The organism is Micromonospora globbae (genome assembly GCF_003610785.1).
Lineage (GTDB): Bacteria > Actinomycetota > Actinomycetes > Mycobacteriales > Micromonosporaceae > Micromonospora > Micromonospora globbae.
Map to the genome: position 1 here is coordinate 227,688 of NZ_RAQQ01000004.1, position 114,390 is coordinate 342,077.

Here is a 114,390-nt window from a genome sequence, read left to right on the forward strand (position 1 = left end):
TGTGCGTCCACTGGGCGATGAACTGCTTCTGCGACCGTTTGGCGATGCGCTGCGTCACGAGCACCGACAGCGGCACGGCGACCAGCGCCACCAGCGCCAGCAACGGCGAGATCCAGAACATCATGCCGAGCACGCCGACCACGGTGAGCAGCGACGTGAGGAGCTGGCTGAGCGTCTGCTGGAGGCTCTGCGAGATGTTGTCGATGTCGTTGGTGACCCGGCTCAGCAGCTCGCCCCGCGGCTGCTTGTCGAAGTAGGGCAGCGGCAGCCGGTTGAGCTTGTCCTCCACGTCGGCGCGCAGCTTGCGTACGGTCCGCTGCACCACGCCGTTGAGCAGCCAGCCCTGCCACCACATGAGCAGGCTCGCGGCCAGGTAGAGGGCCAGCGCCAGCAGCAGCACCCGCCCCAGCGCGTCGAAGTCGATGCCGGCGCCGGGCACCGGGTCCATCCGCGCCAGCATGTCGGCGAAGGCATCGTTGCCGCTGGCGCGGGCCGCCGCGACGGCCTGCTCGGTGGTGGAGCCCGCCGGAAGCTGGCGACCGATCACCCCCGTGAAGATGAGGTCGGTGGCGTGGCCGAGCACCTTCGGCCCGATGACGCTGAGACCCACGCTCAGCACGGCGAGCGCGATGATCGCGCTGAGCTGGAGCCGGTGCGGCCGCAGCCGCCCGAGCAGCCGCCGCGCCGACGGCCCGAAGTTCATCGACCGCTCCGCGGGCATGCCGGCGCCGAACGGACCGCCGCCACGGTGACCGCCGGGCAGCCGCCGCGGCGTCCGCCCGTCGCCGGCCGGCTTCTGCGCGGGTACGGCCGCGCTGCGCTCGCTCATGCCGGCACCTCCGCCGTCTGCTGCGAGGCGACGATCTCGGCGTACGTCGGGCAGCTGTCCAACAGTTCCTCGTGTCGTCCCATCCCGACGACTCCCCCGTCCTCGAGCACGATGATCTGGTCGGCGTCGACGATCGTGGAGACCCGCTGGGCCACGATCACCACGGCGGCGTCCGCGGTGACCGGCCGCAGGGCCGCCCGCAACCGCGCGTCGGTGCCCAGGTCGAGCGCGGAGAACGAGTCGTCGAACAGGTAGATCTCCGGTTTCCGGACCAGGGCCCGGGCGATGGCGAGTCGCTGGCGCTGGCCGCCGGACACGTTGGTGCCGCCCTGCGCGATCGGGGCCTCCAGCCCGCCCGGCATGCCGGCCACGAAGTCGGCGGCCTGGGCGATCTCCAGCGCGGCCCAGAGCTCGTCGTCGGTCGCGTCCGGGTTGCCGTAGCGCAGGTTGCTCGCCACCGTGCCGGTGAACAGGTACGGCCGCTGCGGCACCAGCCCGATGCGGCGCCACAGGTCCTCCGGCTTCAGGTCGCGTACGTCGATTCCGTCGACCAGGACGGCGCCGGCGGTGACGTCGACCAGGCGCGGGATGAGCGACAGCAGGGTGGTCTTGCCCGCCCCGGTGCTGCCGATGATCGCCGTGGTGGTGCCCGGCGTCACCCGGAAGGAGATGTCCCGCAGCACCGGCTCGGCCGCGCCCGGGTACTGGAAGCGCACGTCGCGCAGCTCCAACTCGGCCCGGGTCGGCACCTCGGCGACCGGTGTCGTGGGCGGCACCACGGACGTGTCGGTGTCCAGCACGTCGACGATGCGCTCGGCGCAGACGGCGGCCCGGGGCACCATCATGAGCATGAAGGTGGCCATCATGACGGCCATCAGGATCTGCATAAGGTACTGGAGGAACGCGGTCAGCGCGCCGACCTGGATGGCCCCGGAGTCGACGCGCTGGGCGCCGAACCAGAGCACGGCGACGCTGGAGACGTTGAGCACCAGCATCACCACCGGGAAGATCAACGCCATGAGCCGGCCGACCCGCAGGGCGGTGTCGGTCAGTTCGGCGTTGGCCGTCCCGAAGCGCCGCGTCTCGTACGGCTCCCGGACGAACGCCCGGACCACCCGGATGCCGGTGATCTGCTCCCGCAGCACCCGGTTCACCGCGTCGATCCGGGTCTGCATGAGCCGGAACCCGGGCACCATGCGCCGGATGACGAGCGCGAGCGTGACGGCGAGCACCGGTACGCAGACGAGCATCAGCCAGGAGAGCCCCAGGTCCTCCCGCAGGGCCATCACGACGCCGCCGACGCTCATGATCGGTGCGGCCACCAGCATCGTGCAGCTCAGCAGCACGAGCATCTGCACCTGCTGGACGTCGTTGGTGGAACGGGTGATGAGGGAGGGCGCGCCGAAGTGGGCGACCTCGCGGGCGGAGAAGCGGTTCACGTGGCGGAAGATCGCGGCCCGGACGTCCCGGCCGAAGCCCATGGCGGTGCGGGCGCCGAGGTAGACGGCGGCGATCGAACAGACGATCTGGACGAGGCTGACCAGCAGCATCCAGCCGCCGGTCCGCACGATGTAGCCGGTGTCGCCCACGGCCACGCCCCGGTCGATGATGTCGGCGTTCAGGCTCGGCAGGTAGAGCGACGCCATGGTGCCGACGAACTGGAGCAGCACCACCGCGGCGAGCGGCTTCGGGTACGGGCGCAGGTGGTCGCGGAGCAGTCGGATCAGCACCGCGGACCTCCCGGCTCGTCGGTGGGTTCGGTCATACGCGGGTCCTCTCCACTACCGATGACCTCCAGCAGGAACTCGCGGATCACGGCCGCCTTCGCGGGGTCGGCGTCCACGGAGGTGAGGGGCCTCCCGGAGCGGATGAGGGCGGTGAGCGCCGCCACCCGTTCCCGCCCGGCGGGGGTGACGGCGAGGCGCACGCTGCGCCGGTCGTTGTCGTCGCGCTGCCGCTCGACGAGCCCGTCACGTTCCAGGGTGTCGACGATCCCGGTCAGCGTGGCGGGCCGCACGAAGCACCGCTGGGCCACCTCGCGGTGCGGGAGCGGGCCCTGGTGGGCGAGCGTCATGAGCGTGACCATGCCGGCCTGGGTGAGGTTGAACCTCTCCGCGAGGAAGCGGTTCCAGCGCTGGCTGACCACGTGACCGGCGAGCGCGACGAGCCGGCCCATCGGCACGTCGCGGAGGGTTACGAGATCCACGGGAGGTAGATTAGCTCCCTGATCGTCAGGGGCCAAACGAAATAACGGCGGCCGCCGTCACGAACAGGACCTGCAGTGCCGTACGCGGGACCAGCGGCGTGACCGGCTGGCCGGCGAGGGTGAGCCGGCGGCGGGCCGCCGAGACGTTCGCCGGGAACATGGCGATCATCAGCAGCCCGAGCGCGGCGGCCGCCCACCGGGCCGTGGCCGGGACGAGCAGCGCCGCCGCGCCCGCCAGTTCCAGGACGCCGGTCACGGTGACGAGCAGGCCCGGGCGGGGCAGCCGGGGCGGCACCATGGCGATCAGGCCGGACCTGCGCGGCTCGGCGAAGTGCGCGAATCCGGTGAGCACGAACATCAGGGCCAGGCCGACCCGGAGGGCGGGCGGCCAGGCGTCCAGGGGGTCGACCCCGACGAGGCCGGCGATCCGGGCCAGCACGGTGCCGGCGACGAGTGCGATCAGGGGTGCCACGGAGTCCTCCTCGCGGGGGTAAAACTTGTCGGTGACAAGATTGCGTGCCGGAGCGGCATCTTGTCAATGGCAAGATATGCTCGCCGCATGACTCCGACGCGTGGTTACCATCACGGCGACCTGCGCCGCGCACTGCTCGACGCGGCGGTGGAGGTGATCGGCGAGTCCGGCCCCGCCGCGCTCAGCCTGCGCGACCTGGCCCGGCGGGCCGGCGTCTCGCACGCCGCGCCCGCGCACCACTTCCGCGACAAGGCCGGCCTGCTCACCGCGCTCGCCGTCCAGGGCTTCGACCTGCTCGCCGACCGGCTGCGCCGTGCCGGGGACGACCTCCTCGAGGCCGGCGTCGCGTACGTCGACTTCGCGGTCCGGCACCGCGCGCACTTCGAGGTGATGTTCCGCCCCGACCTCTACCGGGCCGACGACCCGGAGGTACGCGCGGCCAGCACCCGGGCCGGCGACGTCCTCCGCGAGCGGGTGGCCGGCCTGTCGGCGCGCGACGGTGGACCGGGCGATCCCGGGCGGGACTCCCTCGCCGCCTGGTCGATCGTGCACGGCTTCGCCACGCTCTGGCTGGCCGGGGCGCTGCCGGACCGCCTGGGCGGCGACCCGCGGGAGGCCGCCCGGGTCGTGATCCGCCGGCTGTTCGAGTAGCGGGCGCCTGCCCGCCGGGGCGGCCGGCCGGTTCCGCGCCGGGGCGCCGAGCGCCTCCGCGCAGGCGGCCGCCGGCCGGCTGCGCGCCGGACCGGCGGCCGCCGTGCGTCGCGCCTCACCAGCTGGTCGGCAGCGGCATCCCCTCGGTGTAGCCGGCCGCGCTCTGCACGCCGACCACGGCCCGCTCGTGGAACTCCGTGAGGTTGCGCGCGCCCGCGTACGTGAAGGCGCTGCGCACGCCCGCGATGATCTCGTCGATCAGATCCTCGACCCCCGGCCGGTTCGGGTCGAGGTACATCCGGGCCGTCGAGATGCCCTCCTCGAAGACCGCCTTGCGGGCCCGATCGTACGGGCTGTCGTCGGCCGTGCGCGCGCTGACCGCCCGGGCCGACGCCATGCCGAAGCTCTCCTTGTACCGACGCCCGTCCGGGTCGGTGTAGAGGTCGCCGGGGGACTCGTAGGTGCCGGCGAACCAGGAGCCGATCATCACGTTCGAGGCGCCGGCGGCGAGCGCGAGCGCGACGTCCCGCGGGTGCCGCACGCCGCCGTCGGCCCAGACGTGCCGGCCGAGCGCCCGGGCGGCGGCCGCGCAGTCGAGCACGGCCGAGAACTGGGGTCGCCCGACGCCGGTCATCATCCGGGTCGTGCACATGGCGCCCGGTCCGACGCCGACCTTGATGATGTCGGCGCCGGCCTCGATGAGGTCGCGTACGCCCTCGGCCGTGACCACGTTGCCGGCCGCCACCGGGACGCCCGGGTCGAGCGTGCGGACGGCCCGCAGCGCCGAGATCATCCGCTCCTGGTGGCCGTGCGCCGTGTCCACCACGAGGGTGTCCACGCCCGCCTCCAGCAGCGCGGCGGCCTTGCCGGTGACGTCCCCGTTGATGCCGATCGCCGCGGCGATCCGCAGGCGTCCCCGGTCGTCGAGCGCCGGCCGGTAGAGGGTGGCCCGCAGCGCGCCCTGCCGCGTGAGCACGCCGACCAGCCGCCCGTCCGGGTCGACCACCGGGGCGAGCCGGCGGCGGCCGGCGGAGAGCCGGTCGAACCCGGTACGCGGGTCCGCGTCCGCGGGCACCGTGTGCAGCTCGGTCGACATCACGTGCCGCAGCTGGGCGAAGCGGTCCACTCCCACGGTGTCCGCCTCGGTGACCACGCCGAGGGGCCGGCCGGCGTCGTCCACCACGATGACCGCGCCGTGCGCGCGCTTCGGCAGCAGGTGGATGGCGTCCCCGACGGTGTCCGTGGGACCGAGCGTGATCGGCGTGTCGTACACCAGGTGCCGCTGCTTGACCCAGGCCACCACGTTCGCCACCACGTCGATCGGGATGTCCTGCGGGATGACCGCGATGGCGCCGCGCCGGGCCACCGTCTCCGCCATCCGCCGGCCGGACACGGCCGTCATGTTCGACACCACGAGCGGGATGGTGGTGCCCGTGCCGTCGCTGGTGGCGAGGTCGACGTCGAGCCGCGAGCCCAGGTCGGAACGGGACGGCGCCATGAAGACGTCGTTGTAGGTCAGGTCGTGCGCGGGAACCGCGCCGTGTAGGAACCGCACCCGCACATCATTCCCGCCGTGCGCCCATCGTGCCGCCGCTGGTAGCGGAAAACACCTCCGGCGGGCGGTGCTGCCCGCGTGACCGGCGCCGGCTGCTCAGCCGGCCAGCAGCGCCACCGCGAGCACGGCCATCAGCAGGGCGATCACGCCGTCGAGCAGCCGCCAGGCGGTCGTACGCGCCAGCAGCGGCGCGAGCCGGTGCGCGCCGACGCCGAGCGCGGTGAACCAGACGGCGCTGGCCAGGGCCGCGCCCACGCCGAACACCCAGCGGTGCGGATGCTGCTGCGCGATCCCGCCGAGGAGCAGCACGGTGTCCAGGTAGACGTGCGGGTTCAGGTAGGTGAAGGCGAGGCAGGCCGCCAGGGTCGCGCCCAGGGTCGCCGGCGGTCGTTCGGTCGGCAGCAGCGCACCGGGACGCAGGGCGCGGCGGGCGGCGAGGACCGCGTAGCAGAGCAGGAACGCGGCGCCGCCCCAGCGGATCGCGGTGAGCAGCACGGGTCGACCGGTCACCAGCGTGCCGACGCCCGCGATGCCCGCGCCGATGAGCAGCGCGTCCGAGGCGGCGCACGTGAGGACGACGGGTACGACGTGCTCGCGGCGCAGCCCCTGGCGCAGGACGAAGGCGTTCTGTGCCCCGATGGCGACGATCAGGGCGATGGAGACCGAGAAGCCGGCGACGGCGGAACTGAGCACGCACCGACGGTAGGAGACGACCGACCTTCAGTCGAACTAAAGATTTTGAGGTCGATTAAGCTGAACTGATGGACGGCCTCGACTCGACCCAGCTGCGTACGCTCGCCGCGGTGGTCTCCGAGGGCAGTTTCGAGGCCGCGGCCCGGCTGCTGCACATCACCCCGTCCGCCGTGAGCCAGCGGGTCAAGGCCCTGGAGGAGACCGTCGGTCAGGTGCTCGTCCGGCGGGCCCGCCCCTGCGCGGCCACGGCGGCGGGCGCCCCGCTGCTGCGTCTCGCCGGGCAACTCGTACTCCTGGAACGGGAGGCCCTGGCCGACGCGCGCGGCCCCCTCACCGGCGGCGGAGCGCGGACCCGGCTCGCCGTCGTCGTGAACGCCGACTCGCTCGCCACCTGGTTCCCGGCGGCGCTCGCCCGGCTGCCGCGGGGGTTCGAGCTGTCCTTCGACATCCGCCAGGACGACCAGGACCACACCGCCGAGCTGCTGCGGGACGGTGTCGTGACGGCGGCCGTGACCGCGCAGCGGGAGGCGGTCCAGGGCTGCCGGGTACGCCGGCTCGGCGCCATGCGCTACCGGGCCCTGGCCACGCCCGAGTTCGCGGCGGCCCACTTCGCCGACGGGCTCACCCCCGCGGCACTGGCCGGCGCGCCCGTCGTGGTCTTCGACCGCAAGGACCGGTTGCAGCACCGCTTCATCCGTACGGTGACCGGGCGGACGCTCGACCCGCCCGTGCACTACGTGCCGTCGGTGCCGGCGTTCAGCGAGGTCATCCGGCTGGGCCTCGGCTGGGGGCTGGTGCCCGAGCAGATCGCCGAGGACGACCTGGCCTCCGGGCGCTGCGTCGACATCGCCCCCGGCCGGCAGGCGGACGTCCCGCTCCACTGGCAGCACTGGCGGCTGGAGTCGGCGGCGCTGAACGCCCTCACCGCCGCCGTACGCGAGGTGGCCGCCGGCGCCCTCCGCTGACCGCCGTCAGGAGATCGTGCAGATCGGCGCGCCGGCGGTGATCACGGCACCCACCTCGGCGGTCAGCCCGCTCACCGTGCCGGCCTTGTGCGCGTGCAGCGGCTGCTCCATCTTCATCGCCTCGAGCACCACGACGAGGTCACCCTCGGCGACGGTGTCCCCGTCCGCCACGGCGATCTTGACGATCGTGCCCTGCATGGGCGAGGTGAGCGTGTCACCGCTGACCGTGGCGCCGGCCTTGGCGCCGCCGCCCCGGCGGGCGGGCTTGCGCGCGGCGGGGGCCGCGGCGACCGTACCGGCGCCGAGGCCGGCGGGGAGGGTGACCTCCAGCCGCTTGCCACCCACCTCGACCACGACGGTCTCGCGCTCGGCCGGCTCGGCGGCCGGGACGGCGGTGGGGGTGAACGGCGGAACGGTGTTGTCGAACTCGGTCTCGATCCACCGCGTGTGCACGGTGAACGGCTCGGCCGTGAAGGCCGGGTCGCGGACCACCAGCCGGTGGAACGGCAGGGCGGTCGCCATTCCCTCGACCACCATCTCGTCGAGGGCGCGGCGGGCCCGCTCCAGCGCCTCGGTCCGGGTCTCGCCGGTGATGATCACCTTGGCCAGCAGCGAGTCGAAGTTCCCGCCGATGACGTCGCCGGCCGAGAAGCCGCCGTCCACGCGGACGCCGGGGCCGCTCGGCAGCCGCAGCTCGGTGATCGTGCCGGGGGCCGGCAGGAAGTTGCGGCCCGGGTCCTCGCCGTTGATGCGGAACTCGATGGAGTGCCCCCGCGGCGTCGGGTCCTCGGTGAACCGCAGCTTCTCCCCGTCGGCGATGCGGAACTGCTCGCGTACCAGGTCGATCCCGGAGGTCTCCTCGGTCACCGGGTGCTCGACCTGGAGCCGGGTGTTGACCTCCAGGAAGGAGATGGTGCCGTCGGCGCCCACCAGGTACTCGACCGTGCCGGCGCCGTGGTAGCCGGCCTCCCGGCAGATCGCCTTGGCGCTCTCGTGGATCTGGGTCCGCTGCGCGTCGGTGAGGAACGGCGCGGGCGCCTCCTCGACCAGCTTCTGGTGCCGCCGCTGCAACGAGCAGTCCCGGGTGCCCACCACGATCACGTTCCCGTGCTGGTCGGCCAGCACCTGCGCCTCGACGTGGCGGGGCTTGTCCAGGTAACGCTCGACGAAGCACTCGCCCCGGCCGAACGCGGCGATCGCCTCGCGCGTGGCCGACTCGAACAGCTGCGGGATCTCCTCCATGGTCCGGGCCACCTTGAGCCCGCGCCCGCCGCCGCCGAAGGCGGCCTTGATGGCGACCGGGAGGCCGTGGTCGACGGCGAACGCGATCACCTCGTCGGCGCTGCCGACCGGGTCGGGGGTGCCGGGCACCAGGGGAGCGCCGGCGCGCTGGGCGATGTGCCGGGCCGTCACCTTGTCACCGAGGTCGCGGATCGCCTGGGGCGTCGGGCCGATCCAGGTCAGCCCGGCGTCGATGACGGCCTGGGCGAAGTCCGCGTTCTCGGAGAGGAAGCCGTACCCGGGGTGGACGGCGTCCGCGCCGGACTTCGCGGCCACGTCGACGAGCTTGTCGATCCGCAGGTAGCTGTCCGCCGCCGTGTCGCCCCCCAGGGCGTACGCCTCGTCGGCGAGCGTGACGTGCAGCGCGTTCCGGTCGGAGTCGGCGTACACCGCGACGCTCTCCAGGCCGGCGTCGCGGCAGGCGCGGATGACGCGTACGGCGATCTCGCCGCGGTTGGCGATGAGTACCTTGCGCACCGTGGGGGCTCCTCCCGGGAGGTCGTTGCCCGGGAGTTTAATGGCCGCCCGATCGGCCCTAACGATCGCTCAGTGTGGGATGGCACACGGTCACCTCGCGTCTTAGTCAAACTTGCTTATTACGCTTGCGAGGTGTCTGCCACTCGCATGATGATTCTCGGCCTGGTCCGGTGGATGCAGCCGGTGCACGGCTACGACGTGCGCCGCGAGCTGCTCAGCTGGAGCGCCGACAAGTGGGCCAACGTGCAGCCCGGCTCGATCTACCACGCCCTGCGGAAGCTCACCGAGGAGGGCCTTCTCCGGGCGGTGGCCACCGAGCAGGTGGGTGGACGTCCGGCCCGTACGACCTACGAGATCACCGAGAAGGGGCAGGCGGAGTTCGAGTCGATGCTGAGGGGACTCTGGTGGCAGTTGCACGAGCCACCGGACCCGTTCGCGGCGGCCTTCTCGTTCCTGCCGGCGATGCCGCGGGAGGAGGCCGCGGCCGCGCTGCGGAACCGGGCGAACCTGCTCCGGGCCGGTGTCGCCTGGATGCGTACGTCGCTGGAGTCGGACTGGATGCGTGAGACCAAGCCGGTCCACGTCGGATGGATGTTCGAGCTCTGGACGGCCCGGGCGGACGCGGAGATCGCCTGGTGCGAGCGCGTGGCCGAACGGATCGAATCCGGTGTGTCGTACCTGCCTGCTGGACTCGAACGGGCGGAGGGTTGGTCCGGGTGGGAGCAGCGGCTGCCGGAGCATCCGTCCCAAGCGGAATAATCAACGTTGACCAAAAAAGCTATATCGCGTTAGCCTGCTTCCCGCAACGAACGGGGGAGCGCGCCGTGCGGCGGGCTTCCAGCGGACCCGTGGCCGGCCGCGCCGGCCCGGACGACCAGGAGCACGCATGATCCAGACCAGAGGGTTACGCAAGTCCTTCCGCTCCCGTGCGGGGCGGGAGACGAAGACCGTCGAAGCGGTGCGGGGTGTCGACCTCTCGGTCGCCGAGGGAGAGATCTTCGGCTTCCTCGGCCCGAACGGCGCCGGCAAGACCACCACCCTGCGGATGCTGGCCACCCTCATCGAGCCCGACGGCGGCGAGGCGACCATCGCGGGCGCCGACCTTCGCAAGGCGCCGGGCGAGGTGCGCCGCCGCATCGGCTACGTCGCCCAGGGCGGCAGCACCTGGGACGAGTCCACCGCCCGCGAGGAGCTGGTGCTCCAGGCCCGGCTCTACGGCATCGGCAAGGCCGAGGCGCGCCAGCGTGCCAGCCGCGCGCTGGAGGCCTTCCAGCTCGCCGAGTTCGCCGACCGCAAGTGCAAGACCTACTCCGGCGGCCAGCGGCGGCGCGTCGAGATCGCCCTCGGCATCATCCACGAGCCGAAGATCGTCTTCCTCGACGAGCCGACCACCGGCCTCGACCCGCAGAGCCGCGCGCACATGTGGGACGAGATCCGCCGGCTGCGCACCGACGGCATGACCGTCTTCATCACGACGCACTACCTCGACGAGGCGGACGCGCTCTGCGACCGGATCGCGATCATGGATCACGGCGAGGTGGTCGCCGAGGGCACCCCGGCCGACCTCAAGCGGGAGATCTCCGGGGACGTCGTGCAGGTCGGCCTCGACATCACGACCACCCCCCAGGCCGCCCAGGCGCTCGACGGCGAGGCGTACGTCCGGAAGCTGGAGACCGTCGACGACGGCGGCCTGCGGCTGTACGTCGAGGAGGGCGCCACGGCGATCCCGCAGATCCTCCGGCGGCTGGACCAGGCGGGCCTCGCGCTGCACTCGATCGAGCTGCACCGGCCCAGCCTGGACGACGTCTTCCTCACCAAGACCGGCCGCTCGCTGCGCGAGTCCTGACCACCCGGAGACCGACCATGAAGCTCGCCCGCGACACCTGGCTCATCTTCCAGCGCCAGTTCCAACTGCTCACCCGCAACCCCGTGTGGGTCTTCGTCGGCGTCTTCCAGCCGGTGATGTACCTGCTGCTCTTCGCCCCGCTGCTCAAGCCGGCGCTCAACGCGCCGACCCAGGCCGAGGCCTACAAGATCTTCGTGCCCGGCCTGCTCGTGCTGCTGGCCATCTTCGGCGGCCTGTTCCAGGGCTTCGGCCTCATCGCCGAGCTGCGCGCCGGGGTCATCGAGCGGTCCCGGGTGACGCCGGTCAGCCGGCTCGCCCTGCTGCTCGGCCGTTCCCTGCGCGACGTCGTCTCGCTGATCGTGCAGGCGGTCATCATCACGCTGCTCGCCCTGCTGTTCGACCTGCGGGTGGTCCTCGGCGACCTGCTGCTGGCGTACCTCATGCTGGCCCTCATCGCGCTCATGACCTCGGCCGTCTCCTACGGCGTCGCGCTGAAGGTCAAGAGCGAGGACGCCCTCGCCCCGCTCATGAACACCGTGGCCCAGCCGGTGCTCCTGCTCTCCGGCATCCTGCTGCCGCTCAGCTTCGCGCCCGGCTGGTTGCAGGGCATCGCCGACTGGAACCCGTTCTCCTGGGCGGTCGACGGCACCCGGGCACTCTTCGCCGGCGACCTCGGCAACGACAAGGTGTGGCAGGGGCTGACCATCATCGCCGTGCTCGCCGCACTGGGCGTCTACTGGGCGGCCCGCCAGTTCGCCCGTAGCGTGCGCTGACGCGACCCGGCCGGTCCGGGCGGGCGCGGCCAGGTCGCGTCGTGCCGCCGCTCGGCCGGTGGGTGCGGCGGCGCGGCCAGGTCGCGTCGTGCCGCCGCTCGGCCGGTCCGTGGTGTCGTGGCTTGGCCGGTCCGTGCGCCAGCGTGGTGTGGCGGCCTGGCCGGTGCGTGCGGCGGCGCCGGTGGCGTGCGTGGCGCCTGGCCGCGCGCCGTTGCCGGGGCCGCGCGGGGTGAGCCGCGCGAGTTCGTCGACGTCGGGGTGTCGGACGAGGTCCGACACCCCGACCGTCCCTGCGGACGAGGTCGCCGGTGTGGGCGCGGGCAGTGCTGTGAGCTGTGTCAGTGGACGCGGGCGAGCGTCAGCCCGTCCGCGATGGGCAGCATGACGGCGTCGACCCGGACGTCGGCGAGTACCTCGTCGTTGAACGCGGCGATGGCGCGGTCGTCGGCGCTCTGCGGGGCGATGACACGGCCGCCGCGCAACACGTTGTCGACGGCGATCACCCCGCCCGGTCGCATCCGCGGCACCAGCTCCGCCCAGTAGATCGGGTAGCCGGTCTTGTCGGCGTCGATGAACGCGAAGTCCAGGTACCGCTCGTGCGGCAGCTCGCGCAGCGTCTCACCGGCGGGACCGATGCGCAGCTCGATCCGGTCGTCCACCCCGGCCCGTTCCCAGTAGCGGCGGGCGATCCCGGTGTACTCCTCGGAGATGTCGAAGCAGGTGAGACGGCCACCGTCGGCCAGGCCCCGGGCGATAGCCAGGGAGGAGAGGCCGGTGAACGTGCCCACCTCCACCGCCTGCCGTACGCCGAGCAGCCGGGTGAGGAACGTGAGGAACGCCGCCTGCTCCGGTGCGATCTGCATGCTCGCCCGGTCCGGCAGGACGGCCCGGGTCTCCTCCGCGAGGTCACGGATGATCTCGTCGGGTGGCGAGCCGTGCGCCACGAGGTACGCGTGCAGCTCGTCGGTGAGCGGGATCGACTTGGTCGTCATGGATGGACGCTAACCGAGCGGCTCGATCGACTGGCCGCCGGGCGCGACCTTCGTCCACAGGTCGGTGATCGACAGGTCCAGCTCGGCGAGGAGCCGGCGCAGCAGCGGCAGCGAGAGCCCGATGACCGTGCTCGGGTCGCCCTCGATCCGCTCCACGAACGGGCCGCCCAGCCCGTCTATCGTGAAGGTGCCCGCCACCGCGAGCGGCTCCCCGGTGGCGACGTACGTGTCGATCTCCTGGTCGGTGACGTCGGCGAAGTGGACGACGGTGGAGGCGACGGCCTCGGCCCGCCGCCCGGCCGTCGCGTCGATGAGGCAGTGCCCGCTGTGGAGCACGCCGCTGCGGCCGCGCATCCGCTGCCAGCGCCGGGTGGCGTCCGCGGGGTCGGCCGGCTTGCCGTAGGTCTCGCCCTCGAACTCGAGTACGGAGTCGCAGCCGATCACCAACGTCCGTTCGTCGCCGGCGGGCCGCAGCCGGGTGAGCACCGCCTGCGCCTTCAGCCGGGCCAGCTCGAGGCAGAGCTCGTCGGCCCGCTCGGTCACCACCAGCGACTCGTCGACGCCGCTGACCAGCACGTCCGGCTCGATGCCGGCGGCCTGCAGGATCTTGCGGCGGGCGGGGCTCGCCGAGGCGAGCACGAGGCGGAGCGTCGTCTGATCACGCACCCCGCCGACGTTACCGGTTGGCCGCCGTCCCCGAGGACACGTGGTCACCGGTCGCGGATGCTCGCAGGGCGGTGCCGGTGCCTGTGGGCGCGGTCGGGCGCGGCGGGGTGGGGCGCGCAGGGTTGGAGCGCACGGTTGGAGCGCGCGGTTGGAGTGCGCGCGTTAGAGCGCCCGCGTTGGAGCGCGCAACTTCATGGATATTGGTGCCTCCGACGGGGCACGAGGGGACACTTTCCATGAAGTTGTGGCACGTGGCAGGCGTCAGCGGCTGATGCGAGGCGGCGGGGCGTCGCGGCGCCGCCGCCGCACGACGATGGTCCAGGTCACGCCCGCTGCCACGATCACGCCGAGCGTCACTAGTCCCCGAACCGTGGCAGCCCGATCGCTGGCCGCCTCATCGCCGGGTGCCGCCGCCGGAGCGCTCGGACCGTCACCGGCCGGCGCACTCGCCGTCGCCGATTCGAAGCCCAGCGGCGGTACGTCCGCAGTCAGCGCCGCAACAATGTCGATGACGCCGTAGCCGTACTCGTCGTCACGACCGGGCGGTCCCTTGTCGACAGCCGTGGCGGTCAACCGGTGCACGACTTCCCGTGCCGGCAGGTGCGGGTACTTCGAGCGGATCAACGCAACCGCCCCAGCGACAATCGCCGTGGCGCTGGACGTCCCTGTTCCCTTGGAGTACTTCCCGTCGTGACTGGTGCTGTAGATGTCCACTGCGGGCGCAGCCACATCGAGGAGAGGTCCCGTGACCGATACGGATGCGCGTCGTCCTTGGCGATCGATTCCGCCTACGGCGATTACGCCCTCCTCAGCCGCGGGATATCGGACGGAAGTGTCTTCGGGTCTGTTACCGGCAGCTGCCACAACGACAACGTCCGCATCGCGTGCATGGGACAACGCTCGCTGTAGACGCGGACTGGCGCCTGCGACCGCAGAGATACTAATTACGTCGGCTCCGTGGGAGATCGCGAAGTCAATGCTTGAAGCCAAAGCATCCGGACTCCCAGTCCCATTGTGGGGGCTATCGAATATCGGAAGGATTTTGGCACGTGGCGCCACGCCCAAAGCGCCGCGGCCGTTGGTCCGACCGTGAGCGGCTATGAGGCCAGCCATTGAGGTGCCGTGGCTGTCTCGATCTCGACGCCCATCCCCACTGCCACCTTCGACCATATCGGCACCGGGTAGAACGTTATTTCGCAGATCGGGATGCAAGTCGACCCCTGTATCGGGCACGGCGACGATAACCCCGTCGCCTTCGCTAATGGAGTGGGCTTCATTAATGCGAAGATAGTGCAAGTGCCACTGGTCCCGCCTGACCCGGACTGCGTCGTCGGTCAAATCTGATTCCGAGGACGGGTTGCTCGAGGCTGAAGCCAAAGGCGTGGGTGCGGTGAGCGATATTACAACCGCGAACGCTGCGGAAAGGATTGCTCTCAACGCGTCAAGCCGATGGCTGGGCCGGGGTCTATGGGTCCTTCCTGGTCTGGAGGGAGGACAACTGGCGGTACGCCTCGGTCTGTCTCCCAAGGCTGATCCGGATCCCATCGGCGATGCCGTCCATCCGAGTCCTGGCCGTTCGGCCGATTAGGCAACATCTGCGGCGAACCACCGACTGGCGGTACCCCGGAGTTCACCCTGCCGCCACCCGGGCGTGATCCGGCGGCGCCGGCCGGCGCTGTGCCGGCTCCGCCCCCGCCGATTACACCGCCGATCGGGTTTACGTGACGTGGTTGGCTGGCCCTATTCGCTGGATCGCTCGTAGTCGTTCCGGGGGTGGTCCCGATGACTTCACCATGCGGTGTTGCGCGCGGTTGTGCTGAGGGGCCCACGCTAGGTGTGGCTGGTCCTCCCCGAGATAGCCCGGCTGGTCTTCTATTCGACTCAGGTGTCGTCCTCGGCAGGGATGACCACACTGCCGAGTTAGATGGGAGTGCGCCTGAAGTTGGGGTGCCCGCAGCAGAAGCGGTCACGGGCGCCTGCGGTGCGACGGGCGTGGGACTAGCAAGTCCAGATCCCGCCGACAGCGCTGGCCCGCTGGTCGCGACGCCCCCTAGAACCGGCCCGCTTGTAAATGAGGCCGGTGCAGCTGCGAACTCTTTGCCAGGACCGGAAAGCCTCCCAGGCGGAGGCGCGTCGTTGGGCAGCGGTACCGGGATGATCCCTGGGACTATGGGAGGCGCGTCAGACGCATACACATCAGGATCCGTTGGCTGTCGGGTCGTTTTGGGCGGTGGCGGGGGCTGGCGGAGTGTTACTTGGGCTTGCTGGAGTTCGCTGCTGAGGCCGTACATGATGCCGCGCGCCTGGACGTTCAGCTGCTCCAGGTCGGCGTCCGTCACCGGACGGTCGGGTACGCGGCTGCCCATGGCGGCCTTCGGGTCGGCCGCGGTCGCCTCGTACGCCTGCTTCTGCTGGAGCTTGGCCGCGTACTCCTCGTGGATCGTCTTGAGACGGGCCCGGGTGCCGCTGATGGCCTGGGTGGCGGCGGCGAGCGCGGTGTAGTTCGCGGCGGCGGCGTCGTGGGTGCGGCGCACCTTGTCGATCAGCTCGTCGAGTTCGGCGAGGTACGCGCGGGCGGCGGCGTTGGTGGCCGGGGGCCACGCTTCGGCGAGGCCGCGCCGGTACTCCCGGAGGCGGCTCAGGTGGGTCTGTGCCAGGTCGCAGATCTTCCGCCAGCCGGCGACCTGCTTCCAGTGGTTCGTGGTGTCGTGGTCCTGGAGGCAGGCCCACATGCTGTTCACGTCCATCCGGTGCCAGTCGGTGAGGCCGGACGTGCGGCCGCTGCCCCGCTCGATCACGGCAGCACCACCGGCCCGGCGTCGGGACCGGTGGGATCCCGCAGCACCACGGACGGTGGACCGGCGGGCGTGGCCGTGCCGGGACTCGCGAGGGCCTGCTCGACGTCGACGATCCGGGCGGCGGAGAAGGCGTCGCTGCCGGCGTACCGGTCGGCGACGGTGCCCGCCGCTGCCGCCAGGCGACCGGTGGCCCCGCAGACACCCCACACCATGTCGACGCTCGCCTGCTGCGTCTCGTGGTGCGCCTGCAGGAAGTGGACGAGCTCGATGAAGGCGTCACACGGGTTGGGTAGGGGAGCCGTGACGTCCTCGGCGATGTACGACAGGTGGGGCGCGTAGTGGCGTTCCACCTCGGCCGCGAGCCGGTCGGCGAACTCCCGCAGCTGGCGGATGTCGGCGTCGATGCTTCCGTAGCCGTTCAACCACGCCGCAGGGCGGTCCTCCTCGGGGATCATCGACCCTCCCATTCCGTCACCGCACCATCTCCCTGAGTGAGGTTAACGGCTACCGCCGACACCGGCAGCCCCCGAAACGACGAGACGCGGGGACGCCGCCGACCGCGACAGGCCGACGAGGGAACGGGCCAGGCGAGTGACGAGGGAACGGGCCAGGCGAGTGTGGGTGCCTCAGCGGGGCAGGCCGGACGCGCGCCAGGCGCCGGGGCCGGGCACCGCGCCGACGCCGGCCGGTCGCGCGCTGCGCGCCCACGCCGACGTCGTGACGGGGGCGGGCGCGACGGCCGGCCGGGTACGGACGGCGAACACGCCCACCAGCGCGGCCAGTTCCTCCGCGGTGGGGACCCCGCGCACGACCCGGAACAGCGGCTCTTCGGCAGACATGCGACCAGCGTACGCGCCGGGGAACTTGACCTTCGCCGCAGTGTGGCGTGCCGGCGGTGTGCCTGTCGGCGTCGCCGGGTACCGTCTCTGCGATGTCGAACGCGCTTCCCCAACTCGTCGCCGACCGGTACCGGCTCATCTCGCCGCTCGGTCAGGGCGGCATGGGTCGGGTGTGGAAGGCGCGCGACGAGGTGCTGCACCGCGACGTGGCGATCAAGGAACTGGTCCCGCCGCCCAGCCTCACCGACGACGAACGCCGCGAGATGCGGGAGCGGTCGCTGCGGGAGGCGCGCGCGATCGCCCGCCTCAACCACATCAACGTCGTCCGCATCTTCGACGTGCTGCGCACCGACGGCGATCCGTGGATCGTCATGGAGTACGTCCCGTCGAAGTCGTTACAGGACACCATCGCGGAGTCCGGTCCGGTGTCACCGGCCCGCGCCGTCGAGATCGGGCTCGGTGTGCTCGGCGCGTTGAAGGCGGCGCACCGGGCGGGCGTGATGCACCGCGACGTCAAGCCGGGCAACGTGCTCCTCGGCCACGACGGCCGGGTCGTGCTTACCGACTTCGGCCTCGCCACCATCCCCGGCGACCCGAACGTCACCCGTACCGGCATGGTGCTCGGCTCGCCGGCGTACATCGCGCCGGAGCGGGCGCGCGACGGCACGGCCGGGCCGGAGGCCGACCTCTGGTCGCTGGGCGCCACCCTCTACGCGGCGGTGGAGGGCAAGTCGCCGTACGCCCGGCCGTCGGCGATCGCCACCCTGGCGGCGCTCGCCACGGAACCGTTGCCGCCGCCGAAGAACGCCGGTCCGCTGAAGCCGGTGCTGCAGGGCCTGCTCCGCAAGGACCCGAGCGAGCGCATCACCGCCGAGGTGGCCGAGCGCATGCTGCGCCGCGCCAGCGGCCGGCGGGCCCGCGGCATCTCCCTGCTCGACGGCGTACGCCGGCCGGGGCCGAACGGTCCGCGCGTGCCGCGACCCACCGTGGTGCCGGCCCCGCGCCCGGCCGAGCGGGCCCAGCCGCCAGCGGCCCCACCGGCCCCTCGGACGCCGCCGGCTCCGGCGAGCCCCGCGGCGGACGCCACCGCGAAGATGCCCGCCGGTACGGACGCCGCGCCCACCGCGAAGGTGGACCGTCGGGGCCTGACGTCGGACGCCGAGCCGACGAGGAAGGTCGACCGCCCGTCGTCCACCTCGGACGCCGACCCGACGACGAAGGTCGACCCGCCGACGGGGGTGGGGGACACCGACGCCACGACGGCCGACCCGGCGCGGGCCGGGTCCGGCGAGGCCGACCGACCGGCCGGGGCGTTGGACGCCGACCGTCCGGCAGCGGACGCCGACGCCACGGCGAAGGTGGACGTCCCGGCGAAGGCCGGCGGCAAGAAGGACACGGCGGAACCGGCCGACGAGCGGCGGACGGGGGAGGGCGCTCCCGCGTTCCGGCCGGTCACCCCGACCTCCGTGCTGCCGGGCCTCGCCGCCGGTGGGACGGCCACCGGGTCCGACCGGCCGTCGGGGCGGGCGTCGATCCCGGCGATCTTCGGTACGTCGCCCGAGCGCAGGCGGCGCAACCTGCTGGTCGGCGCGCTGGTCGTCGTACTCCTGCTGGGCCTCGCGGTGATCGTGCCGCTGCTGACCAGCGGCGACGACCCCGAGGGCGCCGACCCTCGCCAGGCCGGCAACACCAACACGGCCGCGCCGACCGCACCGCAGACCTCCGCACCGGCCCCACCGCCCCCGACCAGTGCCGCGCCGAGCGCCACGGCCAGTCCAACCCCGACGGCCTCGCCGACGGACACCAGCGCGCTGCCGGCCGGCTGGCGGATGCACCGGGACCCTGCCGGTTTCGCACTGCCGATTCCGGAGGGCTGGCGACGATCGGCGAACGGCAGCTCTGTGATCTTCACCGACCCGAACGGGGTGGGAGAGCTGCTCATCCAGTGGACCGATCATCCGAAGAAGGATGCGTACGCCGACTGGAAGGCGCAGGAGCCGTACCGGAAGGGGATCGTCAGGAACTACCAGTACCTGAGCATCGAGCGGTGCGACTACTACCGCACGTGCGCGGACTGGGACTGGTTGGAGACGCGGGACGGCACCCGGATCCACGTGCGGAACCGGGGCTTCGTGACCGCCAGCAACCGGGGCTACGCGATCCGGTGGGAGGTCGCGGCCAACGAGTGGGAGGCCAACCTCCCCCACTTCGACCTGATCACCAAGCGGTTCGTGCCGGACCGCGTCGACCGGTAGGTCCCACCACTGCGAATGTCGTTCGCATGGCCTTCCGTCGTGCGGGGTATCTGTACCCCCGACGACGGAAGGAGGGACGACATGGGTTGCCGACGGAGGGACAGCCGGCCGCGGGTGGCGCTGTGGATGCTCGTCGCGCTCGGCGACGCGGTCCTGCTCCTGGCCAGCGTCGGCGTGCCGGCGCTCATGGCGCTGCTCACGGTCGTGACCGTCACCGTCGCCGGAGCGGGGGCCTGGCTGGTGAGCCGGCGCGGCGCCCTCGCCCGCGAGGACTCGATGCCCGCCCGTGTCGCGGTGCCGTTCGACCGACGCCGGGCCTGACCCGACAGACAGCCGTGGCGGCAGCCGGAACAGGTCCGCGCTGCCGCCACCTGCCTCCCCAGGCGGATCGGCGGATCAGGCCGTGTTGTTGGCCAGCGCGATCAGCCGGGAGCGGTCACCGTTCCAGTAGTTGCGGTCGACGGCGCCGCTGATGCCGGGAACGCTGCCGCTGCTCGTGTACTGCCAGAAGCTCCAGAACGGCGCGCCGGCGGGCAGGGTGCCGGGCGTGCTGGCCCAGCGGGCGAGCCACAGCGGGTGGTTGCCCCACGGCCCGGTCCAGCTGCCGGTGCACTGGTTCCAGAAGCTCGTGGTGGTGTAGATGACGGCGTAGCGGCCGGTGCGCGACCGGTAGGTGTTGAGGAAGTCCTGCACCCAGTTGCGCATGGCGGTGGTGCTGAGGCCGTAGCAGTAGCCGCCGCTGTAGGGGTTGGCCTCCAGGTCCAGGGCCGCGGGAAGGGTACGGCTGTCCGCCGACCAGGCCCCGCCGTTGGACGCGAGGTAGTTGGCCTGGACGGCGCCGGAGGAGATGTTCGGCCGGGCGAAGTGGTACGCCCCGCGGATGACGCCGGCGTAGTAGGCGTTCGTGTAGTTGGCGTTGAAGTTCGGGTCCTTGTAGCTCGTGCCCTCGGTGGCCTTGATGAAGGCGAACTCGATGCCGGCGTTGCGGACGCTGGTCCAGTTGATGCTGCCCTGGTAGCGGGAGACGTCGATGCCCGCCACGGTGGCGGCGGCGGCCGGGACGGCGGTGGCGACGAGCGCGGCGGCCGCGGTGGCGACGACGGTGAGGCCGGCCGCGAGGAACCGACGCAGTGGTGATCTGGTACGGGACATGGGTGCCTCCAAGGAGCCTATCGATTGATGGAAATCTTTGGAGGTAACCACCCAAGATCGCAAGGGGATCAAAAGAAACTTTCATTGGCGGTGGGGTGGACAGCCGTACGCTGGACGGCCCGTACCCGGCGTACCACGCTGGGTCACGGAGTCGGTCTCCGGCTCGACGTGCCGGTAGGCTCGCGCCCCATGGTGTCGTTCGACGGGCTGACCGACCTGTGGGACCGGCTGTTCGGCGCGCAGCCCGACCCCCCGCCGCTGCTGGTCGTGGTGACCGGGGTCGTGGCGCTCCTGGTGGTCTCCACCCGCCTGCCGTGGCGGATCGCCCGCAACGCCATCACCATCGCCCACGAGGGCGGGCACGCGCTGGTGGCCCTGCTCTCCGGCCGCAGACTGCGGGGCATCCGGCTGCACTCGGACACCTCGGGGCTCACCCTCTCCGCCGGGCGACCCACCGGGCTCGGCATGGTCCTCACCCTGCTCGCCGGGTACGTCGCCCCGCCGCTGATCGGCCTGGCCGGTGCCTGGCTGCTCGGCGGCAACCGCATCACGCTGCTGCTGTGGGTGGCCGTCGTGCTGCTGCTCGCCATGCTCGTGATGGTCCGCAACGCGTTCGGCGTGGTGTCGCTGCTGGTCACCGGCGGGGTGGTGCTCGCCGTCTCGTGGTACGCCTCGCCGCAGGTGCAGGCCGCGTTCGCGTACACCGGGGTGTGGTTCCTCCTGCTCGGGGGGATACGGCCCGTGGTCGAGCTGCAACGGCTGCGGTCCCGGGGCCGGATGCCCGCCTCGGACGCCGACCAGCTCGCCGGGCTCACCCCGTTCCCGGCGTTCTTCTGGGTCACCGTCTTCGCCCTGGTCAACCTCGCCGTGCTGGCCGTCGGCGCCACGCTTCTCGCCGACCCCCTGCTGCGCGACAACCCCCTCACCGCCTGAGGCAGGAGCGGGGCGGGCGGGGTGCACGGGCGGCGGGCCGCGGGCGCGCGCCGGGCGCCGGGCCGGGGGCGCCGGGCGCCGGGTCGCGGGCGCCGGGCGGCGAAAATGCTCGGGTGAGCGGGCAACCGCCGGCACCGCCCCACGCGTGTCCCCTGCGACCGCCACGGGGGAGGTAACCAGGTGCCGGACGTCGACGGGTTCGACGAGTTCTACCAGGGCAGCCGGCAACGGCTGCTCGGCTTCGTCTTCGTGCTCACCGGCAACCTCGCCGAGGCGCAGGACGCCGTGCAGGAGGCGTACATCCGGGCCTGGCAGCGCTGGTCGACGGTGAGCGGATACGACGACCCGGAGGCGTGGGTGCGGGTGGTGGCCACGCGGATCGCGGTGAGCCGGTGGCGGAGCCTGCGCAGCCGCGCCCGCGCGTACCTGCGGCACGGTGCCACCGAGACCGTCCCGCCGCCGGGCACCGAGACCGTCGAGGTGGTGGCCGCCCTGCGCCGCCTGCCCGAGGAGCAGCGGACCGCCCTCGCGCTCTACTACCTGCTCGGCATGCCGGTCGCCGAGGTCGCCCGGGAGACCGACGCCCCGGTCGGCACGGTCAAGGCCCGACTCTCCCGCGGGCGCGCCGCGCTCGCCGGGCTGCTCGCCGTCTCTGACCTGGAGGAGGCCGCTGATGCGTGACGACCTGAGGTTCGTCGAACGGGTGCGGCGGGAGCTGCGGGACGTGCGCTGGCCGCCGCCCGAGGAGATCCGGGCCGTGGCGCGGCGGCGTACCCGGCGGAACGTGCTGGTCGCGACCGTGCTGCTGGCCCTGGCCGGCGGGTCCGCGGTCGCGTTCGTCGCCCCCGGCCCCGCCCCGGCGCCGCCGGCCGCCGCCTCCGCGACTCCCGGCGTGCCGCCTCGTACCGAGATCACCCCGGACGCGCTGCTGCAGTCGGCCGACCTGCCGCAGCGGACCACTGTCGAACTCAGCGAGTCCGGCCTCGGTGGCGACGTCGTGGTCTCGTCCCAGTTGACCGCGTGCCGGACGGACCAGGGGCTGCCCGCGAGTCTCGTGACCGCGGGGCTGTCGCGGTCCCAGGCGCTGCTGCGGGAGCGCCCCGGGGGCGGCGAGAACCGGCTCTCCGACATCCTGGTGGTGCAGGAGGTCTACCGGCTGACGCCGGAGGAGGCCCGTACCTTCTTCACCGACCTCGACGCCATGCTCGCTCCCTGCGCGCAGTGGCGCAGCCGCGGACCGTACGAGGCGAAGGGGCGGACCGGCACGGCGGAGGCCGTGCACCGGTGGCAGGTCGTCCGGCGGGGCTTCGCCGGGGACGACGCCGCCGTGCTCCGCCACTCCGTGTCACCGCCGCGCGACGTGGCGACCGGCAGGACGGTCGGCGATGCGTCGGCGCCGACCGACACGGCCGTCGTGCGGGTCGGCGACCTGGTCACCGTCCTGTTCCTCAAGCAGGGCACCGAGGCGGAACTGATCCAGCTCGCCGGGGTCGCGGCGCGCCGGATGTGCCTGGCCGCCAACCCGGGCTGCTGAGCCGGGCCGTGAACCCGGGCGTCGGGCCGGCCCGACCGCCGCGCTCGTGCGCCCGGCCGACCGTCGCGCTCGTGCGCCCGGCCGACCGTCGCGCTCCTGCGCCCGGCCGACTGCCGGGCCCGGGACGCGAGCCCACACAGCGCGAGGGGCCCCGCCACCCGGTGGCGGGGCCCCTCCACACCACCTACAGCGGGATGTTGCCGTGCTTCTTCGGCGGCAGCGTCTCGCGCTTGGTGCGCAGCACCCGCAGCGCCCGGACGATCTGGGTGCGCGTCTCGTGCGGCGGGATGACCGAGTCGACGTACCCGCGCTCGGCGGCGACGTACGGGTTGGCGAGCGTGTCCTCGTACTCGGCGATCTTCTCGGCGCGCAGCGCGGCCGGGTCCTCGGCGTTCGCGAGTTCCGAGCGGTACAGGATGTTCACGGCGCCCTGCGCGCCCATCACGGCGATCTGCGCGGTCGGCCAGGCGAAGTTCAGGTCCGCGCCGAGGTGCTTGGAACCCATCACGTCGTACGCCCCGCCGTACGCCTTGCGGGTGATGACGGTGACCTTCGGGACGGTGGCCTCGGCGTACGCGTAGATGAGCTTCGCGCCCCGGCGGATGATGCCGTCCCACTCCTGCCCGGTGCCCGGGAGGAAGCCCGGTACGTCCACGAAGGTCAGCACCGGGATGTTGAACGCGTCGCAGGTGCGCACGAACCGGGCGGCCTTCTCCGACGCCGCGATGTCCAGCGTGCCGGCGAAGTGCATGGGCTGGTTCGCCACCACGCCGACCGGCCGGCCCTCGACCCGGCCGAAGCCGACCACGATGTTCTGCGCGTAGAGCGGCTGGACCTCCAGGAACTCGCCGTCGTCGAGGACGTGCTCGATGACGCGGTGCATGTCGTACGGCTGGTTCGCCGAGTCCGGGATCAGGGTGTCCAGCTCCCGGTCGGCGTCGGTGACGTCCAGCTCGGCGGGCGTGTCGTAGACGACCGGCTCGTCCAGGTTGTTCGAGGGCAGGTACGACAGCAGCGCCTTGACGTACTCGATCGCGTCCTCCTCGTCGCTGGCGAGGTAGTGCGCGTTGCCGCTGCGGGTGTTGTGGGTGCGGGCGCCGCCCAGCTCCTCCATGCCCACGTCCTCGCCGGTGACGGTCTTGATGACGTCGGGCCCGGTGATGAACATGTGCGAGGTCTGGTCGACCATCACGGTGAAGTCGGTGACCGCGGGCGAGTAGACGGCCCCACCCGCGCAGGGCCCCATCACCAGCGAGATCTGCGGGATGACCCCGGAGGCGCGGACGTTGCGGAAGAAGATCTCGCCGTAGAGGCCGAGGCTGACCACGCCCTCCTGGATCCGGGCGCCGCCGGAGTCGTTGATGCCGATCACCGGGCAGCCGATCTTCATGGCCAGGTCCATCACCTTGACGATCTTCTCGCCGAAGACCTCGCCGAGGGAGCCGCCGAAGACGGTGAAGTCCTGGGCGAAGACGCAGACCTGCCGTCCGTCCACGGTGCCGTAGCCGGTGACCACGCCGTCGCCGTACGGGCGGGTCCGCTCCAGGCCGAAGTTCGTGGACCGGTGCCGGGCCAGCTCGTCCAGCTCGACGAAGGAGCCCTCGTCGAGCAGCAGCTCGATCCGTTCCCGGGCGGTCTTCTTGCCCCGGGCGTGCTGCTTCTCGACGGCCCGCGCCGACCCCGCGTGCACCGCCTCGTCGACCCGGCGCTCCAGGTCCGCCAGCTTGCCCGCCGTGGTGTGGATGTTCGTCCCGGTGTCGGTAGTCACCCAGGGAATATAACGATGGTTCAGGACCGGGACGCTGTGCAGTACACCTCACCACCGGCTGCCCGTCCGGCCCGTAGGCTGGCGGGATGCCGGGCTCCCCGTACACCGATCTGGACCGCCCGCCGCTGTCGGCGGCGCGGCTGCGCCGGGCGCTGGTCGCCCCCTACGGTCCCTGGGCCCGGCTGGACCTGCGCGTGGAGACCGGCTCGACCAACGCCGACGTGGCCGAGGCGGCGCGGGCCGGTGAACCCGAGGGGCTGGTGGTCGTCGCCGAGCGGCAGACCGCCGGGCGGGGGCGCCGGGGCCGGGTCTGGCAGTCGCCGCCGCGGGCCGGGATCGCGACGAGCGTCCTGCTCCGGCCCGGGGAGGCCGTCGCGGACCGCGGCTGGGCGGCCGTCCCCACCACGGCGTACGGCTGGCTGCCGCTGCTGGCCGGCGTGGCGCTCGTCGAGGCGGTGGCCCGCCTGGCCGAGCTGGAGGCCGTGCTGAAGTGGCCGAACGACCTGCTCATCGGCGACGCCAAGTGCGCGGGTGTGCTCGCCGAGGCGCTGCCCGGCACGGCCCCGGATCAGCCGCCGGCCGTCGTCGTCGGCATCGGCCTCAACGTGACGCTCCGCGCCGACGAGCTGCCGGAGAACCCGACGGGCCTGCCGGCCACCTCGCTGCAACTGGCCGGTGCCGCGGCCACCGACCGGGACCCGCTGCTGCGGGCGCTGCTGCGTTCGGTGGCCGACTGGTACGACCGCTGGCGGGCCGCCGGCGGGGACGCGGTCGCGAGCGGCCTGCGGGACGCGTACGTGGACGCCTGCGCCACGATCGACCGTCCGGTGCGGGTGCTGCTGCCCGGCGGCGGGGAGCTGACCGGCACGGCGACCGGGGTGGACCCGGACGGGCAGCTCGTGGTCGACACCGCCGAGGGTGAACGCCACCTCGCGGCGGGCGACGTGCTCCACCTGCGCTGACCCCGCCCCCCTTCCCCGCGATCTTGCAGTTTGTGCCCGGGCGAAAGGGGTCAAAGGGTGCGAACACGGGGCCCGAAGTGCAAGATCGCGGGGAAGGGTGAGGGTCGGCCGCGCGGCTGATGGCCCTACGGGCGGTGACCGGTTACGGTCACCCCGTCCGTTCCTGCGAGGAGGTTCGCGTGGCGTTCCCCGAGGACGTGCTCACCGAGGACGAGCATGTCGTGTTGCACCTGCACCCCCACTGGAAGGCCCTCATCCGGCCGGTCGTGGTGCTGGTGCTGGCCGTCGCCGCGGTGGTGGCCGGCGTCGTCCTGCTCCCCTCCGGCGGTGGCGGGTCCGTCGCGCTGGCCGTGATCGGTGCGCTCGCCCTGGTGGCGGTGCTGTGGTTCGCGCTCTGGCCGTTCCTGGTCTGGCGGACCACCCACTACCTCTTCACGAACGAGCGGGTGCTGCTCCAACACGGCGTCTTCTCCCGGGACCGGCGGGACATCCCGCTCACCCGGGTCAACGACCACTCGATGAGCCAGCGGTTCGTCGAGCGGCTGCTCGGCTGCGGCACGCTGACCATCGAGTCGGCGGGTGAACGCGGCCAGTCCGTCCTCGTCGACGTGCCGCGTGTCGGGCAGGTGCAGACGAAGCTCTACGAGCTGGTCGAGGCGCAGCACGACAAGCACTCGCTCGGCGACGGGGAGATGCGGGAGATCCTCGCCGACATGCGGGAGGGCAAGCCGCTGCGCGACCCCACGGCCTGACGTCCCGCCGGCGGCCCGTTGACCATGGAGTTGCCGTCGCGACACGCCGTGGCGGGCGATCACCACTCGACGTGCGTGGTGGGGTCAGCGGCGGGGGCGTGGCCGGGTGACCGGTGCGAGTTCGGCCGCCAGTTCGGCGTCCAGGTCCCCGCCGGCGAGCCGAGGGTCCAGCGAAGCGAGGCGCTTGCGCGGCGGCGGCGTCGTGGAACTCCCGTTCGTCGTCGAGGCTGCGGCGCGTCCGGGCTGGTCGTCCGGCTCCTCTTCCTCCTCCAGCTCGGAGATCGACTCGGCCAGCTCGGCGACCGGGTCCATCTCGGCCATCGTGTCCCACTCGTCCCGCGGGATGCTGTGCCAGGTCTTCTCGGCGGGAGCGGGCGCGGGTTGGAAGACGAACGTCCGGTAGGACCAGAAGCGGAACAGCGTGGCCAGCAGCACGCCGCCGGTCTTGGCGACGTTCAGCGCCAGCAGGCTGGTCACGCCGAGGCCGTACTTGGCGGCCGCCAGCACGCCCAGCTCGATGAGCAGGCCCGTCGCATTGAAGAGGAAGAACAGGGCGTACTCGCGCCGGATCGCTGATTTCGGCCGATCCCGGTACGTCCAGTGACGATTCATCAGATACGACGTGATGGTCGCCACGATCGTGGCCACCACGGTCGCCTTCAGCTGGCCGTCGACGAAAACGGTCAGTGCCAGCGCATTGAACACGGCGTAATTGATGACGGTGTTGATGCCACCGACGATGCCGAATTTGAGCGCCTCGTGGACGAACTTCTGCCATCGCTCGGGCAGCAGACGGACAAGACGCATGGCAGAACACCTTAGGGCAGTGGTTTGGGCCGGCAGGTTCCGGCCGAACGGACTGGGCGGCAGATCACGCCCCGCGATCTCGGTCGTACGTCACTTCCGGTACGGCTGGGGTTCCCGCTTCCGGGAAGACGAACCGTCGATAGGACCAGAACCGGAACAGCGTCCCGAGCCCGGTGCCCACGATGAAGCTGGCGATGTTGTCGGCGAGGGGTGTGCGGAACACCTCCGGCCAGAGGCTACCCAGCCCGTAACGGCTGATCGCGAGGCACGCGACGGCGATGCCGAGGCCCACGCCGTTGAAGAAGAAGAACAGCGCGTACTCGCGGGCGGGGTTGCTGCGCTGGCGGTGGCGCCACGTCCAGAAGCGGTTGCCGACGAACGCCACGGTCGCCGCGATCACGGTGGAGATGGTCTTCGCGGTCACCTGCTCCAGGCTCTGCGCCACCGTCAGGTAGTTGAACAACGCGAAGTCGATCAGGAAGGCGACGCCGCCGACCGTGGCGAACTTGCTCAGCTCCCGGACCAGATGGCCGAAACGGTCGACCAGTGCGCGGACCGGACCCGTGCGGGTCTGTGGAGAGCCCGGAGTCTCTCCCGTCATCGTCGCGGCCACCCGCCGAGCCTACCGGCTGGTGGCACGCGGCACGGGTAGCAACGGCGAGCGCGGGCGGCCGGCATCGGCGGGGCCCGCGGCGTCCGTGGTGGACATGAACGCAGCGTAGTCGCTCCGGCGACGGTCGCGGGATGGAACGGCGGAAGTCGTACGCCCCCGGGGTGTCACACGGTTCGGGGCGCCGCCGAGACACGGGCGCGACGGGCGTCGTCGAAGGTTCACCGCAGGATTTGCGTGAAACTGCGCGCAAAAACGGGTATCAGCTCGCGATGCCGCAGCGTGGCCGTACCTTGTGCAGTTCTTCACAACCAGTCCCACTGACTGGGGAGGCTGCCCGGTTTACGCTGAGCCCAATCCCAGGTTTCCACGAAGGCGAAGCGGTTCCCGCCCCGCCCAGACTCGTGCATCCCATACATCGGTCAGCGTCGACCACAAGGAGATGTGTCATGGTTGCTCCGGCTACTGTTCGGGGTATCGATCAGGCCCCGACGTCCCATCCGAAACTGCTCGCCTGGGTGCGTGAGGTCGCAGAACTGACGACGCCCGACCGGGTCGTCTGGGTGGACGGTTCCGACGAGGAGTGGCGCCGCCTCACCGACGAGCTCGTGGAGGCCGGCACCCTGATCCGGCTGAACCCGGAGAAGAAGCCCAACTCCTTCTACGCCCGTACCGACCCGTCTGACGTGGCCCGGGTCGAGGAGCGCACCTTCATCTGCTCGGTCGACGAGGCGGACGCCGGCCCCACCAACAACTGGATGGCGCCGGCCGAGATGAAGCGCATCATGACGGACCTCTACCGGGGTTCGATGCGAGGCCGGACGATGTACGTGATCCCGTTCTGCATGGGGCCGGTCGAGGCCGAGAAGCCCATGTTCGGCGTGGAGATCACGGACAGCCCGTACGTGGTCGCCTCGATGCGCATCATGACCCGGATGGGCAAGAAGATCCTCGACGCCATGGGGAACGACGCGGACTTCGTCCACGCGCTGCACTCCATCGGCGCGCCGCTCGCGCCGGGGCAGAAGGACGTTGCCTGGCCCTGCAACGAGACCAAGTACATCTCGCACTTCCCGGAGACGCGGGAGATCTGGTCGTACGGCTCCGGCTACGGCGGCAACTCGCTGCTCGGCAAGAAGTGCTACTCGCTGCGGATCGCCAGCGTCATGGGGCGGGACGAGGGCTGGCTCGCCGAGCACATGCTCATCCTGAAGATCACCTCTCCGGAGGGGCGGGTCTACCACATCGCCGGCGCGTTCCCGTCGGCGTGCGGCAAGACGAACCTCGCCATGCTGGAGCCGACCATCCCCGGCTGGAAGGTCGAGACGATCGGCGACGACATCGCCTGGATGCGGTTCGGCCCGGACGGCCGGCTCTACGCCATCAACCCCGAGTACGGCCTGTTCGGCGTGGCGCCCGGCACGGACTGGAAGACCAACGCGAACGCGATGCGGACGCTCGACCGCGGCAACTCCATCTTCACCAACGTGGCCCTCACCGACGACGGGGACATCTGGTGGGAGGGGATGGGTGAGCCGCCGGCGCACCTCATCGACTGGAAGGGCAACGACTGGACGCCGGAGAGCGACAGCCTCTCCTCGCACGCGAACAGCCGCTTCTGCACGCCGATCACCCAGTGCCCCATCCTCGCCGAGGACTACTACGACCCGAACGGCGTGCCGATCGACGCGATCCTCTTCGGTGGGCGCCGTCGGGACACCGTCCCGCTGGTGACCGAGGCCCGTGACTGGGTGCACGGCGTCTACATGGGTGCGACGCTCTCGTCGGAGACGACCGCCGCCGCGTCCGGCGCCGTCGGCGTGGTGCGCCGCGACCCGATGGCGATGCTGCCCTTCATCGGCTACCACGCCGGCGACTACTTCCGGCACTGGATCGAGATGGGCAAGGGCGCCAACGGCGACGAGTCGAAGCTGCCACGGATCTACTACGTCAACTGGTTCCGCAAGGACCCGGAGGGCAACTTCCTGTGGCCGGGCTTCGGCGAGAACTCCCGCGTGCTCAAGTGGATCATCGAGCGGATCGAGGGGCGCGCCGAGGCCGTCGAGACCCCGATCGGCATGGTGCCCGCGCCGGACGCGCTGGACGTCGAGGGCCTGGACATGACGCCCGAGGACGTCCGGATCGCGCTCAAGGTCGACCCGGAGGAGTGGCGTAACGAGCTGCCGCTGGTCACCGAGTGGTTCGAGAAGTTCGGTGACAAGCTGCCGGGCGTCCTCTGGGCCGAACTGGACGCCCTGCGCGCCCGGCTCGACGCGGAGCAGCCGCAGCGATAGACGCGAGCGCCCGCAGGCCGGGCATCGATCGGCACGGCCGCCGAGACCCGCGAGGTCCGGCGGCCGTCGCCGTGTGCGCGTCGGCGCGGTGGGCGGCGTACGGCTGGATCGACGAGGCGATCATTCTGGGCCGGCGACCGGCCAGGAATCGGCGCTGTTGACGGCGCTGTCGAGCTGCCCCGGATGTGGGGCAGCTCGACAGCGTCCCCATCACCACTGGATGCCGCGAGCCGGCGTGGCGCGGCCAGGTACCAGCTCCTCCCGCCCGGTGCCGCGCGCCAGGGGAGGCGCCGGGCGATCCCGCCCTACGCCGCCCGGCGACGTGCCGGTGCGCTGCCGGCGCTCGCGTGCGGAGACCGGGCAGTATGTGGCTGTGGTCTCGGTCACCCTGGGGCGGCGCGCGACGCCGGCCGCCCCGGGGTGACGGCGGGCGGGAGGAGGGCGGCACGGTGGACGACGAGTTCGACGTGGTGGTGGTCGGGGCGGGGCCGGCGGGGTCGGCGGCCGCACTGGCGGCCCGGCGCGCCGGCGCCCGGGTGCTCCTGCTCGACCGGGCCGACTTCCCGCGGGACAAGGCGTGCGGTGACGGGATCGCCGCACACGCGCTGGACGTCCTCGACGAACTGGGGGTGCCCGACGCGGTCGCCGGCTACCCGCCCCTGCCGGCGCTGCGGCTGGTCGGCCCCGGCGGCGGCGCGGTGGCCCGGCGGCTGCCCCGGCCCGCGTACACCGTGCCCCGGACGGTCTTCGACGCCCGGCTGGTGGCCGCGGCGGTGGCGGCGGGTGCGCAGCTGCGCCGGCACACGGTCCGCCGCGTCGCGCAGCGCGCGGACCGGGTGGTGCTCGACGGCGAGGTGGCGGCCCGGGTCGTCGTCGGCGCGGACGGTGCCGGGTCCGTCGTCCGCCGCGCGCTCGGGCACCCGGTGAACCCGGACCGGCACCTCGCGCTGGCCATCCGGGGGTACGCTCCGGCGCTGCCCGGCCCGCCGGAGCAGCTCATCGTCACCTCGGGGGCGCGCTGGCCCGCGTACGCCTGGTCCTTCCCCATCGGTGACGGGCGGGCGAACGTCGGGTACGGGGAGGTGCTGCGGAGCGAGCCGTTGACCCGGGCGCACCTGCTCGACCGGCTGGCCGCGCTGCTGCCGGACACCGACCCGGGCACGGTCGAGGGGCTGCGCGCCCACCACCTCCCGCTGTCGACGCACCGCCCCCCGCCCGGCCGGGGCCGGGTGCTGCTGGCCGGTGACGCCCTCTCGCTGGTCAACCCGTTCACCGGGGAGGGGATCTTCTACGCCCTGCTGTCCGGTCTGCTGGCCGGCACCGCGGCGGCCGGGTCGCCCGACCGGGCCGCCCGCCGGTACGCCGACACCCTGCGCCGCCGCCTCGGCCGGCACCTGCGGCACAGCTCGGTGGCCGCCTGGCTGGCCCGGCGCCGGCGGGTGGTCGACGCGGCGGTCCGGGCGGCCCGGCGGGACGACCGGGTCTACCACAGCATCGTCGAGCTGGGGTTGGGTGACGGACGGCTGGACGTGCGCACCCTCGCGATGATCGGCATCGGTCTTCCGGCGCGGGATGAGCCTCGGGGCGTTGAGCCGTCCGGTCGGTCGCTACGCTGCTAGATGATGTCTCTTCGGAACCTCGTCTACTCCCTGTACGAGCGACGCCTCAAGGCGAAGCTCGTGGGCAAGCCGGTGCCCCGGCACGTCGGAGTCATGTGCGACGGCAACCGTCGGTGGGCCAGGGAGATGGGCTTCGTCGACCCGAACGACGGGCACCGGGTCGGCGCCGCCAAGATCAAGCACGTGCTGGGCTGGTGTGACCAGGCCGGCATCGAGCACGTCACCCTCTACCTGCTGGCGACCGACAACCTCCGGCGCCCGGCCAGCGAGCTCGACCCGCTCCTCAAGATCATTGAGGATCTGGTGGTGGAACTCGCCGAGGAGGGCAATCCGTGGCGGCTGCGGATGGTCGGCGCGCTCGACCTGCTCCCCGCGTCGACCGCCGCCGCCCTGAAGGCGGCCGAGGAGCGCACCCAGGGCCGCAGCGGCGGGGCCGAGGTCAACATCGCGGTCGGCTACGGCGGCCGGCGCGAGATCATCGACGCGGTGCGCTCGTTGCTGCTGGAGCACGCGGCGGCCGGCGGCACCCTCGAGGAGCTGGCCGAGGAACTGGACGTCGAGCACATCGCGGAACACCTCTACACCCGTGGCCAGCCGGACCCGGACCTGGTGATACGGACGAGCGGCGAGCAGCGGCTCTCCGGCTTCATGCTCTGGCAGTCGGCGCACTCCGAGTTCTACTTCTGCGAGCTGAACTGGCCCGACTTCCGGCACATCGACTTCCTGCGCGCCCTGCGCTCGTACGCCAACCGCCAGCGTCGGTACGGCGCCTGACCGCGCCGGCCGCCGACCACGGCCCGGCTGACGGCGGACCGCACCCGCCCGAGGGGCAGGCCGGCTAGCGGAGCTGTTGGGCGGCCCGGGCGAGGAAGTCGCCGAGGGCGGCGGGGGAGTCGATCGTGAGGTCGGCCGCGTCGGCCACCTCCTGCCCGGTCTCCGGGTTGGCGACCGCCACGCAGACGCCCAGGAAGTCCGGATCGGCGGCGGCACGCGCCCGCAACGCCGTGAACGCCTTGATGTCGGAGACGTCGTCGCCGAAGTACCAGGCGGCGCCCGCGTCCCGGATGACCTCGCCGATCACCATGCCCTTGTCCCGGTCGACGGGGGGCTTCAGCTCCAGCACCATCCGGCCGCCCTGCACCCGCAGCCCGAGCCGGTCGGCCTGGGCGCGCCCCCACTCCTGCACCGCCTCGCCGAGCTGCGGCGCGGTGCGCCAGTGCAGGGCCACGGACAGGCGCTTGAACTCGACCAGCGTGCCCAGGGGAAGCTCGGTGCGGGCCAGGTCGGCGAGGTCGGCCATCGTGGGCACCCACGGCAGCGCCGCGGGTTCGGTGACCGTCTCACCGCCCGAGTGGCTGTGCTCCAGGCCGTAGAGGCCGTAGAGGTCCACCCCGGCGAGCCCGCCGAGGCGGTCGCGGAGGAACTCCACCGGCCGGGCAGAGACGATGGCGATGCGGCGTACGAGCGGAGCGAGCGGCTCGATGGCGGCCAGCACCTTCGGCGCGGGCTGCACCGCGGTCGGGTCGTCCCCCACCGGCGCGAGCGTGCCGTCGAAGTCGAAGAAGAGGATGGTCCCGGACGCCCGGCCGGCGGTCGCCCGCCACGCCTCGTCGGCGTTCACGGGGGTCCTCGGCGGCTGGTTGCCCACATTCAACGGCGGCACGCGCGTCAGCGTACCCCGGCTCCGGCGGCTCAATCGTGGCCGAGCGGGACCGTGCGACCCGGTGGGAGATCAGCGTTCGGCGGCCTCCCGTCCGCGCCGTCCGAACGGCACGACCGTCGCCTCCTGACCGTGGCTCAGCAGGTAACCCTCCACGAACCCGGTGTTGCGGTCACCGGCGCGCGACTCGATCTCGTTGAGCCGGGCCACCAGGAACTCGGTGAGCGCGCTGACGCGGTCGTTCAGCCGCTCGTGCAACTCCGCGAGCACGGCCAGGACGACGGCGGTGCCGGCCGCGGTGAGCGCGAAGAGGTTGACGAGCACGGGAAGGTTCCCGCCGTCGACCGCGAGTGTGACCACGTTGCCGGTGGCGCACAGTGTCACCGACACCGTGGCCACCACGACTGCCAACCATTTCAGGGTCATGGACAGACCCCTCCTTCTGTCCCGCAGGGCTGGGTTCGGCCTTGTCCCGTCCCCCGCCGACGACGAGCCCAAGCAGTACGAATAGGGACGCTAGCGTGCCCTTTCCTGCCCCGGAGCGAAACGAATGAGTCTGACCTGCCGTTCTTTCGCCATCTGAGGAACTACCCGGCCTGTTCACCGCGTTTTCGGACATCCACGGGGAGGGTCGGGCGATACGCGAGGTATCGGATGGTTTCCCGGATGTGGAACTTCTCCGCGTCCGACACGTTGGGGTCGACGAGCCGGCGCAACAGCGCCTCCACGTCGGGGTCCATGGGAGGGGTGGGTTGGTTGGTGCGGGGAGTGCCGGCCGTCCGGTCCCAGCCGAGGGCGGCGAACGCGGCGGCCGGGTTGAGTCCCAGGCCCTCGCAGAAGGCGACCACCCGTTCGGCCTCCGGGTCGCTGGCCCAGTCGCCGCGGACCCAGCGGTTGATGGTCTGGCGGGAGACGCCGGTGCGTCGGGAGACCTCTGTGCCGCTCCAGGCCCGGGTTGCCCGCGCCTCGTCGAGCGCGCGTCGGACGAAGGTGGCGAAGGCGATCTTCCGTGCGTTGGCCGTCTCGGTCACGTCGTGACGGTACGACCAGTCCGACGTGGACGGGATCCCAGGCACGCTGTTGTCACGCGAACGTGACGGCGAACTCGGATTCCCGGTTAACGATCCAGCGCCGCTCCTGAGGGGCATCACCTGGGCAGAATAGATGCCCGTAGGTGTCGCGGCGAACGGACGAAAAGCTGATACTGTCACGCCCATGGGACATTCTACGGTGTGTCACGTGCCTGAGACGATTGGTGCTCACATGCGTCACGCCCCCGGTCCGAGGGGGGTGCGGTGACCGAACTCGCGACGCGTGCCCAGGCCTTCGGCCTGATCGCGGAGGGCGTCGCCGCCGGCCTGAGCGCCCCCTGGCGGCTCTACCTCGCCCGGGGCTGCCGTTACCTCTCGTTGAGCGTCGGCGACCGCGCCGAGTGGAACGCCTGGCGTACCCATCTCGGCTGCCCAGAGCTGAGCGTGCGGGTCTACGACGCCGGCGGTGAGATCCGCCGGTCGTCGGTGGCGGAGGTGGTCGTGGACGGCTGCCGGATCACCGTCGAGCTGGTCGAGGAGGTCAGCACCGACGACCTGGACCGGCTGCTCGCCGACCCGGCCCCGGCCGAGCCGGAGGAGCGGTGACGCGGCGCCGGCGGCACCCGGGAGCCGCCCGATGAGCCCGTTCCTCGCCATCTTCCTCGTGCTGGTGCTCGCCGCGGCCAGCTACGCGGCCGGTCGGCTGCACGGCCAGCTGAGCTACCGCATCGGATACCGCTTCGGCTACCGCCAGGGCTACTTCGACGGCGACCGCGGCGCCTGGAACCGGCGACGCCGCGACGCCCAGGCCGCCATCGCGTCGGCGCTGGCCGCGTCCCCGCCGAGCGCCATCCGCGTGAGCGGGACGGTGGCCCGTCCCGGCACCACCTACACCGGCTCGTCGTTCTCGGCGCCGGCCGCTCCGGTCACCGGGCGGCACCCGACCGGCACCCTGGTCAGACGGACCGGTTGAGACGGTCGGCGGGGCGCACCGCCCGGCGCCCCGCCGGCCGGCACCGAAGGCGCGGTGCGTCGTCCGCGGCGGGCACGCACCGTCAGGGGCCACGTCAGACCGGTGACGGCGGTCCCACCGGCCGGGATGCGCGCAGGGGGCATGCATCCCGGCCGGCTCCGCCGCTCGCCCCCCGACTCGGCAGCCGGCGTGCCCGATCGCGCCGGCTGCCGCGGGCTGTTCACGCGCCGGTCTCCGGTGAGCCACGTCGAACCTCTAGCCGGCATGCCCGTTCGCCGCTAGCGTCTAGGCATGGCACGGGGTTCTCCCGGGCCAGCCGGCAAGCCCGGCCCGCGACCTCGCGCACGGGGCCCGCATCCGACCCCGTGTCACCGGGCGCCGGAGGAGGCGGACCGCGGATGGCCGGGTGCACATCCGCCGGAGCAGGCCTGTGACGACTCGCCGTACCACCGCCGGTGCCGACCAGACCCCGGCCGCGACTGCCACGACCCGCCGCGTCACCCGGAGCCGCCGCACGGCCGCCGCCGAGCCGGCCGACGCCGAGGAGCCCCGACCAGGTGGCCAGTCCTTCGTCCTGGACACGTCGGTCCTGCTGTCGGACCCGGCGGCCTTCCACCGCTTCGCCGAGCACGAGGTCGTGCTGCCCCTCGTGGTGATCTCCGAGCTGGAGGGCAAGCGGCACCATCCGGAGCTGGGCTGGTTCGCCCGGCAGTCGCTGCGCATGCTGGACGAGCTGCGCGTACGCCATGGCCGGCTGGACCGGCCGGTGCCCGCCAACGACGCCGGCGGCACCCTCCGCGTCGAGCTGAACCACACCGACGACAGGGTGCTGCCGCCCGGCTTCCGGAACGAGAGCAACGACACCCGCATCCTGTCCGTGGCGCTGAACCTCGCCGCCGAGGGACGGGACGTCACCCTCGTCAGCAAGGACATGCCGCTGCGGGTCAAGGCCGCCTCGGTGGGCCTGCGCGCCGACGAGTACCGGCACGGCCAGGCCAGCGACCCCACCTGGACGGGGATGGCCGAGCTGGAGCTGGGCGAGGAGCAGATCGGCCGGCTCTACGCCGGCGAGACGCTCGACGTGGACGAGGCCGCCGGCATGCCCTGCCACACCGGCCTGGTGCTGCACTCCGCGCGCGGGTCGGCCCTCGGTCGCGTGCTGCCCGACAAGACGGTACGGCTGGTCCGCGGGGACCGGGAGGCGTTCGGCGTGCACGGCCGTTCCGCCGAGCAGCGGATCGCGCTGGATCTGCTGCTCGACGAGTCGATCGGCATCGTGTCGCTCGGGGGCCGGGCCGGCACCGGGAAGTCCGCCCTGGCCCTCTGCGCCGGGTTGGAGGCGGTGATGGAGCGCCGCCGCCACAAGAAGGTGGTCGTCTTCCGCCCCCTGTACGCGGTCGGCGGCCAGGAGCTGGGCTACCTCCCCGGGACCGAGTCGGAGAAGATGTCGCCCTGGGCGCAGGCGGTCTTCGACACCCTCGGCGCCGTGGTGCACGAGAACGTGCTGGAGGAGGTCACCGCGCGGGGGCTGCTCGAGGTGCTCCCGCTGACCCACATCCGCGGGCGGAGTCTGCACGACGCGTTCGTCATCGTCGACGAGGCGCAGTCCCTGGAGCGGGGGGTGCTGCTCACCGTGCTGTCCCGGATCGGGCAGGGCTCCCGCGTCGTGCTCACACACGACGTGGCGCAGCGGGACAACCTCCGGGTCGGGCGGCACGACGGGGTGACCGCGGTGATCGAGGCGTTGAAGGGGCATCCCCTGTTCGCGCACATCACGCTCAGTCGGTCGGAGCGGTCGCCGATCGCCGCCATGGTGACGGACCTCCTGGAGGACATTCCGAACTGACGCCCGCTTTGTAGGGTTTCATCCCGATTTTTGGCGTGACCCAAATCACAAATGCGTCCGCTGGTTTCCCATCCGCCTCACTGTGCGCGATGGTGTCCCACGAGCGCCCGCGCACCGGAGAGATCGTCAGGGATCGTTCGTCACTCCCGTCACGACCCGGTACGCCGGCTGCGGCCGGGGACGGTCGGGGCGCTCACGGCGCGGGCACCGGCCCCTCACGGCCCGGCACCGCGCCGTGTCCTTGCCCCCGACGAAGGGACACTTCGTGAGTCGGCTGTGGAGCCGGTTGGGTGCCCGCACGGCCGCCGTCGCGCTGCTCTCCGTGGGCGTCGCCGGCGGCTTCTATCTGGGCGAAGACCGGGAGACCCAGCAACAGGGCCTCACGGCGCAGGTCGGCGCGGAGGTCGACCAGGCGGAGTACGAGTACCAGCGCGAGCGCCAGGCCGCCTACCAGGTCCAGTCCGCCCGGCAGCGGGCCGCCGAGTACCAGGCCAAGCTGCGGGCCGCGGAGGCCGCCAAGGAGGCCGCCGAGCGGGCCCGCCGCGCCGAGGAGGCGGCGGCGTCCCGCAAGCGCGAGCGCGAGCGCGAGGCCGCGGCCGCCAAGCAGGAGACCAAGCCGTACGAGGGCCCCATCCCCGCCTCCTGCGCGGAGTACAGCGGCAACCGCAAGATCGGTTGCGCGGAGATGATCAAGGCGGGCTTCCCGATCAAGGAGTTCCCCTGCCTCGACAAGCTCTGGACGAAGGAGAGCGGCTGGAACCACAAGGCCCGCAACTCCTCGTCCGGCGCGTACGGCATCCCGCAGGCGCTGCCGGGCAGCAAGATGGGCTCGGTGGCGGACGACTGGGAGACCAACCCGGCCACCCAGGTCAAGTGGGGCCTCGGCTACATCGAGGGCCGGTACGACACACCCTGCGGAGCGTGGGCGCACTCGCAGGCCGAGGGCTGGTACTGATCCGGACCGTGACGGGGGCGGGTGGGTGAGCCACCCGCCCCCGTTCCCGCCCGATGTGCCCGGGCCGCGAGTGGCGGTCGGGCGGGTTTACTGATAGCAGTTGGAGGGTGACCCTGCTCCCCGGAAGCGGCGACCCCCACCGGTTCGGCACCGAGGCGTTCTACGCCGCACTCGGCCGGGCCTTCGTGGCGATGTGCGCGGTCGTCCCGTTCCTCTTCCTCGTCGAGGTCGTCGACCAGGGTCTCGCGTTCGGTCTGGACGCCACCGCCGGGATCATCCCGAAGCGCATCGACGGGCTCGACGGCGTCTTCTTCTCACCGTTCCTGCACCACGGCTTCGACCACCTCTACAGCAACAGCATCCCGCTGATCCTGCTCGGCACGTTCGTGCTCGCGGCCGGCGCCCGCCGCTTCCTCTGGTCCACCCTGCTGATCATCCTGGTCAGCGGCCTCGGCGTCTGGTTCACCGGCTCGCCGAACTCCGTGGTGGTCGGCGCCAGCGGAGTGATCTTCGGGTACCTCGGGATCCTGCTCACCCGCGGCATCGTCGAGCGGAGCTGGTGGAACTTCGCCGTCTTCGTGCTGGTCGGGCTCCTCTACGGCTGGCAACTCGTCGGCGTGCTGCCCACGGACGAGCGGATCTCCTGGCAGGGCCACCTCTTCGGGCTGCTCGGCGGGGTCGTGGCGGCCATCCTGTTCCGGCGCCGCCGCCACGACCCCTACCGCTCGGAGTCCACGCTGCCCATGCCCTGACGGGCCGCGCGCGTCCCGCGCCGGCCACCGCCCGGGCCGCCCGCGCCACGTCCCGCGCCGGCCCCCGCCGGGGGCCGCCCCCGCGCGATCCGCGGGACATGCTTGCCCGGGCCCCGCCACCGCCCTACCGTCGGCATCAGCACGCGTTGATCCGCGAGCGGGAAGCGACGGTACGCCATGCGCGAGGTCGATGTCGCCGTGATCGGGGCCGGTCCGGCCGGTCTGTTCGCCGCGTACTACGCCGGTTTCCGGGGGCTGTCGGTGGCGGTCGTCGACGCGCTGCCGGAACCGGGCGGCCAGGTCACCGCCATGTACCCCGAGAAACTGATCCTGGACGTGGCCGGGTTTCCGTCGATCAAGGGGCGCGACCTGGTGGCGAACCTCGTCGCCCAGGCCGCGCCGTTCGACCCGTGCTACCTGCTCGGCACCCGTGCCGAGACCCTCTCGTACGCCGACGACCGGCCGGTGCTCGGCCTCGCCGGCGGTGCGCGGCTGCGCTGCGGCGCGGTGATCGTCACCGGTGGGCTGGGCAGCTTCACCCCACGCCCGCTGCCCGTCGCCGAACACTTCACCGGCGCCGGGATCGTCTACTTCGTACCCCAGCCGGCCGAACTCGCCGGCCGGGACGTGCTGATCGTCGGCGGCGGCGACTCCGCCTTCGACTGGGCCCTCACGCTGCAACCGCTGGCCCGCTCGGTGACCCTCGTGCACCGGCGGGAGAAGTTCCGCGCCCACGCCGCCACCGTCGCCCGGGTGCTGGCGCTGCCGGTCCGGGTGGTGGTCAACGCCGAGGTCACCCGGCTGCACGCGGATGGCACGGTGAGCGCGGCGGAGATCACGGTACGGGGTGGTGCCGCCGAGACCCTGCCGGTCGACACGGTCGTCGCGGCGCTCGGCTTCACCGCCGACCTCGGCCCGCTCGCCGGGTGGGGACTGCGGCTGGACCGCCGGCACATCGTGGTCGACAGCACGATGGCCACCAACCTGCCCCGGGTGTTCGCGGCGGGCGACATCACCGAGTACCCGGGCAAGGTGCGGCTGATCGCCACGGGCTTCGGCGAGGCGGCGACGGCCGTCAACAACGCGGCCGTGGCGATCGACCCGGCCGCCCACCTCTTCCCGGGCCACTCCTCCGACGGCAGCTGAGCCGCCCCCGGTCGACGACGTGCTGGCCGAGACGGTGGCGGCGCCGCGGAGCTGACGGCCGCCGGACGGGCCGGGCCGGCGGTCCGGCCCGTCGGGGCCGGCGGGCGGCGCGGTCTGCGCGACCGCTACGAGGCCCACCACCAGCACACCGGGGTTGCCACCCCGCCCTCCGGCGGCCGGTGTTCCGGTCGTCAGCGCTGCGGCGCCAGCGCGGCGACCAGCACGGCCACCAGGGTGAGCGCGGCGCCGAGCAGCGTGGTGGGGCCGGGGTGCGAGGCCGCCGTCGGCAGGGCCATGTCCAGCCCGACGGCACCCACGATCTGCCCGGCGATGGTCGCCAGGCCGAGCAGCAGGACGCCCGTGAAGCGCACGATGGCCGCCGCGAGGGCGATGAACACGATGCCGATCGGGCCACCGACGTACAGCCAGGGCTCGGTGGGCAGGCTCCCGGCCGGCCATCCGCGTACGGCGACGTCGACGGCGAACGCGACGAGCAGGGCCACCGTGCCGACGGTGAAGTTCACGAGCGTGGCGGTGAGGGCGCTGTCGGCGGCCGCCCGTACGCGCCCGTTGACGGCCTGCTGCCACGCGATGCCCACCCCGGCCAGCAGCGGCAGCACGGCCAGCACCAGCGCGTCCGGCTCGCCGAGCCGGTCGCCGACCGCCAGGAGCACCGCCACCACGGTGAGCGCGGCGCCGGCCAGCCGCTGCGCGGTGAGCGGCTGCCGGCCGGTGGGCCCGACACCGGCCCGGTCGACCGCGAGGCCGCTGCCGGTCTGGCCGGCCACGACCGCCACCGTGAAGACCGCCACGCCCAGCGTGCCGATGGTGAGCCCCTGGGTGGCCACGAGGAAGGCGCCGCAGACGCCGCCGAGGCACTGCCAGGGGCGCAGCGAACCGGCGGCCAGCGCCCGGCGCAGGGCGGCCAGCCCCCGCCGCCCGGTCGGGGCGGCGGGGACCAACACCAGCAGCACCAGCAGGCCGACGCCGAAGGAGATCACGGCGGCCGCGAAGCCGTCGTGCAGGCGTACGCCCAACTCGCCGTTGATCCGCGACTGCACGGCGACGGCGAGCCCGGAGAGGATCGCGAGCCCCGTCCCCGCGATACGTCTGGTCGCCGGCAGGACGGGGCGGTCCGTGGTGGCGGTGCTCACTCCTGCTCGGCCAGGGGGCGGCCGTCGAAGTCGACGGCCGAGTAGAGCGCGAGCTTCTCCAGCCGGTGGTAGGAGTCGATCACCCGGATCGTGCCGCTCTTCGAACGCATCACGATCGACTGCGTGTACGCGCCCCCGGCCCGGTACCGCACGCCGCGCAGCAGGTCACCGGAGGTGATGCCGGTGGCCACGAAGAAGCAGTTGTCCCCGGTGACCAGGTCGTCGGTGGTCAGGACGCGGTCCAGGTCGTGCCCGGCGGCCAGCGCCTTCTCCCGCTCCTCGTCGTCCTTGGGCCAGAGCTTCGCCTGCATCATCCCGCCCATGCACTTGAGGGCGCAGGCGGCGGTGATCCCCTCCGGGGTGCCGCCGATGCCCATGAGCACGTCGACGTCCGACTCGCCCCGGGCCGCCGCGATGGCGCCGGCGATGTCGCCGTCGGAGATGAACCGGATGCCCGCGCCCGCGCGCCGGATCTGGCTGACGAGGTCCTTGTGCCGGGGCCGGTCCAGGACGCAGACCGTCACCTCGGAGACGTCGGTGCCCTTGACCCGGGCGATCCGGCGCAGGTTCTCGGCCACCCCCGCGTCGATGTCCACGACGTCGGCGTACAGCGGGCCGACGGCGAGCTTCTCCATGTAGAACACCGCGCTCGGGTCGAACATCGCGCCCCGCTCGGCGACCGCCAGCACCGCGAGGGCGTTCGGCATGCCCTTGCTCATCAGCGTGGTGCCGTCGATCGGGTCGACCGCGACGTCCACCTCCGGGCCGGACCCGTCACCGACCTCCTCGCCGTTGAAGAGCATCGGGGCGTTGTCCTTCTCGCCCTCGCCGATCACCACGACGCCCCGCATGGGGATCGAGTTGATCAGCTTCCGCATGGCGTCCACGGCGGCCCCGTCACCGCCCTCCTTGTCGCCGCGGCCGACCCACCGGCCGGCGGCCATGGCCGCCGCCTCGGTGACCCGGACCAGGTCGAGGGCGAGGTTGCGGTCCAGATTCTGCGGGATCCGGGTCCTGGTGTTCGTCATGACGGCTCCTCCTCGCGACGTTGCGGGGTGGACCGGCGCCGCGGTCGTCCGCTGCTGCCGGCTTTGTCGCTGATCCTCACACGATGGCGGAACGGGCGCTGGGGCGGGGCGGTGATGGCCCGGATACCGCCGGTCGGGGCGGCTGCGAGAATGGCGAGGTGGAACCCGCACAGCCTGCCGACCGCGTCCCCGCCGACCGCCTCCCCACCGGCGACCCCGGCCCCGGCGAGCCGGGCGAGACCCACCCCGCGTCCGCCGCGGGGCCGGCCCGAATCGAGCCGGGCGAGACCGGTGCCGCGCCCGCCGCGGGGCCGGCGCGCGTCGAGTCGGCCGGGACCGACGCCGCGTCCGCCGCGGGGCCGGCGCGCGTCGATCCGGCGCCGACCGACCCGGATGCCGTCGCCCAGCCGGCCCTCGTCGAGTCGACGGGCGCCGTGCGGCCCTCGACCGTGGCCGAACCGTCCGGGGCGGCGCCGCTGGACCCGCCGGCGCCACCGGCCGCCGTCGACGCCCGCCGGTCCGACCGGTCGCCGAAGGACATGGCGATCTCCCTGCTCGTGCTGCTGATCCCGATCGCCCTGCTGCTGGCCTTCTACCGGGGCTTCCTCGGCGGCGACCAGCCCACCCAGGTCGACCCCAGCCCGGCGATCGAACAGGCCCAGGGAGCCAACGCCTTCCCGGTGAGCCAGCCGACCGGGCTCGGTGACGACTGGCGTACGGTCAACGCCCGCTACCAGGAGGTGGAGGGGGGCTCGACGCTGCGGATCGGCTATGTGACCCCGGAGGGGCAGGGCGCCCAGCTCGTGCAGAGCAACGTGCCCGCCGAGCGGCTGATCCCCGCCGAGCTGAGCGACCGCGCCCAACCACAGGGCCAGACCGACCTGGACGGGCGGAGCTGGCAGCGGTACACCGCCCGGCAGAACGAGCAGGCGCTCGTGCTGCTGGAACCGGGCCGCACCGTGATCGTGGTGGGCGACGCCCGGGAGAACGAGCTGCGCCGGCTCGCCTCCTCGCTGCGCTGACCGATCCGGTGCCCGGCCGGGGGTGCCGCGGTACCGCCGGCAGCGATCTCGCACGGTGCCACGCGCACCACGGCGGCGCGCGCCCGTGCCCGAGCGGCGGCGGGACGACCCGCGCGAAACCGGACAGCAGGGTGATTGCGCGACCCCGCCGGAGGGAACAGAAGGGTGGCGGGCGGAGGTCGGCCCGGTCGGCCGGCTCGGGCTCGTGCGGCGCAGTCGAGGGTCTGCGTCGCCGGTCCCGGCGCGTGAGCCCGCGTCGGGAGACCCTCTGGGAGACACAGATGACTGTTCGACGAATCAGCGTCGGCCTGGTGGCCGCGGCACTGTTCACCCCGGGCCTCGTCGCCTGCACCGACACCGGCACCACGGGGACCGGCGCCTCGCCGACCGCCACCGCGTCCGGGACGGCCACGGCCACGGCCACCGGCACCGTCGCGCCGGGCGCCGGTGACGCCAAGCAGGAGCTGCTCGCCTCCACCGAGGCGATCCGCACCGGGAACTTCCGGTTCACCATGACCGGCGGCGGCAGCACCGCCGAGGGCCAGGTGCACGAGCCGAGCCAGAGCGCGCGGATCCGGGTGTCGCTCGGCGACGCGTCCTCCGACCTGTCGATGACGCTCGACGTCATCCATCACCGGCCCGACAGCTGGGTGAAGGTGGACCTCGGCGGCCGCGCGGCCGGCAAGGTGCCGGGGGTGGAGGCGCTGAACCTCGGCAAGTACCAGCACCTCGACCAGAACCGCATCAAGGGCGACCGCAACCTCGGGTTCGACTTCGACCGGCTCGACCCGGCCGGCAGCGAGGTGCTCACCCGGGGCATCACGGAGGTGCGGCGGACCGGCGAGGGCGCGTACGCCGGCACCATCGACGTGTCGGAGGCCGCCGAGGCCGGGTCCCTGGACGCCAGCATGATCGCCGCCCTCGGTGCGCAGGCGAAGTCCGTCCCGTTCACGGCCAAGGTGGACCCGCAGGGCCGGCTCAGCGAGCTGGTGATCCAGGTGCCGGCCTCCGGCCAGACGGCGGCGCAGGAGATCCGGGTCACCTACTCCGACTACGGCAACGCCACCGCCGCGCAGAAGCCGCCGGCGGACCAGGTCGTCGAGGCGCCGCCGGAGCTGTACCGCCTCTTCGACTGACCCGACCTGCCATCCGGCAGTCGTGGCGGGCGGGACACCAGGTCCGCCCGCCACGTCGGCCTCAGCGTCAGGAGGACTCGTCCTGGCGGGCCGCGTCGATGCGGGCGCGGGCGCCGTCCAGCCAGCGCTGGCAGATCACCGCGAGCGCCTCGCCGCGTTCCCACAGCGCCAGCGACTCCTCCAGCGACGTGCCGCCGGCCTCCAGCCGCTCCACCACCGACGCCAGCTCGGCGCGCGCCTGCTCGTAGCTGAGCCGCTCGTCCGGCCCCGCCTTCGTCTCCTCAGTCATCGACCCCATCCCAGCACACGGCCGCCGTCGACCCTCGGCGGCTCACCCGTCCACCGTCGCGGCCAGCTCGCCGTCGGCGAGGCGTACGCGCAGCGGGTCGCCCGTACCCACCTCGGACGCCGCCCGGACCACGTGGCCGTCGGCGCGCTGCACGATCGCGTACCCCCGCTCCAGCGTGGCCGCGGGCGACAGCGCACGAAGGCGGGCGAGCGTGTGCCGCAGTTCGTCGTCCGCGGCGGCGAGCCGGTGGTGCAGGCAGCGGCCGGCCCGCTGGCGGAGCATGGCCAGCTCGGTGGCCCGCTGGTCGATCATGACGTGGGGTCGGGCCAGCACCGGCCGGGACCGCAGCGCGTCGAGCCGTTGCGTCTCACGGTCGACGAGGTTGCGCACCGCGCGCTCCAGCCGGTGGCGGGCCTGCCCGATGAGGCGTACCTCCTCGGCCAGGTCCGGCACGATCCGCTTGGCGGCGTCGGTGGGCGTCGAGGCGCGGACGTCGGCCACGTAGTCGAGCAGCGGCGCGTCCGTCTCGTGGCCGATGGCGCTGACCACCGGCGTACGGCAGGCGAAGACCGCCCGGCACAGCGCCTCGTCCGAGAAGGGGAGCAGGTCCTCGATGCTGCCGCCGCCCCGGGCGATGACGATCACGTCGACGGCCGGGTCGGCGTCGAGCACCTTGAGCGCGTCGACGATCTGCGGCACGGCGCTCGGCCCCTGCACGGCCACGTTGACGGTGCGGAACTCGACGGCCGGCCAGCGCCGCCGCGCGTTGGTGAGCACGTCCCGCTCCGCCGCCGAGGCCCGCCCGGTGATGAGCCCGATCCGGTGGGGCAGGAAGGGCGGACGGCGCTTGCGGGCCCGGTCGAAGAGCCCCTCGGCGGCGAGCAGCTTCTTGAGCTTCTCCAGCCGCGCCAGCAGCTCACCGAGACCCACCTGGCGGATCTCGTCGGCCCGCAGGCTCAGCGTGCCCCGGGCCGCGTAGAACTCGGGTTTGGCGTGCAGCACCACCCGGGCGCCCTCGCGCAGCTCCGGGGCGCCGAGGTCGAGGACGTCCCGGTTGGTGGTGACGGTCAGGCTGAGGTCGGCGGACGGATCCCGCAGGGTGAGGAAGACGGTGGTGGCGCCGGGGCGCCGGCTGATCTGCGCCACCTGCCCGTCGACCCAGACCCAGCCGAGCCGGCCGATCCACGCGCCGATCTTCTGGCTGACCACCCGGACCGGCCACGGTTCGTCGGACGTGCTCCGTTCCACCTCACCCGTGCTCACCCGCCCACCCTACGGTCTGCCGAGCCGACCGGGTTGATCATGAAGTTGTTGCCCTGTCGACGGCGTGTCGCGGGCGATAACCTCATGATCACGCAGGTGCGGCCGGGGTGGGGCGGTCGCCCGCGGGCGATGTCGGCCTCCGCCGCGGCACGTACGATGGGCGGGTGACTGAGGTGGAAGCGACTCCCCGGACCGGCAAGCGCGTGCTCCTCGCGAAGCCCCGCGGCTACTGCGCGGGCGTCGACCGCGCGGTGCAGACCGTGCAGGAGGCGCTCAAGCTCTACGGCGCCCCCATCTACGTCCGGAAGCAGATCGTGCACAACCGGCACGTGGTGCAGACGCTGGAGGCCCAGGGCGCCGTCTTCGTGGAGGAGAACGAGGAGGTGCCGGAGGGCGCCATCGTCATCTTCTCGGCGCACGGCGTCGCGCCCGAGGTCCACGAGCAGGCGAAGGCGCGCTCGCTGAAGGCCATCGACGCCACCTGCCCGCTGGTCACCAAGGTGCACCAGGAGGCGAAGCGGTTCGCCGCCGAGGACTACGACATCCTGCTCATCGGGCACGAGGGGCACGAGGAGGTCATCGGCACCTCGGGCGAGGCTCCCGAGCACATCCAGCTCGTCGACGGGCCCGAGGCGGCCGACACGATCACCGTGCGGGATCCGAGCAAGGTCGTCTGGCTCTCCCAGACCACCCTCTCGGTCGACGAGACGCTGGAAACGGTCGCCCGGCTCAAGAAGCGGCTGCCCCTGCTCCAGTCGCCACCCAGCGACGACATCTGCTACGCCACCTCCAACCGGCAGCACGTCGTCAAGCAGATCGCGCCGGAGTGCGACGTGATGATCGTCGTCGGCTCCCGGAACTCCTCCAACTCCGTACGGCTGGTCGAGGTCGCGCTCGACGCGGGCGCGCGCGCCGGGCACCTCGTCGACTTCGCGCACGAGATCGACGACGCCTGGCTGGCCGATGCCCGTACGGTGGGCGTGACCTCGGGCGCGAGCGTCCCGGAGGAACTGGTGCAGGAGGTGCTCGCGCACCTCGCCGCGCGGGGCTTCGCCGACGTCGAGGAGGTCACCACCGCCAACGAGCGGCTCACCTTCTCGCTTCCGCAGGAGCTCAAGCGGGACATGCGGGCCGCCGCCGCGGCCCGGGGCTGAGGGGGCGGAACGGACGGCCGTCCCGGCACGTCCGATACCGGTATGAGGACCCTTCGGCTCGCCGCCGTCGCCCTGGTCGCCGCCGCCGCGCTGAGCGCCTGCGGTGACCCGGACGGCGCCGGCACTCCACCCACCCCCACGGGAGCGCCCACGGTGACGTCACAGCCCTCGACCCCGTCGAGCGACCCGAGCCCGTCGAGCGTTCCGCCCACGCCGCCCGCCAGCACGCCGCCGGTACGGCCGACCAAGAGCCCCGGCGGGCCCACGCTCCCACCGCCGGTGGGCGCCACCACGCTGACCGGCACGGTCGTCGCCGGCGTCGAGCCGAACTGCGTGCTGCTCGACGGCTACCTGCTGGTCGGCGGGCCGCGCGACGTGCTGAGGCCGGGCAGGAAGGTGACCGTGAGCGGCCGGGTCGAGCCGGGCATGATGACGACCTGCCAGCAGGGCACGCCGTTCGTCGTGGAGAGCGCCCACCGCGCCTGACTCCCCCCGGGGGCCCACCCACGGCCTCCGGCCGTCTCCGCGGTGATCATGAGATTGGCGGGGGATCCGGGCTCCGAACGCCCCGCCAACCTCATGATCAACGAGTGGGGTCGGTGGGGGCACCCGGACTGGGTGGTCAGCGGAGCGGGGGCGTGGGCTCCGTCGGCTCGAGCAGCTCCGGTGCCTGCGGCTGCCGGGGCGCCAGCTCCACCTGGGCCGGCGCTTCCAGATCCCGGTCCGAGACGCCCAGCTCGGCGAGCTTGCGGGCGCTGACCAGCACGCGCGCCTCCAGCGAGCCCACCGCCCGGTTGTACGCGGTCACCGCGCCGCCCAGCGCGGAACCGAGCCGGCCGACGTGGTCGCCGAGCGTGGCGAGCCGGCCGTACAGCTCCCGGGCCAGCGAGTGCACGGTGGCCGCGTTGCGGGCCAGCGCCTCCTGCCGCCACGAGTACGCCACCGTACGCAGCAGCGCGACCAGGGTGGCCGGGGTCGCGAGCACGACGTTGCGGGCGAAGGCGTGCTCCAGCAGGGTCGGGTCGCGTTGCAGGGCCACGTCGAGGAACGGATCGGCCGGCACGAACAGCACCACGAACTCCGGGGTGCTGTCGAAGGCGGCCCAGTACGTCTTCGCGGCCAGCGCGTCGACGTGCGCGCGCAACTGCCGGGCGTGCGCGTCGAGGTGGGTGTCCCGGCTGCGCTCGTCGCGCGCCTCCATGGCGGTCAGGTACGCGTCGAAGGGCGCCTTCGCGTCGACCACCACCGTCCGGCCGCCGTGCAGCCGCACCACCAGGTCGGGGCGTACGCCCTGCTGGTCGGTGGCCGCCGTGACCTGCTCGGAGAAGTCGCAGTGCTCCAGCATGCCGGCCGCCTCGACGATCCGGCGCAACTGGTGCTCGCCCCAGCGGCCGCGTACCTGCGGGGCCCGCAGTGCCGCCACGAGCTGTTTGGTCTCGGTGCGCAGTTCGCCCGACACCACGCTCATCGAGCGGACCTGCTCGCGCAGCTCGGCGTAGGCGTCGACCCGCTCCCGTTCCAGCTCGGCGACCCGCTGCTCGTAGCGACGCAGGGTCTCGTGCAGCGGGGCCACGGCCCGGGCCACCGCCTCCTGCGACTGGGCGGTCGCCTCGTAGCTGAGCGCCCGCATCGACTGCTCCAGCCGCCCCTCGCCCTCGCGGGCGGCGCGCAGGGTGGCGTCCAGCCGGGCGATCTCGGCCGCCGAACGGGACCGGGCGGCGAGCCAGCCCACCGCGCCGCCGGCGCCGAGACAGACCACCACCACCGCCAGCGTCGGGAAGTCCATCACTGAAGCTTGCCAAACGGGTACGACTGTGCGGGCGTGGGTACCGTCGGAGACATGAGAACTCTGCTGGTGGTGATCCTGGTGGCGCTCGTGGTCGCCGCGCTGGTGTGGTGGCGGCGCGAGTCCGCGGCGCGGGCGGCACGGGAGCTGGCAGACGTACGGGCGGACGCCCAGCGCTGGTACGAGCGCCTCGGCGGCCAGGTGATGAACCTGCACGGCGACGACCCGGCGGTGCGGCAGGCGCTGGTCGACGCCAGCGAACGGTACAACGCCGCCGGCAGCCAGCTCGAACAGGCCCGTACGGTGCACCAGTACCGGCTCGCCCGGGAGACGGCGCTGGAGGGGCTCGCGTACACGCGGGCCGCGCGGATCGCGCTCGGCATCGACCCGGGCCCCGACCTGCCGCCGCTGGCCGCCGCCCAGGGCACGGGGCAGCTCACCCGGGAGCGCGAGGTGCAGGTGCAGGGCCAGATGTTCAAGGCGGGCCCGCAGCCGGGGCGGGACACCCCGTACTACTACCCGGGCGGCCGGTTCCAGGGGCGGCCGGTGCCCGCCGGGTGGTACTCGACGCCGTGGTGGAAGACGGCGCTCGGCGCCGGCGCGGGCGTGCTCGGCGGGATGCTCATCGCGGACGCGCTCTTCTCGCCGGCCTTCGCCGACCCGGGTTACGGCTGGGACGCGGGCTACCAGGAGGGCTTCGCGGACGCCGCCGGCTACGGCGACCAGGGCGGCGACTACGGCGGCGACATGGCCGGCGGCGACTTCGGTGGGGACTTCGGCGGCGATTTCGGGGGCGACTTCGGGGGCGGCGACTTCTGACCCCACCCGCGGGCTCCGGGACGGGCCGCGGTGCCCTGGACCGGCCCCACGCACCCTCAGCACCCGGACAGGCCGCGCCTGCGGGCCCCGGTCGGATGACCGGGGCACCGGGGCAGGACCGACGGGGCGGGCGGGACACCTCCGGGGTGCCCGCCCGCACTCGTGGCAGCGGTCGCGGTCGTTCAGCCCGTGTTGCGCATGCCGGCGGCGATGCCGTTGACGGTGGTGAGCAGCGCCCGCTCCAGCGCCGTACCGTCGCCGGGCGCGCGGCGACCGCCCGGTGCGGTGGCGACGGCCCGGGCCGTGGCGCCGGAGTCCCGGTACTGGCGCAGCAGCGCCACCTGGAGGTGGTGCAACGGCTCCAGATAGGTGTCCCGCACCGCCAGGGTGCGCTGGAGGACCGGGGAGCTGTCGAGCAGCGCGGGCGAGCCGGTCACCGCGAGGACCTCGCGCCTGGTCAGCTCGTACTCCTGCTCGATCTTGTCGAAGATCGGGTGGAGCTTCTTCGGGACCAGCGTCTCGACGTACCGGCGCGCGATGGTCAGGTCGGTCTTGGTCAGCATCATCTCCACGTTGGACAGGAACGTCCGGAAGAAGTGCCAGTTGCGGTGCATCTCGGCCAGCACGTCCGCGAGGCCGCTCTCGCGGGCCGCCGCCAGCCCGGAGCCGACGCCGAACCAGCCCGGGACGATCTGCCGGGTCTGCGTCCACCCGAACACCCACGGGATGGCCCGCAGGCCGGCCAGGCCGGCGCCGGTGTTCGGCCGCTTCGCGGGGCGGGAGCCGATGTTGAGCGCGCCGAGCAGCTCCGTGGGCGTCGAGGCCCAGAAGTACGCGGGCAGGTCCGGATCCTCCACGAGCGACCGGTAGGACCGGTAGGCGGCGTCGGAGACGACGTCCATGGCCGCGTCCCAGCGTTCGAGCATCTCGGCGGGTTGCCGGGGCGCCGTGTGCAGCAGGGTGGCCTGGAGCACGGCGGCCAGGGTCAGCTCCAGGTTCTCCCGGGCCAGCGACGGCAGCGTGTACTTGTCGGAGATCACCTCACCCTGCTCGGTGACCTTGATGGCGCCGTCGAGGGTGCCGTACGGCTGGGCCAGGATCGCCTCGTGCGTCGGCCCGCCGCCGCGGCCCACCGTGCCGCCGCGGCCGTGGAACAGCCGCAGGTGCACCCCGTGCCGGGCGGCGACGTCCCGCAGCGCCCGCTGCGCCCGGTGGATCGACCACTGGCTCGTGGTGATCCCCGCCTCCTTGTTGGAGTCGGAGTAGCCGAGCATGACCTCCTGCACGTCACCGCGGGCGGCGACCAGCGCCCGGTACGCCGGCAGCGACAGCAGTTCGTCGAGCAGTTCGCCACCGGCGTTGAGCTCGGCCGGCGTCTCCAGCAGCGGGACGAAGCCGATGCGGGCGCGGCCGCTGTGCACGTCCACGAGGCCGGCCTCGCGGGCCAGCACCACGGCGGCGAGCACGTCGTCGACGCCGAGGGTCATCGAGATGATGTACGACTCGATGACCTCGTTGCCGAACCGGTCCTGCGCCTCGCGGATCGTGGCGAACACGTCGAACGTCTTGCGGGCCGACTCGGTGAGCGGGGTGTCGAGGGTCGAGAGGGGCCGGCGACCGGTGAGTTCGTCGGCGAGCAGCTTGGTGCGCTCCAGCCGGGTCAGCGCCGGGTAGTCGGACACCTCGCCGACGGCGGCGTAGAGCTGCGCCAGCACCGCGTGGTGCGCCTCGGCGTGCTCCCGGACGTCCATGGTCGCGAGGTGCAGGCCGAACGCCGAGACGGTGCGGATCGTGGAGGCCAGCCGGCCGACCGCGGTGAGCTGGCCGGAGTTGCGGGCCAGCGACGCGCGCAGCAGTTCCAGGTCGGCGATCAGCTCGGCCGAGCCCCGGTAGTCCCGGCCCGGCACGTGCGGGGTGCCCTGGCGCAGCCGCTCCCGCGTGTTGGCCAGCTTGGCCTTCACGCAGCGCGCCTTGAGCCGGTAGGGCTCCTCGGCGTTGATCCGGCGGAACCGGGGCGCCACCTCGGGCAGGGCGTCGAGGTCGGCGGCGAGGCTCGCGGAGAGGTCCAGCGACACCCCGCGCAGCCGGCGGGAGACCGAGACCTCGTTGATGAGGTGTTCCATGGCCGCCTCGGTGGCCTGGATGCCGTGCTCGTGCTGGATGCGCAGCACCTCGCGGGTCACCGTCGGGGTGACGAAGGGGTTGCCGTCCCGGTCGCCGCCGATCCAGGTGCCGAACGTCAGGGGCCGGGCCGTCGGCGAGGTCTCCACACCGAGGGTGCGCAGCGTGTCGGCGAGGTCGTCGAGGACCTGCGGGGCGGCCTCGGCGTACAGGTCGCGCAGGTAGTAGATGGCGTTGCGGGCCTCGTCGGTCGGGTCCGGCCGGTCGAGCCGCAGCTCGTCGGTCTGCCACATGAGGTCGAGCAGCTCGGCCAGGCGCCGGTTCGCCGGGCCCTCGTCGCTCGCCCCGTAGAGGATGGCGTTGGCGGTCTCGGCGTCCAACTCGTCGGCGATGGCGCGCAGCTTCGACAGGATCGACCGGCGGGCCGCCTCGGTCGGGTGCGCCGTGAACACGGGACGTACGGCCAGCCGGCGGGCCACGGCGGCGATCTCCTCGGCCGGCACGCCGCGTTCGGCGATCATCTTCGCCGCCTGGTCGAGCCAGCCGCCGTGCATGGCCCGGCGCCGGCGCAGGTCACGGGCCCGGTGCACCTGCTCGGTGATGTTGGCGAGGTGGAAGTAGGTGGAGAAGGCGCGGGCCAGCTTGGTGCCGGTGGTCACGTCGAGCGTGGCCAGGCGTTGCGCGGCGGCCGGCGCGTCGGAGCGGACCAGCGCCCGGATCTCCTCCACGAGGTCGAGGAGCGGGCGGCCCTCCTGACGGGCCAGGGTCTGTCCGAGCAGGGTGCCGAGGCGGCGGATGTCGGCCCGCAGGGCGGCGTCGGGGCCGTCGTGGTCGTGCTGGTCGGTCACGGGGCGCTCCTTACGTGCGTACGAAGGACAGCGCTGTCCGACTCCCTGGATCGTATCCGCGCGGAGGCGGATGTACGGAGGGGACCCGCGTCATCCCGTCCCACTCGCCTCGCCGGAGCCGGACCGGACCCGGGTGGGCACGGCGGCGCGACGGCCCCGGACCAGCGTCGCGGTGAGCAGCCCGGCGGCGCCCACCACGGCCCAGACCGCGAGACCCACGGCCGGCCAGAGGGCCGCGCGACCGTGGAAGTACACGGCGGACTTCGTGAGGTCGTTGGCCAGCCCCGGCACGTTCCACCGGTGCATGCCGCGCAGCCCGTCGGGCAGGAACTCCGGCGCGTAGATGCCGCCGGAGCCGGGGTTGCCGACCACGACGAGCAGCAGGATGACCAGCCCGGTGCCGAGGATGCCGAGCCAGCCCTGGATGGCCGAGGCGATCATGGCGGCGGCGAGGACGGTCAGGGCGCCGGTGGCGGCGATGGCCACCAGGTGGTGCGCGAAGGCCCCCAGCCCCGGCCCGACCACGAGGGCGCCGGCGACGCCGAGCACCACGCTGTAGACGGTGAGCGCGGCGATGCGCAGGGCGCTGCGGCGGAGCGTACGCGGGGTCGTGCCGACGGCGATCCCGAGGACGGTCGAGGCGAGGTAGCCGCCGAGGACGTACCCGACGTTCAGGTAGAACGGCACCACGCCGCGCGGGTCCGTCGAGGCGACCGGCACCCGGTCGGTCACCCGCAGCGGGGTGTTCGCGCGCTGGGCGGCGGTGGTGAACACCTGGGCGATGGCGGTGGTGGCGGACGGCCCGGACGCGCTCGCGACGGTGAGGAGCAGGCCGCCCTGCGGGTCGGAGGCGAGCACGCCGTACACCTCGCGGTCGTGCAGCCCGTCGTCGGCGGCGGCCGCGTCGTCGTACTCGATCGGTTCGACGACGTGGGACTGGCCTCGCACGGCGGCGAGGACCGCCTCGGCGCGCTGGTCGCCGAGGACGAACCCGACCGGCAGGTCCCGGGGGGTGGGATCGTGCAGCGCGCCCACGTACGCCGCGAATGAACGCGACGGCGAGCGCCAGGGTGCCGATCAACAGGCCGGCGGTGCGCGGCAGCCACTCGCGGGCCCGCCCCTCCGATACCTGCTCCACGTCGCCAGCGTAGGGGCAGTTCGCGATGATGATTACGGTTTGCGCAGTGAAAACGCCTTCGCCCCTCCGTTAGCGTCCGGGCATGGTGTCCCTGCGTTACCCGCCGAAGCCCCGCCCCGGCGACCGCGTCGCGGTCGTCTCGCCGTCCGCCGGGCTGCCGGCGGTCTTCCCGCACGTGTACGAGTTGGGGCTGCGCCGGCTGCGCGAGGAGTTCGGCCTCGTGCCCGTCGAGTACCCGACCACCCGGGCGATGGGCGCCGACCCGCGCGACCGCGCCCGGGACCTCACCGCGGCCTTCGCCGACCCGTCGGTCACCGCCGTGCTCGCGACGGTGGGCGGCGACGACCTGATCACCGTCACCCCGTACCTCGACGACGCGGTGCTGCGGGCCAACCCGAAGCCGTACTTCGGCTACTCGGACAACACGAACGTCCTCAACCACCTCTACCGGCTCGGCATCGTGGCGTACCACGGCGGGTCGGTGCTCGTGCACCTCGGCCGGTCGGGCGCGCCGCACCCGCTCACGTTCGACTCGCTGCGCGCCGCGCTCTTCGGCTCCGACTGGTACGACCTGACCCCGGCGAAGGAGTGGGGCGACGAGCCGGGCGACTGGCGGGACCCGGCGACGCTCGCCCACGAGCCCGTCATGTTCCCCGGCGAGGGCTGGCTCTGGCAGGGCCCGGAGCGGGTCGTGCGGGGGCGGACCTGGGGCGGCAACCTGGAGATCCTGCACTGGCTGATGGCCGCCGACCGCGTCCCGCCGGCGGCCGACCTCGCGGGGTCGGTGCTGATCGTCGAGACGTCCGAGGAACTTCCGTCGGACACCGAGGTCTTCCGGATCCTGCGCAACATGGGCGAGCGGGGGCTGCTCGCGGCCTTCGCGGCCGTGCTCGTGGGCCGCGCCAAGGCGTGGGACTTCGTCCGTCCGCACACGCCGGAGCAGCGCCGGGAGTACGCGGTGGCGCAGCGGGAGGCCGTCTCGCGGGCGCTCGCGGCCTACAACCCCGACGCCGTGGTGGTCTTCGACGTCGACCTCGGTCACACCGACCCGCAGGTGATCGTCCCGTACGGCGGCGAGGTCCGGGTGGACGCCGTCGCGCGCCGGATCGCGGTGCGTTACTGACGCGCCTCGCGGCGAGATCCGCACGATCGGGGAAGATTCGCGCACCATCTGGGAAGATCCGCGCACCATCGGGGAAACAGTGGCCTCCGGGGCGGCCGGAGGCCACTGTTTCCGGGATGTCGTGCGGATCGTGCGGAGCGGCGCGCCCCGCTCCTCGTCCGGTCCGGGCGCAGGTGACAGGGCGGGGCGGAACGGGGCCGGTGTCGGTCGGCGGAGATAGGCTGGGAGTCGTGCACCCCCCGTCCGTCCGGGCGCGGGGGATCTACTCGTGTGCCCGCAGCGCGCCACGCGTGTCGTACTGGAAGTGATCGCAGATGCTCACCGGCCTCTTCTCCGCCGCCCTGGCCGACCCTGGGCTGGCCCGAGCGCGCGACCTCGCGCGCTCCGGCGCCGCGCAGGTCGACGGGCTCGACATCACGGCCCCGCCGGCGCTGCGCCCGTTCGCGGTCGCCGCCGTGGCGGCCGACCAGGGCGGCGCGGGCGCCGACGGCGGGCCGGCGGGCGGGGCCGGCCGACCGGTCCTCGCCGTCACCGCGACCACCCGGGAGGCCGACGACCTGGCCGCCGCGCTGGGCAGCCTGCTCCCCTCCGAGCAGGTGGCCGTCTACCCGTCCTGGGAGACGCTGCCGCACGAGCGGCTCTCGCCGCGGTCGGACACGGTCGGCCGCCGGCTCGCCGTGTTGCGCCGGCTCGCCCACCCGGAGGCCGCCGACGCGCACGGCCGCACCGGTCCGCTGCGCGTCGTCGTGGCCCCGGTGCGCTCGCTGCTGCAACCGCAGCTCAAGGGGCTCGGCGACCTGGAGCCGGTGCAGCTCGCCCCCGGGGCCGAGGCCGACCTGGAGGAGGTCGCCCGCCGGCTCACCGACATGGCGTACGCGCGGGTCGACCTGGTCACCAAGCGCGGCGAGTTCGCGGTGCGCGGCGGCATCCTGGACATCTTCCCGCCCACCGACGAGCACCCGTCCCGCATCGAGTTCTGGGGCGACGAGGTGGAGGAGATCCGCACCTTCGCCGTCGCCGACCAGCGGACCATCGAGCAGGTCGACCGGCTGTGGGCGCCGCCCTGCCGGGAGCTGCTGCTCACCCCCGACGTGCGCCGCCGGGCCGCGGCGCTGGCCGAGCGGCACCCCGAACTCGCCGAGATCCTCGACAAGCTCGCCGAGGGCATCCCCGTCGAGGGGATGGAGTCGCTGGTGCCGGCGCTGCTCGGCAGCGAGAGCCTGGAACTGCTGCTCGACGTCATGCCGGCCGGCACCCACGTGCTGCTCTGCGACCCGGAGCGGATCCGCACCCGGGCGCACGACCTCGTGCGTACCTCCGAGGAGTTCCTCCAGGCCAGCTGGGCCGCCGCCGCCGTGGGCGGCCAGGCCCCCGTCGACCTGGGCGCCGCCGCCTTCCGCAGCCTCGCCGAGGTGCGCGCGGCCGCCGCGAAGCTCGGCCAGCCGTGGTGGACGCTCTCCCCGTTCGGCCTGGCCGCCGAGGGGGAGGCCGCGCCGGAGCGCCAGCCGTGGGAGGACGAGCCGGAGGAGGTGAGCGTCACCCCGGACGACGCGATCGCCGTGACCCTGGCCGCCCAGCCGGCGCCGCTCTACCACGGCGAGACCGCCCGGGTGGTCGACGACCTGAAGCGCTGGTCCGGCGAGGGCTGGTCGATCGCGCTGGTCTTCGAGGGGCACGGCCCCGCCCAGCGGGCGGTCGAGGTGCTCCGCGACGCCGGCCTGGGCGCCCGGCTGACCGAGCAGGTGCCGGACGCGCCGGCCCCCGGTGAGCTGCTGGTCACCTGCGGCTCGCTCAGCGCGGGGTTCGTCGACGAGGCGTCCCGTTTCGTGCTGCTCACCGGCAACGACATCACCGGCGGGCGGGGCGCCTCGACCCGCGACATGCGCCGGATGCCGAGCCGCCGGCGCAACACCATCGACCCGCTGGAACTCAAGGCCGGCGACTACGTGGTGCACGAGCAGCACGGCATCGGCCGCTACATCGAGCTGGTGCAGCGCACGGTCAACGGCGCCAGCCGGGAGTACCTGGTCATCGAGTACGCGCCGAGCAAGCGCGGCCAGCCCGGTGACCGGCTCTTCGTGCCCACCGACCAGCTCGACCAGCTCAGCCGGTACGTCGGCGGCGAGCAGCCCACCCTGCACAAGATGGGCGGCTCGGACTGGCAGAAGTCCAAGGCCCGGGCCCGCAAGGCGGTGCGGGAGATCGCCGCCCAGCTGATCCAGCTCTACGCCGCGCGGAAGGCGTCCAAGGGGCACTCGTTCGGCCCGGACACCCCGTGGCAGCGGGAGCTGGAGGACGCCTTCCCGTGGCAGGAGACGCCCGACCAGCTCGCCGCCATCGAAGAGGTCAAGCGGGACATGGAGCAGTCGATCCCCATGGACCGGCTGATCTGCGGCGACGTGGGCTACGGCAAGACCGAGATCGCGGTGCGGGCGGCGTTCAAGGCGGTGCAGGACGGCAAGCAGGTGGCCGTGCTCGTGCCGACGACGCTGCTCGTGCAGCAGCACTACAACACGTTCGCCGAGCGGATGAGCCAGTTCCCGGTGACGATCCGGCAGCTGTCCCGCTTCCAGACGCCGAAGGAGGCCGAGCAGACGCTCGCCATGGCCGCCGACGGCACGGCCGACATCGTCATCGGCACCCACCGGCTGCTCCAGTCGGCGACGCGCTTCAAGCAGCTCGGTCTGGTGATCGTCGACGAGGAGCAGCGCTTCGGCGTCGAGCACAAGGAGCACCTGAAGACCATGCGGGCCTCGGTCGACGTGCTGAGCATGTCGGCCACGCCGATCCCGCGCACCCTGGAGATGGCGATCACCGGCATCCGAGAGATGTCCACGATCGCCACCCCGCCGGAGGAGCGCCACCCGGTGCTCACGGCGGTGGGGGCGTACGACGACCGGCAGGTGGCCGCGGCCATCCACCGCGAGCTGCTCCGCGACGGGCAGGTCTTCTACGTGCACAACCGGGTCGAGTCGATCGAGCGCGCGGCCCGGCGCATCCGCGAGCTGGTGCCCGAGGCGCGGGTCGCGGTCGCGCACGGCCAGATGGGCGAGGACGCCCTCGAGAAGGTCATGGTCGGCTTCTGGGAGAAGGAGTTCGACGTGCTGGTCTGCACCACGATCGTGGAGTCCGGCATCGACATCCCGAACGCCAACACCCTGATCGTCGAGCGCGCCGACCTGCTCGGCCTGGCGCAGCTGCACCAGATCCGCGGCCGGGTCGGCCGGGGGCGGGAGCGGGCGTACGCGTACTTCCTCTACCCGCCGGACAAGCCGCTCACCGAGCAGGCGCACGAGCGGCTGGCGACCATCGCCCAGCACACCGAGCTGGGCGCCGGCATGTACGTGGCCATGAAGGACCTGGAGATCCGCGGCGCCGGCAACCTGCTCGGCGGCGAGCAGTCCGGGCACATCGAGGGCGTGGGCTTCGACCTGTACGTGCGGATGGTCGGCGAGGCGGTGCAGGCGTTCAAGGGCGAGCACGCCGAGGAGGAGACCGAGGTCAAGGTCGACCTGCCGGTCGACGCGCACCTGCCGCACGACTACATCGGTGTGGAGCGGCTGCGGCTGGAGATGTACCGCAAGCTCGCCGAGGCCCGCGACGAGGAGCGGCTGCGCGAGGTGGTGGCCGAGATGACCGACCGCTACGGCGAGCCGCCCGCTCCCGTGCAGAACCTCGTGGCGGTGGCCCGGTTCCGGCTGCTGGCCCGCCGGTACGGCCTCACCGACGTGTCGATGCAGGGCCGGCACATCCGGTTCAGCCCGCTGCCGCTGCCCGACTCGAAGCAGATGCGGCTCAAGCGCTACCACCCGGACGCGGTCTACAAGCAGGCCACCGACCAGGTCAGCGTCCCGCGGCCGAGCACCCGACGCGTCGGCGGCGAGCCGCTGCGCGACCAGGCGCTGCTGGAGTGGTGCGCCCAGCTCCTCACCGACGTCCTGGGCGAGCCCGCACTCGTCGGGTGACCGTCGTACGCCCCGACCCGTGGCCACCGGCTGCGGGTCGGGGCGGCGTCGTGCCCGGTGGACGGTGGGGGGCGTCACAGCCGGGGGTCCGGCATGAGAGAGTGGCGCACATGCGTGCTCGTCGTCTGATCGCTGCCGCCGGCGTCGCGGCCCTCGGTCTCTGCTCCCTCACCGCCTGTGGGAAGTCCGCTCCGGACGTCGCCGCGTACGTCGGTGACACCAGTTGGTCGATCGCCCGCGTCGACGAGCTGTACGACGACGTCCAGGCGAAGTACGGCGAGGCAGTCCGCCAGGACGCGGCCCGCGCCGGCGCGACGCCGTCGCCCGAGCAGCTGCGAGCCTCGGTGACCCGGCAGGACGTGCTCAACCTCCTGGTGAGCCTCGAACTGGGCAAGCGGGTGGCGGCCGAGAAGAACATCCAGGTGCCGGACGAGGTCGGCCCCGAGCAGCTCCAGCAGGCCCTGGGTGTGCCCGCGACGGCCGAGTACACCCGGCTGTGGGGCGAGTGGGTCGACGTGCTGCAGACGCTCAACCGGCAGCTCCCGCCGGCCGAGCTCAGCGACGACGCCGTGATGGCCGTCTACGGGGCGATCGCCAAGACCGGGGCCATCGAGTCCGGCATGACCGTCGACCAGGTCCGGCAGGCGTTCGGAGACGGCGGCTTCGTCCGTTCCGCCTCCGCGGTGAGCGCCGCCCTCCAGGAGGAGGCCGAGCGGGTGGACGCCTCCGTCAACCCGCGGTACGGGCAGGTCGGCGTGCCGTCGTTCGTGAACAGCGCCCAGGGCCTCGTCTTCTACTCGCTGCCGTACATCAACCACGACGGCCCGGTCACCGACATCTCGACTCCCGAGCCGGCGGCCCCGGCGGACGGGGAGACGGCGGGCGGCACGGCCGGCTGATGGCGGGTCGGATCGTCCTGCTGGTCACCTCGCCCCGGCTGCCGGCCGGGCTGCTGACCGCCGCCGCCTGGGACGTCGTCCGGTCGGCGCCGGTGCTGACCGGCGCGGAGAGCGAGCTGACCGTGGCGATCCGCACGGCGGGCGGCCGGGTGAGCGTCGTCGACGGGCCGGCCACGCAGCCGCTGCTGGACGCCGTGGGCGCGCACGGCACGGCCGTCTGGCTGGCCGGGCCCGGCGGCGACGAGCCCCTCGCCCGGGAGCTGGGCCTGCGGCTGGCCCGGGAGCCGGGTCTCGCCGAGCTGGAGCTGATGTACGGCTCGTGGGACCCGCCCGGCGCGCGGCTGCTCGACGCGGTGGCCGTCATGGACCGGCTGGCCTCTCCGGGCGGTGACCCGTGGAAGCGGGCGCAGACGCACGAGAGCCTGGCCCATTTCCTCCTCGAGGAGTGCTACGAGGCGTACGACGCGATCGACGCGGGCGACACCGACGCGCTCCGCGAGGAACTGGGGGACGTGCTGCTCCAGGTGCTGCTGCACGCCCGGCTCGCCGAGGAGCTGCCCGAGGGTGAGCGGTGGACCGTCGACGACGTGGCCGGCGGGCTGGTCGACAAGATGATCCGCCGCAACCCGCACGTCTTCGCCGGGGCCGAGGCGGGCACCATCGAGGAGATCACCGCCAACTGGGACCGCATCAAGCGGGCGGAGAAGCCGCGCGGGTCGGTGCTGGACGGGGTGGCGCTCAGCCAGCCGGCCCTCGCCCTGGCGGCGAAGATCCTGCAACGCGCGGAGCGGTTCGGGCTGGCCGTGCCCCCGCCGCTGGCCGAGGGGCAGGTCGACGCGGAGTCCCGGCTCGGCGCGAGCCTGCTCGCCACGGTGGCCGCCGCCCGCGAGGCCGGCCTCGACGCCGAGGCCGCGCTGCGTCGCGCCGCCCTGGCGTACGCCGACGCCGTCCGCGCGGCCGAACCCCCGCCCCCCACCGACGAACCTGGATGATCATGAGGTTGGCGGGGCGGACACGCCCGTTCCGACTCGCCAACCTCATGATCAACGGGGTTCGGGTTCGGGCGGCCGGTGGCGGTCGGTGCCGGTAGGGTCGGCGGGTGGAATCGTTTGCCCCGCTGGCCGAGCGGATCGTCGAGGCGCTGCTGGAGAGCCGACCCGGGCTGGCCACGGCCGCCGGTGACCACCGCTTCGACGACCGGCTGCCCGACTTCTCGCCCGACGGTCGCACCGCCGACCGCACGATGCTCACCGACGCGGCCAACGCGCTCTCCGAACTCGACCCGGCCGCGCTGGACGTCGAGGACCAGGTCGACCACGCACTGCTCAGCGCCCTGGTCGACCGGGAGCTGTTCGAGCTCACCGAGATCCGGGCGTACGAGTGGGACCCGCTGCGGCACAACCCGGGCCCGCTGCTGCACGCCATCGTGGCCCGCCCGTACGCGCCCGCGGACGTACGGCTGACCCAGCTCGCCGGTCGGCTCGCCGCCATCCCGGACGCGCTGGCCATCGCCCGCGGGACGCTGCGCGACATGCCCCGCATCCACGCGGAGACGGCGGTCGGCCAGTTCACCGGCACGGCGGCGCTGATCCGCGACGAGGTGCCGAAGCTCCTCACCGAGGAGCCCGCGTTGCACGACCGCGTGGAACCCGCCGCCACGGCGGCGATCGCGGCGCTGGAGGAGTTCGTGGCCTGGCTGCGGGCCGGGCTGGCCGCCGACGCCGGCCTGGGGCGCGATCCCCGGCTGGGCCGGCGCCGGTGGGAGGCGCGGCTCTGGCACACCCTCGACACCGAGCTGGGCGCCTCGGAGGTCCTCGCCCGGGTTTGGGCCAACCTGGACCGGGTCACCGAGCAGATCCGGGAGGCGGCCGTCGAGCTGGTCGGCGGCCCGGCCGACGACGAGACCGTACGCCGGGCGCTCGACCTGCTCGCCGCCGAGCACCCGGACGACCACACCATCGTCGACCTGGCCGGGGTGACCCTGGACGAGGCGACGGACTTCGTCCGCGCCCACGACCTCGTCACGCTCGTCGACGACCCGTGCGTGATCCAGGAGATGCCGGAGTTCGCGCGCGGCGTGGCCGTGGCCTACTGCGACTCGCCGGGCCCGCTGGAGACCGCGGACGTGCCGACCTTCTACTGCATCGCGCCCACCCCGTCCGACTGGCCGGCGCACCGGGTGGAGTCGTTCTACCGCGAGTACAACGACCACATGATCCGCAACCTCACGGTCCACGAGGCGATGCCGGGGCACTTCCTCCAGCTCGCCCACGCCCGCCGGTACGCCGGCCGGACCCGGGTGCGGGCGCTGGCCGAGTCCGGCCCGTTCATCGAGGGCTGGGCCGTCTACGCCGAGGAGCTGATGGCCGGGCTCGGCTTCGGTGGCCTGCCGGTGCGGTTGCAGCAGCTCAAGATGCAGCTGCGGATGACCATCAACGCGCTGCTGGACCAGCTCGTGCACTGCGAGGAGATGCCCGAGGCCGAGGCGATGGCGCTCATGACCGGGCGCGGGTTCCAGGAGGAGGGCGAGGCGGCCGGCAAGTGGCGGCGGGCGCTGCTCACCTCGACCCAGCTCTCCACGTACTTCGTGGGCTACAGCGAGGTCGCCGAGATCGCCGCGGCCCGTCCGGACGGCGTGTCGCTGCGCGACTGGCACGACGCGATGCTCGCGCACGACTGCCCGCCCCCGCGCCACCTGCGTACGCTGCTCGGCCTGTGAGCCGGGGTGCGCGGCCGGTGGGACGAGGGGTCCGCGTCGACTACCCCGTCGGTGGCGGGGCCCCGGTCAGGAGCCGTTCGGGCGGCGGTCGACCACGCCGGCGCCGGCCGGCAGGTCGAAGACCGACCCGTCGACCGTCTCCGAGTAGCGGCTCAACGCCACCTCGACCGCCTTGCCGTCGACCTGCCCGGTGAAGCTGCCGAGCACCCCCTCGGTGGTCACGCAGGCGGTGAAGTCCTCGCCGGCCCGGTCGACGTCCACGCACGTGGCGTGGTGCCCGGCCACGGTGGTGTCGCTCTGGCCGATGACCGCGTCGGGGTCGAGCGCGGCGGCGGTGAGCATCCCCACGACGACCGGCGGCGTGACCATGCCGCGCCGCTTGGCCTCGGCGAAGACGGCCACCGACGGCTTGCTCGCCGTGGTCGGGGGCGGGGTCAGCGTGCAGGTCGTACGGCCGCCGGCGATCTCGCACTGGGTGGTGGCCTCGGCGGTGACGGTGAGCTTGCCGCCGGGGTAGCTGTACGCCGAGCGGGCCGGGTCCTGCGCCTGCGCGATCGAGGCCGTCTGCCCGCCGGGCAGCTGGTAGTCGGCGGAGTAGGTCAGCTCGAGGGCCCGGTCCAGCCGGGCGGCGAGGTCGTTGACGAGATCGGCGCGGCCGACCACCCGTCCGGCGTCGTCCAGGGCCTGACAGCCGGTCACTGTGAGCGACGCGATGACCGACACGGCGAGCATCCGGAGTTTCGTCGAGGCGGCGGGCATGCGGCAAGCCTTGTCGATCGGGTCCGTGCGATGCAAACCGGTTGCCGGTTGAGGCCGGAGAATCCGGGAATGTCCGGGCACGGTGCCGCGAAGGTCGGCTTTCCGGCGGGCGGCGTACGCCCGGACGGCCCGGGCTCACCGGCCGCCCGCTACGCTGCGTTCAACACCTGCCTCAGCCGCACCGTCGCGGCCCGCACCCGAACGACACATACGAGGAGCGACTCAGTGGCAACCATCGAGGGAATCGTCGCCCGGGAGATTCTCGACTCGCGGGGCAATCCCACCGTCGAGGTCGAGGTCGGTCTGGACGACGGCACGGTGGCCCGCGCCGCGGTGCCCTCCGGCGCCTCCACCGGCGCCTTCGAGGCGCTCGAGCTGCGCGACGGTGACGCCGACCGCTACCAGGGCAAGGGCGTCGAGAAGGCCGTCTCGAACATCGAGGACCGGATCGTCGACCAGATCATCGGCTACGAGGCCAGCGAGCAGCGCCTCATCGACCAGAAGATGATCGACATCGACGGCACGGACACCAAGTCCGAGCTGGGCGCGAACGCGATCCTCGGGGTGTCCCTGGCCGTGGCGAAGGCGGCCGCGGGCAGTGCCGAGCTGAGCCTCTTCCGCTACCTGGGCGGGCCGAACGCGCACCTGCTCCCGGTGCCGATGATGAACATCCTCAACGGTGGCGCGCACGCGGACTCCAACGTCGACATCCAGGAGTTCATGATCGCGCCGATCGGCGCGCCCAGCTTCCGTGAGGCGCTGCGGTCCGGCGCCGAGGTCTACCACGCCCTGAAGTCGGTGCTGAAGAAGAAGGACCTCTCCACCGGCCTGGGCGACGAGGGCGGCTTCGCGCCGAACCTGCCCACCAACTCCGCGGCCCTCGACCTCATCGCCGAGGCCGTCGAGAAGGCCGGCTACCGGCTCGGCACCGACATCGTGTTCGCGCTCGACGTGGCGGCCACGGAGTTCTGCGAGAACGGCGTCTACACGTTCGAGGGCGCGAGCAAGTCCGCCGAGGAGATGAGCAACTACTACACCAAGCTCATCGGCGACTACCCGATCGTCTCCATCGAGGACCCGCTCTCCGAGGACGACTGGAGCGGGTGGCAGACCCTGACGGCCGCGGTGGGCGACCGCATCCAGATCGTGGGCGACGACCTGTTCGTCACCAACCCGCAGCGCATCGCCCGGGGCATCGCGGAGAAGGCCGCCAACGCCGTGCTGGTCAAGGTGAACCAGATCGGTTCGCTGACCGAGACCCTCGACGCCGTCGACCTGGCGCACCGGGCCGGCTTCAAGTGCATGATGAGCCACCGTTCCGGCGAGACCGAGGACACCACGATCGCCGACCTCGCCGTGGCGACCGGCTGCGGCCAGATCAAGACCGGTGCGCCGGCGCGTTCCGACCGGGTCGCCAAGTACAACCAGCTCCTGCGGATCGAGGAGGAGCTGGGCGACGCGGCGCGGTACGCCGGCGTGGGCGCGTTCCCGCGCTACCGTTCGGCCTGAGACGCGCGAGGCCTCGGGGGAGGGGTGTGACGATGCAGCAGCGCCGCACACCGGGTGGTCAGCGTCCCGTCCGCCGGCCCGGCACGTCCGGGCGGCCGGGCGGGGCCCGCGCCGCCCGGGGTTCGCTCCGGGAGGCCGGCGTCCGCGCCGAGCCGCGGGGGACCGCCGGTCGCGCGCCGGGGGCTGCCCGCGGCAACGAGGGCGTACGCTCCGTCAACCGGCCCGCGGCGGCCCGGCGTACCGGGGCCGGCGGGCCGGTCAAGCGGCTGTCCGCACCCCACCCCCGACGCTTCACGGGGCGGGCCACCGTGCTGTTCGCGGTGCTCATCGCGCTCGCCCTCGCGTACACCTATCCGGTCCGGGTCTACCTCGACCAGCAGGCCGACATCGAGCGGATGGAGGCCTCCCAGGCAGCCCAGGAGAAGCTGATCGCCGAGCTGTCCGAGAAGGCCGCCAAGTGGCAGGACCACGCCTTCATCGAGACGAAGGCGCGGGAGCGGTTCTTCATGGGCCGGCCGGGCGAGAAACTGGTGATCCTGCTCAACGACCCGGAGGGCGCCGCCCGGGACGCGGGCGAGCCGGCGCCCAGCGCGTCGGCCACGCCCGACCCCTGGTACGACACCCTGTGGTCGAGCGTCCGGGCGGCCAACGGCGAGCAGCCCGCCAACTGAGCACCAGTCGAGCAGCGAACGAGAGATGGGCACCGTGACTGTCGTACCACCGCAGGAGCCGGCGGCGGATTCCGTACCCCCGCCGCGGCGGGAACCGGCCACGGAGGCCGACCTGGCCGCGGTGGCCGCGCAGCTCGGCCGCCCGCCCCGCGGCACCCGGGCGGTGGCCCACCGCTGCCCCTGCGGGCTGCCCGACGTGGTCGAGACGACGCCGCGGCTGGCCGACGGCACCCCGTTCCCCACGCTGTACTACCTCACCTGCCCCCGGGCGACCGGGGCGTGCAGCCGGCTGGAGTCGGCCGGCCTCATGAAGGAGATGGCCGAGCGGCTGGCGGCCGACCCGGAGCTCGCGGCCCGCTACCGGGCCGCGCACGAGGACTACCTGGCCCGGCGGGAGGCGATCGGCCACGTGCCGGAGATCGCCGGCATCTCCGCCGGCGGGATGCCGGGCCGGGTGAAGTGCCTGCACGTGCACCTCGGCCACGCGCTCGCCGCCGGCCCGGGGGTCAACCCGTTCGGCGACGAGACGCTGGCGCTCGTCGAGCCCTGGTGGACGGCCGGGCCCTGCGTGGACGTGCCGGACGGCGAATGAGCGCCGGCGCGGAGCCGCCCGTCGCGGCGGCGGACGAGATCCTCGTGCGGCGGGCCCGCACGCGCGACGTGCGGGGGATCCGCCGGCTGGTGGACACCTACACCGACGACCGCCGGCTGCTCAGCAAGGCCACCGTCACGCTGTACGAGGACGTGCAGGAGTTCCGCGTCGCGGTGCGCGCCGACGACGAGACGGTGATCGGCTGCGGCGCCCTGCACGTGATGTGGGAGGACCTCGCCGAGATCCGCACGGTCGCGGTCGACCCCGCCTACCGGGGACGCAAGATCGGGCACCGGATCGTGGGCGAGTTGATCGACGCCGCCCGCGAGCTGGGCGTGGCCCGGATCTTCGTGCTCACGTTCGAGACCCGCTTCTTCGGCTCGTTCGGCTTCACCGAGATCGACGGCGCGCCGGTCCCGCAGCAGGTGTACGAGCAGCTGCTGCGCTCGTACGACGAGGGTGTGGCGGAGTTCCTCGACCTGGAGCGGGTCAAGCCGAACACGCTCGGCAACACCCGGATGCTGCTGCGTCTCTGAGCCGGTCACGGGCGGCGCGGGTGCGCGGCGAAGAATTCCCAGATCAGGTCGGTGGCCGACACGCCGGCGTCGGGATCGGCGAGTTGCCCGGTGGCCGCACCGGGCCACGCGTGGCCCATCTCGGGCAGGGTGTAGACGGTGACGTCGCTGCCGTCGGCGCAGCGCGCGTCGGTGCGGGTGACTCCCGGCGCCCCGCCCGGCGCGGCCGGCGCCGGCCGGCAGCCGAGCCGTCGCTGCCAGGTCCGCATGCCCACCCGGAACGCGTCGGCGTAGCGGTCCTGCCCGCCGATGAACGTGATGACCGAGACCGGGCGGGTCGGCACGTAGTCGTCCGCCTCCGTCCGTGGCCCGCCGTAGCCGCCGCTGACGGCGCCGATGGCGGCGAAGACGCCCGACGCCTCGACCGCCGCCCGGAAGCTCATGTCGCCGCCGTTCGAGATGCCCGTGAGGTAGACGCGGTCGGGGTCGGCACCCCACGTCCGGACGAGGTGCTCGGTGAGCGCCGTGAGGAAGCCGACGTCGTCGGCGTCGCCGCAGCAGATCAGGGCGTTGAAGCCGCCGCCGGTCCCGTCCGGGTACGCCACCAGGACGTCCTCCCGGTCGGCGACGGCGTCCAGACCCGCCATCTCGCGGATCGCCGCGCCGCTGCCGGGGTACGGGTGCAGCGCGATGACCAGGGCGGTGGGCGTCGTCCGGTCGTACGTCGGTGGGGCGTGCAGGAGGTAGGTGCGTTCCCGGCCGCCGTGCGGGAGGCTGAGCCGGTGGTCCCCGGGACCGGGCTCGGCGGCCCCACCGGCCGCGGACGGCGCCGGCGTGGCGGCGCCCCCGTCGCACGCGGCACCGGCCAGTGCCAGTCCCGCCGCCGCCACCGCCAGCAACCGCCGCATGCCCGCCCCCTTCGTGATGGCGCACACCGTCGGTCGCCGGACACCGACCGGTCAACCCTTTCGGCGCTGGCCGAAGACCGGCAGGCTGCTCCCATGCTTCGCCTCCGGCTCCGATCGGCGGACCTGCGCCAAATCTGCTTCGCCGACCGCCCGCATCCGGCCGGCATGGCACTGCTGGCCAGCCAGGCGCTGCGGGGCCCGACGGTCGCCGTGACGGCCCCCGCGCTGGCCGGCCGGGCCGCCGAGGCGGTCCGGAACGACGACGTACGGGCCGCGAGCGCCGCCCTGCGGCACCTGCTGCCCGCCCGTGGCCGGCTGCCCGACTTCCTGACCCCGTTCGACGGTCTGGACTCGCTGGCGGCCGGCCTCGACGCGATCCGGGCCACGCCGACCTGGCGGGTGCGGGCGGACGTCCGCGCCGCGTACGCCGACCTGCCGCCCACCCCGATGCGCCGGCGTTTCGCGGCCGCCGACCCGGAGGTGTTCGACCTGCTCGCGGCGGCGACCCGCACCTGGTTCGACGCCGTGCTCGCACCACACTGGACCGACCTGGGGCGCTCGCACCGGCAGCAGGTGGCCGCCGCCGCGCACCGGTACGCGTTCGCCGGCGTGGACGGTCTGCTCGGCGGGCTGCACCCGCTGATCCGGTGGAACCCGCCCGTGCTGGAGGTCGACACGTGGTGGGACGGCGACCTGCCCGGGACCGGGCACGGGCTGATCCTCGTGCCCTCGCCGCTGTCGGGCGTCCGCCCGCGTGCGCTCGTCGAGCCGGGCCGCCCGGTCCTGCTCGTCTACCCGGTCTCCATCGCGTCACCGGCAGCCTCGGCCGGGCCGGACGTCCTCGCCCGGCTGGTCGGCCGGACCCGGGCCGCCGTGCTGCGCCGGCTCGCCGAACCCGGTGAGCACAGCACGACCACGCTCGCCCGGGCCGTCGAGGTGAGCCTCGCGTCGGCGTCGGAGCACACGGCGGCGCTGCGGGCGGCCGGCCTCGTCGACACCGAACGGGTCGGCGGAAGCGTCCGGCACCGGCTGACGCCGCTCGGCGCGCACCTGCTGGCCGCTTCTCCGTCGGCGTGACGGGCACTGCGGGGCCGCCGCTGCCGTCGCCTGGCTCACGCCGGCCGGAGGCCGCTCGGCTCGCGGTGACCGGGTCGCCGGCCGGCCGCCTGCCGTAGGGTTGCGGACGTGACGACGCGCGTGGCCGCCATCGACTGCGGGACCAACTCCATCCGACTCCTGGTCGCCGACCTGCCCGATCCCGGCGCGGGGCCGGAGGCGCCGCTGGCCGACCTCAGCCGCCGGATGGAGATCGTCCGGCTCGGCCAGGGCGTGGACCGGACCGGACGGCTGGCGCCGGAGGCGATCGAGCGCACCCGGGTCGCGCTGGCCGACTACGCGACCGAGATGGAGAAGCTCGGCGCCGAACGGGTGCGGATGGTGGCCACCTCGGCCACCCGGGACGCCGCGAACGCCGACGAGTTCCGCACGATGGTGGAGCGGACGCTCGGCGTGGCCCCCGAGGTGGTGAGCGGCGACGAGGAGGCCCGGCTGTCCTTCACCGGGGCGGTCCGCGGGCTGCCCGCCGACGCGAAGGCGCCGTTCCTCGTGGTCGACATCGGCGGTGGGTCGACCGAGTTCGTGGTGGGCACCCGCGACGGTGGGGTGCAGGCGGCGGTGTCGATGGACATCGGCTGCGTGCGGATGACCGAGCGGCACCTGCACGGCGACCCGCCCGGCCTCGACGAGATCGCCGCGGCCCAGGCCGACATCGCGGTCGCCGTCGACCGGGCGCTGGAGGTGGTGCCCGGGCGCGAGGCGGCCACACTGGTCGGGCTCGCCGGGTCGGTCACCACCGTGGTCGCGATCGCCGAGGGCCTGCAGGCGTACGACCCGGGTCGCATCCACCACGCCCGGGTCCCGTACGACAAGGTGGCCGACGTGACCGCCGATCTGCTCGCGAAGACGCGGGAGCAGCGGCTCGCCATCCCCGTGATGCACCCGGGCCGGGCCGACGTGATCGGCGCGGGCGGGCTCGTGCTGCGGGTGATCATGGAACGGGCCGGCATGCCCTCGGTCGTCGCCTCCGAGCACGACATCCTCGACGGCATCGCCTGGAGCCTGCAGCGGTAGCGACGCTGACGCGGGCCGTCGGGCCGGTCAGGTGCGTTCGGTGGCGAGGCGCGCCCCGAAGCCGAGCAGGGCGCACCCGGTGAGCCCGTCGAGCCAGCGGCGCACCCGCCGGCGGGAGAGGACCTGCCGGGCGCGGTGCAGCGCGCCGACCAGGAGGAGCAGGTAGAGCAGCGACAGCACCGCGTGGCTGAGCGCGAAGGCGGCCAACACCGCCAGCGGTGCCGAGCCGCCGACGAACTGCGGTAGCACCGCGAGGTAGAAGGCGAGCACCTTCGGGTTGGTGATGTTGGACAGGAAACCCTGCCGGAAGCCGGTGAGCGCCTGGCCGGGCGGGGCGGCGGCGTCGCCGTCGAGCGGCGCGTACCGGCCGGCCCACGCCGAGCGCCACGCCTGCACGCCGAGGTACGCCAGGTAGGCCACGCCCGCCCAGCGGATCGCCTCGAACAGCGGCTGGGAGCGGACGACGAGCGCGCCCAGGCCGGCCGCGGCCGCGAGCCCCTGCACGGCGTTGGAGACGGTGACGCCGACGGCGCTCCACGTCCCCCGGCGTCGACCCGAGGCCAGCGTGTTGCGGGTGACCACCGCGAAGTCGGGGCCGGGGATGAGGATCAGCACGAGGGCGAAGACCAGGAAGGTCCCGTAGCTGCTCCACGACATGCCCCGACCCTACGACCATCCGGCGGAACCGGCGATCCACGGACCCGACGATCGCGCCCTGACCGGCCCGGCCCGGGCGCAGGCCCGGCCCAGGGGCGGGCCGAGACGGGCGGGTCGGGGCCCGGCGGACCCGGCGCCCGGGGACACGCGGGTACCGATGGTGCTGTTCGATTGACGGTACTTCGCATAACACAGTAGTGTGCGATGCGTGGACACCACGCAGCTGTTGAAGGGCGTGCTGGATCTCGCCGTGCTCGCCGTCCTCCGGGACGAGGACGGCTACGGCTACGACATCCTCCGCCGGCTCCGCGAGGCGGGCCTCGAGGAGGTCGGCGACGCGTCGGTCTACGGCACCCTGCGCCGGCTCTTCGCCGCCGGGCTGCTGACGACGTACGTCGTGCCGAGCGAATCCGGACCGCACCGCAAGTACTACTCGCTGAACGCGGCCGGGCGGGACCAGTTGACCCGTTCCGGCAAGCTCTGGCGTTCGTTCGCCACCACCATGGACGCACTGCTCGACGAACGGGGGGTGGCGGCGTGACCGTCACGGAGCAGGAGATCACGGAGTACGTCGAGCGGGTGCGCGCGGCCCTGGCCGACCTGCCCGCGGCGGTACGCGACGAGTTGACCGAGGACCTGGCCGAGCACCTCGCCGAGGTGGCCGCGGAGGCCGGCGGCTCCCTCGTCGACCGGCTCGGCGCGCCCGAGGCGTACGCCGCGGAGCTGCGGGCCGCCGCCGGCGCGCCGAGCGTCGGCCGCCGTACGCTCGACCACCGGCTGGCCGCCGCCGTGCACCGGACGCGCGGCCGGTTGCGCACGCTGGACGCCCGGCTCGGGCCGCCCCTGGGCTACGCGACCGCGAGCGAGTTCCTGCGGCTGCTCCGCCCGGCCTGGTGGGTGCTGCGCGCCTACCTGGCGGCGATGCTGGTCACCACGGTCAGCACGGGCGGCAGCTTCGGGCTGCTGCCGCGCTTCGGCGGCGAACTCCTCGCCGGTCTGATGCTGCTCGCCGGCCTCGTCCTCGTGTCGGTCTGGCTCGGTCGCCGCTCCGAGGGGCTGCACGGCTGGCCCCGCTGGGCGCTGCACGCCAGCAGCGTGGTGCTCGTCGTCTTCGCGCTGGCCGGGCTCGCCAACGCCGAGAACCGGGCCGGCTACTACCCCTACGACCCGATCGCCGTGAACAACCCGTACGACGCGGTCCGGGACGTCTTCGTCTACGACAGCGAGGGGCGGCTCGTGGAGAACGCGCGGCTCTTCGACCAGGACGGCAACCCCATCCGGCTCGGCTATCCGGACTGTGTGGACGAGTGGGACGCGAACGGCAACCCGCTGCTGCGCCCGTACCCGTACTGCCCGGACCGGGCGCCCTTCGCGCCGCGGGCGCCGGCCCACCATCCGTCGACGGCGCCGGTCCTGCCGCCGCTGGGCACCCCGTCGGCCACACCCGACCCGACCGTCGGCCCGACGGGGACGGCGCCGCCGAGCGCCACCCCGAGCGGTACGCCCGCGCCGACCGGCAGCGCCGGCACGCCCGCGCCGACCGCCACCCCGGCGCCCACCGCGACCCGCTGAGCTGTCCATACGCGTCCGGCCGTCACCACGTGGCGGCCGGACGCCCGCGGACGCCGGCGGCCGTGGCGGTCGGACGCCGGCGGCCGTGCGGCCGGCGACGAAGCTGGGAAATACCTGAACGGATGAGGCCGGCGGGACGGCGGGCGGAGTTGATGATCGTTACGGTGTCGTCTGCTCATCAACCCCTCGGAAGGAACCCCCGTGTCAGAGCAGGTCGCACCGCCCCCCTCGGCCAGCCCCGAGCAGCCCCAGCCGGCGGAGCAGGCGGCGCCCCCGGTCACGCCCCCGGCCGAGCCGGCCACGTCCCCGGCGGCGCCGGAGACGAAGAAGTCCGGCGGCAGGAAGGCGCTCGGCATCCTGAGCGCGATCGTCGTCGTCGTGGTCGTCGCCGGGCTCAAGTTCGGCCTCGCCACCGCCATCCGCGGGTTCTTCGACAAGGACCCGACGGCCGAGGCGAAGGCCGGCGACTGCATCGCCGAACTGCCCGAGGTCACCGGCACCGAGGAGGAGGAGGTCGACGGCGCCAAGGTCGTGGACTGCACCTCGACGGAGGCCGTGTACACGGTGGTCGGTCGCGTCGACGGGCAGACCGAGGCGCAGGCGCAGTCCGGTGCCGGGTGCGACCCGTACATCAAGGAGGACCAGGAGGGCTACCTCTTCTACAGCATCGAGCCGGGCAAGACCGGGTACCTGCTCTGCCTCACCAAGAAGTCCTGACAGACCACGGTCCGGCCCGGTCCGGACGGCCCCGACGGCGGCGCGACGACGGTGCGCGCCGCCGTCGGCGTACGCCGGGTCGACACGGAACCAACAGGAGGTGAACGCCACTGCTCCCGCCTCTTCCCGGGGCGGTCGTGGCGTGGCAGGCTACCGCCACTGGGCGACCAGCCAACGATGACTGACCGCTAGGAGGACGGGCCGATGGGCGAAATGGTGAGGTACCGCAGCCAGGGTACGAGCGAGGGGTATCTCGCGATACCCTCCGGCGGTGCGGCCAGCCCGGCGGTCATCGTCATCCAGGACTGGTGGGGTCTGGTGCCCCACGTACGCGCGGTCGTGGACCGGTTCGCCGAGGCCGGCTTCGTCGCGCTCGCCCCGGACTTCCGGCACGGCGGGCCGGCCAGCAAACCGAGTGAGCCGCGGCAGATGCTGAACAGCGTCCAGATGGACGAGGCCGCCTCCGACATCGCCGCCGCGGCCGACTACCTCGCCGGCCGGATCGAGGTGGCCGGGAAGGTCGGCTGCGCCGGCTTCTGCGCCGGGGCCAGCCTTGCCCTCTGGGCGGCGAGCCGGTCGGAGCGGATCGTCGCCACCGCGGCCTTCTACCCCCGCCTGCCCTGGGAGGGGATGCGCACCGAGTGGACCGACTACGCCGGCAAGGCGGCGATCATCCACTGCTCCGAGGCGGACGGCACCTCCGCCGACGACGGCGTGCAGACCGTACGCGACGCCATCGAGAAGGCCGGCGGCACCTGCCAGACCTACGACTACCCCGGCACCGCCCACGCGTTCTTCAACGAGGACCGGCCCGAGAACTACGACCAGCGTGCCGCCGCCACCGCCTGGGCGCGCACCCTCGAACTCTTCCGGGCGAAGCTTGGCTGAGCCGCGTACCCCGCACGAGGTGGTCGACCGCGCGGCGCGGGCGGCCGACCTGGCCGACCTCGACGCGGCGGTGAGCGACTGCTTCGCCTGCCCCCGGCTCGTGGACTGGCGGGAGGAGGTGGCCCGCACCCGGCGGGCGGCGTTCCGCGATCAGCGGTACTGGGGTCGTCCGGTTCCCGGCTTCGGCCCGCCGGACGCGCGGATCGCCATCCTCGGTCTCGCGCCCGCGGCCCACGGCGGCAACCGCACCGGCCGGATCTTCACCGGTGACCGCTCCGGCGACGTCCTCTTCGCCGCGCTGCACCGCGCAGGCCTGGCCAACCAGCCGACGAGCGTCGCCGCGGATGACGGACTCACGGTGCGTGACATGCGGATCTTCTCGGCGGTGCGGTGCGCCCCGCCGGACAACAAGCCGACCCCGCAGGAGCGGGACACCTGTGCGCCCTGGCTGCACCGGGAGGTCGCGCTGATCCGGCCGACGCTGCGCGTGGTCGTGGCGCTGGGCGCCTTCGCGTGGGCCGCCTGGTGGCCCGTGCTGCTGCACGTCTACGGAATCCGTCCGCCCAGCCCGCGACCGGCCTTCGCCCATGGGGCACACTGGTCCGGCACGGCCGCACCGGATCTGCTCGGCTGCTACCACGTCAGCCAGCAGAACACCTTCACAGGGCGGCTGACACCAGGAATGCTGGACGACGTGTTCGCCCGGGCGAAGCAGTTGGCCGGAGTGGACTGAAGCTGCGTGGGGCGGTGGCCATGACGAAGAGTACGCGTCAGCCCGCACCGCAGTCCCCGGTCGCGGAGGACGGCGCCCCGGCCGGTCCCGGCCCGTTGCGCCGCTGGTGGCCGGTCGCCGCCGTGGTCCTGCTGCTCGTCGGCGCCGGGATCGCCGCCGCGAACTCCTCGCTCGGGGCGAGCCGGATCCCGCCGGCCGCCGAGGGCATCCCGCTGGTTCCCGAGTACCCGAGCGAGTTCCCGACGGCGCCGCCCTCGATCCCCGTCGAGCCCCGCGACGCCGGCCAGGCCAACCTGCCCGACCTGCCATCGTGGATCGTGACGGCCGCCATCGTGCTGGCCGGGCTGGCCGTGGTCGCCGCCCTCGGCTATCTGCTCTGGGCGCCGATCCGGAACGTCCTGCGCCGCCGCCACCGCCCGCTGCCGCAGCGGCCGGGACGCACGGCCGAGGGCACCGCGCGGGAGGTGGTGGCCGCCGTCGACGCCGGCCTCGTCGAGCTGGACGACGAGGACGTCGACCCCCGGGTCGCGGTCATCGCCTGCTGGGTACGCCTCGAGGAGGCCGCCGCGGCGGCGGGCGTTCCGCGGCTGGCCGGTGACACCTCCACCGACCTGGTCCTCCGCCTGCTCCGCGGCGACCCCTCCGCCGGTGTGCCGGCGATCGTGAGCGCCGACGTGCTCGCCGAGTTCGCCCACGTCTACCGTGAGGCGCGGTACGCCACCCGACCGGTCGACGAGCGCACCCGCGACCAGGCCCGGGCGGCGCTGCGCCGGCTGCGCGGTGAACTCACCGCCGTGACCTCCGATGAGGTGGCGGCGTGAGCGGACATTCCCTGCGGCGAGGGGGAGCACCGGCATGAGCGGCAGCGCGAGCATCGACGAGCTGCTCAGCTTCGAGGAGGAGCGGCCCCGGCCCGACGGGCGGGACCGCAGCGGCTGGCTGGGTCAGGCACTGCGGTCGCTGGCCGGCGCGGCGGCGGTGGTCGTCGTCGTGATCGTCGCCCTGCGCGCGGTCGGGCTGCGGGTGTCGCTGCTGGTCCTGATCGCCGGTGTGGTCGCGCTCTTCGCCGTACGCCGGGTCGTCGCCGCGCTCGCGCCCACGCCGCTGCCGAAGCCCCGCCCCCCGGCTTCCGCCGTGGAGGACGGCACCTGGAACTGGGGTGCCCAGGACGCGTTGCGCCGGGCGATCAACGGCTGGGAGTGGCCGTTGGAGTGGTCGAACACCCGGCCGGAGCGGTTCAGCACCGTCATCCTCCCCCGTCTGCAGGAGCTGGCCGACGAACGGCTGCGCCTCCGGCACGGTGTGACCCGCGAGTCGGACCCGGCCCGTGCCCGTGCCCTGCTGGGCGAGCGGCTCTGGGCGTTCCTGGAGACCCCGCCCCGCCGCCCCCCGTCGCCGCGCGACCTCGCGGCGATCGTCGCCGAACTGGAGAAGATCTGATGAACGACGTGGACCGGAGCATGCCCCCCGTGGAGGTCGGCCACCTGGCCCGGGCCGTGCTGGACGCGGTCGGCTCGGTCGTGGTCGGCAAGCGGGACGCGTTGGAGCTGGTCCTCGCCGGGATCCTGGCGGGCGGGCACGTGCTGCTGGAGGACCTGCCGGGCCTCGGCAAGACCCTCACGGCGCGCTCCTTCGCCCAGGCGCTCGGGCTGGACTTCCGTCGACTCCAGTTCACGCCCGACCTGCTGCCCGCCGACGTCACCGGCTCGTTCCTCTACGACCAGCGCAGCGGCGACTTCACCTTCCGCGCCGGCCCGGTGTTCACCAACCTGCTGCTCGCCGACGAGATCAACCGGACCCCGCCGAAGACGCAGTCGGCCCTGCTGGAGGCCATGCAGGAGAAGCAGGTCTCGGTGGAGGGCGTCACCTACCGGCTCGACGAGCCGTTCCACGTGCTGGCCACCGCCAACCCGGTCGAGTACGAGGGCACCTACCCGCTGCCGGAGGCGCAGCTCGACCGGTTCCTGCTCCGCGTCTCCTTCGGCTACCCCGCGCACGAGGAGGAGTGGGAGGTGCTGCGCCGCCGGATGGCCCGCCGCCGGGAGGAGGCGGAGATCAAGCCGGTGGTGGACGCCGCCACGCTGCGCGCCATGCAGGCCGCGCTGGAGGACGTGGTGGTCGAGGACTCGATCGGCCGCTACATCGTCTCGCTCACCGCGGCCACCCGCGAGCACCCGTCGGTGCTGGTGGGGGCCTCGCCCCGTGGCTCGCTGGCGCTGCTTCTGCTGTCCCGGGTCCGGGCCGTGTTCGCCGGACGGGACTACGTGGTGCCGGAGGACGTCAAGGAGGTGGCGGCGCCGGCGCTGGCACACCGGATCACGCTGCGCCCCGAGATGTGGCTGCGGCGGGTGGACCCGTCCTTCGTGGTCGGTGAGGTGCTCGAGGGCACGCCGGCCCCGGCCAGCGGCGCCCTGCCCAGCTACGCGGCCGGCCGGCCCGGGCTCTGATGGGCGGACCGAGCGTGCCGGAGCAGCCACCGGTGGCGGGCTGGACGCCGACCCGGGCACTGGGCCGGGCCGTCCTCCTCACCGGTCTGCTGCTGCTGGCCGGCGTCGTGCTCGGGCGCGTCGACCTGGTGGTCCTGGCCACCCCGTTCGCGCTCGGCACCGCGTACGCGCTGCGCCGCCGGCCCCGCGCGCTGCCCGAGGTGTGGATCGACGCCGACGACGCCCACCTCGTCGAGGGCGCTGAGATGGGCCGCACGGTGACGCTCGGCAACCCGGACGCCGTGGAGTACGAGGTCGCCGTGGTCCGCAGCCGGGTCTCGCCGTGGCTACGGATCGAGCGGGTCGGGTTCGCGGGCGGTGCGACGGCCGGCGGGAAGACGGTGGCCGACCGGCCGTTCGTCACGTCGGTGCCCGCCGCGACGGCGGTCGACCTGGAGCTGGCCGGCACGGCGCTGCGGTGGGGGCGGCACCCGATCGGTCCGGCCGGCGCACGTGTCGCCGCGGCCGGCGGGATGCTCGTGTCCCGGGCGGTGATCACCGAACCGGTCCGCGTGCGGGTGTACCCGAAGACCGAGCCGTTCGAGGCGGTCGAGGCCATGCCCCGGGCCGCCGGCCTGGTCGGCGCGCACCACTCCCGCCGGCCCGGCGAGGGCGGCGAGCTGGCCGGCGTCCGCGTCTTCGCGCCGGGGGACCGGCTGCGGCGGATCGACTGGCGGGTGTCGCTGCGGGCACGGCAGCTGCACGTCGCCGCCACCCTCTCCGACCGGGACGCCGAGGTGGTGGTCCTGCTCGACGTGCTCGCCGAGGCGGGCCGCTCGGGCGGCGTCGACGGCGCCGCCTCGGTGCTGGACACGACGGTGCGGGCCGCCGCCGCCATCGCCGAGCACTACCTGCACCGCGGGGACCGGGTCTCCCTGCTGGAGTACGGCCCGGCCGCGCGCCGGCTGCGCCCGGCCACCGGGCGGCGGCAGTACCTGACCGTGCTGGAGTGGCTGCTCGACGTGCGGGCCCACGCCAGCTCGCACGAGCCGTACGACCAGGTGTTCGGCCCGCAGCTGCTCTCCGCGGACGCGCTCGTGGTGGTGCTGACCCCGCTGCTGGACGAGCGGTCGGCGCAGATGCTCGCCCGACTGGCCCGCTCGGGCCGGTTCGTGGTGGCGGTGGACACGCTCCCGGCGAACCTGAGCCCACCGAAGGACCAGGGCTGGGCCGAGGTGGCGTACCGACTGTGGTGGCTCGACCGGGACACGATGATCGCCCAGCTGCGCGAACACGGCGTACCGGTGGTGCGCTGGGCCGGCGCCGGAAGCCTCGACCAGGTGCTCCACGACGTGGCCCGGCTCGCCACCGCGCCCCGGGTGGGTGCCCGGTGAACCCGCGGTCGGCCGTCCGGCGGCCCACGGCCGGCGGGGGAGGGGGCCAGCGATGATCGACGCCCTCACCGAGCGGGTGCGTACGCTCCGCACGGCCGTCGCCCGCACCAGCCCCACCCCGCTGCTGATCCGCGCCGGCATCTTCCTCACCGTGCTGGCCGGCGCCGTGCTCGCGTACCCCGCGGAGGTGCTCCTCGGGCGCACGCTCGGCCTGCTGGTCGCCGTGGCGGTGCTGGCGGCGGTCTGGCCGCGCCGGGTGTGGCCGACGTTCGCGGCGCTGGTCACGGTGGCCGGATGGCTGCTCGCCGCGGACGGGTACGACCGGCCCGTCGCGCTCTGGCGACTGCTCGCCCTGGCCGGCCTGCTGTACCTGGCGCACACGCTCTGCGCGCTGGCCGCGCTGCTGCCGTACGACGCGGTCGTCGACCCGGAGCTGATCACGCGCTGGCTGCTGCGGGCCGGTGGGGTGCTGCTGGCCACGGCGGTGCTCGGGGTGCTGCTCATGGAGGTCGGCGGCCTCGGCGGGGACTCGGGCCACCAGCTCGTGACGGTGGCGGGGCTGCTGGTCGCCGTGGTGGTGTCGGGGTTGCTCGGGTGGCTCCTGCGACGCCGGTGACGGGGGAGGTCGCGGCGACGTTGCGCAGGTCACAGCGGTTGTGCTCCGTCACAGAAGGGGGGCGCGGACGGGATTAGCCGAGCGGGCCGGGGAAAGATAGATGGCGTGAATCCGAAGCGGATCCTTGTGGTGGGTGCCGGTCACGTGGGCCTCTACGCGGCCCTGCGCCTGTCGAAGAAGCTCAGCTCTCTCGAGGCTGAGGTCATCGTGGTGGACCCCCAGCCGCACATGACCTACCAGCCCTTCCTTCCGGAGGCGTCGGCGGGCAACATCTCCCCCCGGCACTCCGTGGTGCCGCTGCGACGCGAGTTGCGGCGGTGCACCGTCGTGGCGGGCACGGTCACGCGGATCGAGCACGCTCGCAAGGTCGCGACGGTCCAGCCGATCGCCGGGCCCCCGCGTGAGATCTCGTACGACCACGTGATCGTGGCGCCGGGCTCCGTGTCGCGCACGCTGCCCATCCCCGGGCTGCACGAGCACGGCATCGGCTTCAAGACCATCGGCGAGGCCATCTACCTGCGCAACCACGTGCTGGACCGGCTCGACGTGGCGGCCGCCACGTCCGACCCGGACGTGCGGCGCAGCGCGCTGACCTTCGTCTTCGTGGGCGGCGGGTACGCCGGCATCGAGGCCATCGCCGAGATGGAGGACATGGCCCGCGACGCCCTGCGCTACTACCCGGAGCTCACCCCCGAGGACATGCGCTGGGTGCTCGTCGAGGCGACGCAGCGGGTGCTGCCCGAGGTCGACCGGGACATGGGCGCCTACACGGTGCAGCAGCTCCTGAAGCGGAACATGGACATCCGGCTGGACACCCGGCTGGAGTCCTGCGTCGACAAGCTGGTGAAGCTCTCCGACGGGGACAGCTTCCGGGCCGACACGATCGTCTGGACCGCCGGTGTGAAGCCGTCGCCGCTGCTGGACAAGACGGACCTCCCGCGGGACCAGCGGGGCCGGGTCACCTGCCTGCCGACGCTGCAGGTCGTCGACGGCGACCGGGTGGTCGAGGGCGCGTGGAGCGCCGGTGACTGCGCGGCCGTGCCGGACCTCACCGGCCCGCCCGGGGCCTACTGCTCGCCCAGCGCCCAGCACGCGGTGCGCCAGGCCGCCCGCATGGCGGACAACATCCGCGCCGTGATCCGGGGGCGGGAGCCCGTGGAGTACCGGCACAAGCACGCGGGCAGCGTGGCCAGCCTCGGCCTGCACAAGGGCGTGGCCCAGGTGTACGGCATCAAGATGAAGGGCTGGCCGGCCTGGTTCATGCACCGGACGTACCACATGAGCCGGATTCCGTCGTTCAACCGGAAGGTCCGGGTCGTGGTCGACTGGACCCTGGCGTTCTTCCTCAAGCGCGAGGTGGTCGCCCTCGGCCAGCTGCACGATCCGCGCGAGGAGTTCCTCGAGGCGTCCCAGCCGGTGCCGGTCCGCCAGGGCTGACGTACGTCGACACGGCCCCTCCGCCCGCGCGGAGGGGCCGTGTCGCGTCCGGGGCACGGTCAGACCCGCCAGATCCAGGCGTCGGCGACCCGGGTGGCCGGACCGTAGAGCTGCTCCAGGGTGATCCGCAGGCTCTCCGCGTGCGGGGTGCCGTCGGCGAGCGCCACGCAGGAGGCGTCCCAGTAGTCGACGTCGCGAGCCGCCTGCCGGCGCTGCTCCTCGCCGATCACCGGCCGGTCACCCCGCCGCGCCACGTCGGCGAGCAGCGCCGACGTCGGCCGCGGGTAGACGCCGAAGGCGGCGGTGCCGTGGCGGCCGTACGAGCCGATGAAGAAACCCTCGGGCAGGCCGAAGGCCACGTCGGCGGCCGCCGCCCAGCGCATCGGCCAGGGTTCCCGCGGGCTCGGCAGCGGCACGGGCACCAGCACACCGCCCGGCTCGACGCACGCGCGCCAGTGCCCGCCGGTCACGAACTCCGGAAGCGGCGGGCGGTCGGCGGTCGGCAGCGGGGTGGGTACGAGCGGCAGCAGCGCGGCGCCGACCGCGGCCGGCACCAGCCGGCGGGCCCGGCCGGTGCCCCGCAACGCCCGGTCCACCGCGAGCACCAGCAGCGTCGCGGCCAGCGGGAGCACGGCGAGGGCGAACCGCATCGGCAGCGCGCCGTCCACCACCGGCAGCCCGGCCAGCAGGACGTACGGGCCGGGCACGGGTGTCCGCGTACCCCCGACCACCACCGACGGGCCGAGCGAGAGCGCCCCCATCACCAGGGCGGCGACGGCGCAGGCGATGGCGGCCGGGCGACGGCGGCCGAGCCAGACCGCGCAGACGGCGGTGACCAGCAGCAGCGGCCAGCCGAGGAAGGTGTTGTACTCGGCCGGCCCGGTGGTGAGCCCGGCCGCCTCGTCGCCGCCGCCCACCGACAGCGGGGAGACCGCCCACCAGCTCCGCAGGTCGGCCGAGAAGTGGCGCGGGTTGAAGACGCCGTCGGCGACACCCTGCGGTCCGGCGAACTGGAACCACAGCGGGTACGCGAGCACCACCAGCGCGAGTCCGGTGGCCAGCGCCATCCCGGCCGCGAAGCCGGGCAGCGCGCGGCGGGCCAGGTCCCGGTCGACCACCGCGCACGTGACGGCCATGACCAGCAGCGTCACGGCGGCGAGGAAGAGCACCTCCTCGCCGATGAACACCTGGGCCGTGACCACGGCCGCGAGGCCGACGGCGGAGCTGACGATCCGGCGCCGGTCCGGGCCAGCCGCCGGGGTACGGGCGCCGACCGGGCGGAGCCGCCGTGGATCGGCGGCGCGCAGCAGCCGCACCACCAGCCAGACGATCAGCGGCACCAGCCACTGGGCGGTCATGTGCAGGTGGCTGTTGGTCTGCGAGACCATGCCCGGGCCGAACCCGCACAGGCCGGCGCCCAGCCCCGCGGCGAGCCGGCGTGCCCGGAGCGTCCGGGTGAAGAGCAGGTACCAGGCCACCGCGGTGCCGGCCAGGTTGGCCGCGGCGAGCAGGGCGAAGGTGACCGGCGCCCCGAGCAGCAGGGTGACCGGCGCGAGCGCGATGCCGAGCGCGATGACCGTGGTGTTGGCCATGAGGTTCACCCCGTCGGGGGCGTTGAGCCGGTCGGTGAGCAGGCCGAAGTCACCGAACAGGGCCCGCGCGTCCACGGCGAGGAACCACTCGTACAGGGCCTGGTCGGCGGGGTTGAGCGCCAGCGTCCGGGCGCCCGGGTTCGGCCAGAGCCCGTGGGTCAGCCATCCGGCGAACGCGGTGAAGAACAGCGCGACCGCGAGGTCCCGCCGATGGTGACCCAGCCAGGCCCGGATCCGGGCGCTGCGGGGCCGGCGGACGGCCCGGCCGGCGGGGCGGGGATCCCGCTCGAAGGCGACCTCGGTGGTCGTCGGGGGTGCGCTGCTCACAATCGGGCAACGGTGACGGGGTACGCCGAGTCGCGGCCGACCGGTTAACGTGACACTGCACCGCCGCGACTCGACGCGCCGGTGCCGTCCGGCCCGGGTGGTGGAACGGCAGACACGGCCGCCTTAAAAGCGGCTGCCGCAAGGCGTGCGGGTTCGACCCCCGCCCCGGGCACCACGGGACACCTTCTGCCCCCTCGTCGGCCCGCTGATCTCCATGGATGGGCGTTGCCGTCTACTCTTGTGTGTGCACGTTCACGTGCATGACGACCCCCTGAGGGAGGCCAGACAGTGAAGACCTCGAACCCGGTGCTCGCCCGGCTCGGCCAGGCGGCCGAGCGGGAGCGCGCCGCCGGGTACGCCCCGACCGGGCCGTACGGCGCGCCCGGCGTTCCGCACCAGTACCCGACCCAGGCCGGATACCCCGCGGGTTACCCGGCGGCGCCGCCCACCGTGGCGCCCATGTCCATCGACGACGTCGTGGTCAAGACCGTCGCCCTCCTGGGCATCCTCGGCGTCTCCGCCGCGGCCGCCTGGGTGCTCGTCCCCGACGCGCTGGTCGGGACCGCCTGGATTGGCGCCCTGGTCGTCACCCTCGTCCTGGGCCTGATCATCTCGTTCTCCCGGATGGCGAACCCGGCGCTGGTCGTGACGTACGCCGTCGTCGAGGGTGTCCTCGTCGGCATGGTGAGCAAGGCCTTCGAGACGGCCTACCAGGGCATCGTGCTCCAGGCCGTCATCGCCACCTTCGGCGTCTTCTTCGTGATGGCCATGCTCTACAAGGCACGGGTCATCCGGGCCACCCCCGCGTTCGTCAAGGGCATGGTCGCCGTGATGGCCGGCCTCTTCGCGGTGATGCTGATCAACCTGGTGCTGGCGCTGTTCGGCGTCAACACCCACCTGCGTGACGGCAGCGGGCTGGCCATCATCTTCAGCCTGGTCTGCATCGTGGTGGCGGCGCTGAGCTTCGTGCTGAGCTTCAAGGAGGTCGAGGACGGCGTCCGGATGGGTCTGCCCCAGCGCTACTCCTGGGTGGCCGCCTTCGGCATCCTCGTGAGCCTGGTCTGGCTCTACTTCGAGATCCTCCGCCTGCTGAGCTACTTCCAGGGCGACGACTGACCGTCGGCCCGCGTACGACCGGCGCCCGCCACCGCACCACGGTGGCGGGCGCCGTCGTCTGTTCCGGGTCCGGCCCGAGCCGGTCCTCGGATCTGGTCCGGGGCGGACCCGGACCGGTGCGCGCCTCCCAACCGGCCGGTTCCCGGGCGCGGCTCCCGGGCGCGGCTCCCGGACCCGGACCGGTGCGCGCCTCCCAACCGGCCGGTTCCCGGGCCCCGGCTCCCGGGCGCGGCTCCCGGGCCCGGCTCCCGGGCGCGACTCCCGTCGGCGGCGGCGTTTTCCCGCCACCGCACGATCCGCCGGTGCAGAGTGACTGCGAGGGGTAGGCGCGGCGAGGGGGCGACGGGTGCGCAGCAGCAATCCGGTGCTGAACCGGCTCGACGAGACCACCCGGCTGGAGGGCCGGGTGCTCGGCGTCGGCGTCGCCGAGGAGATGACCGTCGACGACGTCGTGGTCCGGACCGTGGGGATGCTGCTCCTCACCGGCGCGACGGCACTCCTCGCCTGGCTGTACGTCCCACAGGCGGTCTGGGTGCCGGCCGCGCTCGCCGGCAGCGCCCTGGCCGCCATCGCGCTGGCCCTCGTCATCTCGCTGCGGGCGGTCACCCACCCGGCGCCCATGGTGGCGTACGCCGTGGTCGAGGGGTTGCTGCTCGGTGTGGCGAGCCGGGCCTTCGAACTCGTCTACCCGGGCATCGTGTCGCAGGCCGTGGCCGGCACGTTCGGCGTCTTCCTCGGCATGGCGCTGCTCTACCGGGCCCGGCTCGTCCGGGCCACGCCCCGGATGGCCCGGCTGGTCGTCGGCGTCCTGCTCGGCCTCGTGGCCATCAGCGTGGTGAACCTCGTGGTCTACCTGGTGACCGGTCGGCAGGGGTTGGAGATCTACAGCCTGACGGGTGAGGTCGGCGGGTGGGCGTACGTGATCGCGGTGATCGCGATCATCGCGGGGGCGTTCAGCTTCATCCTCGACTTCGACCTGGTCGAGCGGTCCGTCCAGGCGGGCCGCCCCCGCCGCTACGCGTGGCTCTGCGCGTTCGGGCTGCTCACCGGACTGGTGTTCCTCTACTGGCAGCTGCTCCGGCTGCTGAGCTACGTACGCCGCTGACCCCGCCCGACCACCACCGTCCCACCCGCCACCTGCCGCCGTCCCCCGCCGCCCGTCCCCGGCCGCCGTCACCGGCCGCCCGCCGCCCGTCACCGGCGATCATGAGGTTGGCGGGCTCCGCGTCGGCGTGTCGCCCCCGCCAACCTCATGATCGTCGGGGCGGTCGGGGCGGTCGGGGTGGTCGGGGTGGTCGGGGTGGTCGGGGCGGTCGGGGCGGTCGGGGCTGGGTGGGGGCCGGTGGGGGTGCGTGGTCCGTACACTCCGGTTGGTGAGCGCAGCAGAGCTGGAACGGGCCGTGCAGCTGCTGGTCCGGCAGGTGGGCCACTGGGAGCAACCCCGCTGGGGGGCCACCGCCACCGGCGGCAACGCCTCCCGTGCCGATCTCGTGCACCGGCTCGTGCAGGAGATCGCGAACCTCGCGGCCGACGCCGAGGGCGAGCCGCGCCGTACGGTGCCCCGCCTCGACAACGACCTGGCCCTCCCCGACCAGCTCCGGGTCGTCACCGCCGACCTCGTGGCGGCCGGCGCGGCGCCGGAGGTGCTGGCCCGGGCCGCCGCCGAGGTGGCGGCGACCCGGAGCGCGCTCTGACCCGAGCGATCCGGTCGAGCTTCGCCCGCACCCTGCCGCACAGCCAGGCAGGGGGCCACGGCCTACCCGGCGCTCGCCCCGACCCGCGAGCGCACCGGGCCGGCGAGCGGACCGTGCCAGCGGGCGGACCGTGGCAGCGCGCGGACCGCGCCGGCGAGCGGACCATGCCGGCGAGCGGACCGCGCCGGCGAGCGGACCATGCCGGCGAGCGGACCGCGCCGGCGAGCGGACCGCGCCGGCGAGCGGAGGCCGCGCTGGGTGCGGCTCGGCCACCGGCGGACGCACCGGCCGCGGCCGGTCTGGACTACGGCGACCCGTCCGCCGGCGCCGACCCGGACTCGCGGCCGTGACCGCGGCTCAGCTGAGTCGCTCGATCACCATGGCCATGCCCTGGCCACCCCCGACGCACATCGTCTCCAGCCCGATGGTCTTGTCGTGCCATTCGAGGGCGTTGAGCAGGGTGCCGGTGATGCGGGCGCCGGTCATGCCGAACGGGTGGCCCACGGCGATCGCGCCGCCCATCACGTTGAGCTTTTCCAGCGGGATGCCCAGCTCCCGGTACGACGGGATGACCTGCGCGGCGAACGCCTCGTTGATCTCGACGAGGTCGACGTCGTCGATCGTCATACCGGCCCGCTTCAGCGCCTGCCGGGACGCCTCGACCGGGCCGAGGCCCATGATCTCCGGCGAGAGCGCGGTGACGCCGGTGGAGATGATCCGGGCCAGCGGCGTGATGCCGAGGTCACGGGCGCGCTGGGCGCTCATGACCACCACGGCGGCGGCGCCGTCGTTGAGCGGGCAGCAGTTGCCGGCGGTGATCCGTCCGTCCGGGCGGAACACCGGCTTCAGGGCGGCCACGCCCTCCATCGTGACCCCGGGCCGCGGGCCGTCGTCGGCGCTGACGACCGTGCCGTCCGGCGTGGTCACCGGCGTGATCTCCCGGGCCCAGAAGCCGTCGGCGATCGCCTTCTCGGCGAGGTTCTGGCTGCGTACGCCGAACTCGTCCATCTCGGCGCGCGTCACGTCGTACACCTGGGCCAGGTTCTCCGCGGTCTGCCCCATGGCCAGGTAGATGTCGGGCAGCTCGCCCGCCTCGCGCGGGTCGCGCCACACGTCCGCGCCGCCCTGGGCGCGGGCCTTGGAGCGTTCACGTGCGGCCGTGAAGCGCGGGTTCTCCCAGCCACCACCGACCAGCGCCTGCGCCTCGGGCGGAAGGGCGTCGGAGTTGCCGCGGGCGTAGCGGGAGACGGTCTCCACACCGGCGGAGACGAAGACGTCCCCCTCACCGGCCCGGATCGCGTGCATGGCCATGCGGGTCGTCTGCAACGACGAGGCGCAGTAGCGGGTGATCGTGGCGCCCGGCAGGCCGTCCAGCCCCAGCAGGGTGGCGACGACGCGGGCCATGTTGAAGCCCTGCTCGCCGCCGGGCAGGCCGCAGCCGAGGTAGAGGTCGTCGATCTCGGTGGGATCGAGCTGGGGGATCTTGTCGAGGGCGGCCTGGACGATGGTGGCGGCGAGGTCGTCCGGGCGTACCTCACGCAGGGAGCCCTTGTGGGCCCGGCCGATCGGGGAGCGGGCGGTGGCGACGATGACGGCGTCGCGGGACGGCTCGGTCGACATGGATCCACGCTAACTCGCCGGTAACTTGGCGCGGAACCCGCCCGGGTGACGGGAAATGTCACTCCCCGGCCCGGCGGCCGCGACGGAGTGATCGCGCGCTGGTCGGGTGACCGGGATGATCGCGCTCGATCCTGGATGTGGTGGCCTCCAAGACTCCACGAGGGCACTACATCCAGGATCCAGCACGATCTTGCGAATGCGGCGAGGGAGGTCGCCGATCAGCGGCGCGAGAGGTCGCCGATCAATGGCGCGGAAGGTCGCCGATCAGCGGCGGGAGGTGACCGCCGCCGCGGCGGCGACCGCCGGGAGCAGCGCGTGCGCCCACACGCGGTAGCCGTCGGCCGAGGGGTGGTAGCCGTCGTGGCAGAAGGTGCCGGCGTCGGCGCGGAACACCGGCCCGGTCTCGGTGGCCAGGTCGACCACCGAACCGCCGGCGTCCAGCGCGGCGGACGTCTGGGCGCGAGCGATGCGCCGCCCCGACCAGCCGACCAGCTGCCGCAGCGGCGGTGCGATGGCGCGCGCGGCGCCGAGATCGGGACACGTGCCGACCACGACCTCCACCCCGGCCTCGCGGAGCCGGTGCACGGCCGCCCCCAGGTACGCGGCGGCTTCGGCGGGGCGGCGCATCCCGGTGGCGTCGTTCGCCCCGATGAGGATCACCGCCACGTCGGGCCGCTGGCCGAGCAGGGCCCGGGCGACCTGGGTGGCGAGGTCGGTCGAGCGGGAGCCGGAGACCCCGACGCTGGACAGGTGGACGAGCCGCCCGTTGGGCCCCTCGGCCAGCAGGTTGGCCAGTTGGCCGCCGATGGTGTCGTCGAGCCGGTCGACCCCTACGCCCAGCGCGGACGAGTCGCCGAGCAGCACCAGCCGCAGCGGGGGTGCGCCGGCCCGGCCGATCGTCGCGCGCAGGGCCAGCCCCAGCTCCGGCTCGGCGTAGCGGCGGTGCCGGGCGACGAACGCCTCGCCGGCCAGGAGCGCGGCCCCGCCGACCGCGCCGGCGACCATGGAGAGCAGCGCCGCGCGGCCGAGCCGGCCGGCGAGACGCGTGGTGACGTCCTGTCCGCTCATGCCGCCGCCTCGCTGACGCTCGCTCATGCCAGTCCCTCCACAGTGGGTGAGTCGGAGGTGGGGCCGGGCTGCGGCACGGCGCCGACACCGAAGAACGCCCTCCGGCGCAGCTGCGCCCACCGGCCGGCCGGCCCCCGGTCGCGGCCGCGCACCTGCGCGCCGCTGACCTCCGTGCCGCCGTGCCGGGCCGCCTCCTGTGCCGCCTCCGGCAGTGACCGGACGCCCCGGCCCAGGGCCGGCACCGGCCGTCGTTCCTGGCCCACGCCGAGCGCGGAGAGCACCGTGGGGAGCATCGCGGCCGCGGCCACCGCGTACCCCTCGGCGGACGGGTGGAACCGGTCCCACGCGAACATCCGGGCCGGCTCGGCCGCGAAGCGGGGCCCGAGCAGGTCGCCGAGGGAGACCGTCCAGCCTCCCGCCTCGACGACGGCCACGGTCTGCGCGGCGGCGAGCTGCCGGCTCCACCGCCGGGCCAACCAGCGCAGCGGTGGCTGGATGGGCTGGATCGCCCCCAGGTCCGGGCAGGTGCCGACGACCACCTCGCTGCCCGCGGCCCGCAGCGCGCGGACCGCCTCCACGAGGTAGCGGACGGCCATCGTGGGCGGGGTGCGGTTGGTGACGTCGTTGCCGCCGATGAGGATCACCGCGATGTCGGGCTGGTGCTCCAGCGCCGCCTCCACCTGGTGCCGCAGACCCGCGGAGATCGCCCCGACCACCGCGAAGCAGTGCAGCCGCACCGGCCGGTGCGTACGCCGGGACAGGCCCGTGGCGAGCAGCGCGCCGGGCGTCTCCCGGCGGCGGTGCACCCCGTAGCCGGCCGCGGAGGAGTCACCGAGCACGACCATGGTGAGCGGCTGCCCGGGAGACTTCGCGCCGTAGACGCCGTCGCAGCGGGGCGGGGGCGCCTCGGCCAACGGGATGGTGCGGCGGGCCTGGCGGGCCTGACCGATCAGCACCCCGGCGGTGGCCACCACCGCCGCGGCCGTGGCGCCCGTGCCGATCGCCGTGAGGCGGGCGATCTGTCGGGCGCGCTGCCAGCGCGGGCCCACCGGTGCAACGGAATCAGCCACCCCCATGCTGCGACAGTATCGCGCCGGCCCGACAGGCCGCTGTCGTCGTAGCGGCAGACGGGTGGGACGCGGAGGGCCCCGGTGGGTACCTGTCACCGTGGCGGCCCGCGGGCCTTGCGCGGGGACGCCACGCTGACCTCCGGAGAGGAGCGCGAGGATGGCGAAGACGTTGAAGCGGAGCGCGGCCTTCGCGGCCCTGGCCCGGGCCCTGGCGACCGGGTCGCGCAAGGGCCCGTCGCTGGGCGCGAGGTTGGCCGCGCTGCCCAGGATGATCCGGGCGACGGCGCGCGGCGAGTACGACGGGGGCCTCCGGTTGGCGCTGATGGCCGCGGCGACGGCGTACGTCGTCTCACCGGTCGACCTGGTGCCGGAGATCCCGCTGGCGATCTTCGGGTTGGCCGACGACGCCGTGATGGTCACCTGGCTGGCCGGCGCCGTGCTCGCCGAGACCGAGCGGTTCCTGGAGCGGGAGACGCGGCGTAGCCAGGTCATCCCGGGGCGTGTGGTGCCCTGACGGCACGTACCCTGGGCGCTGGGAAACGCCCATCTGCCCGGCCGCCCGGCGCCGGCGCCGAGGAGAAGGACACATCGAGGTGCAGTACTACGACAACGTCGTCGACCTGATCGGCAACACCCCGCTCGTGCGGCTCCGCAACGTCACCGAGGGCATCCAGGCCACCGTGCTGGCGAAGGTGGAGTACCTGAACCCGGGCGGCTCGGTGAAGGACCGCATCGCGCTGCGCATGGTGGAGGACGCCGAGGCCGCGGGGATCCTCAAGCCGGGCGGCACCATCGTCGAGCCGACCAGCGGCAACACCGGTGTCGGGCTGGCCCTGGTCGCCCAGCTCAAGGGCTACCGGTGCGTCTTCGTCTGCCCGGACAAGGTCAGCCAGGACAAGCAGGACGTGCTGCGGGCGTACGGCGCCGAGGTGGTGGTGTGCCCCACCGCGGTCGCCCCGGAGGACCCGCGCTCCTACTACAACGTCTCGGACCGGCTGGCCCGGGAGATCCCCGGCGCCTGGAAGCCGGACCAGTACAGCAACCCGGCCAACCCGCGCTCGCACTACGAGACCACCGGCCCGGAGGTGTGGAAGCAGACCGACGGTCGGATCACCCACTTCGTGGCCGGGGTGGGCACCGGCGGCACCATCTCCGGGATCGGCCGGTACCTCAAGGAGGTCTCCGATGGGCGGGTGCGCGTGGTCGGGGCGGACCCGGAGGGCTCGGTCTACTCGGGGGGCACCGGCCGGCCGTACCTCGTCGAGGGTGTCGGTGAGGACTTCTGGCCGCAGACGTACGACCGGGAGATCGCCGACGAGATCGTCGAGGTCTCCGACAAGGCGTCCTTCGAGATGACGCGGCGGCTGGCCCGCGAGGAGGGGCTGCTCGTCGGCGGGTCGTGCGGCATGGCCGTGGTGGCCGCCCTCGAGGTGGCCCGCAAGGCCGGGCCGGACGACGTCGTGGTGGTGCTGCTGCCCGACGGCGGCCGCGGCTACCTCTCCAAGATCTTCAACGACGACTGGATGGCCCGCTACGGCTTCCTGGACAACTCGGGCACCGAGCCGACGGTGGCCGACGCGCTGGCGAGCAAGCCGGGCGGCCTGCCCGAGCTGGTGCACGTGCACCCCACCGAGACGGTCCGCGACGCGATCGACTACATGCGGGAGTACGGCGTGTCCCAGCTGCCGGTGCTCAAGGCCGAGCCGCCGGTCGTCACCGGCGAGGTGGCCGGCTCGATCGCCGAGCGCGACCTGCTGGACGCGCTGTTCACCGGGCAGGCGCACCTGCACGACACGATCGAGCGGCACATGGCGGCGCCGCTGCCGATGATCGGCGGCGGGCAGCCGGTGAGCGAGGCGGTCGCCCTGCTGGAGAAGTCCGACGCCGCGCTGGTGCTGGTCGACGGCAAGCCCAAGGGCGTGCTCACCCGCCAGGACCTGCTCGCGCACCTCGGCGCCCGCTGAGACTGCGCGGAGGCCCCTTCCCCGACGCCTGCGAGGCGGGCCCCTTCCCCGACGCCCCCGCGTCCGGGAAGGGGCCCGACCGCGCCCGCCTCAGCGGGCCAGCTCGGTCGGCACCGCCACCACGTCGACGAACGCGCCCTTGCGCAGCACGGTCACGGGCAGCCGCGTACCGATGGCCGACCCGAGCATGAGCCGTTGCAGGCCCTGGCCGTCGCCGATCGACCGGCCGCCGGCGGAGACGATCACGTCACCGAGGTAGATCCCGGCGAGCCCCGCCGGGCTGCCCGGAACCACCTCGACCACCCGCAGACCGCGGCGCTGGCCGGTCCGCGCCGTCACCTCGGGTGGCAGCGGAACCGGCACGCCGGCGACGCCCAGCCAGGCGCGGCGTACCCGGCCGTCGGTGGTGAGGTCGGCGAGGATCTGCCGGGTGGTGGTGTTGATGGGCACGGCGAGGCCCAGCCCGTAGCCGGCGACCGCCGTGTTGATCCCGATCACCCGTCCGGCAGAGTCGGCCAGCGCCCCGCCGGAGTTGCCCGGGTTCAGCGCCGCGTCGGTCTGGATCACGTCCTCGATGAGCCGGGTCACCCGCCCGTCCCGGGCCGGCAGGGAACGTCCGAGGCCGGAGACGACCCCGGCGGTGACCGAGCCGGCCAGGCCCATCGGGTTGCCCACGGCGACCACGAGCTGGCCGATGCGCAGCCCGTCGGCGTCGCCCAGCTCGACGGGCGGCACGGTGGTCTCGTCGACCCGGAGCACGGCGAGGTCCGACAGCGGGTCGGCGCCGACCACCCGGAACGGCGTCTCGGTGCCGTCGCCGAACGTGGCCGTGCCGTTCCGCGCGCCCTGCACCACGTGCGCGCTGGTCAGTAGCAGGCCGTCGGTGCCCACGGTGACCGCCGAACCGGCGCCGGCCCCGCGCGCGGTCCGCACCGACAGGGCGGCCACGCTGGGCAGCACCCGGGCCGCCACGGTCGTGACCACCTGGGAGTACGCGTCCAGAGCGGCGGCCTCGGCCCGCTCCGGCGCGGTGTGCTCGGTGTCCATGACGGGAGCAACGCGCCGGGATCGACGCGCATGCCGACGCGGGCTCCGCTGAGAGCGAACACCACGGGCCCGGCGGACGTGGTCCGGCCGGGCGACCTCGGCCGCTGCGCGATGGAAGGCGTGGTGGCCCTCCGCAGGAGCTACAGCGGGCGGACGTAGCGCAGCTGGGTGACGGGTGCCGAGCCGATGAGGTCGATGCGCTCCGTGGCCGTCGGCGTCCAGCCGCCGCGCTCGTAGAAGCGCCGGGCGGGGGAGTTCTGCGCCAGTACCCAGAGTGCCCCCTGCCGCCAGCCGCGGTCCCGCATGGTGGCCAGGGCGTCGATCATGAGTTCCCGCCCCACCCCGCGGCCCCGCTCGGCCGGCTCCAGGTGGATGGCGTTGAGCAGCCCGGTCGACGGGTCGCCCTCGTCGTCCGGGCCGACGTAGCTGAAGCCGAGGAGGTCGCCGTCCCGCTCCGCCACGGTCATGAGGTGGTCGTCCCGCTCCCAGCCCCACCGCTCGGCCCAGTACCGCCCCATGGCGTCGGGGGTCGGCTCGGCCAGCGACCCGGCGGGCAGGAACGACGAGTACGCGGCGACCCGCGAACGCTGGTGCAGCGCGCCCACCGCGAGCAGATCGTCGGCGGTGGCCCGGCGGAGCGTGACGGTCACCCGGTCGAGGCTACCCGCCGTGGCGGGACCTGCACGGTCGTCAGATCCTCGGCGACGACGAGATCGCCGTCGAAGTGCTTTCGGGCCTCGTCGAGGAACCGGCGCGGGTCCGCGTACCGCTGGGAGAAGTGGGTGAGCACGAGCCGGCGTACGCCCGACTCGGCCGCCACCCGCGCGGCCTGCGCCGCCGTGAGGTGCCCGACCTCGGCGGCGAGGGCGGCCTCCGCGTCGAGGAACGTCGACTCGATGACCAGCAGGTCGGCGTGCTCCGCGAGGGCGTACACCGCGTCGCAGAGGCCGGTGTCCATCACGAAGGCGAACCGCTGCCCCGGCCGGGGAACGCTCACCTCGTCGCGGGTCACACGGCGTCCGTCCCGGTCGAGGTGGCCGACGCGGTTCAGCTCCCCGACGGCGGGGCCGACGACGCCGTACGCCGCCAGCTTCTCCGGCAGCATCCGGTGTCCGTCGGGCTCCACGAGCCGGTAGCCGTACGTCTCGATGGGGTGGCGCAGCCGGCGGGCCTCGAGCGTGCCGCAGCGCAGGGCGATCCGCTGGCCGTCGGCCTCGATGGGCTCGACGTGCAGCTCCGCGGTCTCGTAGAAGCTCGTGGCGTGCCGCAGCCGCGCGAAGTACTCGGCGCCGCCGGCGGGGAAGTGCACGGCCACCGGGTGCGGCACCCGGTCGAGCGAGAGCCGCTGGATGGTGCCGGGCAGGCCGAGGCAGTGGTCGCCGTGGAAGTGGGTGACGCAGATCCGGGTCAGGTCGGTGGCCGTCACCGTGGTGTGCAGCATCTGCCGCTGGCTGCCCTCGCCCGGGTCGAAGAGGATCACCTCGTCGTCCCAGCGCAGCACGTACCCGTTGTGGTTGCGCTGCCGGGTGGGCGCCTGGCTGGCCGTCCCGAGGATCACCAGCTCGCGCATCGACACAGCGACCTCCGGCGGGTCGTCCGGCTGCCGCCGGAGATGAAGCGACCCCCGGGGCGTCCGCGCTCGCGCGCGGGCCGGCTGGACTATGGCCGGCACCCCGGGGGTCGGGTGGCTGTCGTGGATTCGCCGCACCGCTGCCACACGGTCTCGACGATGGTGCCTGAGCCCGCCTCGCGGCGGACGGGATTACTGTCGAGGACAGCGGCTAGCGGACAGCCACCTCACGAGTCCGATTGCTATACAAGTCTGGACCACCTCCTTTCCCGTGTACCGCCACGCTATCCAGTCCCCGCCGGGCGGGGCAACGGATTTCGATCACATCGGCGGGCGGGAATACGGCGCCGCCCGCGCCGCGGGCCGCGGAGGCTGTCGACGGTCGGCTGGCCGCCGGGTCGGGTCAGCTGGCGGTGCGGGCGATGCCCACCGGGCAGCTCATCCCGTTCGGGCCGTGGTTGCAGTAGCCGTTCGGGTTCTTCGTCGGCGCCAGGTACTGCTGGTGGTAGTCCTCGGCGAAGTAGTAGTCACCCAGCCGGGTGATCTCCGTGGTGATCTCACCCTTGCCGGCGCGGGCCACGATCGGCGCGAACGCGTCCCGGGAGGCGGTCGCGGCGGCGAGCTGCTCGTCGGTGGTCGCGTAGATCGCCGAGCGGTACTGGGTGCCCACGTCGTTGCCCTGGCGCATGCCCTGGGTCGGGTCGTGGTTCTCCCAGAAGACCTTCAGCAGATCCTCGTAGTCGATCTTCGACGGGTCGTAGACCACCTGGACCACCTCGGCGTGCCCGGTCATCCCCGAGCACACCTCCTCGTAGGTGGGGTTCGGCGTGTAGCCGCCCGCGTAACCCGCGGAGGTGGTGATCACGCCCGGCAGGGTCCAGAACAGCCGCTCGGCCCCCCAGAAACACCCCATGCCGAACACGGCGACCTGGCTGCCCTCCGGGAACGGGCCCTTCAGCGGGGTGCCCAGGACCTCGTGCCGGTCCGCGACCGGCATCGCGATCGGGCGGCCCGGCAGAGCCTGCTCCGGCGTGATCAGCTCGGCCTTCATACGGCGCAGGAACACGGTGGGACTCCTCTCGTATCTCCCAGGGGCTGCAACGCCGGAGGGTCCCCGATCCTTACCCGATCCCCTCGGACTCACCCGCCGGTCAGCCGAGCGCGGCGGCGATCCGGTCGGCGTACGAGCGCGCCTCGGCGTCGTCGGCGTAGCGGGTCCGGGGCCAGAAGAAGCCCCGCAGCCCGTCGCCCTTCGTCCGCGGGACAACGTGGGTGTGCAGGTGCGGGACCGACTGGGACACCTTGTTGTTCATCGCCACGAACGTCCCACCGGCCCCCAGACCGGACTCCACGGCCACGGCGAGCCGCTGCACGAGCCCGAAGTAGTCGCCCAGCGACCCGGGAGGCAGGTCGGCGAGGGTCACGAGGTGGGTCCGTGGCACCACCAGCACATGACCCTTGAACACCGGGCGCGTGTCGAGGAACGCCACGCCCTCCGGCACGTCGGCGACCCGGAACGCCGGCACATCGCCCGCCACGATCCCGCAGAACACGCACCCGGCCACGGCCCCAGGCTATGCGGGGCGCCACCGGCGGGGTCAGGCCGGGTCGAGGTAGGCGTCCCACCCGTCGTCCGGCACCCCGACCGGGCCGGTCTCACCGCCGGCGACATGGCGTACCCGCCAGCCAGGACCAGGCCGAGATCATCGCCGGCCGCGAAGCCGATCTCGACGAGCCGACGGTGCAGGGCGTCCATCAGGCGGCGCTGAGCTGGGACAACCGTCGCTCCCAGAGCGAGACCAACCGGCGGGAGGTCATTCGCCGCACCCGTGGCCAGTCCTGACGCAGCAGTTCCGCGTTGACGTAGCGGATGATGTCGCCGCGTTGCCCGCAACCGGTACGACAGCGCGCGCCGTGACGCGGCCGGGTTGCGCCCGGTCGGCGGGGCCGGCGGACTAACGTCTCGGGAATGAGTCACGGCTTCGAGACGCTCGCCATCCACGCCGGCCAGGACCCCGAGGCCCGCACCGGCGCGGTGATCCCACCCATCTACCAGACCAGCACGTACGCGCAGGACGCCGTCGGTGCGCCGCGGCTCGGCTACGAGTACAGCCGCTCCGGCAACCCGACCCGTGACGCGCTGCAGGAGTGCCTGGCGGCGCTGGAGGGCGGCGCGGTCGGGCTCGCCTTCGCCAGCGGGCTGGCGGCCGAGGACACCCTGCTGCGGACCGTCTGCAAGCCGGGCGACCACGTGGTCATCCCGGACGACGCCTACGGGGGCACCTACCGGCTCTTCGCCCGCGTCGTGGAGCGGTGGGGCCTGGCCTACACCCCCGCCCGGGTGTCCGACCCGGACGCGATCCGCGCCGCGATCCGCCCCGGCAGCACGAGGATCGTCTGGGTGGAGACGCCCACCAACCCGCTGCTCGGCATCGCCGACATCGCCGCCCTCGCGGCCGTCGCCCACGACGCGGGCGCGCTGCTGGTGGTCGACAACACGTTCGCCTCGCCGTACCTCCAGCAGCCGATCGCCCTCGGCGCGGACGTGGTGGTGCACTCGACGACCAAGTACATCGGCGGCCACTCGGACGTGGTGGGTGGCGCGCTGATCGCCGCGGACGCCGGGCTCGGCGAGGAGCTGCGCTACCACCAGAACGCGATGGGCGCGATCAACGGGCCCTTCGACGCGTGGCTCACCCTGCGGGGGATCAAGACCCTTGGCGTACGCATGGACCGGCACTGCGACAACGCCGAGCGGCTCGCCGCGTACCTCGACGGCCACGCCCAGGTGGCGCAGGTGATCTACCCGGGTCTCCCGTCGCACCCCGGCCACGAGATCGCGGCGAAGCAGATGCGCCGCTTCGGCGGCATGATCTCCTTCCGCGCAGCGGGCGGCGAGGAGCACGCCGTCGAGATCTGCAACCGGGCCCGACTGTTCGTCCTCGCCGAGTCCCTCGGCGGGGTGGAGTCCCTGATCGAGCACCCGGGTCGCATGACACACGCAAGCGCTGCGGGCTCACCGCTTGAAGTTCCCGGCGATCTCGTGCGACTGTCTGTCGGCATCGAGACGGTCGACGACCTGCTCGCCGATCTGGAGCAGGCGCTGGGCTGACCGCTGGCTGGGGAGGGTGGCCGTGCAGGACATCATGCCGACCTGGGTCGGAGCGACCGCCAAGCAGATCGCCCGGGGCGTACGCCGGGGCGACGTCTCGGCCACCCAGGTCGTCGCGGACCACCTCGACCACATCTCCCGCGCCGACGCCGACCTCGCCGCGTTCCGCACGGTGCGCGGCGGGGAGGCGATCACCGAGGCGGAGAAGGTCGACGAGCAGGAGGACCTGGCCAACCTTCCGCTGGCCGGGGTGCCGGTGGCGGTCAAGGAGAACACCCCGGTGGCCGGGCTGCCCACCTGGAACGGGTCGGCCGCGGTGCGTACGCCGGTCGCCGAGGCCGACCACGAGGTGGTCCGCCGGCTGCGCGGCGCCGGCGCGGTGATCCTCGGGGTGACCCGCATGCCGGAGCTGGGTCTCTGGGCGCTCACCGACGATGACAGCGGCGTGACCCGCAACCCGTGGGACACCGGGCGCACGCCGGGCGGCTCCTCGGGTGGCGCGGCGGCGGCCGTGGCGGCCGGCCTCGTGCCGATGGCGCACGGCAACGACGGCCTCGGCTCGATCCGCATCCCGGCCGCCTGCTGCGGGCTGATCGGACTCAAGCCGGGCCGCGGCGTGGTTCCCTGCCAGCTCGGCGCGGAGGACTGGTTCGGGCTCACCGAGCACGGGATGCTGACCACCACGGTCGCCGACGCGGCCGTGGGCTTCTCGGTGCTCGCGGGACGGCGCCCGGAGAAGCTGGTCCCGCCGCAGCGGCTGCGGGTCGGGGTGTCGCTCCGCTCGCCGGTGCGCGGCGTCTCGCCGGACGCCCCCAACCGGGACGCCGTCGCCACCGCCGGCCGGCTGCTGGCCGCCGCGGGCCACGACACGGTCCCGGCCGACCCGGTCTACCCGACCCGGCTCGGCCTCCAGGGCATCGCCACCTGGTTCGCGGCGGCGGCCGCCGACGTCCAGGCCGCCGGCATCGACCGGCGCAGCCTGCAACGGCGCAGCCGCCGGCACGTCGCGCTCGGCGAGTGGGCGCAGCGGCGGGGGTACGTCCGGGAGGCGGACCGGGTCGCCTGGCGGGAACGGTCCATCGGCTTCTTCACCGACCACTCGGTCGACCTGCTGCTCACCCCGGCGCTGGCCGGCCGCCCGCCGGAGGCGGCCAGCTGGTCGAACCGGTCCTGGCGGGCCAACATGGCGGCGAACATCCGGTACGCGCCGTACGCGGCGCCGTGGAACATCGCCGGTCTGCCGTCGATCGTCGTGCCGGTGGGCCGGCGCCCCGACGGCCTGCCGGTCGCAGTGCAGCTGGTCGGCCCACCCGGGTCGGAGCTGCTGCTGCTCGGCGTGGCCGGCCAGTTCGAGATGGCCGCGCCCTGGCCGCGGCACGCACCGGGGTACCCGCGCGTCGGCACGGGGTCGCCCGCCATCGCGTGATCGTCGAGCGTTCGCGCGCGGATTCGACGGCGGCGTCGCCGCCGGTCCCGCCGACGCCGGGTGGCACGATCGGGGCATGACGGAACTGGTCGGTCTCGCCGACGTACAGGCCGCGCGGGAACTGCTCGCCGGCGTCACCCGCACCACGCCGCTCGAGCCCTCCCGGCCGCTGAGCGCGGTTCTCGGCGGGCCGGCGTGGCTGAAGTGCGAGAACGTGCAGCGGGCCGGGTCGTACAAGGTGCGCGGCGCGTACGTGCGGATCTCCCGGTTGTCGCAGGAGGAGCGGTCCCGGGGGGTGGTCGCGGCGAGCGCCGGGAACCACGCCCAGGGTGTGGCGCTCGCCGCCGGGCTGGTCGGCGCCCACGCCACGGTCTTCATGCCGGTGAACGCGCCGCTGCCGAAGGTCGCGGCCACCAAGGGGTACGGCGCCCAGGTCGAGCTGGTCGGCAACACCGTCGACGAGTCGCTGGTGGCCGCGCAGACGTTCGCCGAGCGGACCGGGGCGGTGCTCATCCACCCGTTCGACCACCGGGACGTGATCGCCGGGCAGGGCACCGTGGCGCTGGAGATCCTCGAACAGTGCCCGGACGTGAAGACGATCATCACCGGCGTGGGCGGGGGTGGTCTGATCTCCGGGATCGCGGTCGCGGCGAAGGCCCTGCGACCGGACATCCGTGTCATCGGCGTCCAGGCGTCCGGCGCGGCCGCGTACCCGCCCTCGCTGGTCGCCGGGGAGCCGGTCCGGCTGCCGGCGTTCTCCACCATCGCGGACGGCATCGCCGTGGGCCGCCCCGGCGACCTCACCTTCACGCACGTGCGCAAGCTGGTGGACGAGGTGGTCACCGTCTCCGAGGAGGACATCTCCCGCGCGCTGCTGATGCTGCTGGAGCGGGGCAAGCAGGTGGTCGAACCGGCCGGCGCGGTCGGCGTCGCGGCCCTGCTCGCGGGGGCCGTGCAGGTGGAGGCGCCGGTGGTCGCCGTCCTGTCCGGCGGGAACATCGACCCGCTGCTGATGCTGCGCGTGATCGAGCACGGGCTGGCCGCCGCGGGCCGCTACCTGCGGTTCACGGTGCGCTGCTCCGACCGCCCCGGCCAGCTCGCGTCGCTGCTCGGCGAGATCGCCGAGCACCGCGCGAACGTGGTGGACGTGGTGCACCAGCGCGCCCACCCGCACCTGCACCTCGGCGAGGTGGAGGTGGCGCTCTCGGTGGAGACGCGGGGTGTCGAGCACTCCGACACGCTCATCAGCGCGCTGCGGGCGAGCGGCTACCAGGTGGTCTTTGCCGGCGAGGCGTGACACCGGCCGGTGCCACGCCTCGCGGGGGGACGTACGCGTCGATGCGGGCCGGGCTCGGGCCCGGCCACCGCGCCTCAGCCGCTGAACGGCTCGAACTTGACCACGGTCACCTTGATGTCGGCGCCGCTGGGCGCCGTGTAGGTGCAGGTCTGGCCCGCCCGGCCGCCCAGGATGGCCTGGCCGAGCGCCGACTCGGGGCTGTAGACGGTCAGGTCGGTGGTGGACGCGATCTCCCGGGAGCCGAGCAGGAAGGTCTCGGTGTCGTCCTTGTCGTCGTCGAAGTAGATCGTCACCACCATGCCGGGCGCCACCGCGTCGGCCGACGGCGCCTCGCCGACCTTGGCGGTGCGCAGCAGTTCCTGGAGGTAGCGGATGCGCCCCTCGGCCTTGCCCTGCTCCTCGCGGGCGGCGTGGTAGCCGCCGTTCTCCCGCAGGTCGCCCTCCTCGCGCCGGGCGTTGATCTCGGCGGCGATCACCGGCCGGTTGGCGATGAGCTCGTCGAGCTCGGCCTGGAGCCGGTCGTAAGCGTCCTGCGACAGCCAGGTGGCGGACGCCTCGTTGCCAGTGGACACAGGCGATCTCCTCAGTTGTGCGTGGCTGGCTGACAGGTGAACTTCCAAGTTACCAGTGCCGTACGACACGGGGTGGCGACGATCACCTCAGCGCCGGGCGCGTACGGCGGCGCGTGCGGGCCGGGCGTGGCGGGGTCAGGCCGGTGCGGGCCGGGCGTGGCGGCGTCAGGCCGGTGCGGGCCCTCCGTGGCGGGGTCGGGTGGCCGGGGCGGTGGTGTGTCCCGTCAGGCCGGGGGCCGGCAGCGCAGCACCTCGCCGATGAAGGGCCGGCCGGTGGTCGCCAGCCGGTGCTGGACCGTCACGTGCCGCTCTCCGGGCGGTGCGGTCACCGTGACCTGTTCCCGGGCCACCTCGTTGCCGTCGCGGTCCCGGGCGCGGAGCAGGCAGACGGCCGACCCGCCGGTGGGCACCGTCACCCGGAAGTCGACACGTACCTGTTTGTCCGTGATGTCCGTGTAGGTGATGACCTGGGAGTCGTAGTTCGGATCGCCGTACTGCCGGTAGAGCCGCAGCGCGATCACGCTGAGCACGGCCAGCAGGACGACCAGCGCCACGACGGCCAGCACCGTGGGGCGGCGCCCGCCGGGCTGTCGGCGGCGGCCGTACCGCCCGGGAGGGAAGGTGGGTGCTTCCGGTGCAACTGTGGCGTGCGTCTCGCTCACCGGCGGGTATCTCCTGGCGTCGTTGTCGGTGGCATCGGCAAGAATGGCTTCTGTCCATCCTCCCAGCCCGGCTCCGCCTCAAGCATGGCAGGCGTCAAGCATGGCAGGTCGGCCGTCGGAGGGTCCGCCCGGCGGTCGCCGGGCGGGAGGATCCCGGCAGGTCAACGGCCCGTCCCGGGCCCACCGGCCGACCCGAACGAGGAGTGCCGAAGTTGGCAGAGCAGCTACGCCTCATGGCCGTCCACGCCCACCCGGACGACGAGTCCAGCAAGGGCGCCGCCACGATGGCGAAATACGTCGCCGAGGGAGCGGAGGTCCTCGTCGTCACGTGCACCGGGGGTGAGCGCGGCAGCGTGCTCAACCCGAAGCTCGACCGGCCCGACGTGTGGGCCAACATCGCCGAGATCCGCCGCGCCGAGATGGACGCCGCCCGCGCCATCCTCGGCGTCGAGCAGGCCTGGCTCGGCTTCGTCGACTCGGGGCTTCCCGAGGGCGACCCGCTGCCCCCGCTGCCCGAGGGGTGTTTCGCCCTGCAGGACGTCGAGGTGGCCGCGGGCCCGCTGGTGCGGCTGATGCGGGAGTTCCGGCCCCACGTCGTGACCACGTACGACGAGCGCGGCGGCTACCCCCACCCCGACCACATCATGTGCCACAAGGTGACCGTCGCGGCGTTCGACGCCGCCGGCGACCCGGAGCGCTACCCCGAGCTGGGCGAGCCGTGGCAGCCGCTCAAGCTCTACTACGACGTGGGCTTCTCGAAGGGCAAGATCATGGCGCTGCACGAGGCCATGCTCGCCGCCGGCCTCGAGTCGCCGTACCTGGACTGGCTCAAGCGCTGGGAGGAGAATCCCGACGACCAGCGCCCGGAGGTCACCACCCGGGTGGAGTGCGCGCAGTACTTCCCGGTCCGTGACGACGCGCTGCGCGCCCACGCCACCCAGGTCGACCCCGACGGCTTCTGGTTCCGGGTGCCGATGGAGATCCAGCAGCGTGCGTGGCCGACGGAGGACTTCCACCTGGCGCGGTCGCTGGTCGACAGCCCGTTGCCCGAGTCGGATCTCTTCGCCGGGGTGCGTGAGACGGTCCATGCCTGCTGACCCGGCGCGGCGTTACGCTGGTCCCCAGTCACACATCGGAGGAACGCCATGCTGACCGCTGCCCAGGTGCTCGCGGAGAACAACTTCGGGGACACCCGCACGGGTGGCCTGGCCGGCCCGATGGGTCTCTTCCTCATCCTGCTGCTGGGCACCGCCACGGTCCTGCTGATCCGCAACATGAACGCCCGGCTGCGGCGGCTGCCCGACCGGTTCCCCGGTCAGGGTCTTCCGGCCGACGCGGGCCGGGCGGACGCGGTGGTCGCCGATCCGACAGACGGGACTGGAAGCCAAGATTCATCCCCGGACGCTCCCAACGGGCGCGAGCAGCGCTGAAACGGGTAGTCCGCCCGTGAATCACGCCGAACCCGGCCTTCGACCCCTGTTGCGGTCATCGGGTTTGGCTTAGCCTTCCGCCGGGGGGACCAGAAGTCCCCGAGCCGTGCGCGGGAGGGGGCGCCGATGACCGTCACAGCAGCGGTTGCCCGTCGTACGGCGTGCCGGCCGGCACGCGGAGCGGGTCGGTGACCTCCGGTCGGGCGGGCGAGAGGGCCGACCTGCTCGGGCTGCGGAGCACTCCGCGCCGGGTGGTGGTGCTGACCGTCGCGGTCACCGTGACGGCCCTCGTGGCCGCCGTGGTCGGGTCGACCCTGCCGCAGCGGCTGCCGGGCGACGATCCGCTGCCCGCCCCGGCCCGCTACGGCATCGCCGTCGGCGTCCTCGCCGTGGCCCAGCTGGTCCGGCTGCGCTTCCGCGCACCGGCGAGCACCGTGAGCATCAGCTGGGGCGAGGCGGCGCTGATCATCTGCCTCCACCTGGTGCCCGCCGGCTGGATCCCGTCCGCCACCCTCCTCGGTGCCGGGCTCGCCTGGTCGGCGGTCTCGCTGTTCGGCGGCGAACGCCGATCCGCGCTGGAGATCGTCCGGATCGCCGCGTCGCTGGCGACGGCCTCCGCGCTGGCGGTCGTCGTCACCACCGCGCTCGGTCGGCCGCTGCTGGCCGACCTCACGCCGGGGCTGGCCGCCGCCCTGGCCGCGGGTGCGGTGACGTACCTGCTCACCACCGCCTGGCTCAGCGGGATGACGATCGCGCTGCGGCACGGCGTTCCCGTCGGGCCCTCGGTGTTCGCCGCGCTCCGGGGAAAGCTCCCGATGTTCGTCGGCAACGTGGCGGTCGGCCTCGTCGTGGTGGCGCTGCTCCGGATCGACCCGCGCTGGCTGCTGCTGCTTCCGCCGCCGCTCTGGCTGCTCCAGCAGACGTACCGGCACCGGCTCCGGACCGACCAGGAACGCCGCACCTGGCGGACCTTCGCCGAGGCGACCGCCGCGCTCAACCAGCTCGACGAGCGCGCCGTGGCGAGCGCGGCGGTCAGCGGGGCGCTCACGCTGTTCCACGCCGAACTCGTCGACGTCGACGTGGTTCGCGGCGACGGGCGCTGGCGGCGTTACCGCGGCGACGCGGCCGGTGGCCTCGTCGACCGCGAGATCGCCGAGCCGGGTGACGCCGAGCCCGACGAGCACGAGCTGGTGCGCCCGCTCGCCGTCGGCGCCACACCCGTCGGCCGGTTGCGGGTCCGCTTCCCGCGTACGGCGCCGCCGACCGGCCGCGAACGGGACGCTCTGGCCGCGTACTCCGACGCGCTGGCGGCCGCGCTGCACGACGCCGCCACCCACCGGGAGCTGCGGCTGGTCGCCGCCCGGTCGTCGTACGAGGCGGTGCACGACCCGCTCACCGGGCTCGTGAACCGTGCCGCCATGCTCAGCAAGGGTGACCAGGCGTTGCGCCAGCTCCCGCACGACCACCCCGTGGCGCTGCTGCTGCTCGACATCGACCAGTTCAAGGAGGTCAACGACACCCTCGGCCACGCGGCCGGCGACCAGTTGCTGCGGCTGACCGCGAACCGGCTCGGCGCGCTGACCCGCCCCGGGGACCTGCTGGGCCGGCTCGGAGGCGACGAGTTCGCGCTGCTGCTGACGTCGGTCCCGGTGATCGGCGACCGGGCCGCCCCCACGGCGTACGCGATGCGCCAGGCCCGCGAGATCGCCGAACGGCTGGCCGCGCCCACCGAGGTGGCGGGTGTGCGGATGTCCGTCGAGGTCTCCGTCGGCGTGGTGGTGGCCGACGCCGGCACCGCCGACCTCACCGAGCTGCTGCGCCGGGCCGACATCGCGATGTACCAGGCGAAGGAGGGCGGCGGCAACGTCGCCGCGTACGACAGCAGCCGCGACGCGGCGAGCACCGACCAGCTCGCCCTGCTGGCCGAACTGCGCGAGGCGCTCGAGGTGGACGATCAACTCGTCCTCGCGTTGCAGCCGGCGGTCGACCTCACCACCGGCGCACCCACCGGTGTGGAGGCCCTGATCCGCTGGCGGCACCCCCGGCGGGGGTGGCTCAGCCCGGTCGACTTCATCCGGCCCGTCGAGAACAGCGAGCAGCTCGGCACGTTCACGCGGTACGTGCTGGACAAGGCGCTCGCGGTCGCCGCCGGCTGGGCCCGGGAGGGCCTGGACATCCCGATCTCGGTCAACCTGTCCGCGCGTAGCCTGCTCGATCCTCGGCTGCCCGCGGAGATCGCCGAGGCGCTGCGGCGGCACCAGGTGCCCGCGCACCGGCTGGTCCTGGAGATCACGGAGACGGTGGTGATGAGCGAGCTGGAGATCATCGACGAGGTGCTGGCCACCCTCCGGTCGATGGGCGTGCAGCTCGCCGTGGACGACTTCGGCACCGGCTTCTCGTCGCTGACCTTCCTCACCCGGATCGCCGTCGACGAGCTGAAGGTCGACCGGTCCTTCGTGATCCGGATGGCCGACTCGCCGGAGGCGGCGGCCATCGTCCGGACGACCGTGGGTCTCGCGCACGAGCTGGGGCTGCGGGTCGTGGCCGAGGGGGTCGAGACCGTCGAGCAGCGGACGGCCCTCGCCGAGCTGGGCTGCACGGCCGCGCAGGGCTACCACTTCTTCAAGCCCATGCCGGCCGACAAGATCGGTGCCGTCCTCGGCACCCTGCTGGACGAGGCACGCCCGAACGTCTTCCCGCTCCGCACCAACGGCGCCTCCTGACCCCCTGGCGCTGCCCCCCGCCCGGCCCGCCCCCGCTGCAGCGCGTGATCATGAAGTTATCGCCCCGACACGCCGGGTGGCGTGGCGATAACTTCATGATCACCGGGCCGAGACAAGCCGGGCCGAGCCAGGGCCGGGCCGGGTCGGGGCCGGGTCGGATGGTCGGAGTCCGGCGGGATGGGGGGTGGCTGGTTATGGTCGTCGGGTGAACCGACTCGCTGACGCCACGAGCCCCTACCTGCTCCAGCACGCCGACAACCCGGTCGACTGGTGGCCGTGGTGCGAGGAGGCGTTCGCGGAGGCGCGCCGCCGGGACGTACCGGTCATCATCTCGGTCGGCTACGCCGCCTGCCACTGGTGTCACGTCATGGCGCACGAGTCGTTCGAGGACGACGCCGTGGCCGCCCTCATGAACGCCGGCTTCGTGTCGATCAAGGTGGACCGTGAGGAGCGCCCGGACGTCGACGCCGTCTACATGACGGCCACGCAGGCGATGACCGGCCAGGGTGGCTGGCCGATGACCGTCTTCGCCACGCCGGACGGCACGCCGTTCTTCTGCGGCACCTACTACCCGAAGCCCGCCTTCCTCCGGCTCCTCCAGTCGGTCGGCACCGCGTGGCGTGACCAGCGGGACGACGTGCTGCGCCAGGGCGCCGCCGTGGTCGAGGCGGTCGGTGGGGCCCAGGCCGTGAGCGGGCCGACCGCGCCGCTGGAGGCCGGACTGCTCGACGCCGCGGCCGAGCAGCTCGCCCGGGAGTACGACGAGAGCAACGGCGGATTCGGCGGCGCGCCCAAGTTCCCGCCGCACATGAACCTGCTCTTCCTGCTGCGGCACCACCAGCGCACCGGCTCGGACCGCAGCCTGGAGATCGTCCGGCACACCTGCGAGGCGATGGCCCGGGGCGGCATCTACGACCAGCTCGCCGGCGGATTCGCCCGATACTCGGTCGACGGGCACTGGACCGTGCCGCACTTCGAGAAGATGCTCTACGACAACGCCCTGCTGCTGCGGACGTACACGCAGCTGTGGCGCCTCACGGGGGACCCGATGGCGGCCCGCGTCGCCGCCGAGACCGCCGCGTTCATGATCGACGACCTGGGCACCCCGGAGGGGGGCCTGGCCTCCGCCCTGGACGCCGACACCGAGGGTGTCGAGGGGCTCACGTACTCCTGGACGCCGACCCAGCTCGTCGAGGCGCTCGGCGAGGACGACGGTCGCTTCGCCGCCGACCTGTTCGCGGTCACCGAGTCCGGCTCCTTCGAACGCGGCACGAGCGTCCTGCGGCTGGCCCGGGACGTCGACGACGTGGACCCCGAGGTGGCGGCGCGCTGGGAGCGGGTCCGCGCCCGCCTGCGCGAGGCGCGCGACACCCGGCCGCAGCCTGCCCGCGACGACAAGGTGGTCGCCTCCTGGAACGGCCTCGCCGTCACCGCGCTGGTCGAGCACACCGCGCTGACCGGCGACCCGGTGACCGCCGCCGCGGCCACCCGGATCGCCGAGGTGCTCGCCGAACGCCACCTCGTCGACGGCCGGCTGCGGCGGGTCTCACGCGGCGGCGTGGTCGGCGAGCCGGCCGGTGTGCTGGAGGACTACGGCTGCGTGGCCGAGGCGTTCTGTGCCATGCACCAGCTCACCGGCGAGGGTCGGTGGCTCGACCTGGCCGGAGGTCTGCTCGACGTCGCCCTGGAGCGGTTCGCCGCACCCGGAGGCGGCTTCTACGACACCGCCGACGACGCGGAGCGGCTGGTCACCCGGCCCGCCGACCCGACCGACAACGCCACCCCGTCCGGCCGGTCGGCCGTCGTGGCGGCGCTCGTGGCGTACGCGGCGTTGACCGGCCGGACGCGCTACCGGGAGGCGGCCGAGGCGGCGTTGGCCACCGTGGCGCCGATCGTCGCCCGGCACGCCCGCTTCACGGGGTACGCGGCGGCCGTCGGCGAGACGCTGCTCTCCGGTCCGTACGAGATCGCCGTGGTCACGGACCAGCCGGCCGGCGAGCCCCTGCTCGCGGCGGCGCACCGGCACGCGCCGCCCGGGGCCGTGATCGTGGCCGGCCCGTCCGACCGGCCCGGGGTACCCCTGCTCGCCGACCGTCCGATGATCAACGGGCGGCCCACGGCGTACGCCTGCCGGGGTTTCGTCTGCGAGCGGCCGGTGACCGAGGTCGACGACCTCGTGGGGCAGCTCGGCCGCTGAGGCCGACCGCGGCCCGGCGACGGCGGGTGCCGTCCGGAGGCCGCGGCCCGGCGGCCGCGGGCGGCCCGCCGCTCCCGGCCGACGTGTGATGCGCCATCCGGGCGCGGCGCCGGCGAGCTGCCCCGATAGGCTTGCGCCGCTATGGACTCCCGTACCGGTCTGCCTGTTGTCGGAATGGTGGGCGGTGGCCAGCTGGCCCGGATGACCCACCAGGCCGCGATCGCCCTCGGCCAGTCGCTGCGCGTGCTCGCGCTGGCCCCCGACGACGGTGCCGCGCTGGTGGCCGCCGACGTCCAGTACGGCGACCACACCGACCTCGCCGCGCTGCGTACCTTCGCCAAGGGCTGCGACGTCGTCACGTTCGACCACGAGCACGTGCCCAACGAGCACGTCCGCACGCTCGCCGCGGAGGGCGTGACGCTCTACCCGCCCGCCGACGCGCTGCGGTACGCGCAGGACAAGCGCGCCATGCGCGAACGGCTCACCGAGCTGGGCGCGCCGGTCCCGGCCTGGCGGCCCGTCGCCTCCCCCGACGACCTGGTGGCGTTCGGGACCGAGGTCGGCTGGCCGGTGGTGCTGAAGGCGGCCCGGGGCGGCTACGACGGCCGGGGCGTCTGGATGGTGACCGACGCGGCGCACGCCGCCGAGCTGGCCACCACCCTGCTGGCCGGGGGCACCGAACTGATCGTCGAGGAGCGGGTGCCGCTGCGCCGGGAACTGGCCGTGCAGGTGGCCCGCTCGCCGTTCGGGCAGGTCGCCGCGTATCCCGTGGTCGAGACCGTGCAGGTCGACGGCATCTGCGTCGAGGTGCTGGCCCCGGCGCCCGCGCTGCCCGAGGAGGTGGCGGTCGCCGCCCAGCAGCTCGCCATCGACCTGGCCACCTCGCTCGGCGTGGTCGGCCTGCTGGCCGTGGAGCTGTTCGAGGTGACCGACGCCTCGGGCCGGCCGGGGATCGTCGTCAACGAGCTGGCGATGCGCCCGCACAACTCTGGGCACTGGACCATCGAGGGTGCCCGCACGTCGCAGTTCGAGCAGCACCTCCGGGCGGTGCTCGACTACCCGATGGGCGACACCTCGCTCGCCGCGCCCGTCGTGGTGATGGCGAACGTGCTCGGCGGGGAACCGGGCGGGATGTCGATCGACGAGCGGCTGCACCACCTCTTCGCCGCCGAACCGGGCGCGAAGGTGCACCTCTACGGCAAGCAGGTCCGCCCGGGCCGGAAGATCGGGCACGTCACGGTGCTCGGTGACGACCTGGACGACGTACGGGCGCGGGCCGCGCGGGCCGCCCGCTGGCTGCGTACGGGGCACGAGTGAGCGGGGCCGCGAACCCCGTAGGCGCGGACGGAGGGCGGGACGCGATGGCGGCCGTCGGACTGATCATGGGCAGCGACTCGGACTGGCCGACCATGAAGGCCGCTGCCGAGGTCCTCGACGAGTTCGGGGTGCCGTACGAGGTGGGCGTGGTGTCCGCGCACCGTACCCCCGGCAAGATGATCGAGTACGGCCGCAGCGCCGCCGACCGGGGTCTCAAGGCGATCATCGCGGGGGCCGGTGGCGCCGCCCACCTGCCGGGCATGGTCGCCTCGGTCACGCCGCTGCCGGTGATCGGCGTACCGGTGCCGCTCAAGCACCTGGACGGCATGGACTCGCTGCTCTCGATCGTGCAGATGCCGGCCGGCATCCCGGTCGCCACGGTCTCGATCGGGAACGCCCGCAACGCCGGCCTGCTGGCCGTACGCATCCTCGGCGCCACCGACCCGGAGTTGCGGGCGCGGATGGTCGCGTACCAGGAGGGCCTGGAGCGGATGGTGGCCGAGAAGGACGCCAAGCTGCGAGCCTCCCTGGCCTGACCCCCGCAGCGGCCCCCACTCCCGCGATCTTGCACTTTCGGTCCCCGTTATGGGCCCTACGCCCCATTCGCCGGGGCCACAAGTGCAAGATCGACGAGAAATGGGGCGGCGCGCTCACCTCATGCCGCGCAGGGCCGTTTGCAACCGCTCCTGGGCGCGGCGCCGGCGCTCGTTGCTGGCGCCGAGGATGAGCAGCAGGATCCCGACGGGGATCAGCGCGAGCCACGGCCCGAACGCGAACAGCGCGTGGATCGCCGTGATCGCGGTGACCGTCGCGCCGACGATCACCGGTGCCTGCTGCCGGCTCGACGAACCGAAGATCAGTACGGCGACCGCCCCGAGCAGCAGGAGGACCTGCCGCAGCGTCGTCGACCCGGTGGCCAGCACGATCGCCAGGCTCGGCACGAACGCCGCCACGAGCGCCGGCCCGTACGCCGTCCAACTGCTGAGGTCGGGCCGTTCGCGGAGTTCCAGCACCCCGACGAGCAGGGCGAGCGCCGCGAACGGCAGCGTGTACGCCTCGGGCAGCGCCACGTCGGCGACCCGCATGAGGATCCACCAAGCGGTGATCTCGCAGACCACCACCGCCCAGAACAGGACGCGCCGTTCCACCGGCCGGCGCGTGGGCCGGCTCGCCGCCACCCCGAGCACCGCGCCCCAGGCGGCGAGCAGGGCGGCGATGTGCCGGGGCGAGTCGAAGGCCAGCGCCAGCGCGATGAGCGCCGCCGCGTGGCCGCTCCACTCCACGGTGGCCGCCTCGCGCTGCGCCTCGGGTTGGCGCAGCCGGGGCAGCAGGGCCGCGAAGACCTGCAACGCGGCGCCGACCGCGAGCACCCCGAACGCGGACCAGACGGCGGCCAGACCGGCCACGAGGCCGGCGGTCAGGACGAACAGCTGCGCCATCAACGAGGCGAACAGCCACCCGAGGATGCGGGCCCGCTGGGTGGTGCCGAAGAGCGCCGCCACCGTGCCGACGCCGACCGCGCCTCCCAGCGTGAACAGCGTCAGCTCCCGGGTGGCGAGGCTGCCGGCCAGCCCCGCCCCGCCGGCGGCCAGGCCGATGACGAAGACCAGGACGCGGGCCAGCCGCAACGAGCGGGCCGGTTCGATGAGGGACGGCGGCGGGGTCAGCGCGAGTCCCAGCATCGAGATGGTGAACACCGACAGGGCGGCGAGCACGCTCGCGGGCCAGCCGTTGCCGAGCGCGGTGGGCGCGATGAGCAGGGTGACGGCCGCGCCCGGCAGCACCACGGGCACCGCCCGCGTACGCCGGCCGCCGCTGAACCCGGTGGCGGCGAGCGCCGCGGTCGCGGTCAGCAGCAGCGCCGTCAGCACGTGCGTCGGGTCGACCGCGCCCGCCGGCGGGGTGAGCAGGTCCGGCGGCGGCCCCTGCCACACCCGGGACAGCGTCCGGTGCGGGTCGACCAGCGCCACTTCGAGGGCCTGCGCGATGGAGGCCAGCGCGAGAGCGGTCGGCAGGACCGCCGCGGCGAGCGCGCCGGCGGCCGGGCTGACCCGCCAGCGGCGGCGCTCCGGGTCGTCGGGCAACCGGCGCAGGGCGCCGTCGAGCAGCACCTGCCAGCGTCGCACCGGCTGTGCCGAGCCGACCGGCGGTACGGTGGCCGCCCGGACCAGCTCCGCCAGGACGCCGAGCAGCGCGGCCGCGGCCGCGTACACGCCGACGGCGAGGCCGGTGGGGAACGCGGCCAGGGCGCTGATGGTCGCGCCGCCCGCCACGGCCACGCTGGCCCAGGGCAGGTACTGCGGGATCCGGTGCCGCGCCGCGGCCACGGCGGCCAGCCCGAGGCTGGACGCGGCCAGGGCCGCGGTCAGCACCACCTGGGCCGGGTGACCGAACTCGGCGGCCAGCGCGGCGAGCGCGCCGGGGAGCGCCAGCAGCGTGGCGCCGGCCGCGGCACCGCCGATCTGCACGAGGTGCGGGGGCATGCCCTCCACCTCGATGTCGTCGACCAGCGTGCCGGCGAGGTTGCGGGCCAGTACGGCGACCACCAGGCCGATCAGCGCGATGCTGCCGAGCGCCAGCGCCGTGGTCCACGGCCGGACGAGTCCCGCGCCGGCGGCGTGCAGGGCCACGACGCCGGCCACCGTGGCCCGGGACAGCCCGGCCCGCGGCTCGATCGTCGCCACCGCGGCCATGCCGAACACGGTGGCCACCATCGCCCCGATGAGAACCGGCGACCACCAGGGCAGCGCGAACGCGGCGGGCGCGCCGATGGTGGCGAGCACGACGGCGGCGCCGGACACGTCGTACCGCCACGGCGGGGGCAGCAGGACGGCGGCCGCGACCGCGAGCAGGACCAGCGCGACCGGCGCCTGCCAGGTCGATCCCCCGGTGGGGGCGGCGGGCCAGCCGGAGAGGTCGCCCGCCCAGATCGGGCCGGGGGTGGCGAGCACCCCGACGCCGCCGCGCAGCGCGATCCAGCCGGCGACCAGCCCGATCAGCAGGCCGCCCACGGCGAGGCCGAGGATGGGGCCCCGGCGCCACTCCTCGGGCATCGCGCGGGCCCCGACGGCCACGACCAGGACCAGTCCGGCCGCCACGGCGAGCTGCCCGCCGGGGGCGAGGACGGCCGCGATCCGGACCAGCGTGGCGATCAGCGCGGCGGTCACCGCGGCGGCGGCGAGGTCCGACCCGTCCAGGGTGAGGTCGGCGCGGCGGCCGGCGTCGATCGACGGGGCCAGGAAGAGCAGTACGGCCGCGACCAGCAGGAGCGCGCCCACCCACGCGTCGGCCACGGTGGAGCCGGGGGCGCCGAACGCGGCGGCGGACACCACCAGCGCGCCGAGCCCCGTGCCGACGGCCAGCGGTGCGGGGATGTGCCGCTGCGAGACCTGCACGATCGCCGCGTACCCGAGGGTCACGCAGACCGCCAGGAACGCGGCCGCGAGCACCGGGACGGTGGTCTCGCGGAGGGCCGACGGGGTGGTCGGGGCGGTGGCGGACACGGTGGTGGCCACGAAGGAGGCCACCGCGCCGGGCAGGGCGAAGGCCGCGCCGCCGGCGGCCCAGGCGGAGACGACGTCGGCGGGTGCGGGGGCGATGCGGAGCCGGGGTGCGACCGCCACGAGGACGCCCGCCAGGAAGAGCACGAGCAGCACGGCCGTCGTGAGCGCCGGCCGGGCCAGGCCGGCGCCCGCCCCGAGCAGGCCCACCGCCGCCGCGCCGATGGCGTGCGCGTGCGCGGCCCGGGTGGTGGGTGCGGAGAGCCCGACCACCCCGATGCCGACGGCGGTCAGCACCATCGGCCACGGCGCCGCCGCCCAACCCAGGCCGAACGAGGCCGGTACGGCCAGCGCCGTCAGCGCCGCCGCGGCCACGGCGAACTCGCGGCGGATGTCCTCCGGCAGGGACAGGATCGCCGCGACCGTGAGCAGGAAGGCGCTCGTGGCCAGCTGCCAGGAGGCGGGACCGACCGCGGCGGCCAGCTCGGTCGGGTACCGGGTGAGGTCGGCGTCCCACGCGGGGAGTGACGCCTGGACGGGGGCGATGCCGGCGCGCAGGGCACCGCCGGCCACCACGAGCCCGCTCACCGTGAGCGCCACCGCCGAGGCGAGCTGCGGCCCGCGCCGGGCGGCCTCCGGCAGGGCGCGGACCGCCAGCCCGGTGACCGCGATGACCGCGGAGATCAGCAGCAGCGCCCGGCCGGGCAGCGCCACCGAGGCGATCCGGCTCAGCGCGCCGATGACCGCGAGGGTCAGGATGCCGGCGCCCACGTCGGGCAGCGGCGGGCGGCGCAGGGCCAGTGTGCCGGCCAGGCCGGCGACCGCGGCGAGCAGCAGCACCAGGCCGGCGCCGACGGCGGCCGGCACGGTCGCCGCGCGGAGCAGGGCCGTCACGGCGTACGCCAGGGCGAGCGCGACGGCCACCCCGTGCAGCAGCCAGGTCAGCTCGCGGAGCCCGGGAACCGGCCGGGCCGGCGCGTCGGCCCGATCCGGCTCCGGCGCCAGCACCTCGCCGGCCTCCTCCGGGGCCGCCTCGGGACGCTCGTCGGCGGACCGCTGCCGGGGCGCGGTCGGGGAGGCCGGTGGCGGCGGTGGCGGCTCCGGCAGGTCGCGGCGGACCGGGCGCTCCACCACGACGCCGGAGCGGGCGAGCCAGAGGTCGAGCAGGGCGACCACGGTGAGCGCCATGGCCCAGCCCGCCGGGCCGGTGATCCGGTCGTACGCCAGCAGCGGCACCACCGGCTGGGCGGCGAGCACCGTGGCGAACCGGGGCGCGCGCAGCCCGCTCCAGGCGGCGTAGCCGAGCGAGACACCGGCGGTGGCCGCGAAGACCATGCTGGCGAAGACGGCGCCCGAGGCGCCGCTGCCGCCGATCCGGTCGACCGCCCAGAGCGCGTACCCGGCGAGCGGCACCAGCAGCAGGCCGACGGCGGCGATCGTCTCGGCCGTGGAGGTGAGCCCCCGTCGGGCCAGGACCGGCGGTGCGAGCAGCAGCAGCACGGTCGCGATGAGCAGGATGCCGAGCCGCGCGACGGCGTCCATCGAACTGGTCGCCACGGCGGCGAAGACCACGGCGGCCACGCCGAGCAGGAGGGCGCCCAGCCCGAGCGGGATGTTCTGCACCTCCCGCGAGGACGCCTCCGGCGGGTGCTCGGGGTCGTCGGCGTCGAGCCAGGTGGGCGGAGGTGGCGGGGGTGGGGGCTCGGCGGTGCCCGGTGGGGTGCCCTGGCGGGGAACCCGTGGCGGGGCGCCGGTCGTGGCGGTCGGTGGCCGCCGGCCGGGGCGCCGGCGGAGCACCCGGCGCGGCCGGGTGGCCTGCTTGAGCCGTTCCTCACCGGCGTGCGCGAGGATGTCCCGCTGGAAGAGCGCGGCCTGCATCTTCGCGGCGATCTGCCGCTGCTCACGGGCGATGGCGGCGTCGCGCGCCTTCATCTCCGCGATGGACCGCTCGATCTCCGCCAGGTGTTCGACCCACTGTGGCTGCTCCGCGCCGCAGTGCGGGCAGCGGACGGCCGGCTTGATGGCCCGGCCGCACGAGGAGCACTGAAAGGTCGCCACGACACCCCTCCACCCGCACTGTGGACTCCCACTGTCGCAGCATGCCCAAAGCCGGCGCCATTTTCGACAGTTGTCGGCGGGTCCAGGACAAACGAGTCCGGGGGAGAAAGGAAACGGCCGGTCGCGGATGCTCCGCGACCGGCCGTTACACCGCGTCGGTCAGGGGCGGCCCATGCCGCGGTACTCCCAGCCGGCCTGCGTCCACAGTGCCGGGTCGAGGCAGTTGCGCCCGTCGACCACCTTGCGGCCGGCGACGAGTTCACCGAGGGCGACCGGGTCGGCGTTGCGGAAGTCGGCCCACTCGGTGAGCACGCAGACCAGGTCGGCGCCGGTGACGGCGTCGGTCATGCTGGCCTCGTAGGTCAGCTCCGGCATCGCCCGGCGGGCGTTCTCCATGCCCTGCGGGTCGTAGACGTGCACGTCGGCGCCGGCCTTGCGCAGCAGCCCGGCGACGGCGAGCGCCGGTGCGTCGCGTACGTCGTCGGTGTTGGGCTTGAACGTCGCGCCGAGCACGGCGATCCGCGTGCCCGACAGGTCCGGCCCGGCCGGGCCGGAGCGGCGGCTCAGCAGCTCCGCGGCGAGCTGGAGCACGCGGCTGCGGCGGCGCTGGTTGATGAGGTCGACCTCGTGCAGGAAACGCAGCGCCTCGCCCGCGCCGAGCTCCTGCGCGCGGGCCTGGAAGGCGCGTATGTCCTTGGGCAGGCAGGCGCCGCCGAAGCCGAGGCCGGCCTGGAGGAACCGGTTGCCGATGCGGGGGTCGAAGCCGATGGCGCGGGCGAGCTGGGTGACGTCGCCGCCGGCCACCTCGCAGACCTCGGCCATCGCGTTGATGAAGGAGATCTTCGTGGCGAGGAACGCGTTCGCGGCGACCTTGACCAGCTCGGCGGTGGCGAAGTCGGTCACCACGAGGGGCACCTCGCGGTCCTCGGTGGCGGCCAGGTCGAAGAC

General features: G+C 73.7%; 104 protein-coding genes, 1 tRNA gene and 2 pseudogenes (2 of these 107 running past the window's edge). 65 read left to right on the forward strand and 42 right to left on the reverse strand.

All coding sequences use genetic code 11. The features are described from left to right. The 4 genes in view from D7I43_RS07260 to D7I43_RS07275 are tightly spaced (at most 25 nt apart) and all read right to left on the reverse strand, a layout consistent with a single transcriptional unit that may run on beyond the window. Positions 1-829 carry the 5' portion of an ABC transporter ATP-binding protein gene (locus D7I43_RS07260; RefSeq protein ID WP_120327615.1) on the reverse strand. It extends 1,223 nt beyond the left edge of the window, so only the first 829 of its 2,052 coding nucleotides appear in the window; the start codon lies at positions 827-829; its stop codon lies beyond the left edge, outside the window. Further along, entirely contained in the window at positions 826-2,559 is a 1,734-nt protein-coding gene (locus D7I43_RS07265) for an ABC transporter ATP-binding protein (RefSeq protein ID WP_120327616.1), read from the reverse strand. The genes D7I43_RS07260 and D7I43_RS07265 overlap by 4 nt, the downstream gene beginning before the upstream one ends. Next, entirely contained in the window at positions 2,553-3,035 is a 483-nt protein-coding gene (locus D7I43_RS07270) for a MarR family winged helix-turn-helix transcriptional regulator (protein ID WP_240032834.1), read from the reverse strand. Before D7I43_RS07270 ends, D7I43_RS07265 begins: the two co-directional genes overlap by 7 nt. Before the next feature lie 25 nt (positions 3,036-3,060). Next, the gene (locus tag D7I43_RS07275) at positions 3,061-3,507 is read right to left on the reverse strand and encodes a DoxX family protein (RefSeq protein WP_120327618.1); all 447 of its coding nucleotides are present in this window, start codon (positions 3,505-3,507) and stop codon (positions 3,061-3,063) included. Positions 3,508-3,594: 87 nt separating this feature from the next. Between D7I43_RS07275 and D7I43_RS07280 the strand changes: the two genes are divergently transcribed. Beyond that, positions 3,595-4,158 carry a TetR/AcrR family transcriptional regulator gene (locus D7I43_RS07280; protein WP_120327619.1) on the forward strand — a complete coding sequence of 188 codons (564 nt, stop codon included), beginning with the start codon at positions 3,595-3,597 and terminating at the stop codon, positions 4,156-4,158. Positions 4,159-4,273: 115 nt separating this feature from the next. On the opposite strand, the gene D7I43_RS07285 is transcribed toward D7I43_RS07280, so the two are convergent. After that, on the reverse strand, positions 4,274-5,713 hold the full coding sequence (locus tag D7I43_RS07285) for a GuaB1 family IMP dehydrogenase-related protein (protein ID WP_120327620.1): 1,440 nt from the start codon (positions 5,711-5,713) through the stop codon (positions 4,274-4,276). 96 nt (positions 5,714-5,809) lie between these two features. After that, positions 5,810-6,406, reverse strand: coding sequence for a LysE/ArgO family amino acid transporter (locus tag D7I43_RS07290; RefSeq protein WP_120327621.1), 597 nt, complete (start codon positions 6,404-6,406; stop codon positions 5,810-5,812). Positions 6,407-6,474: 68 nt separating this feature from the next. On the opposite strand from D7I43_RS07290, the gene D7I43_RS07295 reads away from it, so the two are divergent. Next, positions 6,475-7,371, forward strand: coding sequence for a LysR family transcriptional regulator ArgP (locus tag D7I43_RS07295; protein ID WP_120327622.1), 897 nt, complete (start codon positions 6,475-6,477; stop codon positions 7,369-7,371). A gap of 6 nt (positions 7,372-7,377) precedes the next feature. Here the strand turns inward: D7I43_RS07295 and D7I43_RS07300 are convergent, their stop codons facing one another. Beyond that, on the reverse strand, positions 7,378-9,129 hold the full coding sequence (locus D7I43_RS07300; protein ID WP_120327623.1) for an acetyl/propionyl/methylcrotonyl-CoA carboxylase subunit alpha: 1,752 nt from the start codon (positions 9,127-9,129) through the stop codon (positions 7,378-7,380). Between the two features lie 147 nt (positions 9,130-9,276). Between D7I43_RS07300 and D7I43_RS07305 the strand changes: the two genes are divergently transcribed. From D7I43_RS07305 to D7I43_RS07315, 3 genes are all read left to right on the forward strand, one after another. Further along, on the forward strand, positions 9,277-9,888 hold the full coding sequence (locus D7I43_RS07305; protein ID WP_120327624.1) for a PadR family transcriptional regulator: 612 nt from the start codon (positions 9,277-9,279) through the stop codon (positions 9,886-9,888). Positions 9,889-10,015: 127 nt separating this feature from the next. Then, positions 10,016-10,975, forward strand: a complete 960-nt coding sequence (locus D7I43_RS07310; protein ID WP_120327625.1) for an ATP-binding cassette domain-containing protein — start codon at positions 10,016-10,018, stop codon at positions 10,973-10,975. A gap of 17 nt (positions 10,976-10,992) precedes the next feature. Next, on the forward strand, positions 10,993-11,748 hold the full coding sequence (locus tag D7I43_RS07315) for an ABC transporter permease (protein WP_120327626.1): 756 nt from the start codon (positions 10,993-10,995) through the stop codon (positions 11,746-11,748). Positions 11,749-12,086: 338 nt separating this feature from the next. Here the strand turns inward: D7I43_RS07315 and D7I43_RS07320 are convergent, their stop codons facing one another. From D7I43_RS07320 to mycP, 3 genes are all read right to left on the reverse strand, one after another. Continuing rightward, positions 12,087-12,740: an O-methyltransferase gene (locus D7I43_RS07320; protein WP_120327627.1), complete on the reverse strand. Its 654-nt coding sequence runs from the start codon at positions 12,738-12,740 to the stop codon at positions 12,087-12,089. Positions 12,741-12,749: 9 nt separating this feature from the next. Continuing rightward, positions 12,750-13,406 (reverse strand): Maf family protein, encoded by a 657-nt coding sequence (locus D7I43_RS07325; protein ID WP_120327628.1) that lies wholly within the window; start codon positions 13,404-13,406, stop codon positions 12,750-12,752. A 261-nt stretch (positions 13,407-13,667) separates the two neighbouring features. Next, positions 13,668-14,834: a type VII secretion-associated serine protease mycosin gene (gene mycP / locus D7I43_RS07330; RefSeq protein WP_420870188.1), complete on the reverse strand. Its 1,167-nt coding sequence runs from the start codon at positions 14,832-14,834 to the stop codon at positions 13,668-13,670. 936 nt (positions 14,835-15,770) lie between these two features. Here mycP and D7I43_RS34250 point away from each other — a divergent pair. Next, positions 15,771-15,908, forward strand: a complete 138-nt coding sequence (locus tag D7I43_RS34250) for a hypothetical protein (RefSeq protein WP_158610082.1) — start codon at positions 15,771-15,773, stop codon at positions 15,906-15,908. 292 nt (positions 15,909-16,200) lie between these two features. On the opposite strand, the gene D7I43_RS07340 is transcribed toward D7I43_RS34250, so the two are convergent. Beyond that, on the reverse strand, positions 16,201-16,659 hold the full coding sequence (locus tag D7I43_RS07340; protein ID WP_120327631.1) for a hypothetical protein: 459 nt from the start codon (positions 16,657-16,659) through the stop codon (positions 16,201-16,203). Between the two features lie 171 nt (positions 16,660-16,830). Then, on the reverse strand, positions 16,831-17,043 hold the full coding sequence (locus D7I43_RS07345) for an acyl-CoA carboxylase subunit epsilon (RefSeq protein ID WP_120327632.1): 213 nt from the start codon (positions 17,041-17,043) through the stop codon (positions 16,831-16,833). Between the two features lie 92 nt (positions 17,044-17,135). Here D7I43_RS07345 and D7I43_RS07350 point away from each other — a divergent pair, with 92 nt between their 5' ends. Both D7I43_RS07350 and D7I43_RS07355 read left to right on the forward strand, forming a co-directional pair. Beyond that, positions 17,136-19,298 (forward strand): serine/threonine-protein kinase, encoded by a 2,163-nt coding sequence (locus D7I43_RS07350; RefSeq protein WP_120327633.1) that lies wholly within the window; start codon positions 17,136-17,138, stop codon positions 19,296-19,298. Positions 19,299-19,379: 81 nt separating this feature from the next. Continuing rightward, positions 19,380-19,619 carry a hypothetical protein gene (locus D7I43_RS07355; RefSeq protein ID WP_120327634.1) on the forward strand — a complete coding sequence of 80 codons (240 nt, stop codon included), beginning with the start codon at positions 19,380-19,382 and terminating at the stop codon, positions 19,617-19,619. A gap of 75 nt (positions 19,620-19,694) precedes the next feature. On the opposite strand, the gene D7I43_RS07360 is transcribed toward D7I43_RS07355, so the two are convergent. Further along, positions 19,695-20,450 carry a GH25 family lysozyme gene (locus tag D7I43_RS07360; RefSeq protein WP_120327635.1) on the reverse strand — a complete coding sequence of 252 codons (756 nt, stop codon included), beginning with the start codon at positions 20,448-20,450 and terminating at the stop codon, positions 19,695-19,697. Between the two features lie 189 nt (positions 20,451-20,639). On the opposite strand from D7I43_RS07360, the gene D7I43_RS07365 reads away from it, so the two are divergent. The 3 genes from D7I43_RS07365 to D7I43_RS07375 all read left to right on the forward strand — a co-directional run bounded on the left by D7I43_RS07365 (position 20,640) and on the right by D7I43_RS07375 (position 22,917). Continuing rightward, positions 20,640-21,383 carry a M50 family metallopeptidase gene (locus D7I43_RS07365; protein WP_120327636.1) on the forward strand — a complete coding sequence of 248 codons (744 nt, stop codon included), beginning with the start codon at positions 20,640-20,642 and terminating at the stop codon, positions 21,381-21,383. Between the two features lie 180 nt (positions 21,384-21,563). Further along, positions 21,564-22,064 (forward strand): SigE family RNA polymerase sigma factor, encoded by a 501-nt coding sequence (locus D7I43_RS07370; protein ID WP_120327637.1) that lies wholly within the window; start codon positions 21,564-21,566, stop codon positions 22,062-22,064. Then, positions 22,057-22,917, forward strand: a complete 861-nt coding sequence (locus D7I43_RS07375) for a hypothetical protein (RefSeq protein ID WP_120327638.1) — start codon at positions 22,057-22,059, stop codon at positions 22,915-22,917. The genes D7I43_RS07370 and D7I43_RS07375 overlap by 8 nt, the downstream gene beginning before the upstream one ends. A gap of 184 nt (positions 22,918-23,101) precedes the next feature. Here D7I43_RS07375 and D7I43_RS07380 read toward each other — a convergent pair whose 3' ends face one another. Continuing rightward, positions 23,102-24,685, reverse strand: coding sequence for an acyl-CoA carboxylase subunit beta (locus D7I43_RS07380; protein WP_120327639.1), 1,584 nt, complete (start codon positions 24,683-24,685; stop codon positions 23,102-23,104). An 86-nt stretch (positions 24,686-24,771) separates the two neighbouring features. Here D7I43_RS07380 and D7I43_RS07385 point away from each other — a divergent pair, with 86 nt between their 5' ends. After that, positions 24,772-25,647: a biotin--[acetyl-CoA-carboxylase] ligase gene (locus D7I43_RS07385; protein WP_120327640.1), complete on the forward strand. Its 876-nt coding sequence runs from the start codon at positions 24,772-24,774 to the stop codon at positions 25,645-25,647. A gap of 179 nt (positions 25,648-25,826) precedes the next feature. Then, positions 25,827-26,399, forward strand: a complete 573-nt coding sequence (locus D7I43_RS07390) for a PH domain-containing protein (protein WP_120327641.1) — start codon at positions 25,827-25,829, stop codon at positions 26,397-26,399. A gap of 84 nt (positions 26,400-26,483) precedes the next feature. Here D7I43_RS07390 and D7I43_RS07395 read toward each other — a convergent pair whose 3' ends face one another. Beyond that, complete coding sequence (locus D7I43_RS07395; RefSeq protein WP_120327642.1) at positions 26,484-27,206, reverse strand: GtrA family protein; 723 nt, start codon at positions 27,204-27,206, stop codon at positions 26,484-26,486. Positions 27,207-27,270: 64 nt separating this feature from the next. Continuing rightward, entirely contained in the window at positions 27,271-27,807 is a 537-nt protein-coding gene (locus D7I43_RS07400) for a GtrA family protein (protein ID WP_120327767.1), read from the reverse strand. Between the two features lie 458 nt (positions 27,808-28,265). Between D7I43_RS07400 and D7I43_RS07405 the strand changes: the two genes are divergently transcribed. The 3 genes from D7I43_RS07405 (at position 28,266) to D7I43_RS07415 (ending at position 32,503) form a co-directional block, all read left to right on the forward strand. Further along, the gene (locus tag D7I43_RS07405) at positions 28,266-30,110 is read left to right on the forward strand and encodes a phosphoenolpyruvate carboxykinase (GTP) (RefSeq protein ID WP_120327643.1); all 1,845 of its coding nucleotides are present in this window, start codon (positions 28,266-28,268) and stop codon (positions 30,108-30,110) included. A gap of 449 nt (positions 30,111-30,559) precedes the next feature. After that, complete coding sequence (locus tag D7I43_RS07410; protein ID WP_240032836.1) at positions 30,560-31,729, forward strand: geranylgeranyl reductase family protein; 1,170 nt, start codon at positions 30,560-30,562, stop codon at positions 31,727-31,729. 3 nt (positions 31,730-31,732) lie between these two features. Beyond that, complete coding sequence (locus D7I43_RS07415) at positions 31,733-32,503, forward strand: isoprenyl transferase (protein WP_120327768.1); 771 nt, start codon at positions 31,733-31,735, stop codon at positions 32,501-32,503. Between the two features lie 64 nt (positions 32,504-32,567). Here the strand turns inward: D7I43_RS07415 and otsB are convergent, their stop codons facing one another. The 3 genes from otsB to D7I43_RS07430 form a co-directional block, all read right to left on the reverse strand. Then, positions 32,568-33,392 (reverse strand): trehalose-phosphatase, encoded by an 825-nt coding sequence (gene otsB, locus D7I43_RS07420; protein ID WP_120327645.1) that lies wholly within the window; start codon positions 33,390-33,392, stop codon positions 32,568-32,570. A 69-nt stretch (positions 33,393-33,461) separates the two neighbouring features. Then, on the reverse strand, positions 33,462-33,815 hold the full coding sequence (locus tag D7I43_RS07425; protein WP_120327646.1) for a hypothetical protein: 354 nt from the start codon (positions 33,813-33,815) through the stop codon (positions 33,462-33,464). A gap of 161 nt (positions 33,816-33,976) precedes the next feature. Beyond that, complete coding sequence (locus D7I43_RS07430; RefSeq protein ID WP_120327647.1) at positions 33,977-34,420, reverse strand: XRE family transcriptional regulator; 444 nt, start codon at positions 34,418-34,420, stop codon at positions 33,977-33,979. Positions 34,421-34,684: 264 nt separating this feature from the next. Between D7I43_RS07430 and D7I43_RS07435 the strand changes: the two genes are divergently transcribed. The 6 genes from D7I43_RS07435 to D7I43_RS07460 all read left to right on the forward strand — a co-directional run bounded on the left by D7I43_RS07435 (position 34,685) and on the right by D7I43_RS07460 (position 40,092). After that, positions 34,685-35,026 (forward strand): hypothetical protein, encoded by a 342-nt coding sequence (locus tag D7I43_RS07435; RefSeq protein ID WP_120327648.1) that lies wholly within the window; start codon positions 34,685-34,687, stop codon positions 35,024-35,026. 31 nt (positions 35,027-35,057) lie between these two features. Next, positions 35,058-35,393 (forward strand): hypothetical protein, encoded by a 336-nt coding sequence (locus D7I43_RS07440; RefSeq protein WP_120327649.1) that lies wholly within the window; start codon positions 35,058-35,060, stop codon positions 35,391-35,393. 430 nt (positions 35,394-35,823) lie between these two features. Continuing rightward, the gene (locus tag D7I43_RS07445; RefSeq protein ID WP_120327650.1) at positions 35,824-37,239 is read left to right on the forward strand and encodes a PhoH family protein; all 1,416 of its coding nucleotides are present in this window, start codon (positions 35,824-35,826) and stop codon (positions 37,237-37,239) included. A 265-nt stretch (positions 37,240-37,504) separates the two neighbouring features. Further along, positions 37,505-38,194 carry an aggregation-promoting factor C-terminal-like domain-containing protein gene (locus tag D7I43_RS07450; protein WP_192902094.1) on the forward strand — a complete coding sequence of 230 codons (690 nt, stop codon included), beginning with the start codon at positions 37,505-37,507 and terminating at the stop codon, positions 38,192-38,194. A 107-nt stretch (positions 38,195-38,301) separates the two neighbouring features. Next, the gene (locus D7I43_RS07455; RefSeq protein WP_120327652.1) at positions 38,302-38,946 is read left to right on the forward strand and encodes a rhomboid family intramembrane serine protease; all 645 of its coding nucleotides are present in this window, start codon (positions 38,302-38,304) and stop codon (positions 38,944-38,946) included. 177 nt (positions 38,947-39,123) lie between these two features. Continuing rightward, positions 39,124-40,092, forward strand: a complete 969-nt coding sequence (locus tag D7I43_RS07460; protein ID WP_120327653.1) for an NAD(P)/FAD-dependent oxidoreductase — start codon at positions 39,124-39,126, stop codon at positions 40,090-40,092. Positions 40,093-40,283: 191 nt separating this feature from the next. Here the strand turns inward: D7I43_RS07460 and D7I43_RS07465 are convergent, their stop codons facing one another. Then, entirely contained in the window at positions 40,284-41,216 is a 933-nt protein-coding gene (locus D7I43_RS07465; RefSeq protein ID WP_120327769.1) for a DMT family transporter, read from the reverse strand. A gap of 26 nt (positions 41,217-41,242) precedes the next feature. Next, entirely contained in the window at positions 41,243-42,274 is a 1,032-nt protein-coding gene (glpX, locus tag D7I43_RS07470) for a class II fructose-bisphosphatase (protein ID WP_120327654.1), read from the reverse strand. A gap of 158 nt (positions 42,275-42,432) precedes the next feature. Here glpX and D7I43_RS07475 point away from each other — a divergent pair, with 158 nt between their 5' ends. Further along, positions 42,433-43,296: a DUF4245 domain-containing protein gene (locus D7I43_RS07475; protein WP_120327655.1), complete on the forward strand. Its 864-nt coding sequence runs from the start codon at positions 42,433-42,435 to the stop codon at positions 43,294-43,296. Positions 43,297-43,577: 281 nt separating this feature from the next. Further along, positions 43,578-44,432 (forward strand): hypothetical protein, encoded by an 855-nt coding sequence (locus D7I43_RS07480; protein ID WP_120327656.1) that lies wholly within the window; start codon positions 43,578-43,580, stop codon positions 44,430-44,432. Positions 44,433-44,499: 67 nt separating this feature from the next. Here the strand turns inward: D7I43_RS07480 and D7I43_RS07485 are convergent, their stop codons facing one another. Both D7I43_RS07485 and xseA read right to left on the reverse strand, forming a co-directional pair. Further along, a complete protein-coding gene (locus D7I43_RS07485; RefSeq protein WP_120327657.1) occupies positions 44,500-44,721 on the reverse strand; it encodes an exodeoxyribonuclease VII small subunit in 222 nt (73 codons plus the stop codon). Positions 44,722-44,763: 42 nt separating this feature from the next. Continuing rightward, positions 44,764-45,984, reverse strand: a complete 1,221-nt coding sequence (gene xseA / locus D7I43_RS07490; RefSeq protein ID WP_192902095.1) for an exodeoxyribonuclease VII large subunit — start codon at positions 45,982-45,984, stop codon at positions 44,764-44,766. 164 nt (positions 45,985-46,148) lie between these two features. Between xseA and D7I43_RS07495 the strand changes: the two genes are divergently transcribed. Further along, entirely contained in the window at positions 46,149-47,138 is a 990-nt protein-coding gene (locus D7I43_RS07495; protein WP_120327658.1) for a 4-hydroxy-3-methylbut-2-enyl diphosphate reductase, read from the forward strand. Positions 47,139-47,180: 42 nt separating this feature from the next. After that, the gene (locus D7I43_RS07500) at positions 47,181-47,624 is read left to right on the forward strand and encodes a hypothetical protein (RefSeq protein ID WP_120327659.1); all 444 of its coding nucleotides are present in this window, start codon (positions 47,181-47,183) and stop codon (positions 47,622-47,624) included. A 136-nt stretch (positions 47,625-47,760) separates the two neighbouring features. Here the strand turns inward: D7I43_RS07500 and rmuC are convergent, their stop codons facing one another. Beyond that, positions 47,761-48,924, reverse strand: a complete 1,164-nt coding sequence (rmuC, locus tag D7I43_RS07505) for a DNA recombination protein RmuC (protein WP_120327660.1) — start codon at positions 48,922-48,924, stop codon at positions 47,761-47,763. A gap of 54 nt (positions 48,925-48,978) precedes the next feature. Between rmuC and D7I43_RS07510 the strand changes: the two genes are divergently transcribed. Continuing rightward, positions 48,979-49,743, forward strand: coding sequence for a hypothetical protein (locus tag D7I43_RS07510; protein WP_120327661.1), 765 nt, complete (start codon positions 48,979-48,981; stop codon positions 49,741-49,743). A 182-nt stretch (positions 49,744-49,925) separates the two neighbouring features. On the opposite strand, the gene ppc is transcribed toward D7I43_RS07510, so the two are convergent. Then, positions 49,926-52,712: a phosphoenolpyruvate carboxylase gene (gene ppc / locus D7I43_RS07515; RefSeq protein WP_120327662.1), complete on the reverse strand. Its 2,787-nt coding sequence runs from the start codon at positions 52,710-52,712 to the stop codon at positions 49,926-49,928. A 90-nt stretch (positions 52,713-52,802) separates the two neighbouring features. Then, positions 52,803-53,747 (reverse strand): hypothetical protein, encoded by a 945-nt coding sequence (locus D7I43_RS07520; protein WP_240032838.1) that lies wholly within the window; start codon positions 53,745-53,747, stop codon positions 52,803-52,805. A gap of 185 nt (positions 53,748-53,932) precedes the next feature. Between D7I43_RS07520 and D7I43_RS07525 the strand changes: the two genes are divergently transcribed. From D7I43_RS07525 to D7I43_RS07545, 5 genes are all read left to right on the forward strand, one after another. After that, on the forward strand, positions 53,933-54,973 hold the full coding sequence (locus D7I43_RS07525; RefSeq protein WP_120327663.1) for a S66 family peptidase: 1,041 nt from the start codon (positions 53,933-53,935) through the stop codon (positions 54,971-54,973). 314 nt (positions 54,974-55,287) lie between these two features. After that, a complete protein-coding gene (gene mfd, locus D7I43_RS07530) occupies positions 55,288-58,938 on the forward strand; it encodes a transcription-repair coupling factor (protein ID WP_120327664.1) in 3,651 nt (1,216 codons plus the stop codon). A 110-nt stretch (positions 58,939-59,048) separates the two neighbouring features. Further along, positions 59,049-59,837, forward strand: a complete 789-nt coding sequence (locus D7I43_RS07535) for a SurA N-terminal domain-containing protein (RefSeq protein ID WP_120327665.1) — start codon at positions 59,049-59,051, stop codon at positions 59,835-59,837. After that, the gene (locus D7I43_RS07540) at positions 59,837-60,829 is read left to right on the forward strand and encodes a nucleoside triphosphate pyrophosphohydrolase (protein ID WP_120327666.1); all 993 of its coding nucleotides are present in this window, start codon (positions 59,837-59,839) and stop codon (positions 60,827-60,829) included. The genes D7I43_RS07535 and D7I43_RS07540 overlap by 1 nt, the downstream gene beginning before the upstream one ends. Positions 60,830-60,936: 107 nt before the next feature. Then, positions 60,937-62,556 (forward strand): DUF885 domain-containing protein, encoded by a 1,620-nt coding sequence (locus D7I43_RS07545; protein ID WP_120327667.1) that lies wholly within the window; start codon positions 60,937-60,939, stop codon positions 62,554-62,556. Positions 62,557-62,622: 66 nt separating this feature from the next. Here the strand turns inward: D7I43_RS07545 and D7I43_RS07550 are convergent, their stop codons facing one another. After that, positions 62,623-63,315 carry a hypothetical protein gene (locus D7I43_RS07550; protein WP_120327668.1) on the reverse strand — a complete coding sequence of 231 codons (693 nt, stop codon included), beginning with the start codon at positions 63,313-63,315 and terminating at the stop codon, positions 62,623-62,625. A gap of 225 nt (positions 63,316-63,540) precedes the next feature. On the opposite strand from D7I43_RS07550, the gene eno reads away from it, so the two are divergent. The 4 genes from eno to D7I43_RS07570 are packed head-to-tail and all read left to right on the forward strand — an operon-like array spanning position 63,541 to position 66,623. After that, on the forward strand, positions 63,541-64,824 hold the full coding sequence (gene eno / locus D7I43_RS07555) for a phosphopyruvate hydratase (RefSeq protein WP_120327669.1): 1,284 nt from the start codon (positions 63,541-63,543) through the stop codon (positions 64,822-64,824). A gap of 32 nt (positions 64,825-64,856) precedes the next feature. Continuing rightward, complete coding sequence (locus tag D7I43_RS07560) at positions 64,857-65,495, forward strand: FtsB family cell division protein (protein WP_120327772.1); 639 nt, start codon at positions 64,857-64,859, stop codon at positions 65,493-65,495. 34 nt (positions 65,496-65,529) lie between these two features. Next, positions 65,530-66,087, forward strand: a complete 558-nt coding sequence (locus D7I43_RS07565) for a DUF501 domain-containing protein (RefSeq protein ID WP_120327771.1) — start codon at positions 65,530-65,532, stop codon at positions 66,085-66,087. After that, the gene (locus D7I43_RS07570) at positions 66,084-66,623 is read left to right on the forward strand and encodes an amino-acid N-acetyltransferase (RefSeq protein ID WP_120327670.1); all 540 of its coding nucleotides are present in this window, start codon (positions 66,084-66,086) and stop codon (positions 66,621-66,623) included. The genes D7I43_RS07565 and D7I43_RS07570 overlap by 4 nt, the downstream gene beginning before the upstream one ends. Before the next feature lie 5 nt (positions 66,624-66,628). Here the strand turns inward: D7I43_RS07570 and D7I43_RS07575 are convergent, their stop codons facing one another. Further along, on the reverse strand, positions 66,629-67,510 hold the full coding sequence (locus D7I43_RS07575) for a CE1 family esterase (RefSeq protein WP_120327671.1): 882 nt from the start codon (positions 67,508-67,510) through the stop codon (positions 66,629-66,631). A 93-nt stretch (positions 67,511-67,603) separates the two neighbouring features. Here D7I43_RS07575 and D7I43_RS07580 point away from each other — a divergent pair, with 93 nt between their 5' ends. Together D7I43_RS07580 and D7I43_RS07585 are read left to right on the forward strand one after the other, a co-directional pair. After that, positions 67,604-68,587, forward strand: coding sequence for an ArsR/SmtB family transcription factor (locus D7I43_RS07580; RefSeq protein ID WP_120327672.1), 984 nt, complete (start codon positions 67,604-67,606; stop codon positions 68,585-68,587). Between the two features lie 120 nt (positions 68,588-68,707). Next, positions 68,708-69,640: a Ppx/GppA phosphatase family protein gene (locus D7I43_RS07585; RefSeq protein ID WP_192902100.1), complete on the forward strand. Its 933-nt coding sequence runs from the start codon at positions 68,708-68,710 to the stop codon at positions 69,638-69,640. Between the two features lie 27 nt (positions 69,641-69,667). Here D7I43_RS07585 and D7I43_RS07590 read toward each other — a convergent pair whose 3' ends face one another. Continuing rightward, complete coding sequence (locus D7I43_RS07590) at positions 69,668-70,297, reverse strand: LysE family translocator (protein ID WP_120327674.1); 630 nt, start codon at positions 70,295-70,297, stop codon at positions 69,668-69,670. 208 nt (positions 70,298-70,505) lie between these two features. Here D7I43_RS07590 and D7I43_RS07595 point away from each other — a divergent pair, with 208 nt between their 5' ends. From D7I43_RS07595 to D7I43_RS07645, 11 genes are all read left to right on the forward strand, one after another. Next, on the forward strand, positions 70,506-70,838 hold the full coding sequence (locus tag D7I43_RS07595) for a PadR family transcriptional regulator (protein WP_120327675.1): 333 nt from the start codon (positions 70,506-70,508) through the stop codon (positions 70,836-70,838). Further along, positions 70,835-71,869, forward strand: coding sequence for an HAAS signaling domain-containing protein (locus tag D7I43_RS07600; protein WP_120327676.1), 1,035 nt, complete (start codon positions 70,835-70,837; stop codon positions 71,867-71,869). The genes D7I43_RS07595 and D7I43_RS07600 overlap by 4 nt, the downstream gene beginning before the upstream one ends. Positions 71,870-72,070: 201 nt before the next feature. After that, positions 72,071-72,586, forward strand: a complete 516-nt coding sequence (locus D7I43_RS07605; protein ID WP_120327677.1) for an LppU/SCO3897 family protein — start codon at positions 72,071-72,073, stop codon at positions 72,584-72,586. Positions 72,587-72,790: 204 nt separating this feature from the next. Next, positions 72,791-73,474: a dienelactone hydrolase family protein gene (locus D7I43_RS07610; RefSeq protein ID WP_120327678.1), complete on the forward strand. Its 684-nt coding sequence runs from the start codon at positions 72,791-72,793 to the stop codon at positions 73,472-73,474. A gap of 19 nt (positions 73,475-73,493) precedes the next feature. Continuing rightward, positions 73,494-74,207: a uracil-DNA glycosylase gene (locus D7I43_RS07615; RefSeq protein ID WP_120327679.1), complete on the forward strand. Its 714-nt coding sequence runs from the start codon at positions 73,494-73,496 to the stop codon at positions 74,205-74,207. 20 nt (positions 74,208-74,227) lie between these two features. Then, on the forward strand, positions 74,228-75,028 hold the full coding sequence (locus D7I43_RS07620; RefSeq protein ID WP_120327680.1) for a DUF4129 domain-containing protein: 801 nt from the start codon (positions 74,228-74,230) through the stop codon (positions 75,026-75,028). Positions 75,029-75,062: 34 nt separating this feature from the next. After that, positions 75,063-75,647: a hypothetical protein gene (locus D7I43_RS07625; protein WP_120327681.1), complete on the forward strand. Its 585-nt coding sequence runs from the start codon at positions 75,063-75,065 to the stop codon at positions 75,645-75,647. After that, entirely contained in the window at positions 75,647-76,654 is a 1,008-nt protein-coding gene (locus D7I43_RS07630) for an AAA family ATPase (protein ID WP_120327682.1), read from the forward strand. Before D7I43_RS07625 ends, D7I43_RS07630 begins: the two co-directional genes overlap by 1 nt. Next, positions 76,654-78,027 (forward strand): DUF58 domain-containing protein, encoded by a 1,374-nt coding sequence (locus D7I43_RS07635; RefSeq protein WP_120327683.1) that lies wholly within the window; start codon positions 76,654-76,656, stop codon positions 78,025-78,027. Before D7I43_RS07630 ends, D7I43_RS07635 begins: the two co-directional genes overlap by 1 nt. 52 nt (positions 78,028-78,079) lie before the next feature. Beyond that, on the forward strand, positions 78,080-78,643 hold the full coding sequence (locus D7I43_RS07640; RefSeq protein ID WP_120327684.1) for a hypothetical protein: 564 nt from the start codon (positions 78,080-78,082) through the stop codon (positions 78,641-78,643). A 105-nt stretch (positions 78,644-78,748) separates the two neighbouring features. After that, positions 78,749-80,080, forward strand: a complete 1,332-nt coding sequence (locus tag D7I43_RS07645) for an NAD(P)/FAD-dependent oxidoreductase (RefSeq protein ID WP_120327685.1) — start codon at positions 78,749-78,751, stop codon at positions 80,078-80,080. Between the two features lie 59 nt (positions 80,081-80,139). Here the strand turns inward: D7I43_RS07645 and D7I43_RS07650 are convergent, their stop codons facing one another. Then, positions 80,140-81,999: a hypothetical protein gene (locus D7I43_RS07650; protein ID WP_120327686.1), complete on the reverse strand. Its 1,860-nt coding sequence runs from the start codon at positions 81,997-81,999 to the stop codon at positions 80,140-80,142. A gap of 91 nt (positions 82,000-82,090) precedes the next feature. On the opposite strand from D7I43_RS07650, the gene D7I43_RS07655 reads away from it, so the two are divergent. The 4 genes from D7I43_RS07655 (at position 82,091) to D7I43_RS07670 (ending at position 84,809) form a co-directional block, all read left to right on the forward strand. Further along, positions 82,091-82,174 (forward strand) — tRNA-Leu (locus tag D7I43_RS07655). Positions 82,175-82,287: 113 nt separating this feature from the next. Continuing rightward, positions 82,288-83,115, forward strand: coding sequence for a Bax inhibitor-1/YccA family protein (locus tag D7I43_RS07660; RefSeq protein WP_120327687.1), 828 nt, complete (start codon positions 82,288-82,290; stop codon positions 83,113-83,115). Between the two features lie 346 nt (positions 83,116-83,461). Continuing rightward, complete coding sequence (locus D7I43_RS07665; protein ID WP_120327688.1) at positions 83,462-84,220, forward strand: Bax inhibitor-1/YccA family protein; 759 nt, start codon at positions 83,462-83,464, stop codon at positions 84,218-84,220. A gap of 265 nt (positions 84,221-84,485) precedes the next feature. Then, entirely contained in the window at positions 84,486-84,809 is a 324-nt protein-coding gene (locus D7I43_RS07670) for a hypothetical protein (RefSeq protein WP_192902101.1), read from the forward strand. 357 nt (positions 84,810-85,166) lie between these two features. Here D7I43_RS07670 and D7I43_RS07680 read toward each other — a convergent pair whose 3' ends face one another. The 3 genes from D7I43_RS07680 to D7I43_RS07690 all read right to left on the reverse strand — a co-directional run bounded on the left by D7I43_RS07680 (position 85,167) and on the right by D7I43_RS07690 (position 88,573). Next, on the reverse strand, positions 85,167-86,429 hold the full coding sequence (locus D7I43_RS07680; protein WP_120327691.1) for an acetyl-CoA C-acetyltransferase: 1,263 nt from the start codon (positions 86,427-86,429) through the stop codon (positions 85,167-85,169). A gap of 264 nt (positions 86,430-86,693) precedes the next feature. Then, on the reverse strand, positions 86,694-87,497 hold the full coding sequence (locus D7I43_RS07685) for an SGNH/GDSL hydrolase family protein (RefSeq protein WP_120327692.1): 804 nt from the start codon (positions 87,495-87,497) through the stop codon (positions 86,694-86,696). 23 nt (positions 87,498-87,520) lie between these two features. Beyond that, positions 87,521-88,573 (reverse strand): SGNH/GDSL hydrolase family protein, encoded by a 1,053-nt coding sequence (locus D7I43_RS07690; RefSeq protein ID WP_120327693.1) that lies wholly within the window; start codon positions 88,571-88,573, stop codon positions 87,521-87,523. 151 nt (positions 88,574-88,724) lie between these two features. On the opposite strand from D7I43_RS07690, the gene D7I43_RS07695 reads away from it, so the two are divergent. Together D7I43_RS07695 and D7I43_RS07700 are read left to right on the forward strand one after the other, a co-directional pair. Continuing rightward, on the forward strand, positions 88,725-89,081 hold the full coding sequence (locus D7I43_RS07695) for a YkvA family protein (protein WP_120327694.1): 357 nt from the start codon (positions 88,725-88,727) through the stop codon (positions 89,079-89,081). Positions 89,082-89,160: 79 nt separating this feature from the next. Then, positions 89,161-90,531 carry a cystathionine beta-synthase gene (locus D7I43_RS07700; RefSeq protein ID WP_120327695.1) on the forward strand — a complete coding sequence of 457 codons (1,371 nt, stop codon included), beginning with the start codon at positions 89,161-89,163 and terminating at the stop codon, positions 90,529-90,531. 90 nt (positions 90,532-90,621) lie between these two features. Here the strand turns inward: D7I43_RS07700 and D7I43_RS07705 are convergent, their stop codons facing one another. The 5 genes from D7I43_RS07705 to D7I43_RS07725 form a co-directional block, all read right to left on the reverse strand. Then, complete coding sequence (locus tag D7I43_RS07705) at positions 90,622-91,578, reverse strand: S1C family serine protease (protein ID WP_120327696.1); 957 nt, start codon at positions 91,576-91,578, stop codon at positions 90,622-90,624. Positions 91,579-91,718: 140 nt separating this feature from the next. Beyond that, positions 91,719-92,228 carry a GNAT family N-acetyltransferase gene (locus tag D7I43_RS07710; RefSeq protein ID WP_120327697.1) on the reverse strand — a complete coding sequence of 170 codons (510 nt, stop codon included), beginning with the start codon at positions 92,226-92,228 and terminating at the stop codon, positions 91,719-91,721. After that, positions 92,225-93,154, reverse strand: a complete 930-nt coding sequence (locus D7I43_RS07715) for a ribonuclease Z (RefSeq protein ID WP_120327698.1) — start codon at positions 93,152-93,154, stop codon at positions 92,225-92,227. The genes D7I43_RS07710 and D7I43_RS07715 overlap by 4 nt, the downstream gene beginning before the upstream one ends. 397 nt (positions 93,155-93,551) lie before the next feature. Next, complete coding sequence (msrA, locus tag D7I43_RS07720) at positions 93,552-94,214, reverse strand: peptide-methionine (S)-S-oxide reductase MsrA (protein WP_120327699.1); 663 nt, start codon at positions 94,212-94,214, stop codon at positions 93,552-93,554. Between the two features lie 85 nt (positions 94,215-94,299). Then, positions 94,300-94,713, reverse strand: a complete 414-nt coding sequence (locus D7I43_RS07725; protein ID WP_120327700.1) for an HIT family protein — start codon at positions 94,711-94,713, stop codon at positions 94,300-94,302. A 404-nt stretch (positions 94,714-95,117) separates the two neighbouring features. Between D7I43_RS07725 and D7I43_RS07730 the strand changes: the two genes are divergently transcribed. The 3 genes from D7I43_RS07730 (at position 95,118) to ilvA (ending at position 98,983) form a co-directional block, all read left to right on the forward strand. Then, positions 95,118-96,260: a cystathionine gamma-synthase gene (locus D7I43_RS07730; RefSeq protein WP_120327701.1), complete on the forward strand. Its 1,143-nt coding sequence runs from the start codon at positions 95,118-95,120 to the stop codon at positions 96,258-96,260. A gap of 16 nt (positions 96,261-96,276) precedes the next feature. Next, the gene (locus D7I43_RS07735; protein WP_120327702.1) at positions 96,277-97,686 is read left to right on the forward strand and encodes an amidase; all 1,410 of its coding nucleotides are present in this window, start codon (positions 96,277-96,279) and stop codon (positions 97,684-97,686) included. A gap of 76 nt (positions 97,687-97,762) precedes the next feature. Further along, complete coding sequence (ilvA, locus tag D7I43_RS07740) at positions 97,763-98,983, forward strand: threonine ammonia-lyase (RefSeq protein ID WP_120327703.1); 1,221 nt, start codon at positions 97,763-97,765, stop codon at positions 98,981-98,983. A gap of 74 nt (positions 98,984-99,057) precedes the next feature. Here ilvA and greA read toward each other — a convergent pair whose 3' ends face one another. Next, positions 99,058-99,555, reverse strand: coding sequence for a transcription elongation factor GreA (gene greA, locus D7I43_RS07745; RefSeq protein ID WP_120327704.1), 498 nt, complete (start codon positions 99,553-99,555; stop codon positions 99,058-99,060). Between the two features lie 224 nt (positions 99,556-99,779). After that, a complete protein-coding gene (locus D7I43_RS07750) occupies positions 99,780-100,217 on the reverse strand; it encodes a DUF4307 domain-containing protein (RefSeq protein ID WP_120327705.1) in 438 nt (145 codons plus the stop codon). Positions 100,218-100,429: 212 nt separating this feature from the next. On the opposite strand from D7I43_RS07750, the gene mca reads away from it, so the two are divergent. The 7 genes and pseudogenes from mca (at position 100,430) to purE (ending at position 108,420) form a co-directional block, all read left to right on the forward strand. Then, a complete protein-coding gene (mca, locus tag D7I43_RS07755; RefSeq protein ID WP_120327773.1) occupies positions 100,430-101,314 on the forward strand; it encodes a mycothiol conjugate amidase Mca in 885 nt (294 codons plus the stop codon). A 48-nt stretch (positions 101,315-101,362) separates the two neighbouring features. After that, positions 101,363-101,647 carry a hypothetical protein gene (locus tag D7I43_RS07760; RefSeq protein WP_120327706.1) on the forward strand — a complete coding sequence of 95 codons (285 nt, stop codon included), beginning with the start codon at positions 101,363-101,365 and terminating at the stop codon, positions 101,645-101,647. Between the two features lie 221 nt (positions 101,648-101,868). Then, a complete protein-coding gene (locus D7I43_RS07765; protein WP_420870189.1) occupies positions 101,869-104,370 on the forward strand; it encodes a putative bifunctional diguanylate cyclase/phosphodiesterase in 2,502 nt (833 codons plus the stop codon). A 205-nt stretch (positions 104,371-104,575) separates the two neighbouring features. Beyond that, a pseudogene (locus D7I43_RS34330) lies at positions 104,576-105,814 on the forward strand (thioredoxin domain-containing protein); the annotation flags it as partial. A 45-nt stretch (positions 105,815-105,859) separates the two neighbouring features. Further along, positions 105,860-106,567 (forward strand): annotated as a pseudogene (locus D7I43_RS34335) (hypothetical protein); the annotation flags it as partial. A 141-nt stretch (positions 106,568-106,708) separates the two neighbouring features. Further along, positions 106,709-107,884: a 5-(carboxyamino)imidazole ribonucleotide synthase gene (locus D7I43_RS07775; RefSeq protein ID WP_120327708.1), complete on the forward strand. Its 1,176-nt coding sequence runs from the start codon at positions 106,709-106,711 to the stop codon at positions 107,882-107,884. A gap of 44 nt (positions 107,885-107,928) precedes the next feature. Beyond that, on the forward strand, positions 107,929-108,420 hold the full coding sequence (gene purE, locus D7I43_RS07780) for a 5-(carboxyamino)imidazole ribonucleotide mutase (RefSeq protein WP_120327709.1): 492 nt from the start codon (positions 107,929-107,931) through the stop codon (positions 108,418-108,420). Positions 108,421-108,534: 114 nt separating this feature from the next. Here the strand turns inward: purE and D7I43_RS07785 are convergent, their stop codons facing one another. Together D7I43_RS07785 and D7I43_RS07790 are read right to left on the reverse strand one after the other, a co-directional pair. Then, complete coding sequence (locus D7I43_RS07785; protein WP_120327710.1) at positions 108,535-113,442, reverse strand: SCO7613 C-terminal domain-containing membrane protein; 4,908 nt, start codon at positions 113,440-113,442, stop codon at positions 108,535-108,537. Positions 113,443-113,601: 159 nt separating this feature from the next. Continuing rightward, positions 113,602-114,390, reverse strand: partial view of a UDP-glucose dehydrogenase family protein gene (locus tag D7I43_RS07790; RefSeq protein WP_120327711.1) — the 3' portion only. 639 nt of this gene lie beyond the right edge of the window; the window shows 789 of its 1,428 coding nt (coding positions 640-1,428); its start codon lies beyond the right edge, outside the window; the stop codon is at positions 113,602-113,604.

Excerpts from the sequence above, each read along its gene's own strand:
- D7I43_RS07610 (WP_120327678.1), top strand. The coding sequence starts at position 72,791 with ATGGGCGAAATGGTGAGGTACCGCAGCCAGGGTACGAGCGAGGGGTAT.
- D7I43_RS34250 (WP_158610082.1), top strand. The coding sequence starts at position 15,771 with ATGGCGGCCTTCGGGTCGGCCGCGGTCGCCTCGTACGCCTGCTTCTGC.
- D7I43_RS07385 (WP_120327640.1), top strand. The coding sequence starts at position 24,772 with ATGCCGGGCTCCCCGTACACCGATCTGGACCGCCCGCCGCTGTCGGCG.
- D7I43_RS07350 (WP_120327633.1), top strand. The coding sequence starts at position 17,136 with ATGTCGAACGCGCTTCCCCAACTCGTCGCCGACCGGTACCGGCTCATC.
- D7I43_RS07360 (WP_120327635.1), bottom strand. The coding sequence starts at position 20,450 with ATGTCCCGTACCAGATCACCACTGCGTCGGTTCCTCGCGGCCGGCCTC.
- D7I43_RS07280 (WP_120327619.1), top strand. The coding sequence starts at position 3,595 with ATGACTCCGACGCGTGGTTACCATCACGGCGACCTGCGCCGCGCACTG.
- D7I43_RS07690 (WP_120327693.1), bottom strand. The coding sequence starts at position 88,573 with ATGGGGGTGGCTGATTCCGTTGCACCGGTGGGCCCGCGCTGGCAGCGC.
- D7I43_RS07355 (WP_120327634.1), top strand. The coding sequence starts at position 19,380 with ATGGGTTGCCGACGGAGGGACAGCCGGCCGCGGGTGGCGCTGTGGATG.
- D7I43_RS07525 (WP_120327663.1), top strand. The coding sequence starts at position 53,933 with ATGGTGTCCCTGCGTTACCCGCCGAAGCCCCGCCCCGGCGACCGCGTC.
- mfd (WP_120327664.1), top strand. The coding sequence starts at position 55,288 with ATGCTCACCGGCCTCTTCTCCGCCGCCCTGGCCGACCCTGGGCTGGCC.
- D7I43_RS07580 (WP_120327672.1), top strand. The coding sequence starts at position 67,604 with ATGCTTCGCCTCCGGCTCCGATCGGCGGACCTGCGCCAAATCTGCTTC.
- D7I43_RS07775 (WP_120327708.1), top strand. The coding sequence starts at position 106,709 with ATGGACTCCCGTACCGGTCTGCCTGTTGTCGGAATGGTGGGCGGTGGC.
- D7I43_RS07305 (WP_120327624.1), top strand. The coding sequence starts at position 9,277 with ATGATGATTCTCGGCCTGGTCCGGTGGATGCAGCCGGTGCACGGCTAC.
- D7I43_RS07630 (WP_120327682.1), top strand. The coding sequence starts at position 75,647 with ATGAACGACGTGGACCGGAGCATGCCCCCCGTGGAGGTCGGCCACCTG.
- D7I43_RS07590 (WP_120327674.1), bottom strand. The coding sequence starts at position 70,297 with ATGTCGTGGAGCAGCTACGGGACCTTCCTGGTCTTCGCCCTCGTGCTG.
- D7I43_RS07550 (WP_120327668.1), bottom strand. The coding sequence starts at position 63,315 with ATGCCCGCCGCCTCGACGAAACTCCGGATGCTCGCCGTGTCGGTCATC.
- glpX (WP_120327654.1), bottom strand. The coding sequence starts at position 42,274 with ATGACGAACACCAGGACCCGGATCCCGCAGAATCTGGACCGCAACCTC.
- D7I43_RS07320 (WP_120327627.1), bottom strand. The coding sequence starts at position 12,740 with ATGACGACCAAGTCGATCCCGCTCACCGACGAGCTGCACGCGTACCTC.
- D7I43_RS07685 (WP_120327692.1), bottom strand. The coding sequence starts at position 87,497 with ATGAGCGGACAGGACGTCACCACGCGTCTCGCCGGCCGGCTCGGCCGC.
- D7I43_RS07340 (WP_120327631.1), bottom strand. The coding sequence starts at position 16,659 with ATGATCCCCGAGGAGGACCGCCCTGCGGCGTGGTTGAACGGCTACGGA.
- D7I43_RS07415 (WP_120327768.1), top strand. The coding sequence starts at position 31,733 with ATGTCTCTTCGGAACCTCGTCTACTCCCTGTACGAGCGACGCCTCAAG.
- D7I43_RS07540 (WP_120327666.1), top strand. The coding sequence starts at position 59,837 with ATGGCGGGTCGGATCGTCCTGCTGGTCACCTCGCCCCGGCTGCCGGCC.
- D7I43_RS07635 (WP_120327683.1), top strand. The coding sequence starts at position 76,654 with ATGGGCGGACCGAGCGTGCCGGAGCAGCCACCGGTGGCGGGCTGGACG.
- D7I43_RS07705 (WP_120327696.1), bottom strand. The coding sequence starts at position 91,578 with ATGGACACCGAGCACACCGCGCCGGAGCGGGCCGAGGCCGCCGCTCTG.
- D7I43_RS07315 (WP_120327626.1), top strand. The coding sequence starts at position 10,993 with ATGAAGCTCGCCCGCGACACCTGGCTCATCTTCCAGCGCCAGTTCCAA.
- D7I43_RS07365 (WP_120327636.1), top strand. The coding sequence starts at position 20,640 with ATGGTGTCGTTCGACGGGCTGACCGACCTGTGGGACCGGCTGTTCGGC.
- ilvA (WP_120327703.1), top strand. The coding sequence starts at position 97,763 with ATGACGGAACTGGTCGGTCTCGCCGACGTACAGGCCGCGCGGGAACTG.
- D7I43_RS07400 (WP_120327767.1), bottom strand. The coding sequence starts at position 27,807 with ATGACGGGAGAGACTCCGGGCTCTCCACAGACCCGCACGGGTCCGGTC.
- rmuC (WP_120327660.1), bottom strand. The coding sequence starts at position 48,924 with ATGGACTTCCCGACGCTGGCGGTGGTGGTGGTCTGTCTCGGCGCCGGC.
- D7I43_RS07695 (WP_120327694.1), top strand. The coding sequence starts at position 88,725 with ATGGCGAAGACGTTGAAGCGGAGCGCGGCCTTCGCGGCCCTGGCCCGG.
- D7I43_RS07295 (WP_120327622.1), top strand. The coding sequence starts at position 6,475 with ATGGACGGCCTCGACTCGACCCAGCTGCGTACGCTCGCCGCGGTGGTC.
- D7I43_RS07310 (WP_120327625.1), top strand. The coding sequence starts at position 10,016 with ATGATCCAGACCAGAGGGTTACGCAAGTCCTTCCGCTCCCGTGCGGGG.
- D7I43_RS07485 (WP_120327657.1), bottom strand. The coding sequence starts at position 44,721 with ATGACTGAGGAGACGAAGGCGGGGCCGGACGAGCGGCTCAGCTACGAG.
- D7I43_RS07560 (WP_120327772.1), top strand. The coding sequence starts at position 64,857 with ATGCAGCAGCGCCGCACACCGGGTGGTCAGCGTCCCGTCCGCCGGCCC.
- D7I43_RS07440 (WP_120327649.1), top strand. The coding sequence starts at position 35,058 with ATGAGCCCGTTCCTCGCCATCTTCCTCGTGCTGGTGCTCGCCGCGGCC.
- D7I43_RS07510 (WP_120327661.1), top strand. The coding sequence starts at position 48,979 with ATGAGAACTCTGCTGGTGGTGATCCTGGTGGCGCTCGTGGTCGCCGCG.
- D7I43_RS07460 (WP_120327653.1), top strand. The coding sequence starts at position 39,124 with ATGCGCGAGGTCGATGTCGCCGTGATCGGGGCCGGTCCGGCCGGTCTG.
- D7I43_RS07535 (WP_120327665.1), top strand. The coding sequence starts at position 59,049 with ATGCGTGCTCGTCGTCTGATCGCTGCCGCCGGCGTCGCGGCCCTCGGT.
- D7I43_RS07620 (WP_120327680.1), top strand. The coding sequence starts at position 74,228 with ATGACGAAGAGTACGCGTCAGCCCGCACCGCAGTCCCCGGTCGCGGAG.
- D7I43_RS07625 (WP_120327681.1), top strand. The coding sequence starts at position 75,063 with ATGAGCGGCAGCGCGAGCATCGACGAGCTGCTCAGCTTCGAGGAGGAG.
- D7I43_RS07375 (WP_120327638.1), top strand. The coding sequence starts at position 22,057 with ATGCGTGACGACCTGAGGTTCGTCGAACGGGTGCGGCGGGAGCTGCGG.
- D7I43_RS07425 (WP_120327646.1), bottom strand. The coding sequence starts at position 33,815 with ATGACCCTGAAATGGTTGGCAGTCGTGGTGGCCACGGTGTCGGTGACA.
- D7I43_RS07730 (WP_120327701.1), top strand. The coding sequence starts at position 95,118 with ATGAGTCACGGCTTCGAGACGCTCGCCATCCACGCCGGCCAGGACCCC.
- D7I43_RS07480 (WP_120327656.1), top strand. The coding sequence starts at position 43,578 with ATGACTGTTCGACGAATCAGCGTCGGCCTGGTGGCCGCGGCACTGTTC.
- D7I43_RS07570 (WP_120327670.1), top strand. The coding sequence starts at position 66,084 with ATGAGCGCCGGCGCGGAGCCGCCCGTCGCGGCGGCGGACGAGATCCTC.
- D7I43_RS07405 (WP_120327643.1), top strand. The coding sequence starts at position 28,266 with ATGGTTGCTCCGGCTACTGTTCGGGGTATCGATCAGGCCCCGACGTCC.
- D7I43_RS07395 (WP_120327642.1), bottom strand. The coding sequence starts at position 27,206 with ATGCGTCTTGTCCGTCTGCTGCCCGAGCGATGGCAGAAGTTCGTCCAC.
- D7I43_RS07345 (WP_120327632.1), bottom strand. The coding sequence starts at position 17,043 with ATGTCTGCCGAAGAGCCGCTGTTCCGGGTCGTGCGCGGGGTCCCCACC.
- purE (WP_120327709.1), top strand. The coding sequence starts at position 107,929 with ATGGCGGCCGTCGGACTGATCATGGGCAGCGACTCGGACTGGCCGACC.
- D7I43_RS07760 (WP_120327706.1), top strand. The coding sequence starts at position 101,363 with ATGCTGACCGCTGCCCAGGTGCTCGCGGAGAACAACTTCGGGGACACC.
- D7I43_RS07575 (WP_120327671.1), bottom strand. The coding sequence starts at position 67,510 with ATGCGGCGGTTGCTGGCGGTGGCGGCGGCGGGACTGGCACTGGCCGGT.
- D7I43_RS07680 (WP_120327691.1), bottom strand. The coding sequence starts at position 86,429 with ATGTCGACCGAGCCGTCCCGCGACGCCGTCATCGTCGCCACCGCCCGC.
- D7I43_RS07640 (WP_120327684.1), top strand. The coding sequence starts at position 78,080 with ATGATCGACGCCCTCACCGAGCGGGTGCGTACGCTCCGCACGGCCGTC.
- D7I43_RS07500 (WP_120327659.1), top strand. The coding sequence starts at position 47,181 with ATGAGGACCCTTCGGCTCGCCGCCGTCGCCCTGGTCGCCGCCGCCGCG.